102 protein-coding genes, 1 other RNA gene and 1 pseudogene are annotated in these 112545 nt (G+C 68.8%); 49 read left to right on the forward strand and 55 right to left on the reverse strand.

The annotated features are described in order from the left end of the window. Positions 1 to 87: 87 nt before the first annotated feature. The 7 genes from Q8X39_RS14675 (at position 88) to erpA (ending at position 5101) form a co-directional block, all read left to right on the forward strand. Positions 88 to 1008, forward strand: coding sequence for an ABC transporter permease (locus tag Q8X39_RS14675; RefSeq protein ID WP_305750429.1), 921 nt, complete (start codon positions 88 to 90; stop codon positions 1006 to 1008). Between the two features lie 59 nt (positions 1009 to 1067). Next, the gene (locus Q8X39_RS14680; RefSeq protein ID WP_305750430.1) at positions 1068 to 2228 is read left to right on the forward strand and encodes a BMP family ABC transporter substrate-binding protein; all 1161 of its coding nucleotides are present in this window, start codon (positions 1068 to 1070) and stop codon (positions 2226 to 2228) included. A 238-nt stretch (positions 2229 to 2466) separates the two neighbouring features. After that, entirely contained in the window at positions 2467 to 2895 is a 429-nt protein-coding gene (gene rplM / locus Q8X39_RS14685) for a 50S ribosomal protein L13 (protein ID WP_305750431.1), read from the forward strand. A 9-nt stretch (positions 2896 to 2904) separates the two neighbouring features. Beyond that, positions 2905 to 3297 (forward strand): 30S ribosomal protein S9, encoded by a 393-nt coding sequence (gene rpsI / locus Q8X39_RS14690; protein ID WP_305750432.1) that lies wholly within the window; start codon positions 2905 to 2907, stop codon positions 3295 to 3297. Positions 3298 to 3572: 275 nt separating this feature from the next. Continuing rightward, complete coding sequence (locus Q8X39_RS14695; protein ID WP_369538116.1) at positions 3573 to 4184, forward strand: DUF6776 family protein; 612 nt, start codon at positions 3573 to 3575, stop codon at positions 4182 to 4184. A 61-nt stretch (positions 4185 to 4245) separates the two neighbouring features. Beyond that, the gene (locus Q8X39_RS14700; RefSeq protein WP_305750434.1) at positions 4246 to 4671 is read left to right on the forward strand and encodes a bactofilin family protein; all 426 of its coding nucleotides are present in this window, start codon (positions 4246 to 4248) and stop codon (positions 4669 to 4671) included. 64 nt (positions 4672 to 4735) lie between these two features. Further along, positions 4736 to 5101: an iron-sulfur cluster insertion protein ErpA gene (gene erpA / locus Q8X39_RS14705; RefSeq protein ID WP_305750435.1), complete on the forward strand. Its 366-nt coding sequence runs from the start codon at positions 4736 to 4738 to the stop codon at positions 5099 to 5101. Between the two features lie 76 nt (positions 5102 to 5177). On the opposite strand, the gene Q8X39_RS14710 is transcribed toward erpA, so the two are convergent. Further along, on the reverse strand, positions 5178 to 6290 hold the full coding sequence (locus Q8X39_RS14710) for an anhydro-N-acetylmuramic acid kinase (RefSeq protein WP_305750436.1): 1113 nt from the start codon (positions 6288 to 6290) through the stop codon (positions 5178 to 5180). Positions 6291 to 6307: 17 nt separating this feature from the next. After that, the gene (locus tag Q8X39_RS14715) at positions 6308 to 7663 is read right to left on the reverse strand and encodes a M23 family metallopeptidase (RefSeq protein WP_305750437.1); all 1356 of its coding nucleotides are present in this window, start codon (positions 7661 to 7663) and stop codon (positions 6308 to 6310) included. Between the two features lie 205 nt (positions 7664 to 7868). Between Q8X39_RS14715 and tyrS the strand changes: the two genes are divergently transcribed. Then, positions 7869 to 9119: a tyrosine--tRNA ligase gene (gene tyrS / locus Q8X39_RS14720; protein WP_305750438.1), complete on the forward strand. Its 1251-nt coding sequence runs from the start codon at positions 7869 to 7871 to the stop codon at positions 9117 to 9119. An 11-nt stretch (positions 9120 to 9130) separates the two neighbouring features. On the opposite strand, the gene Q8X39_RS14725 is transcribed toward tyrS, so the two are convergent. Beyond that, a complete protein-coding gene (locus Q8X39_RS14725) occupies positions 9131 to 10528 on the reverse strand; it encodes a sensor histidine kinase (RefSeq protein ID WP_305750439.1) in 1398 nt (465 codons plus the stop codon). Beyond that, entirely contained in the window at positions 10521 to 11162 is a 642-nt protein-coding gene (locus tag Q8X39_RS14730) for a response regulator transcription factor (protein ID WP_305750440.1), read from the reverse strand. Before Q8X39_RS14730 ends, Q8X39_RS14725 begins: the two co-directional genes overlap by 8 nt. Before the next feature lie 107 nt (positions 11163 to 11269). Between Q8X39_RS14730 and Q8X39_RS14735 the strand changes: the two genes are divergently transcribed. Continuing rightward, positions 11270 to 12160, forward strand: coding sequence for a cation diffusion facilitator family transporter (locus Q8X39_RS14735; RefSeq protein ID WP_305750441.1), 891 nt, complete (start codon positions 11270 to 11272; stop codon positions 12158 to 12160). A gap of 62 nt (positions 12161 to 12222) precedes the next feature. Here the strand turns inward: Q8X39_RS14735 and Q8X39_RS14740 are convergent, their stop codons facing one another. The 9 genes and pseudogenes from Q8X39_RS14740 to Q8X39_RS14780 form a co-directional block, all read right to left on the reverse strand. Beyond that, on the reverse strand, positions 12223 to 13197 hold the full coding sequence (locus Q8X39_RS14740) for a tripartite tricarboxylate transporter substrate-binding protein (RefSeq protein ID WP_305750442.1): 975 nt from the start codon (positions 13195 to 13197) through the stop codon (positions 12223 to 12225). A 106-nt stretch (positions 13198 to 13303) separates the two neighbouring features. Then, the gene (locus Q8X39_RS14745; RefSeq protein WP_305750443.1) at positions 13304 to 14569 is read right to left on the reverse strand and encodes a phenylacetate--CoA ligase family protein; all 1266 of its coding nucleotides are present in this window, start codon (positions 14567 to 14569) and stop codon (positions 13304 to 13306) included. Beyond that, positions 14562 to 14861 (reverse strand): hypothetical protein, encoded by a 300-nt coding sequence (locus tag Q8X39_RS14750; protein ID WP_305750444.1) that lies wholly within the window; start codon positions 14859 to 14861, stop codon positions 14562 to 14564. The genes Q8X39_RS14745 and Q8X39_RS14750 overlap by 8 nt, the downstream gene beginning before the upstream one ends. A 114-nt stretch (positions 14862 to 14975) precedes the next feature. Continuing rightward, the gene (locus Q8X39_RS14755; RefSeq protein WP_305750445.1) at positions 14976 to 15791 is read right to left on the reverse strand and encodes an ABC transporter ATP-binding protein; all 816 of its coding nucleotides are present in this window, start codon (positions 15789 to 15791) and stop codon (positions 14976 to 14978) included. A 185-nt stretch (positions 15792 to 15976) separates the two neighbouring features. After that, positions 15977 to 17308, reverse strand: coding sequence for an ABC transporter substrate-binding protein (locus tag Q8X39_RS14760; protein ID WP_305750446.1), 1332 nt, complete (start codon positions 17306 to 17308; stop codon positions 15977 to 15979). 92 nt (positions 17309 to 17400) lie between these two features. After that, positions 17401 to 18458: pseudogene (locus Q8X39_RS14765) on the reverse strand (branched-chain amino acid ABC transporter permease). Between the two features lie 141 nt (positions 18459 to 18599). After that, positions 18600 to 19529: a branched-chain amino acid ABC transporter permease gene (locus tag Q8X39_RS14770; protein WP_305750447.1), complete on the reverse strand. Its 930-nt coding sequence runs from the start codon at positions 19527 to 19529 to the stop codon at positions 18600 to 18602. Positions 19530 to 19544: 15 nt separating this feature from the next. Further along, on the reverse strand, positions 19545 to 20330 hold the full coding sequence (locus Q8X39_RS14775) for an ABC transporter ATP-binding protein (protein ID WP_305750598.1): 786 nt from the start codon (positions 20328 to 20330) through the stop codon (positions 19545 to 19547). Positions 20331 to 20347: 17 nt separating this feature from the next. Beyond that, positions 20348 to 22294 carry an AMP-dependent synthetase/ligase gene (locus Q8X39_RS14780; RefSeq protein ID WP_305750448.1) on the reverse strand — a complete coding sequence of 649 codons (1947 nt, stop codon included), beginning with the start codon at positions 22292 to 22294 and terminating at the stop codon, positions 20348 to 20350. A gap of 184 nt (positions 22295 to 22478) precedes the next feature. On the opposite strand from Q8X39_RS14780, the gene Q8X39_RS14785 reads away from it, so the two are divergent. Continuing rightward, entirely contained in the window at positions 22479 to 23237 is a 759-nt protein-coding gene (locus tag Q8X39_RS14785) for a Crp/Fnr family transcriptional regulator (RefSeq protein ID WP_407068014.1), read from the forward strand. On the opposite strand, the gene Q8X39_RS14790 is transcribed toward Q8X39_RS14785, so the two are convergent. Then, a complete protein-coding gene (locus Q8X39_RS14790) occupies positions 23234 to 24238 on the reverse strand; it encodes an AAA family ATPase (protein WP_305750449.1) in 1005 nt (334 codons plus the stop codon). The genes Q8X39_RS14785 and Q8X39_RS14790 overlap by 4 nt on opposite strands. 267 nt (positions 24239 to 24505) lie before the next feature. Here Q8X39_RS14790 and Q8X39_RS14795 point away from each other — a divergent pair, with 267 nt between their 5' ends. Next, complete coding sequence (locus Q8X39_RS14795) at positions 24506 to 25759, forward strand: sialidase family protein (protein WP_305750450.1); 1254 nt, start codon at positions 24506 to 24508, stop codon at positions 25757 to 25759. Positions 25760 to 25897: 138 nt separating this feature from the next. After that, complete coding sequence (locus Q8X39_RS14800) at positions 25898 to 26155, forward strand: MoaD/ThiS family protein (RefSeq protein WP_305750451.1); 258 nt, start codon at positions 25898 to 25900, stop codon at positions 26153 to 26155. A gap of 239 nt (positions 26156 to 26394) precedes the next feature. On the opposite strand, the gene gspF is transcribed toward Q8X39_RS14800, so the two are convergent. From gspF to gspG, 11 genes are all read right to left on the reverse strand, one after another. Continuing rightward, the gene (gene gspF, locus Q8X39_RS14805; RefSeq protein ID WP_305750452.1) at positions 26395 to 27615 is read right to left on the reverse strand and encodes a type II secretion system inner membrane protein GspF; all 1221 of its coding nucleotides are present in this window, start codon (positions 27613 to 27615) and stop codon (positions 26395 to 26397) included. Between the two features lie 110 nt (positions 27616 to 27725). Next, on the reverse strand, positions 27726 to 29204 hold the full coding sequence (gspE, locus tag Q8X39_RS14810; RefSeq protein WP_407068018.1) for a type II secretion system ATPase GspE: 1479 nt from the start codon (positions 29202 to 29204) through the stop codon (positions 27726 to 27728). Then, a complete protein-coding gene (gspD, locus tag Q8X39_RS14815) occupies positions 29155 to 31416 on the reverse strand; it encodes a type II secretion system secretin GspD (protein ID WP_305750454.1) in 2262 nt (753 codons plus the stop codon). The genes gspE and gspD overlap by 50 nt, the downstream gene beginning before the upstream one ends. A 2-nt stretch (positions 31417 to 31418) precedes the next feature. After that, positions 31419 to 32411 (reverse strand): type II secretion system protein N, encoded by a 993-nt coding sequence (gene gspN, locus Q8X39_RS14820; protein WP_305750455.1) that lies wholly within the window; start codon positions 32409 to 32411, stop codon positions 31419 to 31421. A 117-nt stretch (positions 32412 to 32528) separates the two neighbouring features. Continuing rightward, positions 32529 to 33095: a type II secretion system protein GspM gene (gene gspM / locus Q8X39_RS14825; protein WP_305750456.1), complete on the reverse strand. Its 567-nt coding sequence runs from the start codon at positions 33093 to 33095 to the stop codon at positions 32529 to 32531. Then, a complete protein-coding gene (gene gspL, locus Q8X39_RS14830; protein ID WP_305750457.1) occupies positions 33092 to 34378 on the reverse strand; it encodes a type II secretion system protein GspL in 1287 nt (428 codons plus the stop codon). Before gspL ends, gspM begins: the two co-directional genes overlap by 4 nt. A 73-nt stretch (positions 34379 to 34451) precedes the next feature. After that, positions 34452 to 35450, reverse strand: a complete 999-nt coding sequence (gene gspK / locus Q8X39_RS14835; protein WP_305750458.1) for a type II secretion system minor pseudopilin GspK — start codon at positions 35448 to 35450, stop codon at positions 34452 to 34454. Further along, positions 35447 to 36133 (reverse strand): PulJ/GspJ family protein, encoded by a 687-nt coding sequence (locus Q8X39_RS14840; protein ID WP_305750459.1) that lies wholly within the window; start codon positions 36131 to 36133, stop codon positions 35447 to 35449. The genes gspK and Q8X39_RS14840 overlap by 4 nt, the downstream gene beginning before the upstream one ends. Then, complete coding sequence (gspI, locus tag Q8X39_RS14845) at positions 36130 to 36507, reverse strand: type II secretion system minor pseudopilin GspI (RefSeq protein ID WP_305750460.1); 378 nt, start codon at positions 36505 to 36507, stop codon at positions 36130 to 36132. Before gspI ends, Q8X39_RS14840 begins: the two co-directional genes overlap by 4 nt. Continuing rightward, complete coding sequence (locus tag Q8X39_RS14850; protein WP_305750461.1) at positions 36491 to 37015, reverse strand: pilus assembly FimT family protein; 525 nt, start codon at positions 37013 to 37015, stop codon at positions 36491 to 36493. The genes gspI and Q8X39_RS14850 overlap by 17 nt, the downstream gene beginning before the upstream one ends. Positions 37016 to 37025: 10 nt before the next feature. Beyond that, complete coding sequence (gene gspG / locus Q8X39_RS14855; protein ID WP_305750462.1) at positions 37026 to 37457, reverse strand: type II secretion system major pseudopilin GspG; 432 nt, start codon at positions 37455 to 37457, stop codon at positions 37026 to 37028. 167 nt (positions 37458 to 37624) lie between these two features. Between gspG and Q8X39_RS14860 the strand changes: the two genes are divergently transcribed. Then, entirely contained in the window at positions 37625 to 38230 is a 606-nt protein-coding gene (locus Q8X39_RS14860) for a type II secretion system protein N (protein ID WP_305750463.1), read from the forward strand. Between the two features lie 29 nt (positions 38231 to 38259). Here the strand turns inward: Q8X39_RS14860 and Q8X39_RS14865 are convergent, their stop codons facing one another. Next, on the reverse strand, positions 38260 to 39354 hold the full coding sequence (locus Q8X39_RS14865) for a nicotinate-nucleotide--dimethylbenzimidazole phosphoribosyltransferase (protein WP_305750464.1): 1095 nt from the start codon (positions 39352 to 39354) through the stop codon (positions 38260 to 38262). Between the two features lie 46 nt (positions 39355 to 39400). Next, positions 39401 to 40993 (reverse strand): threonine ammonia-lyase, biosynthetic, encoded by a 1593-nt coding sequence (gene ilvA / locus Q8X39_RS14870; RefSeq protein WP_305750465.1) that lies wholly within the window; start codon positions 40991 to 40993, stop codon positions 39401 to 39403. 554 nt (positions 40994 to 41547) lie between these two features. Between ilvA and Q8X39_RS14875 the strand changes: the two genes are divergently transcribed. Beyond that, positions 41548 to 41973 (forward strand): OsmC family protein, encoded by a 426-nt coding sequence (locus Q8X39_RS14875; RefSeq protein ID WP_305750466.1) that lies wholly within the window; start codon positions 41548 to 41550, stop codon positions 41971 to 41973. A gap of 12 nt (positions 41974 to 41985) precedes the next feature. On the opposite strand, the gene coq7 is transcribed toward Q8X39_RS14875, so the two are convergent. Beyond that, on the reverse strand, positions 41986 to 42627 hold the full coding sequence (gene coq7 / locus Q8X39_RS14880) for a 2-polyprenyl-3-methyl-6-methoxy-1,4-benzoquinone monooxygenase (RefSeq protein WP_305750467.1): 642 nt from the start codon (positions 42625 to 42627) through the stop codon (positions 41986 to 41988). 265 nt (positions 42628 to 42892) lie between these two features. Between coq7 and Q8X39_RS14885 the strand changes: the two genes are divergently transcribed. From Q8X39_RS14885 to Q8X39_RS14895, 3 genes are all read left to right on the forward strand, one after another. Further along, complete coding sequence (locus Q8X39_RS14885; protein WP_305750468.1) at positions 42893 to 43972, forward strand: porin; 1080 nt, start codon at positions 42893 to 42895, stop codon at positions 43970 to 43972. A 182-nt stretch (positions 43973 to 44154) separates the two neighbouring features. Beyond that, complete coding sequence (locus tag Q8X39_RS14890; protein WP_305750469.1) at positions 44155 to 45402, forward strand: porin; 1248 nt, start codon at positions 44155 to 44157, stop codon at positions 45400 to 45402. Between the two features lie 174 nt (positions 45403 to 45576). After that, positions 45577 to 46386 carry a DUF3047 domain-containing protein gene (locus tag Q8X39_RS14895; protein ID WP_305750470.1) on the forward strand — a complete coding sequence of 270 codons (810 nt, stop codon included), beginning with the start codon at positions 45577 to 45579 and terminating at the stop codon, positions 46384 to 46386. Positions 46387 to 46402: 16 nt separating this feature from the next. Here Q8X39_RS14895 and lysA read toward each other — a convergent pair whose 3' ends face one another. Then, positions 46403 to 47677: a diaminopimelate decarboxylase gene (gene lysA, locus Q8X39_RS14900; protein ID WP_305750471.1), complete on the reverse strand. Its 1275-nt coding sequence runs from the start codon at positions 47675 to 47677 to the stop codon at positions 46403 to 46405. 294 nt (positions 47678 to 47971) lie between these two features. Here lysA and cyaY point away from each other — a divergent pair, with 294 nt between their 5' ends. Further along, positions 47972 to 48304: an iron donor protein CyaY gene (gene cyaY / locus Q8X39_RS14910; RefSeq protein WP_305750600.1), complete on the forward strand. Its 333-nt coding sequence runs from the start codon at positions 47972 to 47974 to the stop codon at positions 48302 to 48304. A 48-nt stretch (positions 48305 to 48352) separates the two neighbouring features. On the opposite strand, the gene Q8X39_RS14915 is transcribed toward cyaY, so the two are convergent. Next, positions 48353 to 50716 carry a penicillin-binding protein 1A gene (locus Q8X39_RS14915; RefSeq protein WP_407068015.1) on the reverse strand — a complete coding sequence of 788 codons (2364 nt, stop codon included), beginning with the start codon at positions 50714 to 50716 and terminating at the stop codon, positions 48353 to 48355. A 283-nt stretch (positions 50717 to 50999) separates the two neighbouring features. Here Q8X39_RS14915 and Q8X39_RS14920 point away from each other — a divergent pair, with 283 nt between their 5' ends. From Q8X39_RS14920 to Q8X39_RS14960, 9 genes are all read left to right on the forward strand, one after another. Further along, positions 51000 to 52079: a pilus assembly protein PilM gene (locus Q8X39_RS14920; RefSeq protein ID WP_305750473.1), complete on the forward strand. Its 1080-nt coding sequence runs from the start codon at positions 51000 to 51002 to the stop codon at positions 52077 to 52079. Beyond that, positions 52076 to 52705, forward strand: a complete 630-nt coding sequence (locus Q8X39_RS14925; protein ID WP_305750474.1) for a PilN domain-containing protein — start codon at positions 52076 to 52078, stop codon at positions 52703 to 52705. Before Q8X39_RS14920 ends, Q8X39_RS14925 begins: the two co-directional genes overlap by 4 nt. A 13-nt stretch (positions 52706 to 52718) precedes the next feature. After that, positions 52719 to 53444, forward strand: a complete 726-nt coding sequence (locus tag Q8X39_RS14930) for a type IV pilus inner membrane component PilO (protein ID WP_305750475.1) — start codon at positions 52719 to 52721, stop codon at positions 53442 to 53444. Between the two features lie 80 nt (positions 53445 to 53524). Continuing rightward, the gene (locus Q8X39_RS14935) at positions 53525 to 54025 is read left to right on the forward strand and encodes a pilus assembly protein PilP (RefSeq protein WP_305750602.1); all 501 of its coding nucleotides are present in this window, start codon (positions 53525 to 53527) and stop codon (positions 54023 to 54025) included. Beyond that, positions 54022 to 56271, forward strand: a complete 2250-nt coding sequence (locus Q8X39_RS14940) for a type IV pilus secretin PilQ (RefSeq protein WP_305750476.1) — start codon at positions 54022 to 54024, stop codon at positions 56269 to 56271. The genes Q8X39_RS14935 and Q8X39_RS14940 overlap by 4 nt, the downstream gene beginning before the upstream one ends. A gap of 46 nt (positions 56272 to 56317) precedes the next feature. After that, complete coding sequence (locus tag Q8X39_RS14945; RefSeq protein ID WP_305750477.1) at positions 56318 to 58027, forward strand: hypothetical protein; 1710 nt, start codon at positions 56318 to 56320, stop codon at positions 58025 to 58027. Positions 58028 to 58201: 174 nt separating this feature from the next. Beyond that, positions 58202 to 58744: a shikimate kinase gene (locus Q8X39_RS14950; protein ID WP_305750478.1), complete on the forward strand. Its 543-nt coding sequence runs from the start codon at positions 58202 to 58204 to the stop codon at positions 58742 to 58744. Further along, on the forward strand, positions 58741 to 59853 hold the full coding sequence (gene aroB / locus Q8X39_RS14955) for a 3-dehydroquinate synthase (RefSeq protein WP_305750479.1): 1113 nt from the start codon (positions 58741 to 58743) through the stop codon (positions 59851 to 59853). Before Q8X39_RS14950 ends, aroB begins: the two co-directional genes overlap by 4 nt. Then, complete coding sequence (locus tag Q8X39_RS14960; RefSeq protein WP_407068016.1) at positions 59846 to 61045, forward strand: deoxyguanosinetriphosphate triphosphohydrolase; 1200 nt, start codon at positions 59846 to 59848, stop codon at positions 61043 to 61045. The genes aroB and Q8X39_RS14960 overlap by 8 nt, the downstream gene beginning before the upstream one ends. Positions 61046 to 61075: 30 nt before the next feature. Here Q8X39_RS14960 and cysK read toward each other — a convergent pair whose 3' ends face one another. Further along, complete coding sequence (gene cysK, locus Q8X39_RS14965) at positions 61076 to 61999, reverse strand: cysteine synthase A (protein WP_305750480.1); 924 nt, start codon at positions 61997 to 61999, stop codon at positions 61076 to 61078. Between the two features lie 162 nt (positions 62000 to 62161). On the opposite strand from cysK, the gene Q8X39_RS14970 reads away from it, so the two are divergent. From Q8X39_RS14970 to Q8X39_RS15010, 9 genes are all read left to right on the forward strand, one after another. Beyond that, on the forward strand, positions 62162 to 62875 hold the full coding sequence (locus Q8X39_RS14970) for a transposase (RefSeq protein ID WP_305750481.1): 714 nt from the start codon (positions 62162 to 62164) through the stop codon (positions 62873 to 62875). Between the two features lie 160 nt (positions 62876 to 63035). Continuing rightward, complete coding sequence (locus Q8X39_RS14975) at positions 63036 to 67826, forward strand: glutamate synthase-related protein (protein ID WP_305750482.1); 4791 nt, start codon at positions 63036 to 63038, stop codon at positions 67824 to 67826. 53 nt (positions 67827 to 67879) lie between these two features. Then, positions 67880 to 69346: a glutamate synthase subunit beta gene (locus Q8X39_RS14980; RefSeq protein WP_305750483.1), complete on the forward strand. Its 1467-nt coding sequence runs from the start codon at positions 67880 to 67882 to the stop codon at positions 69344 to 69346. A 235-nt stretch (positions 69347 to 69581) separates the two neighbouring features. After that, positions 69582 to 70415 carry an ABC transporter ATP-binding protein gene (locus Q8X39_RS14985; protein ID WP_305750484.1) on the forward strand — a complete coding sequence of 278 codons (834 nt, stop codon included), beginning with the start codon at positions 69582 to 69584 and terminating at the stop codon, positions 70413 to 70415. Beyond that, positions 70412 to 71191 carry a lipid asymmetry maintenance ABC transporter permease subunit MlaE gene (gene mlaE / locus Q8X39_RS14990; RefSeq protein ID WP_305750485.1) on the forward strand — a complete coding sequence of 260 codons (780 nt, stop codon included), beginning with the start codon at positions 70412 to 70414 and terminating at the stop codon, positions 71189 to 71191. Before Q8X39_RS14985 ends, mlaE begins: the two co-directional genes overlap by 4 nt. A 13-nt stretch (positions 71192 to 71204) precedes the next feature. Beyond that, entirely contained in the window at positions 71205 to 71684 is a 480-nt protein-coding gene (gene mlaD / locus Q8X39_RS14995) for an outer membrane lipid asymmetry maintenance protein MlaD (protein ID WP_305750486.1), read from the forward strand. Continuing rightward, a complete protein-coding gene (locus tag Q8X39_RS15000) occupies positions 71681 to 72502 on the forward strand; it encodes an MlaA family lipoprotein (RefSeq protein ID WP_305750487.1) in 822 nt (273 codons plus the stop codon). The genes mlaD and Q8X39_RS15000 overlap by 4 nt, the downstream gene beginning before the upstream one ends. 83 nt (positions 72503 to 72585) lie before the next feature. Next, on the forward strand, positions 72586 to 73200 hold the full coding sequence (locus Q8X39_RS15005; RefSeq protein ID WP_305750488.1) for an MlaC/ttg2D family ABC transporter substrate-binding protein: 615 nt from the start codon (positions 72586 to 72588) through the stop codon (positions 73198 to 73200). 85 nt (positions 73201 to 73285) lie between these two features. Continuing rightward, entirely contained in the window at positions 73286 to 73549 is a 264-nt protein-coding gene (locus Q8X39_RS15010) for an STAS domain-containing protein (RefSeq protein WP_305750489.1), read from the forward strand. 88 nt (positions 73550 to 73637) lie between these two features. Here Q8X39_RS15010 and Q8X39_RS15015 read toward each other — a convergent pair whose 3' ends face one another. Beyond that, positions 73638 to 74492, reverse strand: coding sequence for a MurR/RpiR family transcriptional regulator (locus tag Q8X39_RS15015; protein ID WP_305750490.1), 855 nt, complete (start codon positions 74490 to 74492; stop codon positions 73638 to 73640). Between the two features lie 146 nt (positions 74493 to 74638). Then, the gene (gene zwf, locus Q8X39_RS15020) at positions 74639 to 76096 is read right to left on the reverse strand and encodes a glucose-6-phosphate dehydrogenase (RefSeq protein WP_305750491.1); all 1458 of its coding nucleotides are present in this window, start codon (positions 76094 to 76096) and stop codon (positions 74639 to 74641) included. A gap of 386 nt (positions 76097 to 76482) precedes the next feature. Between zwf and tal the strand changes: the two genes are divergently transcribed. The 3 genes from tal to Q8X39_RS15035 are packed head-to-tail and all read left to right on the forward strand — an operon-like array spanning position 76483 to position 79770. After that, positions 76483 to 77430, forward strand: coding sequence for a transaldolase (tal, locus tag Q8X39_RS15025; RefSeq protein ID WP_305750492.1), 948 nt, complete (start codon positions 76483 to 76485; stop codon positions 77428 to 77430). Between the two features lie 26 nt (positions 77431 to 77456). Then, the gene (gene pgi, locus Q8X39_RS15030; RefSeq protein WP_305750493.1) at positions 77457 to 79097 is read left to right on the forward strand and encodes a glucose-6-phosphate isomerase; all 1641 of its coding nucleotides are present in this window, start codon (positions 77457 to 77459) and stop codon (positions 79095 to 79097) included. A gap of 37 nt (positions 79098 to 79134) precedes the next feature. Further along, on the forward strand, positions 79135 to 79770 hold the full coding sequence (locus Q8X39_RS15035) for an HAD family hydrolase (RefSeq protein ID WP_305750494.1): 636 nt from the start codon (positions 79135 to 79137) through the stop codon (positions 79768 to 79770). A 45-nt stretch (positions 79771 to 79815) separates the two neighbouring features. Here Q8X39_RS15035 and Q8X39_RS15040 read toward each other — a convergent pair whose 3' ends face one another. From Q8X39_RS15040 to Q8X39_RS15055, 4 genes are all read right to left on the reverse strand, one after another. Next, the gene (locus Q8X39_RS15040; RefSeq protein ID WP_305750495.1) at positions 79816 to 80286 is read right to left on the reverse strand and encodes a tetratricopeptide repeat protein; all 471 of its coding nucleotides are present in this window, start codon (positions 80284 to 80286) and stop codon (positions 79816 to 79818) included. Between the two features lie 20 nt (positions 80287 to 80306). Further along, positions 80307 to 81353, reverse strand: coding sequence for a GlxA family transcriptional regulator (locus Q8X39_RS15045; protein WP_305750496.1), 1047 nt, complete (start codon positions 81351 to 81353; stop codon positions 80307 to 80309). Continuing rightward, positions 81350 to 81931 (reverse strand): cysteine hydrolase family protein, encoded by a 582-nt coding sequence (locus tag Q8X39_RS15050; RefSeq protein ID WP_305750497.1) that lies wholly within the window; start codon positions 81929 to 81931, stop codon positions 81350 to 81352. Before Q8X39_RS15050 ends, Q8X39_RS15045 begins: the two co-directional genes overlap by 4 nt. A gap of 160 nt (positions 81932 to 82091) precedes the next feature. Further along, positions 82092 to 83297, reverse strand: a complete 1206-nt coding sequence (locus Q8X39_RS15055) for a M20 aminoacylase family protein (RefSeq protein WP_305750498.1) — start codon at positions 83295 to 83297, stop codon at positions 82092 to 82094. Positions 83298 to 83402: 105 nt separating this feature from the next. Here Q8X39_RS15055 and Q8X39_RS15060 point away from each other — a divergent pair, with 105 nt between their 5' ends. After that, positions 83403 to 85499: a molybdopterin-containing oxidoreductase family protein gene (locus Q8X39_RS15060; RefSeq protein WP_305750499.1), complete on the forward strand. Its 2097-nt coding sequence runs from the start codon at positions 83403 to 83405 to the stop codon at positions 85497 to 85499. Further along, the gene (locus Q8X39_RS15065; RefSeq protein WP_305750500.1) at positions 85496 to 86647 is read left to right on the forward strand and encodes an aminopeptidase; all 1152 of its coding nucleotides are present in this window, start codon (positions 85496 to 85498) and stop codon (positions 86645 to 86647) included. The genes Q8X39_RS15060 and Q8X39_RS15065 overlap by 4 nt, the downstream gene beginning before the upstream one ends. Here Q8X39_RS15065 and dxs read toward each other — a convergent pair. From dxs to Q8X39_RS15080, 3 genes are read right to left on the reverse strand one after another with little or no spacing between them, the layout of a single operon-like run. Further along, complete coding sequence (gene dxs / locus Q8X39_RS15070) at positions 86637 to 88562, reverse strand: 1-deoxy-D-xylulose-5-phosphate synthase (protein WP_305750501.1); 1926 nt, start codon at positions 88560 to 88562, stop codon at positions 86637 to 86639. The genes Q8X39_RS15065 and dxs overlap by 11 nt on opposite strands. A 19-nt stretch (positions 88563 to 88581) precedes the next feature. Next, complete coding sequence (locus Q8X39_RS15075; RefSeq protein WP_305750502.1) at positions 88582 to 89481, reverse strand: polyprenyl synthetase family protein; 900 nt, start codon at positions 89479 to 89481, stop codon at positions 88582 to 88584. Continuing rightward, positions 89478 to 89714, reverse strand: a complete 237-nt coding sequence (locus tag Q8X39_RS15080) for an exodeoxyribonuclease VII small subunit (protein WP_305750503.1) — start codon at positions 89712 to 89714, stop codon at positions 89478 to 89480. The genes Q8X39_RS15075 and Q8X39_RS15080 overlap by 4 nt, the downstream gene beginning before the upstream one ends. A gap of 257 nt (positions 89715 to 89971) precedes the next feature. Here Q8X39_RS15080 and Q8X39_RS15085 point away from each other — a divergent pair, with 257 nt between their 5' ends. The 4 genes from Q8X39_RS15085 (at position 89972) to Q8X39_RS15100 (ending at position 93602) form a co-directional block, all read left to right on the forward strand. Beyond that, on the forward strand, positions 89972 to 91102 hold the full coding sequence (locus Q8X39_RS15085; RefSeq protein ID WP_305750504.1) for an aromatic ring-hydroxylating oxygenase subunit alpha: 1131 nt from the start codon (positions 89972 to 89974) through the stop codon (positions 91100 to 91102). Positions 91103 to 91196: 94 nt separating this feature from the next. Next, positions 91197 to 92114 (forward strand): DMT family transporter, encoded by a 918-nt coding sequence (locus Q8X39_RS15090; RefSeq protein ID WP_305750505.1) that lies wholly within the window; start codon positions 91197 to 91199, stop codon positions 92112 to 92114. Positions 92115 to 92158: 44 nt separating this feature from the next. Next, a complete protein-coding gene (locus Q8X39_RS15095; RefSeq protein ID WP_305750506.1) occupies positions 92159 to 93046 on the forward strand; it encodes a sulfurtransferase in 888 nt (295 codons plus the stop codon). A gap of 121 nt (positions 93047 to 93167) precedes the next feature. Next, positions 93168 to 93602 carry a universal stress protein gene (locus Q8X39_RS15100; RefSeq protein WP_305750507.1) on the forward strand — a complete coding sequence of 145 codons (435 nt, stop codon included), beginning with the start codon at positions 93168 to 93170 and terminating at the stop codon, positions 93600 to 93602. Positions 93603 to 93617: 15 nt separating this feature from the next. Here the strand turns inward: Q8X39_RS15100 and Q8X39_RS15105 are convergent, their stop codons facing one another. Together Q8X39_RS15105 and Q8X39_RS15110 are read right to left on the reverse strand one after the other, a co-directional pair. Next, positions 93618 to 94439 (reverse strand): TIGR00266 family protein, encoded by an 822-nt coding sequence (locus Q8X39_RS15105; RefSeq protein ID WP_305750508.1) that lies wholly within the window; start codon positions 94437 to 94439, stop codon positions 93618 to 93620. 130 nt (positions 94440 to 94569) lie between these two features. Next, the gene (locus Q8X39_RS15110) at positions 94570 to 95865 is read right to left on the reverse strand and encodes a M48 family metalloprotease (RefSeq protein ID WP_305750509.1); all 1296 of its coding nucleotides are present in this window, start codon (positions 95863 to 95865) and stop codon (positions 94570 to 94572) included. A 242-nt stretch (positions 95866 to 96107) separates the two neighbouring features. On the opposite strand from Q8X39_RS15110, the gene Q8X39_RS15115 reads away from it, so the two are divergent. After that, positions 96108 to 97877 (forward strand): hypothetical protein, encoded by a 1770-nt coding sequence (locus tag Q8X39_RS15115; RefSeq protein ID WP_305750510.1) that lies wholly within the window; start codon positions 96108 to 96110, stop codon positions 97875 to 97877. Positions 97878 to 98125: 248 nt separating this feature from the next. Here Q8X39_RS15115 and Q8X39_RS15120 read toward each other — a convergent pair whose 3' ends face one another. The 8 genes from Q8X39_RS15120 to Q8X39_RS15155 all read right to left on the reverse strand — a co-directional run bounded on the left by Q8X39_RS15120 (position 98126) and on the right by Q8X39_RS15155 (position 105875). Further along, positions 98126 to 98575, reverse strand: coding sequence for a hypothetical protein (locus tag Q8X39_RS15120; protein ID WP_305750511.1), 450 nt, complete (start codon positions 98573 to 98575; stop codon positions 98126 to 98128). Between the two features lie 55 nt (positions 98576 to 98630). After that, on the reverse strand, positions 98631 to 98780 hold the full coding sequence (locus Q8X39_RS15125; protein ID WP_305750512.1) for a hypothetical protein: 150 nt from the start codon (positions 98778 to 98780) through the stop codon (positions 98631 to 98633). Positions 98781 to 98789: 9 nt separating this feature from the next. Continuing rightward, positions 98790 to 99986, reverse strand: coding sequence for an RtcB family protein (locus Q8X39_RS15130; RefSeq protein WP_305750513.1), 1197 nt, complete (start codon positions 99984 to 99986; stop codon positions 98790 to 98792). A 244-nt stretch (positions 99987 to 100230) separates the two neighbouring features. Next, on the reverse strand, positions 100231 to 102705 hold the full coding sequence (locus tag Q8X39_RS15135; protein ID WP_305750514.1) for a VIT and vWA domain-containing protein: 2475 nt from the start codon (positions 102703 to 102705) through the stop codon (positions 100231 to 100233). Further along, positions 102702 to 103157 carry a helix-turn-helix domain-containing protein gene (locus Q8X39_RS15140; RefSeq protein WP_305750515.1) on the reverse strand — a complete coding sequence of 152 codons (456 nt, stop codon included), beginning with the start codon at positions 103155 to 103157 and terminating at the stop codon, positions 102702 to 102704. The genes Q8X39_RS15135 and Q8X39_RS15140 overlap by 4 nt, the downstream gene beginning before the upstream one ends. A gap of 27 nt (positions 103158 to 103184) precedes the next feature. Beyond that, on the reverse strand, positions 103185 to 103496 hold the full coding sequence (locus tag Q8X39_RS15145; RefSeq protein ID WP_407068017.1) for a hypothetical protein: 312 nt from the start codon (positions 103494 to 103496) through the stop codon (positions 103185 to 103187). A gap of 713 nt (positions 103497 to 104209) precedes the next feature. Continuing rightward, positions 104210 to 105019 (reverse strand): hypothetical protein, encoded by an 810-nt coding sequence (locus Q8X39_RS15150; RefSeq protein ID WP_305750516.1) that lies wholly within the window; start codon positions 105017 to 105019, stop codon positions 104210 to 104212. Positions 105020 to 105185: 166 nt separating this feature from the next. After that, positions 105186 to 105875, reverse strand: a complete 690-nt coding sequence (locus Q8X39_RS15155) for a recombinase family protein (protein ID WP_305750517.1) — start codon at positions 105873 to 105875, stop codon at positions 105186 to 105188. A gap of 138 nt (positions 105876 to 106013) precedes the next feature. Between Q8X39_RS15155 and Q8X39_RS15160 the strand changes: the two genes are divergently transcribed. The 3 genes from Q8X39_RS15160 to Q8X39_RS15170 are packed head-to-tail and all read left to right on the forward strand — an operon-like array spanning position 106014 to position 107464. After that, on the forward strand, positions 106014 to 106388 hold the full coding sequence (locus Q8X39_RS15160; protein WP_305750518.1) for a hypothetical protein: 375 nt from the start codon (positions 106014 to 106016) through the stop codon (positions 106386 to 106388). Beyond that, the gene (locus Q8X39_RS15165) at positions 106385 to 106600 is read left to right on the forward strand and encodes a hypothetical protein (RefSeq protein ID WP_305750519.1); all 216 of its coding nucleotides are present in this window, start codon (positions 106385 to 106387) and stop codon (positions 106598 to 106600) included. Before Q8X39_RS15160 ends, Q8X39_RS15165 begins: the two co-directional genes overlap by 4 nt. A 6-nt stretch (positions 106601 to 106606) precedes the next feature. Continuing rightward, a complete protein-coding gene (locus Q8X39_RS15170) occupies positions 106607 to 107464 on the forward strand; it encodes a hypothetical protein (protein ID WP_305750520.1) in 858 nt (285 codons plus the stop codon). Positions 107465 to 108096: 632 nt separating this feature from the next. Here the strand turns inward: Q8X39_RS15170 and Q8X39_RS15175 are convergent. The 5 genes from Q8X39_RS15175 to ompA form a co-directional block, all read right to left on the reverse strand. Then, positions 108097 to 109749, reverse strand: a complete 1653-nt coding sequence (locus Q8X39_RS15175; RefSeq protein ID WP_305750521.1) for a site-specific integrase — start codon at positions 109747 to 109749, stop codon at positions 108097 to 108099. Between the two features lie 127 nt (positions 109750 to 109876). Further along, positions 109877 to 110237, reverse strand: a transfer-messenger RNA (tmRNA) gene (ssrA, locus tag Q8X39_RS15180). 13 nt (positions 110238 to 110250) lie between these two features. Further along, positions 110251 to 110922 carry a phosphoglycolate phosphatase gene (gene gph / locus Q8X39_RS15185; protein ID WP_369538115.1) on the reverse strand — a complete coding sequence of 224 codons (672 nt, stop codon included), beginning with the start codon at positions 110920 to 110922 and terminating at the stop codon, positions 110251 to 110253. After that, entirely contained in the window at positions 110919 to 111635 is a 717-nt protein-coding gene (gene ubiG / locus Q8X39_RS15190; protein ID WP_305750522.1) for a bifunctional 2-polyprenyl-6-hydroxyphenol methylase/3-demethylubiquinol 3-O-methyltransferase UbiG, read from the reverse strand. Before ubiG ends, gph begins: the two co-directional genes overlap by 4 nt. A 172-nt stretch (positions 111636 to 111807) precedes the next feature. After that, positions 111808 to 112542 (reverse strand): outer membrane protein OmpA, encoded by a 735-nt coding sequence (gene ompA / locus Q8X39_RS15195; RefSeq protein ID WP_305750523.1) that lies wholly within the window; start codon positions 112540 to 112542, stop codon positions 111808 to 111810. Positions 112543 to 112545 lie beyond the last annotated feature (3 nt).

Raw genomic sequence — 112545 nt, forward strand, 5'->3', positions numbered from 1 at the left:
GCCCAGAGGCCGCTCGGGATGCCCGAGCCGGTCCGAGGCTTAAAGATACAAGGCCGGCGCACCGAATCCCACACCGGAACCCACGCCATGAACGAAATCGCCTTGCTGCTGGCCGCCACGCTGAGTGCCGGCACCGTGCTGGCCATCGCCGCGCTGGGCCTGCTGATCAACGAGCGGGCCGGCATCCTCAACCTCGGGGCCGAAGGGATGATGCTGGTCGCTGCGGTCGCGGGCTTCGCGACCTCGGTGCACACCGGCAACGACTGGCTCGCCTTCGGTGCCGGCGCGCTGGCCGGGGCTGGCATGGCCGCCGTGTTCGGCGTGCTGGTGATCTGGCTCAACACCAACCAGTACGCCTCGGGCCTGGCGCTGAGCCTGTTCGGCGGCGGCTTCTCGGCCTTCCTGGGCATCAGCTACACGCAGGCCAAGCTGGCCGAGCGGCCGCGCTTCGAGATCCCCGTGCTAGCCGACCTTCCCTTCGTCGGGCCGGCCTTCTTCAAGCATCACCCGATGGTCTACCTGACGGTGCTCTTCATGTTCGCGCTGGCCTGGTTCCTCTACCGATCGCGCGCCGGACTGGTGCTGCGCGCGATCGGCGAGTCGCCTGAATCGGCGCATGCGCTGGGCTACCCGGTGCGCCGCATCCGCTTCATCGCGGTGCTGTCCGGCGGCGCGCTGTGCGGCGTCGCCGGGGCCTACCTGTCGGTCATCTACACGCCGCTGTGGGTCGAGGGCATGACCGCCGGCAAGGGCTGGATCGCGCTGGCACTGACCACCTTCGCGACCTGGCGGCCGGCCCGGGTCTTGCTGGGGGCCTACCTGTTCGGCGGCGTCACGATGCTGCAGTTCCACCTGCAGGGCGAAGGCGTGCAGATCCCCAGCCAGTGGCTGACCATGCTGCCCTACCTCGCCACGGTGGTCGTGCTGGTGCTGATCTCGCGCAACCCGACGTGGATCCGCATCAACATGCCGGCGTCGATCGGCAAGCCGTTCTTCCCGGGCTCCTGAGCCAACCGATAATTTCACCCCCGCAGTCGTCAGTCACTCTCACAACATCTGGAGAACGCATGACCAAGCTCTCGAAGCGCACGATCCTCAAGGCCACCAGCTGGGCGGCACTGGCCGCCACCGCCGCCCTCGTCGGCTGTGGCAAGAAGGAAGAGGCGGCACCCGCAGCCGCTCCGGCCGCCGCTCCGGCGTCCGCAGCCGCCGCCAAGCCCGAACCCCTGAAGGTTGCCTTCGCCTATGTCGGCCCGGTCGGCGACGCCGGCTGGACCTTCGCGCACGACAACGCCCGCAAGGCCGTCGAGGCCGAGTTCGGCGACAAGATCGTCACCAGCTTCGTCGAGAACGTGCCCGAGTCCGCCGACGCCGAGCGCGTCATGCGTGATCTGGTCGGCCAGGGCAACAAGCTGATCTTCGGCACCACCTTCGGCTACATGGAGCCGATGCTCAAGGTCGCGGGCGACACGCCGGACGTCAAGTTCGAGCACGCCACCGGCTACAAGACCGCGCCCAACCTGCGCACCTACGACAGCCGCACCTACGAAGGTGCCTACATGGCGGGCGTGATCGCGGGCAGCATGACCAAGTCCAACGTGCTGGGCGTGGTCGGCTCGATCCCCATCCCCGAGGTGATCCGCAACATCAACTCGTTCACGCTGGGCGCGCAGAGCGTCAACCCGAAGGTCAAGACCAAGGTCGTCTGGGTCAACAAGTGGTTCGATCCGCCCAAGGAAGGCGAGGGCGCGCAGAGCCTGATCTCCGGCGGCGCCGACGTGCTGTTCCAGAACACCGACTCCAGCGCGGTGCTGCAGAAGGCCGAGGAGAAGGGCAAGTTCGCCTTCGGCTGGGACTCCGACATGAGCAAGTACGCCGCCAACGCGCACCTGGCGTCGGCCATCATCAACTGGGCGCCGTACTACAAGAAGGCCGTCAAGGATGCGCTGGAAGGCACCTGGCAGACCGGCGGCGTGTGGTGGGGCGTCAAGGAAGGCGCGATCGACATCGTTTCGGTCAGCGACAAGGTGCCGGCCGACGTCAAGGCGAAGGTCGACACGATCAAGGCCGGTCTGTCCGATGGCAGTTTCGTGATCTGGAAGGGTCCGATCCTGGGTCAGGACGGCAAGGAAGTCCTCAAGAAGGACGAGGCGGCCGACGACAAGTTCATGGGCGGCATCAACTTCTACGTCAAGGGAGTCGAAGGCAAGGTCCCGACCGGCAAGTGAGCCGCTGACGGCAGGCGCCCGCGCCTCTGACGCGGGCGCCTGAACGGCACGGGTCACCGACCAGGCCCGCGAGTGAGCGCATGCGCTATACTCGCGGGCTTTTCCGTTTGAGCTACACGGAAACACAGGGGTCGTCCTTCGGGGCGGTTCCGAAGCCTGCCCTGAGAGGCCGCAACGACAAGCGGCACCGATGGAACGGGGTTCAGTAGCACCTCAACCCGCAAATGAAAGATTTGCCATGAAGACCTTCAGCGCCAAGCCGGCCGAGGTCGTGCATGAGTGGTTTGTGGTTGACGCGACCGACAAGGTCCTCGGACGGGTGGCCAGCGAAGTCGCCCTCCGCCTGCGCGGCAAACACAAAGCCATTTACACGCCTCACGTGGATACCGGTGACTTCATCGTCGTCGTCAACGCAGAAAAGCTGCGCGTGACCGGCACCAAGTCGCTCGACAAGAAGTACTACCGTCATTCGGGCTTCCCGGGCGGGATCTACGAGACCAACTTCCGTGACCTGCAGGCCAAGCACCCCGGCCGCGCGCTCCAGAAGGCGGTCAAGGGCATGCTGCCCAAGGGTCCGCTGGGCTACGCGATGATCAAGAAGCTGAAGGTCTATGCCGGTGGTGAACACCCGCACGCCGCTCAGCAGCCCAAGACGCTGGACATCTAAGGAGCCGCGATGATCGGTGAATGGAACTACGGCACGGGCCGTCGCAAGTCGTCGGTGGCGCGCGTCTTCATCAAGAAGGGCACGGGCCAGATCACGGTCAACGGCAAGCCGGTCGAACAATACTTCGGCCGTCAGACCTCGATCATGATCTGCAAGCAGCCGCTGCTGCTGACCAACAATGCCGAAGCGTTCGACATCAAGGTCAACGTGCACGGTGGCGGTGAGTCGGGTCAGGCTGGTGCCGTGCGTCACGGTGTGACGCGCGCGCTGATCGACTACGACGCAGCGCTCAAGCCCGAGCTGAGCAACGCCGGCTTCGTGACGCGTGACGCGCGCGAAGTCGAGCGCAAGAAGGTCGGTCTGCACGGCGCTCGCCGTCGCAAGCAGTTCAGCAAGCGCTGATCGCTCGCGCAGGCGGACACCACCTCTCCAGGTGGTGTCCGCCTGCGGACTGGAACAGGGTGCAACCCTGTTCACAAGACGAAGGGCCACCGTGGGTGGCCCTTCGTGTATGGTGCGGCCCCTGCCGTGCCCATGGGGGCATGTCTCGTACCCCCCTGTCCCACTTCTCATTCATGCGCTGGAAGCTCCTCCGTCGTCGTCTGTCGGTCAGTGCGCCCCGGGTGGCCGTGCGCAGTCGCCTGCCGTGGCCGCTGCGCTGGGCTGCCGTGGCGCTGATGCTGGGTTTCTGTGCCGCCCTGGGTCTGTGGGCCTACGAGTTCGGCAAGGACATCGCCGGCATCGACCGCGATGCGCAGCAGGAACTGGTGCGGCTGCGCGAGGAGATCGGCCGTCTGCGTGGCGAACACGATCGGGCCGTGTCGGTCGCCAACTCGGCCGATACCCTGCTCAAGACCGAGAAGGCGACGCAGGACAGCCTGGCCGCGCGGGTCAAGTCGCTCGAGGCCGAGAACCTGGCCCTGACGCGCGACCTCGCCTTCTTCGAGCGACTGATGCCATCGACCGGCGGTAACCGTGTCTTGAACCTGCGTGGCCTGCAGGTCGAGGTCGAGGCGCCGGGACGTCTGCGCTACCAGAGCCTGCTGATGCAGGCCAGCGGCCGTACCGCCGCCTTCCAGGGGCGCTACGAGCTGTCGCTCAGCGGCTTGCTCGACGGCAAGGCCTGGTCACATGTGGTGCGCGAGGCCAGCCAGAGCGTGAATCTGAAGCAATATCAACGCCTTGAAGGGACGGCCGACTACCCTTCAGCGGCGGTTGTGAAAATAGTGGAAATCAAGGTCTACGATGCGGCCGGCAAGGTCCAGACCTCCGACATGGCCCGTCTCTGACGGGCGTTGTCCGACACGCAAGGCCGCATCGCTCACTCACTGATCTCTCCAGGAAACACACATGTTCGGTTCGAAGAAACAGCCTGCCATCCGCAGCCTCGTCGGCGAAGGCACCGTCGTGCAGGGCCTGCTCCGCTTCAGCGGCGGCCTGCGCATCGACGGCGAGGTCCAGGGTGACGTGGTCGCCAGCGCCGACGACACCAGCATCCTCGTGATCAGCGAGAAAGCCAGGGTCGTGGGCACGGTCAAGGCGGGTCATGTCATCATCAACGGAACCGTGATCGGGCCGGTCGAATCGACCCACCTCCTCGAACTGCAGCCTCGGGCCCGCATCGAAGGTGAAGTCCGCTACGAGTCGCTCGAGATGCACCAGGGCGCATCGATCGACGGCGCCCTTCAACGCATGAGCGGTGGCTCGGTGTCCGGCGCGGTAATCGATGACAAGCCCGCCTTGAAGCTGCTGGCCACCGGCAACGACACGAACTGAAGACCTCACCCCGGGACATCCGAAGGTGCCCCGAATTTCATCGAGCTGATTGCAGGAGTCGCCCATGAGCGCAGTTGCGGAAAACGTCCAGACCGAGATGCCCGCGCCCATCATCTTCACCGACAGTGCCGCCGCCAAGGTGGCCGATCTGGTGGCCGAGGAGGGCAACCCGGACCTGAAGCTGCGCGTGTTCGTGCAAGGAGGCGGTTGCTCGGGCTTCCAGTACGGCTTCACCTTCGACGAGATCGTCAACGACGACGACACGCAGATGGCCAAGAACGGCGTCACGCTGCTGATCGACGCGATGAGCCTGCAGTACCTTGTCGGCGCCGAGATCGACTACAAGGAAGACCTCCAGGGCGCGCAGTTCGTGATCAAGAATCCGAACGCGTCGACCACCTGCGGTTGCGGATCGAGCTTCTCGGTCTGAGGCTTCTCGCCGCCCTGTCAAGAGCCGCCTCCGGGCGGCTTTTTCATGCCAGCTTGCAGACCGCAGGCTGCAAGCGTCAGGCCGGGTAGAACGCGCCCAGGATGCGCGGACCGCGTGCGCCGGTGACGGTCGGCTCGTTGCCAGGCAGACCACGCAGATGCTGGTGAGCCAGCCATGCGAACGCGGCCGCCTCGACCTGGAAGGGCGGTAGCCCGGCGACCGCGGTCGAGGCCACGCTGAGCTGCGGCAACGCGGCCTGCAGCCGTTTCATGAGCCGTCGATTCAGCGCACCGCCACCGCAGACCAGCAGCTCGGACGGTGCAGGCGTACTGCGCAGCACGTCGGCCGCGATGGTCCGTGCGCTCAGCTCGCACAGCGTCGCCTGGACATCCTCTGGCGAGATGGGCGAGCCGTGAGCGGCCAGCGCCGTGTCCAGCCAGGCCGCGTGGAAGAGGTCGCGCCCGGTGCTCTTGGGTGGCGGCAGGTCCAGGAAGGGCTCGGACAGCAGGTGCGCCAACAGACCGGCATCGACGCGGCCCTGTGCAGCCCAATGGCCGTCGGCGTCGTAGGCCAGCCCTTGGTGGCGTGCGATCCAGCCGTCCATCAGCACATTGCCCGGGCCGACGTCCCAGCCGCGCGGCGGGGCGCCGGGCACCAGCACGGTCAGGTTGGCGATGCCGCCGATGTTGACGACCGCTCGCGCGGCGTCTTGACGTCCGAAGACGGCCTGGTGGAAGGGCGGCACCAGCGGCGCGCCCTGGCCGCCGGCGGCCACGTCGCGGCGGCGGAAGTCGCCGATCACGGCGATGCCGGTGCGCTCGGCCAGCAAGGCCGGGTTGTCGAGCTGGCAGGTGTAGCCGATGCCGTCATGCAGGCCGGGCTGGTGGCGCACGGTCTGGCCGTGGGAACCGATGGCCGCGATGTCGGCGGCGCTCAGGCCGGTGTCGGCGAGCAGCTGTTCGACGGCCCGGGAATAGGCTTTGGCCAGGGCGTTGGCCGCCAGCGCGGCGCGGTGCAGTTCATCCGGGCCGCTGCGCTGGAGCGCCATCAGCGCATCGCGCAGCTCGCTCGGAAAGGGCTGCTGGACATGGGCTTCGACGCCGCGCCAGCTGCCATCGGCGTCCCAGCGGGCAACCACGCTGTCGACACCGTCAAGCGAGGTGCCCGACATCAGGCCGATGCAGCGCATCGCGGCAGGCCCGCCGTTCACTCCATCTGCGCAACCGCGCCGGCCGAGGCGATCGCGCCGTCCAGCTGGCCTTGCGCGGTCTGCGAGACGCTGCGGAAGCGGCTCAGCGCAGCGGCGCTCAGGCTGACCGCTTCAGAGCTTCGGGCCACCTTGATCGGATCGACCTGGCGGCCGCCTTGCTTGAACTCGAAGTGCAGGTGCGGGCCGGTGGCCCAGCCGGTGCTGCCGACTGCGCCCAGCGTGTCGCCCTGAACGACCTTCTGGCCAACCCGCACGCCGATGCGGCTGAGGTGGGCGTAGACCGTGCTGTGCTCGCCGCCGTGGCGGACCATCACGACGTTGCCATAGCCGTTCTGCACGCCGGCAAATTCGACCGTGCCATCGCCGACGCTGCGCACGGCGGTGCCGGTCGGCGCGGCGTAGTCGACGCCCAGGTGGGCCCGCCACTGCTGCAGGATCGGGTGGAAGCGCATCGAGAAGCCGGAGCTCACGCGCGAGAACGCGAGCGGCGAGGCGAGGAAGACGCGCGCCTTGCTCTTGCCATCGGCACCGTAGTAGCCGCCGCGCTGCTCGCCGTCCTGATACCAGACGGCATCGAGCGTGTGGCCGTCGTTGACGAAGCGTGCCGACAGCACGCGGCCGACGTTGACGCCCCAGGTCAGCGGCTCGCCGTCGGCCGACAGCGCTTCGTAGACCACCGCGAAGGTATCGCCCTTGCGCAACTCGCGGCGGAAGTCGATGTCGCTGCCGAAGATCTCGGCCATCTGGACCGTCACCGAATCCGGCAGGCCGGCCTGGTCGGCTGCGGCGAACAGGCTGGACCGGATCGTGCCGGCGCCGCTGCGCAACTGAACGCCCAGTGCGACATCCTCTTCCTGGATGCTGAAGCCGTTGGCCACACGCTGCAGCGTGACGCGGGAGAAGTGGGTCAGGGCCTTGGCGCTGTCCAGCGCCGGGCCGCGCACGACCAACTGCTGGAGCTGGCCGCTCGGTCCGGCCACGCTGGTGGCCTGCACGCGCTTGCCGGTGCGGCCAATGAGGATGCGCTGTGCCGCTCGGTCACGGCGCAGGAAGGCGGCGGCTTCGGCGTCCTGGATGCCCAGGCGCGACAACAGCGTGTCGGCGGTGTCGCCGGCGCGGGTCAGGTCGTTGCGGTGCAGGGCCAGCGAGAGCGCGTCGAGCGCCTGTTCCTGCGCACCGAGATCGGGCACGCCCAGGGTCTCGGTGATGATGCGGGTGCTCACCGGCGTGGTGTCGATCGGCGTGAGCGGCGCGACGCCGAATGCCGTCACCGCGCTGCCCAGCAGCACCGTCAGGGCCGCTCCGCTGAGCACCCGGGGATGTTGGCGCAAGGCCAGTTCTGCACGTGCCATGCAGGAGCGCACGTGTTCGCTGCTTATCTTCAACCGGATCACCTGGTGAGGGCCTGCACGCAGGACATGTCGGACCGGGAAGGCCCGTGCCAACCCGTCGGGGGCGTGGTGAGCGCCGCCTAGAATCCGGGGCCGCCGCACGCGTCAAACGAGTATACCGACGCGTACCACCGTGAAATTTGTAATAACCCGTAGCGAAATCTTCATGTCCAGCCAGCCTGAACGCACGTCCGAGAACTCCGCGCGGGAGCCCCTGTCCGAGGCTGTCCAGGCCGCCTTGCAGGTGACCCGCCGGGGCTGCGAGGAGCTGTTGCCGGAGGCCGACTGGATCCGCAAGCTGCAGCGCTCCGAGGCGAGTGGCCAGCCGCTGCGCATCAAGCTGGGCCTGGACCCGACCGCACCCGACATCCACCTGGGCCACACGGTGGTGCTCAACAAGCTGCGCCAGCTGCAGGACATCGGCCACACGGTGATCTTCCTGATCGGTGACTTCACCTCGATGATCGGCGACCCGTCCGGCCGCAACACGACGCGCCCGCCGCTGACGCCCGAGCAGATCAAGGCCAATGCCGAGACCTACTACCGCCAGGCCAGCCTGGTGCTGGATCCGGCCCGCACCGAGATCCGCTACAACTCCGAATGGAGCGACCCGCTGGGCGCGCGCGGCCTGATCTCGCTGGCCTCGCGCTACACCGTCGCGCGGATGATGGAGCGCGACGACTTCACCAAGCGCTACAAGGCCGGCACACCGATCTCGGTCCACGAGTTCCTCTACCCGCTGATGCAGGGCTATGACTCGGTGGCGCTGCGCAGCGACCTTGAGCTTGGCGGCACCGACCAGAAGTTCAACCTGCTGATGGGTCGACACCTGCAGCAGGAATACGGCCAGGAGCCGCAGTGCATCCTGACGATGCCGCTGCTGGTCGGCCTGGACGGCGTCGACAAGATGTCCAAGTCCAAGGGCAACTACATCGGCATCAGCGAGCCCGCGAATGCGATGTACGCCAAGATCCTGTCGGTCAGCGACGAGCTGATGTGGACCTACTTCACGCTGCTGAGCTTCCGCAGCGAGGCCGACATCGCGGCGCTCAAGGCCGAGGTAGCCGCCGGCCGCAATCCGAAGGACGCCAAGGTCCAGCTGGCCCGCGAGATCACCACGCGCTTCCACGGTGCGGCGGCGGCCGACGGGGCCGAGCAGGACTTCGAGAACCGCGCCCGCGGCGGTGTGCCGGACGACATCCCGACGGTGACGCTGTCGGGCGCGCCACTGGGCATCGGCGCGCTGCTACGCCAGGCCAACCTGGCGCCTTCGTCCAGCGAGGCCAACCGGCTGATCGAGCAGGGCGGCGTGCGCGTCGATGGCAACGTCGTGTCCGACAAGGGCCTGAAGCTGGCGGTCGGCAGCTACGTCGTGCAGGTCGGCAAGCGAAAGTTCGCCCGGGTCGAGCTGGCCTGAGCGGCGGGGCCTCAGGCGCCGGAGCTGACGCGCTCGGGCGTCGATGCGGCCGAGCCTGCGTCGCTCGGGGCCGCGATGGCCACCGGGAAGCTCAGGCTGACTTCGAAGCGCCAGTCCGGGCCGCTCAGAGGCGTGAAGCGCAGCACCGCGCCGGACTGCCGCGCCACCGTCTGCACCATCGTCAGCCCGAGCCCGGAGCCTTCGGCCACGGTCGAGCCCCGCTCGAAGGGCAGGGCCAGTCGCGACACCTGGTCGGTCGGAATGCCCGGCCCGTTGTCCTGCACCGCCAGCCGGCCCGGGCCGACGCAGATGCGCACGCGTGCGCCGCTGCCGCCGTGCTTCAGCGCGTTGTCGATCAGGTTGCGCAGGGCGATGCCCAGCGCGTCGATGTCGCCGTCGACCGCTTCGAGCGGCTGGGATTCGACGTGGATGTCGAGTTGCCCGTGCGCACGTGCTTCGCCGAACTCGTCCATCACCAGGCCGGCGAGCTGGCTCAGGTCGATCGGTTCGCGGCGCAGCGCCACGCCCGAATCGATGCGGGCCAGCTGCAGCAGGCGGCTGGCCAGGCGCGTCAGGCGGTCCAGCTGCCGGACCAGCGCCTGGGTCCGTTCGGCCAGGCGCGGCACGCCGTGTTCCTGGGCCTCCTGAGCCAGCCGCTGGGCCTGGGCGCGGGCGGCGGCCAGCGGGGTGCGCAACTCGTGGGCGGTGTGGGCTGCGAAGGCGCGCTCGGCCTCGATCAGCTTGCTGACCCGGGCCATCAGCATGTTGACGGTCTCCAGCATGGGCTGCAGCTCCTGCGGCACATGGTTGGGCTCGACCGGATGCAGCTGGTGCGGCGCGCGCGAGGACAGGTCGGCGCGGACCGGTTCCAGCGTCAGGAAGCTGCGCCGCAGCACGTGGTGCAGCATCCAGGCCGACAGGGGCAACACCAGCAGCAGGGGGCCCAGCAGCCAGGCGTAGACGCTCCACAGCGTGGCCTGTCGTTCCGCGCGGGCCTGGGCGACGATGACCCGGCGTGTGCGGTCCGGGTGCTTCACGACCAGCGCATACCACTGGGTGTTCTCCACCAGCCCTTCGCTGTCGGTGAGGACCAGGGGCTCGACCGGCGCGGCGTGCGAGCGCAGTCGCAGCGTGCCCGTGCCGTCGAAGACCTGGTAGGCGATGTCGGTCTCGTCGCCGCCGATTTCCAGCACGCGGGGCGGTGCCTCGCCCTGGCCGAGTGCGGCCTCTGGCATGGCCAGCAGCTGTTCGGCGGCTTCGAGCAGCGTGTCGTCGAGCAGGATGCGGGCCTTCTCGCGCAGGCCGTAGAAGGCGGCCGCCGAGGCGATCAGCCAGAGCGTGCCGATCAGCAGCAGCACGCGACGTCGCAGCAGCCCCTCAAGGCTGTAGGCCGCCGGGTGCTCAGACATCGAGCCGGTAGCCCAGGCCGCGGTGCGTGCTGATGGCTTCGGTGCCCATCTTCTTGCGCAGCCGGCTGATGATCACTTCCAGCGTGTTGCTGTCGCCGCTGTGCAGGCCCCCTGCGGAGATCTCGGACTCGATCTCCGCACGGCTGTGGATGCGTCCCGGCCGGTTGGCCAGGCAGCGCAGGATGGCCCACTCCAGCGCGGTCAGGTCCAGCACCAGGCCGCCGCGGATGACCGTGCGGTGCTCCAGGTCGATCTCGTTGTCGCGCACCTTCAGGCGCGGCGAGGGCGTGCTGCGCCGGCGCACGGCTTCGACGCGGGCCAGCAGCTCGTCGAGGTCGAAGGGCTTGACCAGGTAGTCGTCGGCGCCGGCCTGCAGGCCGCGGATGCGGTCACTGACCTGATCGCGCGCGGTCAGCGCGAGCACCGGCGTCTGGATGCCCTGCTCGCGCCAGTCACGCAGCAGGGTGGTGGCGTCGCCGTCGGGCAGGTTCAGGTCGAACAGGGCCATGTCGCAGGTGATGCCGCGGGCCTGCGCGATCAGCTTGCACCAGTACACCTCGTGACCGGCGGATTCCAGGTGGTCGCTGACCGCCTGTCCGAGGTCGATGTCGTCTTCGAGCAGCAGGATGTGCATGGGTGAGGTGTGCGAGCGATTCAGGACTTGCAGCCGGACCGGCCTGGGCGCGATTGTCGAGCCACCACCGGGGGTCGGTTCAGGGGATCGACCCCGACAATCACGCCATGCAAGTCAGCAGCTATCTCAAGTTGTCCGTGGTGGTGGCCCTGGTCACGATCGTACTCAAGACCGCTGCGTGGTGGACGACCGGTTCGGTCAGCCTGTTGTCCGACGCCCTCGAATCGTTGGTGAATTTGGCAGGTGCGATGTTTGCGCTGGCGATGGTCACGCTCGCGGCGTTGCCACCGGACGACAAACACCCGTATGGCCACCACAAGGCCGAGTACTTCTCGTCGGGCTTCGAAGGCATCCTGATCTTCGTCGCGGCGCTGGCGATCATCGTCACGGCCGTGCAGCGCTGGCTGAATCCGCAGCCGCTGGAGGCGCTGGGCCTGGGCCTGGCGCTGTCGGTGGTCAGCTCGGCACTCAACGGCGCGCTGGCCTGGACGATGCTGCGCAAGGCCCGCGAGCACCGCTCGATGGCGCTCGAGGGCGACGCGCGGCACCTGTTCACCGACGTCTGGACCTCGGTCGGCGTGGTCCTCGGGCTGATCGCCGTCGGGCTGACCGGCTGGACCTGGCTCGACCCGGTCATCGCCATCGCGGTGGCGCTCAACATCCTGCGCGAGGGCAGTTCGCTGGTCTGGCGTTCGGCCAACGGCCTGATGGACCAGGCCGTCGAGCCCGAGGTGCAGGCCCGCATCGCCCAGGTGCTGAAGGACTTCGAGCACCCGACCCTGCGCTTCGACCACGTCAGCACCCGGCGGGCCGGCGCGCGCAACTTCGTCGACCTGCACATGCACATGCCGGCCGCCTGGTCACTTGGACGGGCCGCCGCGTTGCGCGCCTCGGTCGAGCAGGCGCTGATGAGCGCGGTGCCCGGTCTGCGCGCCTCGATTCAGCTGCTGCCCTGGGATGTCGAGTCGCATGGCCAGGACGTCGACGACCTCATCTGAGCGGCCATGAAAAAGGCCGCAGTCCCGGCAGGGACTGCGACCTTCGCGCGGCGCGGACCGGATCAGTCGGCGTACTGGCCGGCGGCCTTGATGACCGGGCCCCACTTGTTGATCTCGGCCTCGACGAACTTCTTGTGATCGGCCGGGTTGTTGCGGGCGTCATGCACGATCACGGCGCCGAGCGCTTCCTGGCGCTTGCCGAAGTCGGCGTCGTTGAGCGCCGTCTTGAGCGCCGCATTGAGCTTGTCCAGCACCGCCTTGGGCGTGCCCTTGGGAGCGTACAGGCCGTGCCAGATGGTGACGTTGAAGCCCTTCATCCCGGCCTCGTCCAGCGTCGGCAGCTTGGCGTAGGCGGGCGTCGTCAGGCGCTTGGTGGTCGTGACCGCATAGGCCTTGACCTTGCCCGCCTCGACCTGCGAGGTGGTGTTGGTGGTCTGGTCGCACATGATGTCGACCTGGCCGCCGAGCAGGTCGTTCATGGCCGGCGCGGTGCCCTTGTACGGGACCGTGGTCATGTCGATCTTCAGGCTTTGCTGGAACAGCAGGCCGCACAGGTGCGAGGCCGATCCCAGGCCCGCGTTGGCGAGGTTGATCTTGCCCTTGTTCGCTTCCAGCCACTTGCCGAGATCGGCGAAGTTGTTCGCCGGCAGCGTGCTGCGGCCGATCACCGTCATCGGCACCTCGTTGATCAGGCCGACGTACTCGAAGTCCTCAAGCGTCTTGTAGGGCATGTTGCGGTACAGCGCCGGCGAGGTCGCCATGCCGATGTGGTGCAGCAGCAGCGTGTAGCCGTCCGGTGCGGCCTTGGCGGCCTTGGCCGCACCCAGCGTGCCGCCGGCACCGCCGACGTTGTCGATCACGACGGACTGGTTGTTGAGGTTCTTGCGCAGCGCCTCGGCGAAATCGCGTGCGACCTTGTCGGTCGGGCCACCGGCGGTGAAGGGCACCACGATGGTCACGGGCTTCTCGGGGTAGCCCTGGGCCAGCGCGGCGCCGGCGGTCAGCGCCGCGAGGGCGCCCAGCATCAGTCGTTTCATCAGGGTCTCCTGGAAAGTGCGGAACAGTGCAGGCATCGTAGGTGCGGCTCCGCGCGCCGCCATGACGGGAAACACGTAAGCCCCGCCGCCAGACTGACGTGACGGTTCAGCGGTAGCTGCGCGCGTCCTCGATGACCTTGCCGTCGTTGGGGAGGCTGCCGGGCGCGACCAGCTGGACCTCGGCACGCAGCTTGGTGACGTCGCGCACGCTGTCGGCCACGCGGGCGACCAGGCCCTCGGGCGCCGGCGCGGTGACCTCGACCTGCAGCGTCATGCGGTCATCGGCCATCTCGCCGGAGACGATCAGGCGGGCGCGCTGCAGCTCGGCGTGGCGACGTCGCACCTGCTCGACCTGGCCGGGGTGCACGAACATGCCGCGCACCTTGGTGGTCTGGTCGGCCCGGCCCATCCAGCCCTTGATGCGGGCGTTGGTGCGGCCGGTCGGGCAGCGGCCGGGCAGCACCGCCGACAGGTCGCCGGTGCCGAAGCGCACCAGCGGGTAGTCGGGGTTGAGCGTCGTGATGACCAGCTCGCCGACCTCGCCTTCGGGCACGGGCTCGCCGGTGCCCGGGCGCACGATCTCGACGATCACGCCCTCGTCGATCACCAGGCCTTCGCGGGCCGAGGTCTCGTAGGCGATCAGGCCGAGGTCCGCCGTCGCGTAGCACTGGTAGCCGGCGATGCCGCGTTCGAGCAGCCAGTCGCGCAGGCTGGGCGGGAAGGCCTCGCCGCTGACCAGTGCCTTGCGCACGCTGGCGATCGGCACGCCGGTCTCGGCGGCCTTCTCGACCAGGATCTTCAGGAAGCTCGGCGTCCCGATGTAGCCGGCCGGCCTCAGCTCGGCCATGGCCTGCAGCTGCAGCTCGGTGTTGCCCACACCGCCGGGGAAGACGGTGCAGCCGAGCGCGTGGGCGCCGGTCTCCATCATCGAGCCGGCGGGGGTCAGGTGGTAGCTGAAGCTGTTGTGGATCAGCTCGCCGGCGCGGAAGCCCGCCGCATGGATGGCCCGCGACATGCGCCAGTAGTCGCGCGCCTCGCCCTCGGGTTCGTAGATCGGGCCGGGCGACTGGAAGACGCGGCGGGTGCGGTGCAGGCCCGGCTGGCCGATCCAGCCGATGGCCGAGTGCCCGCCGAAGACGTCCTGGGCGCGCTGCGCCTTCTGCCGCTCCAGCAGCTCGCCCTTGCGCGTCACCGGCAGGGCGGCCAGGGCGGCGCGTGTCGTCACGTGGCTGGCATCGATGCCCGCGAGCATCTCCGCGAACGCCGGCGCATGCCGCTGCGCATGCGCCACCTGACCCGGCAGGGCCGCCATCAGCGCCGCTTCGCGGTCGACCGGATCGCGTGTCTCCAGCGTATCGAGGTGCTCACTCATCGTCATCGCTCCAGGCGCCCAGTTGTTTCTTCACGAGGTTGACGAAGTCGCGCACCTCCGCGCCCGACTTCAGCTGACGTGTCCGCCAGCGCGGACTGCCGTGCGACGGCCGCTCCACGATCGCCGCCTCGACGACCCCGTCGCCCGCCGCAACCCTGGCGATCGCCGCCCCGCGCCGCTCGAACACGCCATCGCGCTCGACCAGCCCCGACTCGCGCAGGTCCCGTCGCAAGCGCCCCAAGGCCTCCTCGACCCTGAACGCCGGCGCCGCGAACCCCCACTCCTCGCCCATGAACCCCTCACGCAGTCAAAGAAGCATTCATCCAGCACATCCCGTGGATCCGGCTCCGCCGGTCCACCAGGATGGCCCCCTTGAGGGGGCGGCCGAAAGGCCGTAGGGGGTGGGCTACGCCAACCATCGCTTGCGCCGCTTGTAGGACTTGACGTCCTTGAAGCTCTTGCGATCGCCGCCGCCCATGCCGAGGTAGAACTCCTTGACGTCCTCGTTCTCGCGCAGGTCCTTGGCGGCGCCGTCCATCACGATGCGGCCGTTCTCCAGGATGTAGCCGTAGTCGGCGTAGCGCAGCGCGATGTTGGTGTTCTGTTCGGCCAGTAGGAAGGTCACGCCTTCCTTGGTGTTGAGGTCCTTCACGATCTCGAAGACCTCCTCGACGATCTGCGGCGCCAGGCCCATCGAGGGCTCGTCGAGCAGCACCATCTTCGGGTTGGCCATCAGCGCACGGCCGATCGCGCACATCTGCTGTTCGCCGCCCGAGGTGTAGGCCGACTGGCTGGTGCGGCGCGTCTTCAGGCGGGGGAAGTAGTTGTAGACCTTCTCCAGCGTCTGCGCCACGGCGGCCTTGCCGTCGCGGCGGGTGTAGGCGCCGGTCATCAGGTTTTCCTCGATGGTGAGATGGGCGAAGCAGTGCCGACCTTCCATCACCTGCACGACGCCGCGCTCGACCATGTCGGACGTGCTGAGCTTCTCGATGCGCTCGCCGCGCAGCTCGATGCTGCCCTTGGTGACATCGCCACGTTCGCCGGCCAGCAGGTTGCTGACGGCCCGCAGCGTGGTCGTCTTGCCCGCCCCGTTGCCACCGAGCAGCGCCACGACCTTGCCCTCTGGCACCTGCAGGCTCACGCCCTTGAGCACCAGGATGACGTGGTTGTAGATGACCTCGATGCCGTTGACGTTCAGAAGGATGTTGGGCTGCTCGTTCATGGTGTGCCTCGTGTCTCGTTCAAGCACAGCGCGCTGCGCTTGAACCAGGGGCCGGATGGGGGCCGGGCGGTGGGGAATGAAGAGGGGGAGGTGGCGTACTGCCATCGCTCCCCACGCCCCGGCTTGCAAGCCGGGGCGCTGAGCCTGGCACCTGAAGCCACGCAGGTGGCTTCAGGTGTCCGGACTCAGCCCTGGCAGTCTGCCGGGGTGCGGCGGTCGAGCTTCTTCTCGGCGGCGTACTTGTCGGCGGCGGTCTTGACCATCGGCTTGATGATCTGTTCGTCGGCCTGCAGCCAGTCGGAGGTGAAGTTCCACTTCGCGCCGTCCCAGGTGTGCACGCGCACCCAGCTCGAGCCGACGTGGTCGACGCAGCTGGTCGACACCGGGCGCATCACGCCGGAGAAGCCCAGGCCGTCGAGCTTCTTCTGGTCCAGGGCCAGGTTCTCGAGGCCCCAGCGGACCTGCTCGCCGGTCATGACCTTGCCCTTGCCGTACTTCTCCTGGGCGCGCTTGACGCCTTCGACGGCCAGCATCGCGGAGATCATGCCGCGCATGTAGAGCACCGAGCCGACCTCTTCCTTCGGGCCCGTGCCCTGGTTCTTGCCATGGACCTTGGCGATGATGTCCTGCACCACCTTGGCATCGGGCTGGGCACCGTGCTGCATGGCCGCCGCGTTGTAGCCCTTGGCCGCATCACCGACGTCCTTGACGTCCGGCTCGGCACCGGCCCACCACACGCCGTACATCTTGTCGCGCGGGTAGCCGGTGGCCACGGCCTCCTTGAGCGCCGTCGAGTTCATCACGCCCCAGCCCCACAGGAAGACGTAGTCCGGACGGCTCTGGCGGATCTGCAGCCAGGTCGACTTCTGCTCCACGCCCGGTGCGGTCACCGGCAGCAGTTGCAGGTCGAAGCCATGCATCTTGGCGCGTTCCTGCAGCAGCGGGATCGGCTCCTTGCCGAACGGCGAGTCGTGGTAGACCAGCGCGACCTTCTTGCCCTTGAGCTTGTCGAGGCCGCCTTCCTTCTTGGCCACATGCTGGACCAGCACGTCGGCGTTGATCCAGTAGGTGCCCAGCAGCGGGAAGTTCCACTTGAACACGCCGCCGTCCTGCGATTCGCTGCGACCGTAGCCCGCCGTGATCAGCGGGATCTTGTCGCCAGGTGCCTTCTCGGTCAGGGCGAAGGTGATGCCGGTCGACAGCGGCTGGAACACCGAGGCGCCCTTGCCCTTGAGGCGCTCGTAGCACTCCACGCCCTTGTCGGTGGCGTAGCCGGTCTCGCACTCCTCGTAGCTGATCTTCACGCCGTTCATGCCGCCGTTGGCATTGACCAGCTTGATGTAGTCGACGTAGCCATTGGCCCAGGGGATGCCGTTGGGTGCATAGGCACCGGTGCGATAGACCAGCACCGGGAAGTACTGTTCCTTGGCCTGTGCCTGCGCGGCCGTGCTGGTCAGCAGGCTGGCCATGGTGCTGGCGGTCAATGCCGCGACGAGGGCGAGGGACTTCAGTTTCATGGACGTCTCCTGGGTGTTGCGCCGTGCACGGCGCGTCGATGAATGAGGGGGCGAGTGGACTCTGATCGCGCCGCAGGGCGATCGTTCCGGTGTCAATGGGGGAAGGGCCAGAGGCGCAGTTTTTCCTTGCCGATGGCCCACAGGCGCGCAAGGCCATGCGGTTCGACGATCAGGAAGAAGACGATCAGCGCGCCGAAGATCATCGAGGTCAGGTGCGCGGCCGTCGCGGTCGACAGGCCCAGCAGCACGGTCACGTTGTCGAGCACGATGGGCACGATCACGATGAAGGCCGCACCGAAGAAGCTGCCCATGATCGAACCGAGGCCGCCGATGATGACCATGAAGAGCAGGTCGAAGGAGCGGTTGATGTTGAAGGCCGCCGGCTCCCAGGAGCCGAGGTGCACGAAACCCCACAGCGCGCCGGCCACGCCGACGATGAAGCTCGACACCGCGAAGGCGGTCAGCTTGGCGTAGACCGGCCGGATGCCGATGACCGCGGCCGCCACGTCCTGTCGCGCATGGCCATCCACTCGCGGCCGATGTTGCTGCGCACCAGGTTCTTGGCCAGCACGCCGAAGACGCACAGGAAGGCCAGGCAGAACAGGTACTTCTGAACGGGGGTCTCCACCGGCAGGCCCAGCACCTTCAGGCCGGCCACGCTGACCGAACCCGAGGCCGAGTCGTTGGTGAACCACTTGATGCGCAGGAAGGACCAGTCGACGAAGAACTGGGCCGCGAGCGTCGCCACCGCCAGGTAGAGACCCTTGATGCGCAGCGACGGCACGCCGAACAGGACGCCCACCACCGTGGCGCACACCCCGCCCATCAGCAGCGAGCCGATCAGCGGCATGCCCTCGATGCGCACCGCGAAGTTGTAGGCCGCGTAGGCGCCCACCGCCATGAAGGCGCCGGTGCCCAGCGAGATCTGGCCGCAGTAGCCGACCAGGATGTTCAGCCCCAGCGCGGCGAGCGACAGGATCAGGAAGGGGATCAGCACGGCCCGGAACAGGTACTCCGGCGCGATCATCGGCACGACGATCGCCGCGAAGGCGATCAGCAGGCCGATGGCGACGCGGTCCTGCCGGATCGGGAAGATCTGCTGATCCGCCGGGTAGCTGGTCTTGAACTGCCCATTTTCACGATAGATCATGGCATTCCTCTGCAGCGGCACATGCCGCGATGCCCGACAGGGGCACGAAATCTTCATCAAGTGACAGGCGTGGATCCGGCTCTGCCGGTCAGCCGCCTGAGCCCCCTCGGGGGGCAGCGAGCGAAAGCGAGCGTGGGGGCTTCATACCCGGTCGATGATCTTTTCGCCGAACAGGCCTTGAGGCCTGACGAGCAGGAAGATCAAGGCGAGCACGTAGGCGAACCAGATCTCGATGCCGCCGCCGACCAGCGAGCCGATGTAGACCTCGCTGAGCTTCTCGCCCACGCCGATGATCAGCCCGCCGATGATGGCGCCGGGCACGCTGGTGAGACCGCCCAGGATCACCACCGGCAGGGCCTTGAGGGCGACCAGCGAGAGCGAGAACTGCACACCCAGCTTGCTGCCCCAGATGATCCCGGCGACCAGCGCGACAAAGCCTGCGACCGACCACACGATGACCCAGATGCGGTTCAGCGGGATGCCGATCGACTGGGCCGCCTGGTGGTCGTCGGCGACCGCGCGCAGCGCCCGCCCGGTCGCCGTCTTCTGGAAGAACAGGCTGAGCGCCGCGACCAGCGCCGCCGCGATCAGCGCGGCATAGAGGTCTTCCTGGCTGATCAGCACGCCGCCCTGGAAGGTGCTCTCGAACAGGAAGATCGGGTCCTTGGGCAGGCCCACGTCGATCTTGTAGATGTCGCTGCCGAAGATCGTCTGGCCGAAGCCGTCGAGGAAGTAGGTGATGCCCAGCGTGGCCATCAGCAGCGTGATGCCTTCCTGGTTGACCAGCTTGCCCAGCACCAGGCGCTCGATGATCCAGGCCACCGCGATCATCACCATCATGGCCAGCGCGAAGCCGAGGATGTTGGCCAGGATCTTGTTGTCGAAGCCCAGCAACTTGGGCCCCCACTCCGCGAAGCGTGCCATCGCCAGCGCCGCGAACAGCACCATCGCGCCCTGCGCGAAGTTGAAGACGCCGCTGGCTTTGAAGATCAGCACGAAGCCCAGCGCGATGAGCGAATACAGCATGCCCGCCATCAGGCCGCCGAAGAGCGTCTCAAGGAAGAAACCCATCTCGTTGCTCCTGGCTCAGTGGCTGGTGCCGAGGTACGCCGAGATGACGTCCTCGTTGTTGCGGACCTCGTCGGGCGTGCCGTCGCCGATCTTCTTGCCGTAGTCGAGCACGACGACGCGGTCGGAGATGTCCATCACCACGCCCATGTCGTGCTCGATCAGCACGATGGTGGTGCCGAACTCGTCGTTGACGTCGAGGATGAAGCGACACATGTCCTGCTTCTCCTCGACGTTCATGCCGGCCATCGGTTCGTCGAGCAGCAGCACCTGCGGCTCCATCGCCAGCGCGCGGCCGAGGTCGACCCGCTTCTGCAGGCCATAGGGCAGTCGGCCGACCGGCGTCTTGCGGAAGGCCTGGATCTCCAGGAAATCGATGATCCGCTCGACGTGCGCGCGGTGTTCGGCTTCCTCGCGCCGCGCCGGCCCGAGGTGGAAGGCCTGCTGGAACAGGTTGGTCCGCATCTTCAGGTTGCGGCCCGTCATGATGTTGTCGATCACGCTCATGCCCTTGAACAGGGCCAGGTTCTGGAAGGTGCGCGCGACGCCCATCTCCGCGACCTGGCGCGAGTTCATGTGGCTGAAGGTCTGGCCGCGGAAGGTGATGCGGCCTTCCTGCGGCGTGTAGACACCGTTGATGCAGTTGAGCATCGAGCTCTTGCCCGCGCCGTTCGGGCCGATGATGGCGCGCACCTCGTGCTCGCGGACGTTGAAGCTGATGTCGGTCAGCGCCTTCACGCCGCCGAAGCGCAGGCTGATGTTGCTCACGTCGAGGATGACCTCGCCGATGACCTTGCCGGTCATGCTGTTGTCGTCGGCCATCAGGCGGCCCTCCTCACGGCCGGGAAGGTCTGGGTATCGATGATCTGCAGCGTCGCCGAGACGCTGCCGGTGCGGCCGTCCTCGAACTTCACGACGGTCTCGATGAACTGCTCGGACTTGCCGGCGTAGAGCGCCTCGACCAGCACCTGGTACTTGTCGTTGATGAAGCCGCGCTTGACCTTGCGGGTGCGCGTCATCTCGCCGTCGTCGGCATCGAGTTCCTTGTGCAGCACGAGGAAGCGGCTGATCTGGCTGCCGGCGAGCTTGTCGTCCTGCGCCAGGTCGGCGTTGACCTGTTCGACGCACTGGCGGATCAGTTCCTGCACCTCGGGCTTCTGCGACAGGTCGGCGTAGCCGGCGTAGGGCAGGTTGCGCTTCTCGGCCCAATTGCCGACCGCCTCGACGTCGATGTTGACGAAGGCGCAGACCTTCTCGCGGCCATCGCCGAAGGCGACCGCCTCCTTGATGTGCGGGAAGAACTTCAGCTTGTTCTCGACGTACTTGGGCGCAAACATCGCGCCGTCGTTGGCACCCCCCTTGAGGCGGCCGACGTCCTTGACCCGGTCGATGATCTTCAGGTGGCCGTGGCCGTCGATGAAGCCGGCGTCGCTGGTGCGGTACCAGCCGTCGGCGGTCAGCACCTTGGCGGTCGCGGCGGGGTTCTTGTAGTACTCCTTGAGCAGGCCACCGCTCTTGACGAGGATCTCGCCGTTGTCGGCCAGCTTGATCTGCACGCCCTCGATGGGCACGCCCACCGTGTCGGCGCGGGCCTCGTGGTCAGGCTGCAGGCAGACGAACACGGCGGTCTCGGTCGAGCCGTAGAGCTGCTTGAGGTTGATGCCGATCGAGCGGTAGAAGGTGAACAGGTCCGGCCCGATCGCCTCGCCGGCCGTGTAGGCCACGCGCACCCGGCTGAAGCCCAGCGTGTTGCGCAGCGGACCGTAGATCGCCAGGTCGCCGAGCGTGTACTTCAGGCGGTCCAGCAGGCCGACCGGCTGGCCGTCCATCAGCGTCGGACCGATGCGTCGTGCCAGCGCCATGCAGCGGTGGAACAGCGCCTTCTTGAGCGCGCTGGCATCCTCCATGCGGATCATCACGCTGGTGAGCAGGCCCTCGAACACGCGCGGCGGGGCGAAGTAGTAGGTCGGGCCGATCTCCTTCAGGTCGATCGTGACCGTCGCGCCCGACTCGGGGCAGTTCACCACGTAGCCGCAGACCAGCCACTGCGCGTAGCTGAAGCAGTTCTGGCCGATCCAGGCCGGCGGCAGGTAGGCCAGCACTTCCTCGGCGCTGCCGAGCTTGTCGAAGCGGGCGCCGGCGCCGGCGCGGTCGATCAGCGAGGCGTGCGTGTGCACGACGCCCTTCGGATTGCCGGTCGTGCCGGAGGTGAAGAACATCGCCGCGACGTCGGTCGTGCGGGTCTTCTCGATCGCCGCTTCGAGGAAGCCAGGGTGGCTCGCCGCGTGAGCCTGTCCGGCGGCGGCGAGGTTGTCGAGCGAGTCCAGGCCCGGCTCGTCGTACTTGCGCAGGCCGCGCGGATCGTCGAACCAGATGCGGGCGAGGGCGGGGCACTGCTCGCGCACCTCCAGCAACTTGTCGACCTGCTCCTGGTCCTCGACCACCGCGAAGGCGACCTCGGCATTGGTGACCGGGAAGACGAACTCGGCGGCGACCGCGTCCTGGTAGAGCGGCACCGGCACGGCGCCCAGCGACTGCGCGGCCAGCATCGTGGCGTACAGGCGCGGCCGGTTGTCGCCGACGACGATGAGGTGCTGGCCTGGCTGCAGGCCGGCCTGGGCCAGGCCGCTGGCCAGTGCGCGGACCTGTTCGCGCAGGTGCTGCCAGGTCCAGGTCTGCCAGATGCCGTATTCCTTCTCGCGCAGCGCGGGCGCATTGGGGCGCTGCTTCGCATGCGCCAGCATCAGGCGCGGGAACGTGTCGGTCACCACGGATCTCCTCGAGGTCGGCGGGCCCGGACGGGGCCACGCAGCGATGTCGTCTGAAGTCGATCCTAAGGCTGTGTTTGACGTCAGGTTGTCAGCCCGACGACAATTTGCGGGACTTCCCTCGGCAGGACTTTCCCGGGGCAGTCGTGTCAGCGTCCCGACAGCGTGCCTCAGGAGCGGATCGATGAGCGACCCCGACACCTTGCTCGACAGCCCCGTCCATCCCCCCTTGCGCGCGCCGCTGCGCCAGCGCGCCCGGCCCGCCCTGGCGGCTGAACTCGACATGGTTCCCTGGCTGCCGCTGCTCGCGCCGGACGAACGTTCGCGCGTGGTGGCCGACCTTCAGGTGGCCGATGCGGCGGTCGGCGACTACGTCTGCAAGATCGGCCGCCCGGCAGGCTTCTGGTTCGGCGTGGTCGACGGCCTGTTGAAGATGAGCAACGACAGCACGCAGGGCGCCTCCATCACCTTCACCGGCGTGCCGCCGGGGGCCTGGTTCGGCGAGGGCACGCTGCTCAAGCACGAGGTCTACCGCTACAACATCGAGGCCTTGCGCAAGAGCACGGTGGCCGGCCTGCCGGTGACGACCTTCGAATGGCTGCTCGGTCGCAGCATCGCCTTCAACCGCTACGTGATGAACCAGCTCAACGAGCGGCTCGGCCAGTTCATCGCGGCACGCGAGATCGACCGCATGAACGACCCCGACACCAAGGTCGCCCGCAGCCTGGCCGCGCTGTTCCACCCGGTGCTCTACCCCGGCGTCGGCGAGGTGCTGCGCATCACCCAGCAGGAACTCGCCTACCTGGTCGGACTGTCCCGCCAGCGCGTCAACGAGGCCCTGCAATCGCTGCAGGGCCAGGGCCTGATCCGCATCGAGTACGGCGGCGTGCGCGTGCTCGACCTGGCGGGGCTGCGGCGGGTGGTGGGGCGCGGGAGCGCCTAGTTCATGAACCCGATCGACGCCCGCTTGCCCGCGCCCGCGTCGGGCAGGTCGGCCGGGACGATGCGTTCGCGGTGGGCGAGCTTGGCGTTGCCGAAGGCGGTCATCCAGGCGCGGCGCATCTCGCGCGGGGCCAGCTCGGCCATGGCGTCGAGCACGTCGTCGCCGGGCTGCTCGTCGAAGCGGCGGCCCCAGTCGTGGCCGGCGCGGATGCCCTGGTACAGGCGCACGGCGATGCGGCGCGCGGCGTCGCGGTCGGGCATCTGCACCTCGTAGACGTTCATCCGGTTGAGGATGGGCTCGGGGATCGCGCGCTCGTCGTTCGCGGTGGCCACCCAGATGACCTGGCTGGCATCGATCGGGACCTCGGCGAACTCGTCGATGAAGGTGTGCGCGGTGTCGTGCTCCAGCAGGCCGTAGAGCGCACCCAGCGGGTCGTAGGCATGTTCGCCGCCGGCCTTGTCGATCTCGTCGACCACCATCACCGGGTTGGCGTAGGAGCCGTCGACCAGGGTCTCGAAGACCTTGCCCGGCCGTGCGCCCTTCCACTGCGAGCTGGCGCCCGACAGCACCCAGCCGGCGGTCAGCGAGCTCATCGAGATGAAGCCCATGCCGGTGCCCAGCAGCTGCGAGATCTCGCGCGCGAAGTGGGTCTTGCCGACACCGGGCGGGCCGAGCAGCAGCATCGGCGTGATCTCCAGCGCGTCGCGGCTGTCCTCGCACAGCGCCAGCTGGCGGCGCACGTCGTCGAGCACCTCGTGGAAGTTGGGCAGCGTGTCGTAGAGGTGGTCCATCGCCGGCAGCGACGAGGGCTTGACCTGGAAGCGCTCGGGACCCTTCTCGAGCATGCGCTCGTAGGTGGCGCGCAGGTTCTCGTGTTCCTTCTGCGGCAGCTTGGTCAGCCGCTTCTCGACCTCGTCGAGGCGGTAGACATGCCGCATCTGCGCGATCGGGATCGCCTTGGCGCAGGTGGGAACCAGTTCGGTCGATGGCGACGGGTTCATGCAGACCTCCAGGTACGGAAAAGCTGTCACGTCATTGCAGCAAAGCATGCCGCAGCCATGGCCCGGATATCACCCCGGAAGGCCCCTCAATCCGGAGGATGGCCACCATGCCGGCACGCCCTGGCGTGACGCAGTGCGGGCAGAACTAGCAATGCGCATGCCGATGCGACCGGTCATGGCAGGACTCGACAAGGTCTGGACGAGCCCGCATCAGCGCGTGACACTGCGTGCCGCACCGGCCCGGAAGGCTGGCGACGAGGAGACACGATGGCGACAAAGAAACCGGCGGCCCGCACGGCCGCCAGCGCGAAGGGCCGGGTCGGGAAGACGGACGCGAAGCCCGCAGTCCAGGCATCCGGCAAGTCAGCCGGCAAGTCAGCCGGCAAGACTGCCCCGCGCGAGCTGGTCCTGCTGGTGGCGACCCGCAAGGGTGCATGGATCCTGCGCGGCGACGCCAAGCGCAAGACCTGGGCACTGGAAGGGCCGCACTTCCACGGCCACGTGGTCCAGCACCTCGTGCTCGACCCGCGCGACGGTCGCACGCTGCTGGCCTCTGCCAAGACCGGTCACCTCGGGCCGACCATCTTCCGCTCGACCGACTTCGGCCGGAAGTGGACCGAGGCCGAGCGTCCCCCAGCCTTCGACAAGGCGCCCGAAGGCCAGGTCGGCCGCAGCGTCGACCACACCTTCCACCTCGCGCCCGGCCCGGCCGACGAGCCCGGCAGCTGGTATGCCGGCACCTCGCCCCAGGGCCTGTTCCGCAGCGACGACGGTGGCAAGACCTGGCGCGGCCTGCCCGGCGTCAACGACAACATGACGATGCGGCCGTGGATGGGCACGGTGCAGGACGGCACGCCCGACGGGCCCAAGCTGCACTCCATCCTGATCGATCCGCGCGACCGCCGGCACCTCTACTTCGGCATGTCCGGCGGCGGCTTCCACGAGTCGCTCGACGGCGGCGAGACCTGGCAGCCGCTGCTCGACGGCATGGAAGTCGTCGGCGGCTTCGAGGCCAGCGAGCCGACCTTCCACGACCCGCATTGCGTGCGCCTCGCGCCGAGCAACCCGGACCGGCTCTGGCAGCAGAACCACTGCGGCATCTACCGCCTCGACCGGCCCGGCACGACCTGGACGCGGGTCGGCCGCAAGATGCCCAAGAAGGTCGGCGACATCGGCTTTCCCATCGTGGTGCACCCGCGCGAGGCCGACACCGCCTGGGTCTTCCCGATGGACGGCACCGACGTGTGGCCGCGCACCGCGCCGCAGGGCAAGCCGGCCGCCTACGTGACCCGCAACGGCGGGCGCACGTGGACCCGCCAGGACCAGGGTTTCCCGCCCGAACAGGCCTGGTGGACCATCAAGCGCCAGGCCATGACGGGCGACGACTGCAAGCGCGTGGGACTCTATGTCGGCACGACCCAGGGCGAGCTGTGGGCCAGTGCCGACGAGGGCGAGAGCTGGCGCTGCATCGCGCGGCATCTGCCCGAGATCTATTCGGTGGAAGCGGCCTGGAGAACGTGAGCCAGGATGTGAGCCCCCAAGCTCGCTTTCGCTCGCTACCCCCCGAGGGGGCTGCCCGACGATGGACCAGCGGAGCCGGATCCATGGCGGGGGGCTGGATGAATGGCCGGCGCGGTCGAGTACGTTGGAGAAGAACAGGTGAAGGTGCTGATTCCGTCGTCCTTGTTGTCGTACACCCGGCGCATGTGGGTCGAGGCCGACGGCGCGACGCTGGACGCGTTGCTGCGGGACCTTGACCGGCAGTACCCCGGCCTGCGCTTCCGCATGGTCGACGAGCAGGACCGGCTGCGGCCGCACATGCGCGTGTTCATCGATGCCCGGCCGGTCCACGACCTCGGCCGCCCGCTCGATCCGGCCGTACCCGTGCACATCGTGCAGGCCCTGAGCGGCGGCTAGCGCAGAAACGGCGCCGGGTTGCCGCCAACCTGCCCAGTCGCGCCTGTTGGCCCAGCGCGGCGAATGACAACGCGCCGGTGACCCGAGCGCCGTGCCGCCGCAAGAACAGGTCCCCGCCATCGTGGACCGGCGCAAGGACCCTCACCTGCCGCGCCCGCAGGCCAGCGCCGGGCCGCCCCAAGCGGCCTGCGCCAGCCCCCCCGGGGGGCGGATCACGCGTACCCGCGTGACCGGGGGCCTTATTTCACCCAGGTGTTGAGCTGGATGATGGGCAGCAGCACGGCCAGCACGATCAGCATCACGGCCAGGCCCATCACGACGATCAGCAGCGGCTCCAGGATGGTGGCCGTCTGCATGGCGCGGCGCTGGACCTCGGTGCCGAGCTGGTTGGCGGCGCGCTGCAGCATCTGCGGCAGCTCGCCGGTCTGCTCGCCCAGGCGGGCGAACATGGCCAGCAGGCCGGGAAAGCGCTTCTTGGCGGCCAGCGCCGATCCCAGTGGCGCGCCTTCACGGACCTGCGCCAGCGCGTCCATCGCGTCGGCCCGCATGGCCTCGTTGGACAGCGTCTCGGCCGCCGCCTGCAGCGCCTTGAGGATGGGCACGCCCGCGCCAGCCAGCATCGCCAGCGTGCCGGCGAAACGGGCCGCGTTGTAGCCGCGGGCGAGCTTGCCCAGCAGCGGCAGCGTCAGGAAGCCGGCGTCCAGCCGCTCGCGCGTGGCGGCGTTGCGGCGCATCAGCTTGAGCGTGCCGACCGCGCCGGCGACCGCCAGCAGCAGCAGCCAGCCCCAGCCGCGCAGGAAGGCGCTGATGCCCAGCATGGCGCTGGTCAGCCAGGGCAGCGCGCGCTTGCCGCCAACGAAGACCTGGGCGACCTGCGGCACCACGTAGGTGACCAGGAAGACGACGATGACGATCGCCACCAGCGAGACGATGGCCGGGTAGAGCGCCGCGCCGATCAGCTTGGCCTTCAGCGCCTGGCGTTCTTCCAGGTCGTCGGCCAGCTTCTCGAGCACGCGGCCGAGCTGGCCGGTCTGCTCGCCGGCCGAGACCACCGCGCGGTAAATGTCGTCGAACTCGCGTGGCGCGGTGCCGAGCGCGCGGGCGAAGGTGGAGCCGGCGTTGACCTCGGCGCGCAGGTGCGCCAGCAGCTCGGCCTGGCGCGGCTCCTCGGCCTCGTCGGCCAGGGCGGTCAGGGCGCGTTCGAGCGGCAGTCCGGCGGCGACCAGGCCGGCGAGCTGGCGGGTCCAGATCGCCAGCGTGGTCGAGGTGAAGACCCGCTTGCGCATCATCGACGCCCCGACCTGCGCGCCGCTCTCGTTGCTGGCCACCGGCTGCACCTCCATCGGCACCAGCGCACGGGCGCGCAGCATCGAGCGCACCGCCTTGGCGTTGTCGCCGTCCAGCAGCCCGGTCTGGGTCTTGCCGTCGGCGTCGAGGGCTTCAAAACGGTAGGCGGGCATGGCTCAGATTCCTTCAGGGCCGGCGCACGCTCGGCCGGCGGGCCGCCCCAAGGCCGGGCGCGCCCCTCCGGGGGGCAGCGCGGGGCCGAAGACATCAGCGTGGGGGCCCGTCATTCCCGGGTGACGCGGAGCAGTTCTTCGCTGGACGTGATGCCGGCGGCGACCAGCCGCATGCCGTCCTCGCGCATCGTCTTCATGCCGCCCTGCTCGGCCGCCACGAAGAGCTGCGATTCGGCCGCGCGGTTGTGGACCAGCGCGCGGATCTTGTCGTCGGCCACCAGCAGCTCGTAGATGCCGGTGCGGCCGCGGTAGCCGGTGCGGCCGCAGGCCTCGCAGCCGACCGCATGCCAGCGGCCGCGCTCGTCCTGGCGCTTGCAGTCGCCGCAGAGCTTGCGCACCAGGCGCTGGGCCAGCACGCCGATCAGGCTGGAGCTGAGCAGGAAGGGCTCGATGCCCATGTCGGTCAGGCGGGTGACGGCGCTGGGCGCGTCGTTGGTGTGCAGCGTGGCCAGCACCAGGTGACCGGTCAGCGAGGCCTGCACCGCGATCTGCGCGGTCTCGTGGTCGCGGATCTCGCCGATCATGATGACGTCCGGGTCCTGCCGCAGGATGGCGCGCAGGGCCTTGGCGAAGGTCAGGTCGATGCGGGCGTTGACCTGCGTCTGGCCGATGCCGGGCAGCTCGTACTCGACCGGGTCCTCGACCGTCAGCACGTTGGTCGTGCTGGTGTCGACCTCGGCCAGGCCGGCGTAGAGCGTGGTGGTCTTGCCCGAGCCGGTCGGGCCGGTCACGAGCACGATGCCGTGTGGCTGGGCGATCAGGCGCTGGAAGCGCGCCAGCGTGTCGCCTTCCATGCCCAGGCCGGCCAGCGAGAACTTGGCCTCGCCCTTGTCCAGCAGGCGCAGCACCGCGCGTTCGCCATGCACGCCGGGCAGGGTCGAGACACGCACGTCGATGGCCCGCCCGCCGATGCGCAGCGAGATGCGGCCGTCCTGCGGCAGGCGCTTCTCGGCGATGTCCAGCTCGGCCATGATCTTCAGGCGCGAGATCAGCGCCGCATGCAGCGCCTTGTTGGGCTGCACCACCTCGCGCAGCGTGCCGTCGACGCGGAAGCGCACCGCGCTGCTGCGCTCGTAGGGCTCGATGTGGATGTCGCTCGCGCCGTCCTTGGCCGCCTGCGTCAGCAGCGCGTTGAGCATGCGGATGATGGGCGCGTCGTTGCTGGCTTCCAGCAGGTCCTCGACCGCTGGCAGGTCCTGCATCATGCGGCTCAGGTCGACGGCGCTCTCGACCTCGCCGACGACCGCGGCGGCGCTCGACTCGCCGCCGGCATAGGCCGCGGCGATGCGGCGGGCCAGCGACTCGGGCGGCTCCAGTTCCAGCGCGTCGACCGCGTAGAGGCGCTGGACCTCGGCCAGCGCGCTGCGGTCGACGGCGGCGTCGGTCCACAGCACCAGGCGCTGGCCGTCGTCCTCCAGCAGGATGCGCTGGGCCTTGGCCCAGGCGTAGGGCAGCGGATGGCGCATGCGGCGTCCCTGCTCAGCGGCCGGTGGCCGGCTTGCCCCAGTCGGCCGGAGCCGCTGCGGCAGGCGCAGCCGGTGCCGACCCGGCAGTCCCCGGCCGGCGGATCTCGGGGATCACGGCCGACTCGTTGATGTTGCCGATCACCGAAGGCTTGGGCTGGCCGTTGAGCTGCTGGGCCCGGATCGCGTCGTAGCGGTCCAGCGTCAGCGCGTTGGCATCGTCCTGCGTGCGCATCACGACCGGGCGCAGGAAGACCAGCAGGTTGCTCTTGGTGCGCTGGCGCTTCTCGGAGCGGAACAGGTTGCCCAGCAGCGGGATGCTGGCCAGGCCGGGGACCTTTTCCTCGTTGTCGCCGAAGTCGTCCTTGAGCAGCCCGCCGAGCACCATGATCTGGCCGTCGTCGACCACGACGGTGGTCTCGATCGAGCTCTTGTCGGTGGTCGGGCCGGCGGTCGACGAGACCGAGGTGACGGTCGAGTTCTCCTGGAAGATCACCATGCGCACGGTGCCGTTCTCGCCGATCTGCGGCTTGACCCGCAGCGTCAGGCCGACGTCCTTGCGCTCGATGGTCTGGAACGGGTTGGTCGCGCCGGTGCCGGTGCCGGTGTTGGTGAAGGTGCCGGTCACGAAGGGCACGTTCTGGCCGATCACGATCTTGGCCTCCTCGTTGTCGAGCGAGACGAGGTTGGGCGTCGACAGGATGTTGGCGCCGGTGTTCGATTCGAGGAAGCGGGCCAGCGCGCCCAGCGTGTAGACGCCGTTGATGGCCTTGAACAGGCCGACGTTCAGGCCGGTGCCCAGCGACGGCGCGGTGTTGGTCGACGCGGCCAGCGACAGGTTGACGATGTTGGAGCCGGCCCCGGCCGTGGCCGAGTAGTTGGTGCCGACCGCCACGCCGTACTTGTCGCCCTTGCTGCCCAGCAGCGTCTGCCACTGGAAGCCGAACTCGGCCGCCTGGGTCGCGTCCATCTTGACGATCATCGACTCGACATAGACCTGCGCGCGGCGCGCGTCGAGCTGGTCGATCACGCCGCGCAGCTGGCGGTAGACCGGTTCGGGTGCGCTGATGATGAGCGAGTTGGTGGCCGGGTCGGCCTGGATGAAGCCGCCGGTCGACGGGCTGGCGGCTGCGGCGACCGGGGCCGTGCTCTGCGGCGACGCGGCGTTGTTGCCGCCGGCCGCCGCCAGTGTCTGGCCCTGGCCCGGCGTGCCGGCCGACAGGCCGGTCGCGCCGCTGCCACCGGCGCCGCCGCCGGAGCCGCCACCCGCGCCGTAGGCCGCACGCAGCACCTGGGCGAGCTTCACCGCATCGGCGTTCTTCAGGTAGACGACGTAGATGTTGCCGGCCGGCCCGCCGGCGGGCGTCGGTCGGTCGAGCTTGTCGATCACCGCGATCACGGCGGCCAGCCGGGCCGGGTTGGGTGCGCGGATCAGCAGCGCGTTGGTGCGCGGGTCGGCCACCACCGACACGACCGCAGTACCCGGCGCCGCACCCGCCGCGGCCGCGCCACCGTCGGCGAAGCGCTGGACGATGGGCGCAAGGTCCGAGGCCAGCGCGTGCTGCAGCGGGAAGACCTCCAGCCCGCTGTGCGAAGGCACGTCCAGCGCCGCGATGATCTTGGCCAGGCGCTGCAGGTTGTCGGCGTAGTCGGTGATCACCAGGCTGTTGTTGCCCGGGTTGGCGTTGATCGTGTTGTTCGGCGTGATCAGCGGGCGCAGCACGGTCACCAGGTTGTTGGCGTTCTCGTGCTGGATGCGGAAGATCTGGGTCAGGATCTGGTCGCCGCGTCCGACCACCGATCCGACCGAGACCGAACCGGTCTGCAGCTTGGCCTCGGCCTCGGGCACGACCTTGAGCAGCCCGGCGACCTCGACCACCGCGAAGCCCAGGCCGCGCAGCGCGGCGAGGTAGTTCAGGAAGGCCTCGCGCTGGGTCAGCTTCTGCTCGCTGTAGAGCGTCATCGTGCCCTTGACGCGCGGGTCGACCACGATCTGGCGGTCCAGGATCGCGGCCATCGCACGCGACACCGCGTCGATCTCGGCGTTGACGAAGTTGATCTGCACCAGCTCGCGCTGGGCCGCGCGGCTGCGGGTGGACGAGGCGGCGCTGGCCGGCGGCTTGGCGGCGGCGGGCGGCGTCGCGGCGCCGGGGTTCTGCGCCCAGGCCAGCGGCGTCAGCGACGGGGCCAGCACCGCGCAGGACAGCAGCGTGGCGGCCAGCCCTTGCAGGCGCAGCCGGGCAGGGCGGGATGCGGCCGGAGCGGGACGCAGCTTCATGGTCATCCGATCGTGAGCACGGAGCGCGCGCCGTCGCGCCGTCCGATGATGTTGAGCAGGTTGCTGAGCGCGGCCTGGTCGGCCTCGGCCGCGCTGGCCTCGCCGCGCAGGCGCAGGCCGCTGGCACTCCAGCTGCCCTGGCCCGACAGCAGCAGGGCGCCGTCGAGGGTGCTCAGGCCGACCTGGGCGGTGCCGGCCTGGGCCGGGTCGGCGCTGATGGCGATGCGGTAGCTGCCCAGGCGCGGCAGCGTGGCCAGGCGCGAGGAAAAGTCGCGCAGTTCCAGGACGGCCTGGCCTTCCATCGAGAACCGCCCGGCGGCCCATTCGAGCTTCAGGCCTTGCGTGCCCAGGCGCAGCGCACCGCCGGGCTGCAGCGTGTTCCAGGGCGTGCCCAGGCCGACCAGCCAGGCGGCCGGCCACTGGGCGATCCAGCGGCTGCCGTCGGGTTCAGGGGCGGCGGCGCCGGGGCTGCGGCTGCCGGGATCGTCCAGACCCTGCACCCGCACGGCGACGCGGCCCCAGCCGGGCTGCACGCGGACTTCGGCGGTGCCTTGGATGCAGCAGTCCTGGCGCAGGTTCAGGGCCAGGCCGAGGCCGTCGAGCAGCGTCGGGCGCAGCGTCCAGCCCAGCCGGCCGGGCAGGGCACGGGCATCGCGGCTGCCGGCGCCGGCACCCAGCACGAGCACCGCGTCGCCGGACCAGACGGTGCCGCGCGCGTCGGCCAGCTGGACCTGGTCGCGGCTGGCGCTGGCGACCGCATCGGCCAGCCAGCGCGCCGGCGCGAAGGCGACCAGCGTCAGCAGGCCGCCCAGCAGCGCACCCCAGAAGGCCCAGCGGCGCGGCTGGCGCTCGGCATGGGCGGCCTCGCGTTCACGCTGCAGCGTGGCCAGGCGCCGGCCCGGCGCGCCGCTGCCGAAGGCCGACGGCAGACCGGCGAGCGAGGGCTCGCGGCGGCGCAGCGACCAGGCAGGGAGGGCGGGCAGGCGGCGGGACATGGGCTGAGGGCGTCGCGTGATGGGGGTGTGGTCGTTGCAGGGAGTGCGAGATGGGTGGGCGTTGTGTGGGCGTTGTATGGGCGATGTGTGGGCGATCTGTGGTCGATCCGCTTGCGATCAGCCCGGACGCCCCAGCGCCAGCACGACGCTGCCGCCGTACAGCGCCCCAATGCGGTTGACCTGCAGCTCGACGACGCGGGCGCGGGCCGCGCCGCGCACCTCGGCCAGCCAGCCGGTCAAGGTGGCCGCATCAAGGCCGGTCAGCGTGATGGTCGCGCGGTCGCCGGCCATCTGCAGCTTGGCGTTGGCGCCCAGCCGGGTGACGGCCGCGCGCAGCGCCGCCTCGGCCTGCTCGGGCGAGATCGGCGGCAAGGCCCGCAGCTCGCGCGCTTCCTGCGCCAGCAGTTGCATCTCGGCCAGCTGCAGGTCCAGCGCGGCGCGTTGTGCCGGCACGGTCCGCAGCGTGTTCAGGGCCGGCTGCACCGCGATCTGCCAGACCAGCAGCAGGCCGACCGCCGCGGCGGCCCAGCCCACCATGCGGCGCTCGCGCGGGGCCAGCGCGGACCAGCGTTCGCGCAGCGGCGCGGTGTGCGGTGCCAGTGCCGCCGCCAGCGGCTGCAGCCGCGCGCCAAGGGCGCTGGCCGGCGCCGGTCGGTGGCGCGTGGGCGTCAGGGACCGGCTCATCGCGCGGCTCCGGCGGTTGCGCGGGTCAGCGCCAGCTGCTGGGCGCCGCCCTCGATGCGCCAGCCGGCTGGCTGCAGCCGGCTGCGCAGCTGCGCGACCTCGTCGTCGCCGAGCTGCGGCGCGGCCAGCGTCAGGCGGCCGTTGTCGTAGCGCAGCGTCTGCACCGGCAGCTTGTCGGGCCAGGCGCTGGCGAGGGCCTGCAGCATCGGCTCCAGGTCGGTGTCGCCGGCCTTGCCGGCGGCGGCGCGCAGCGACTCGTTCTCGCGCCGCATCTGCACCGGCGCGTCCAGGATGGCGCGCACCTGCGGGTGGGCGCTGCGCAGCAGCTGGGTCATGCGCTCCTTGCGGTCGGCCAGTTCGCTGCGCTGCTGCCAGGCCCAGGCGTTCAGGCCGATCAGCTGCACGCCGATCAGCCCGGCCAGGCCCCAGCGCACCGGACGCCAGGCGGGGCTGCGCAGGCGGGTCAGGGCATCGCGCAGCACGGTCGCGCCGCGGTGGCGCGGCGTCAGTCCGAACTGGCGCAGGTTCCAGCGGCCTTCCGAGGCGCCCAGCAGGCGCTGGGCCGGCGTGCGCACGGCCACCGGTCGACCCAGCCAGGCCTCGGCGGCCTGCACCAGCGCCGGGCTGGCGCTGCACTGCAGGTCGTCGGGCAGCGGGTCGGGCAGCAGGGCCTGGGTCAGCGCGCCGGGGCGTCCGGCAGCGGTGTTCCAGGGCCACGCGAGCAGCCCGTCGGATTGGCTCAACGTGACCCAGGCGCGGCCGTCGTCGGCACCGGCGTCGTCCGCTTCGGCCAGCACGCTGGCGATGTCCAGCATGGCCGGCAGAGCGCCCGGCACCTGGGCCGGCACGACCCGGTCGACCGGCCTGCCGGCGGCTTCCAGGCGCTCGATGGCGGCCTTCAGCGCGGTGGCGTCCATCACCGCGACCCAGGCGTCCGAGCCGGGCTGCGCACCCGGTTCGAGGGCCAGGTGCAGCCCGTCGATGTCGTCGAGCACGAGCTCTTCGAGCAGGCCGCGCAGCGCGCCGTCCATGCGCGAGGCCGGCGCACGCGGCACGGTGATGCGGTGGAAGCTGACGTCGCCGGGTGCGCAGACCAGCACCGTGCTGGTGGCCGCGGGCAGCAGCGCGAGCGGGGCCCGGCCTTCGCTGCCGACCGAGCGACCGTCCGCGCTGAGGACGTGCTGCCAGCCTTCCGGGCCTCGCCCCGCGCCGTCCGGATTGCCCGCAGCGGCACCTGCCAGCAGGCGTGCGCGGGGGGGCAATTGAAGGATCAGCACGCTCATGGGGATGTGGAAAAGCCGTCGGCGATTGTAGGTGGCAGGGTACGGAAATCCCGCCGAATCATGGGGTTGCAATTCATTGCTGGAGTGACGTGCGAACTGTTGCCGGATCGATCCGGCGCGACATCAGCACCCGCACGTCGCGGCTCTGCGGGTTGCGTTCGAGCAGCGAGCGCTGGCTGACGACCAGCGTGTCCAGGCGCATGGTGCCGTCGACCTCGAAATAGCGTGAGTTGACGCCCAGGCGCTGGCTGTCCAGCGCCGCGCCCGGCCCCAGCACCTCGCGGGCGTCCTCGACCTGCTGAAGGTGCTTGCGCAGCCGCGCCTGCACCAGCCGTTCCGCGCCGGCCAGGTCGACCCCCGCCACGACCGCGACGATGACCTCGCGCGGCGCGGTGTTCAGGTTGACCGGGGTGTTGGCCGGCAGCCAGGCGACAAAGGGCGCCAGGCGCTGCACCGTCGCCGGTGTGAGGCCCAGCCAGCCCAGGTCGTCGACGCTGGCCGGCAGCAGCGGGGTGCGGCGGCGGCTGTCGTCGATGCCGTTGAGTTCGACCGTCGTGCCCGGCATGGCCTGGCGCAGGCTGTCGGCGATCAGCGGCGCGACCGACGGCGGCAGGCCGATCAGCTCGCACAGCCGCATCAGCGTCTTCAGCTCCTCGGGCTGGACCTTGCCTTCCCGCACCAGGTTGCGCAGGTTGTAGCGGGCCTGCACATCGCGGATCACGCCCGACAGGTAGGCCTCGGGTGCGCCGGCCTCGTCGGCGTTGTTGTTGCGGTCTGCGGCCAGGAAGGTCGACAGCTTGGCCTCGGCCAGCGGCACCGCCCAGGGCTCGCCGAGGTGGTCGACGTCGCTGGTGCGCTGGTCCTCGCGCAGGATCAGCCGGGCCCAGTCGAGCGCGCCGTTGAGGATCCAGCGCGCCTGCGCCTGGCTGCGCTCGGCCGCCTCGACCTGCACGGCGACCCATTGCTGCCAGACCATGCCGGCGGCCAACGTCGTGATCAGCGTGACGATGATCATGGCCGTCAGCAGCGCCGCGCCGCGCTGCGCACCCATCGGAGCGGGTCGGCGTGTCATGGGTGGACCAGCCGGATGTCGCGCTGCAGCGTGCCGGCGTGGGTCGCGCCCTCGCCGAACTTCAGCAGCAGCCGGACGCCGTCGGGCAGCGCCTCGCGCAGGCCGGTGGCTGGCTTGGCCTTGTTGCCGTCGCCGCTGGAGCCGCCGTTCGTGGCGCCGCCGTTCGTCGCGACGTCGCCGCTGGATTGCGCGTTGCTCCAGGCGTTGCTGCTCGACAGGAAGACGTACACCTGCATCGTCGCGACCCGTTCGAGCAGCGTCAGCGTGCCGGGCTCGTTGCCCAGCAGCTGGTAGCTGCGCAGCCAGCCGTCCTGCAGCGTTTCGGCATCGCGCAGCGTCGAGCTGGTCCAGCGCTGCAGGCGGCCGCCGCGCAGGGTCCAGGCGACCACCTGCACGCCGTCCTCGAAGCGCCGCGTCAGGCGCAGCGTCGCGCCGTCGAAGTTCAGGCCCGGCACCTGCTGCGTGTCCAGCACGTTGCCCAGGTCGGCTTCCCATTGGCCGGTCACCGACTGCAGGCGCAGCAGGCCGTCCATGCGCGCCTGCACGGTCTCGCGGCTGCGCACCACCATGTCGACGCCTTGCCAGGCCATGCCCGCCATCAGCGCGAGGATGAAGAGCGAGACCAGCACCTCGATCAGCGTGAAGCCCCGATCGGCGCGGGCGGGATGGGCGATCGGCTTCACTGGCGCGGCAGGATGGTCGTGAGCTGCAGGATGGGCTGGCCCTGCAGGTCGGTGATGCGGGCGTCGACGCGGCGGAAGTTCGGGTTCGGCGTGGGTCGCACCACCAGCACGCCGCGGTAGCCGGCGCCGAGCTGCTCGCAGTTGATGTCGGTGTCGCCGACGGCCGGGAACTGGCGCGTCAGGCGCAGCTCGGTCAGCAGGTTGTCGGCACACCACTGCGCCGCCAGCGTGTCGGCAAGGCGCTGGGTGTTGGACGTCAACGCCGCCGACGCCTTCAGGCCGGCTGCCAGCGTGATCGCCACGATGGCCAGCGCGACCAGCACCTCGATCAGCGTCAGGCCGCGGCGCGGCCTGGCCTCAGGGCTGCGCCGCATCGTCGTTCACCACGCGGAAGGGGCCGATGCCGTCGCTGGCCAGTGCGATGCGGCGTTCGCCCAGCCGCAGCACGACGCGCTGTGCGCCGATCACCGGCTCGGGGCCGAGCGGGATGGACGTCCGGCCCGGCGGCAGCTCGACCTGCAGCGCTTCGGCGCTGGGCACCAGCCAGCGCAGCGGCAGGTCGTGGCCTTCGGGCAGGCCGTCGAAGTGGAAGGCATCGGGCGGCGCGTCGAGGGGGCGGGTCACCGAGCCGGCATCCGGCCGCGTCGACGGACCCGGACCCCAGCGCACGGGCAGGCCCAGCGCGCGCGACTGGGCTCGGCCGGCCTCTAGCAGCGTCGCCAGCCGCGCGGCTTCCTGTTCGAGCCGCGTATGCGCCGGATCGGGCAGGGCCAGGCTGGCAACCGCGCTGGCCACAGCGATCAGCGCCACCACGATCATCAGCTCCAGCAGCGTGAAGCCGCGCTGGGCACCCGGATGCCGGGCCGGCTGGCCGCGGCTCACGGCTGCAGGCTCACTGCCAGGAGCCGAGGTCGGCGTCCTTGCCTTCGCCGCCGGGCTGGCCGTCCGCGCCGAGCGAGAACACGTCGATCTCGCCCTTCACGCCGGGGTTGGCGAACTGGTAGGGGCGGCCCCACGGGTCGTTGGGCAGCTTCTCGAGGTAGGGCTTCCAGTTGGGCGGGTTCGGTCCGGACGACGGCCGCGCGACCAGCGCCTGCAGGCCCTGTTCGCCGGTCGGGTAGCGCTGGTTGTCGAGCTTGTAGAGCTTGAGCGCCTGCATCAGGTTGCCGATGTCGGTGCGTGCGGCGGTGACGCGGGCATCGTCGGCGCGGTCGAGCACGTTGGGCACGACCAGGGCGGCCAGCACGCCGATGATGACCAGCACCACCATCAGCTCGATCAGGGTGAAGCCGCGCCGGATCAGGTGGCGGGCACGTGGGGACATCGGGGACAGGGCAGTCATCGGGGCGGTCTTGTGGTCCATCGTCGGGCAGGCCGGCAGGAAGTCGGCAGGAGGTCGGCGGCCGTGGTCGGACGGGTCGGCCGGTGCTCACGGTTGCTCACCGTGGCGCCCCTCCCAGGCAGGGAGCCGTCCATCATAATGGTCGGATCATGGCAGCACGTTCGACAGCTTGGCTGGTCTGGGCGGCCCTCGCGGGCAGTCTGGTGTTCTGGGGTTTGCGCCTGGGCGTGCAGCCGCAGGGCGTGCCTGCGCAGGTCCAGACCGTGGGCGCGGACCAGTCGGCGCGTGGCGACATCTTGCGATTGTTTGCAAATCCGTCCGGTCCCGGCGCCGCTCCGGCACCGCAGCAGGTCGCCGCCGCCAGCCGACTCCGCCTGCTGGGTGTCGTGGCCGGTGCCGGTGACACGGCGCGTGGCTGGGCCCTGCTGGCGGTCGATGGTCAGCCAGCCCGCATGATCCCGGTCGGTGCGGCCGTGACGGACGAATGGGTGGTTCAGACGGTGAGCCAGCGCCAGGTCGAGATCGGACCGACGGGTCAGCCACCGGTGGCCGTGCTGGACCTGCCGTTGCCCGCCGCTGCCGCGACCGGCACGCTCGGCCCGGCCGGCACCTTGTCGACGCCGCAGCCCTCGCCGGCCCTGGTCGCGCCCGGTGTCCCGGTCCCGCCGCCGGTCGTGCTGGCGCCGGATGGTTCGGTGGTCCAGCCGGGCCTCGAAGGCCAGCCGCCCCCTCCGCCGCCGGTCGTCGTCCGCTGATCGCGGGCGGGAGGACGGGCCGGCGCGCCTCAGCGTTCGGGCAGGTGGATGAACTCGCGCACGGCCGCGTTCAGCACCGCGTCGGCCGGCTCGTCGTTCAGCGTGATCGGCTCGGGGCCGTCGGCCACGTCCGACAGCATCGACGCCGCGCTGGCCACCAGTGGCCAGCTCACCGCGATGCCGGTGCCGTCCAGGCTGTCCATGCCGAGCGTCAGCAGGGCCGTGCTCTTGAAGCCGCCCAGGACCGCGTCGAGCCCGGCGTGGTCGGTGCTGCGGCAGAACACGCAGTAGTCGGCCACCGGGCCGGCGATGTGCGAGGCCACGATCAGCGCCGCGCAGGCGACGATGCCGTCGATCAGGATCAGGTGGCGCTTCTCGGCCGCCTTGAGCAGCGCGCCGACCATCATCGCGGTCTCGAAACCGCCGAAGGCTGCCAGCACCTCGACCGGGTCCTCGACCGCACCGTGGCGGTTCTGGGCCGCCTGCAGCACCACCATCAGGTGCTCCAGCGTCATCGACGGCATGCGGTCGCCGGCGTTGAGGATGGTGCGCAGCTGCATCCCGGTGATGCGCGAGATGACCAGCCCCGCCGCCTCGACCGCGCCGACGCCGATGCCGGCACAGCCCAGCACGTTGCCGGGCAGCGCGTCGGTGATCTCCATGCCAGCGCGTATGGCCGAATTCAGCTGGTCCAGCGTCATCGCCTGGGCGACGCGGCAGTTGCGCGTGCCGTGCGCGATCTTGCGGGCCATCACGCCGGGCTGGACCCGCAGCGGCGTGGTCAGGCCGCAGTCGACCACGTTGAGCGTCAGGCCCTGGCGATGGGCCAGCACCGGCAGCGGGACGCGGCTGTTGACGATGTCCTCGACCGTCTGGACCGTGCTGCGGTGCTGCGGCGAGGACACGTCCACCGCCAGCCCGTGATCCCCCGCGAAGACCAGCAGCTGCGGCTGGCGCAGGCGCGGCCGCAGCGCGTTCTGGATCAGCCCGAGCCGGACCGCCAGGGGTTCGAGTTCGCCCATGTGACCGCCCAGTGCGGCGCGGCGCTGCAGCTTGAGCTGCAGCGCCTGTTCCAGCGACGGGCGCAGGGTGGGCGCCACCAGCGGCGGGGTCTCGGTGAACATGGGTCGTCTCGGGTCGGCGGCCGGGGAGCGTCGGCCTGGGCGCGGGTCAGCGCAGGAAAAGACGGTACACCGGGTTGTCGGTTTCCTCGACACAGGGGTAGGCCAGCGTGTCCAGGAATTGGCGGAACTTTGTCCGGTCCGACTTCGGAACCTGGATGCCCACCAGGATGCGGCCGTAGTCGGCACCCTGGTTGCGGTAGTGGAACAGGCTGATGTTCCAGCCCGGGTGCATGCTCGACAGGAAGCGCATCAGCGCGCCCGGACGCTCCGGGAAGACGAAGCGGAACAGCCGCTCGTCGGCCGCCAGCGGCGAGTGCCCGCCCACCAGGTGGCGGATGTGGTCGGCGGCCAGCTCGTCGTGGCTCAGGTCGATGGCGCGGAAGCCGTTGCGCGCGAAGAGATCGGCGATCTCGGCCGACTCGCCGGGCTTGCTCAGGCTCAGGCCGACGAAGATGTGGGCCTGGCTGGCGTCCGAGATGCGGTAGTTGAACTCGGTCACGCTGCGCGGGCCGATCAGCTCGCAGAAGCGCTTGAAGGAGCCGCGCTCCTCGGGGATCGTGACGGCGAACAGGGCCTCGCGGGCCTCGCCGAACTCGGCCCGCTCGGCCACGAAGCGCAGGCGGTCGAAGTTCATGTTCGCGCCGCAGGTGATGGCCACCAGCGTCTCGTCGCGGATGCCGGTGCGCTCGACGTACTGCTTGATTGCCGCCACGCCCAGCGCGCCGGACGGCTCCAGCACCGAGCGGGTGTCCTGGAAGACATCCTTCATGGCCGCGCAGACCGCGTCGGTGTCGACGCGGATGAACTCGTCGACCAGCACGCGGGCGATGCGGAAGGTCTCCTCGCCGACCTGCTTGACGGCGGTGCCGTCCGAGAACAGTCCGACGTCGTGCAGCCGCACGCGCTTGCCGGCCTCGACCGAACGCGCCATCGCGTCCGAGTCGTGGGTCTGCACGCCGATCACCCGGATCTCCGGGCGGACCGCCTTGAGGTAGGCCGCCACGCCCGAGATCAGGCCGCCGCCGCCGATCGCCACGAAGACCGCGTGGATGGGGCCCTGGTGCTGTCGAAGGATCTCCATGCCGATGGTGCCCTGGCCGGCGATCACGTCCGGATCGTCGAAGGGGTGGACGAAGGTCAGGCCCTGGTCGCGGGCGACGCCGAGTGCGTGCTCGTAGGCGTCGGAATAGCTCTCGCCGTGCAGCAGCACCTCGCCACCCCGGGCGCGCACCGCGTCGACCTTGACCGCCGGCGTGGTCGTCGGCATCACGATGACGGCCCGGCAGCCCAGCCGCTGGCCGCCCAGTGCGACGCCCTGGGCGTGGTTGCCGGCCGAGGCGCAGATCACGCCGCGGGCGAGCTGCCCGGGCGTCAGGTGGGCCATCTTGTTGTAGGCGCCGCGCAGCTTGAAGCTGAAGACCGGCTGGTTGTCCTCGCGCTTGAGCAGCACCCGGTTGCCCAGCCGCGCCGACAGGTTCTGCGCCGGCATCAGCTCGGTTTCGTGAGCGACGTCGTAGACCTTGGCGTTCAGGATGCGCTGCAGGTAGCTGCTGGCCAGCGCGAGCTTGGCGGCCTGTGCCTTGGCGGGGCTGACCTTGGCGGGCGCCTTGCCCTTGGTCTTCGCGGCGGTCCGTGCCATCGACTCGCCCTTCGCCTTCCCGATGGACTTGCCGGCAGCAGCCGGAAGGGAGGGCGAGGCGGGGGTCTTGCGCGCGGAAGGCATGGTCGGGAAGGCGGGTCGGAAGGGGCGTCGATCATAAGTGAGCCCCCCCGGGCATCCCCCGCGCACGCGGCCCCGCGCGGGGCCGCTGGCCTTCCCTGCTCGGGCAGAAAAAAAGCCCAAGACCGGAGGCCTTGGGCTTAATCCACCTTTTGAGGAGGGTGGAGGAGACAACTTGTGGAAATCACCCGACATGCGGGCAGCACTTGATTGACTTTTGGTGGCTGACCGCTCGGTTTCCTTGAGGATGATTCTATGCGTGCGCCATGTTGCAATGCAACGTACACGCATGAATTCCCCTGCCAGTTCGACGCACAAGGCATGACGTCCCGCACGGTCTGCCTGCTTGGGTTAGTGCTGCGTGGGGCGCCAGGGTCACAATCCGCGACTCGGCGAGGGGCACGGGCCCGCGACACCGGTTCCGGATACCTCGCCTCAACCGCAGCGCGGCGCGTCGGCGCCGATCGACCACCATGGAATGCACGATCAACTGGATGCCGTCCAACGGCATGGCCTTCTCCGCAGAAACCGGCAGCGGACACCTGCTGACGATGGACGGCGCGCCCGAGGGCGGTGGCCGCAACCTCGCGCCTCGGCCGATGGAGACGCTGCTGGCCGGCGCCGGTGCCTGCGCCGCCTATGACGTGGTGCTGATCCTCAAGCGCGGACGCCACGCCATCAGCGGCTGCAAGGTCCAGGTCCAGGCCGACCGCGCCGAGGTCGACCCCAAGGTTTTCACCCGCATCGTGATGACCTTCATCGTCACCGGCAAGGGCCTGCCAGAGGTCGCCGTGCAGCGCGCGGTGCAGATGTCGCACGACAAGTACTGCTCGGCCACCGCGATGCTGGCCAAGACCGCCGAGATCGAGGTCAAGGTCGAGGTCGTGAACGAGGCCTGACGGCCCGGCCGCTCAGATGCGGTGGGCGGCGGTCGTCATGACCTTGGCGGCCGCACGCATCAGCCAGCGCACTGGCGGCGGCGGCGGCAGGCCGCCAGCGTCCTGCGCCTCGATGGCGTGACGGGCTTCGTCGTCGCGCATCTGCGTGACGATGGCCCGCGAGCTGCGGTCCTGCGCCGGCAGCCGGTCCAGGTGGCTCTGCAGGTGCTGTTCGACCTGGCGTTCGGTCTCGATGACGAAACCCAGGCTGGCGCGACGACCCATGCGTCCGGCGGCCAGCCCGATCGCGAAGGCACCGGCGTACCAGAGCGGGTTCAGCACCGAGGGCCGCGTGCCCAGCTCGCGCAGGCGTTGCTCGGTCCAGGCCAGGTGGTCGACCTCGTCGGCTGCGGCGGCATCGAAGTGGGCACGCAAGCCCGGATCCGGCGTCGCCAGGGCCTGGGCGTTGTAGAGCGCCTGCGCGCAGACTTCGCCGACGTGGTTCACGCGCATCAGCGCACCGGCCAGCGCTCGCTCGGTCTCGGTCATCGGCGCGTCATCCACACCGTCCACCTGCGGCCGGGGTCGTTGAGCGTGGTGATGACCCCACACTGTGCGCAGTCCGATGTCGACCGTGCCCAGCACGCGATCCAGGGTGTCTCTTGTTTGCATCATGAATAACTTTATGCGGCGGGTTACATCAGAGCGTCATCTTGCGTGTGCCGCCATCTGGCGGCGCCCGCAGCGTGATGAAATCGAATGTTGCGGTCGGACAACGCAACGCCCTTCTTGTGGGTAGTACGTCTTGGCAAGGACTTCGGGCGTCTGTTGGAATCATGACAACTTCCAACACGGAGGTTGGCCGAAGCGGCGGACGGTAAAGCAGTTCCAGACCTCCTCGCTCGCGGTTCCTCAATCCTGTCCCCCTAGGAGATTCTTGATGAAAAAGTCCCTGATCGCTCTCGCCGTCCTGAGCGCATTCGCTGGTGTGGCTTCGGCTCAGTCGTCGGTGACCCTGTCGGGCGGCCTGGACGCTGGTCTGCGTCGTACGGCGAATGCCACCAGCGTGGGTGGCGCAGCTTCTTCGCGTAACAACATCACGTTCTCGGGCACGGAAGACCTGGGCAATGGCAACAACGTGTTCTTCACGTTGAACCACCGCTACAACATCCAGAACGGCACCCAGAACGGCGCGAACAACACGTCGCAAGACGGCAACTCGGGTGACCCGGCTGCCCAGTTCTGGCGTAACACGTTCGTTGGTTTCAAGAACACCAACGTTGGTGACGTTCGCGTCGGCCGCATGCTGATGCCCCTGCAAGAACTGAACGGTGGTTTCGAGGCTTGGTACGGTGGAGACACTGTTGCCGCCGTGCACACGGACGGTCGTTCGGCCAACGCTGCCACCTCAGGCCTGCGTACCAACCAGGGCACCTATCTGCGCAGCGCCAACTTCGGCGGCGTGGTCCTGCACGCTGGCTACGGCCGCAAGGAAGTGTCGCCGACGGCTTCGCCCAACACCACCCAAGACGATACCGTGGCTCCGAAGGGCTTCGGCGCAACCTTCACCTTCGGTCCCGCGACTCTGGGTGCTGCCACCGACACCAACGGCAACAACAAGAAGTCGGTCGGTCTGTACGGCAAGTACAACGCTGGCGTGGCCATCGTCTACGCTCAGTTCGAGCGCAGTGACACCAATGCAACGGCCACGGGCACGAACACCGACAAGGACAAGCGCTTCTCGGTGAGCGCGGACGTCCCGGTCGGCGCGATTACTTTCAAGGTCGGCTATCGCCAGATGGATCGTGCCGACATCGCTGGCACCAACAAGAAGGTTGGCGCTGGTCTTGAGTACGCCCTGTCGCCGCGTACCAAGCTGTATACCAACCTGAGCAAGGTGAGTGGTTCGGACGGTGAAGTTGCGAACACTTCCGCTACGACGCTGTCGACTGCCCAGACGACCACGGCTGTCAACGGCAAGAAGCTGTCCGCTGACGTGGGCATCTGGCACAAGTTCTGATCAACCCGTCGATCACGACCTCAGCCTGAGCTGAACTGGAAGCCGCCCCTCGGGGCGGCTTTTTCATGTCCGGTCGTGTCGCTAGGGAAAGCCTGCGTGTCCGACCGGCAACGCGGGGCCCCCAATCGCGCTGGCCTTGGACAAAATAGAACGGTCGTTCTATTCAACCCTCGGAGACTCGGATGCAGAAGAAGATCCTCGCCCTGACCGCGCTGGCCAGCGCCTGTGGTGCCGCGATGGCCCAGACGTCGACGTCGACGCTGGAGCTGTATGGCCTGGTCGATGCGGGCCTGAACTACGTCAGCGGGACCCAGGGCGCGAGCACGCGCCTGGTCAGCGGCATCATGGATGGCTCGCGCCTGGGCGTGCGCGGCAACGAGGACATGGGTGGCGGCTGGCGCGCACTGTTCGTGCTTGAGAACCGGCTCGAGGTGAACAACGGCACCGTGGGCAACCGGCCGCAATCGGGCTCGCAGCTGCCGGACCGCCTCAGCGCTGCAGCGTCGCTGGGCCTGCCGGGCGCGTTGCAGACCGCCGTCAGCGGCGTGGCCAGCACCATCGGCAGCCAGGTCGGCGTCAACCTCCGCAACGGGTTCTGGGACCGTCAGGCCTATGTCGGCCTGGTGACGCCGGTCGGCGGCATCCTGGCCGGCCGCCAGTACACCCCGGCCTACGAGGTCTTCGCGACTTTCGACGCGACCAAGACCCAGTCCAGCCTGTCGGCCGGCCAGGTCAGTGCCTTCCCGCCGACGATCGACATCCGCGTCGACAACGCCTTGGCCTACCGCATCCAGCTCGACGGCCTGTCGGCTGCGGCGATGATGACCTTCGACGGCGCCTCGCCGTCGAACGCCAACCGACTCAAGGCGATCAACGCGATCTACAAGGCGGGGGGCTGGTCGGTCGGAGCCGGCTACAACACCCGCAACAACGAGCTGGGCGAATCCAGCCTGAAGTCGGCCGTGTTCGGCGCGACGCTGGCGGCCGGACCGGGCACGCTGTCGGGCATGGTCGGATCGGTCAAGGACGACCACCCGACCGGCCTGTCGGCGATCCCGACGGCGCTCATCGCGGGTGGCGCAACGGCGGGTCAGGCCGCGGTGGTGCAGGGCGCGTTCGCGACCGCGCTGAAGCAGGACTCGCGCGTCTACAACCTCGGCTACACCCTGACCGTCGGCCAACTGACCTCGACGGTCGCGGTCTCCAAGTACGACGACCGGACGACCTTCGACGCCGACACGACCTCCTTCGGCGTCGCCTGGACGTATGCGCTGTCCAAGCGGACCGACGTGAACCTGGTGCTGACCCGCTTCAACAACAACCCGCTGGCGCAAGCCGCTCCGGGTGGCGCGGGCTTTCTCGGCGGATTCACGAAGACGGCCGGCACGGACTCGAACAACGTCGCGGTCGGCCTGCGCCACCGCTTCTGATCCCGCGTTCCGGCGGTCGCTGACCGCTGCCTGAACCAGGGCCGCCGCGTGCGGCCCTTTTTTGTGGCCGGCTGTCGACGATTGCGGGTTCTGCCCCGTTGGCGAGTGCACGCTGCCGGCCCGATGCTCGCGCCCGCTGTCTCCCGAACCGATCTGCACCGAACGCTCCCGTCCATGCGCCCGAACCGCTCTGACCTGTCCGTCCCTGGCCTCTCGCGACGCAGCTGGCTCGCTGTCTTCGCGGCCACGCTGCTGGCGGGTTGTGCGGTCACGCCGGGCTCGCCGGGTGCGCTGGGCGTGCCGGTCACGTCCGGCGTGTCGACGCCGACCGACGGTGCCGCGTGGGCCGCCGGCTTCGGTCCGGACTGGCAGGGCGTGCCGCTGCCCGGCAAGCGTCACACGAACTACAGCCCCGCCAGCGACGCCGGCCGGGCCTGCGTTCATGCGGCGGCCGACCGGTCGGCCAGCATGTGGCGGCGCAAGGTCCACATCGCACCGGCCGAACTGGGCCAACTGCGCTTCAGCTGGAAGGTGCCGGGCCTGATCCCGGAGGCCGACCTGAGCGACCGCGATGCCGAGGACGCGCCGGTGCGCATCGTGCTGGCCTTCGACGGCGACCATGCCCGTCTGGGCATGCGCGACCGCATGCTGTTCGAGCTGGCCGAGACCCTGACCGGCGAGCGCCCACCCTATGCGACGCTGATGTACGTGTGGGACAACCGTGCGCCGGTCGACAGCGTGATCCACGCCGCCCGCACCGACCGCGTGCGCAAGCTGGTGCTGGAGTCCGGCCCGTCGCGCCTGAGCCGCTGGCTGGACTACCAGCGCGACGTCGCCGCCGACTTCCGCCGCCTCTATGGCGAGGAGCCGGGTGCCCTGATCGGCGTGGCCATCATGACCGACGCCGACAACACGCAGAGCCGCAGCGAGGCCTTCTATGGCCCGATCCGGCTGACCGGCGCGGACGGCCGGCCGCTGTTCTGACGAGCCTGGCGGGCCGTCAGTCCCGCAGCAGGCGCTCGCCGGCGAACTGCTGCACGGCGGTCTCGCGTTCGCGGACCAGATCGGCACGCGCGCCACGCACCAGCACCTCGGCGGCGCGGCCGCGGGTGTTGTAGTTGCTCGCCATCGACATGCCGTAGGCGCCGGCCGAGACGATCGCCAGCGTGTCGCCCGGCTGAACCGCCAGCGCGCGGTCGCGGCCCAGCCAGTCGCCCGATTCGCACACCGGCCCGACGACGTCCCAGGTCGTCGCCTCGGTGTCGGCCCGCTCGACGCAGGGCACGATGCCCATCCAGGCCTCGTACATGGCCGGACGCATCAGGTCATTCATGGCGGCGTCGACGATGCAGAAGTTCTTGGTCTCGCCGGGCTTGAGGTACAGCACCTCGGTCAGCAGCACGCCGGCATTGCCGACCAGCGAACGGCCCGGTTCGAACACCAGCTCGCGATGGCCGTGGCCGCGTGCGTCGATGCGCGCCAGCAGCGCGGCCAGCAGCGCATCGGCAGCCGGTGGCGTCTCGTCGGTGTAGGTGATGCCCAGGCCACCACCGAGGTCCAGGTGGTGGATGGGGATGCCGGCGGCCTCGATCGCCTCGACCAGGTCCAGCACGCGGTCGAGCGCATCCAGGAAAGGCGCGACCTCCGTCAGCTGCGAGCCGATGTGGCAGTCGATGCCGCGCACCGCCAGGCCCGGTAGCGAGGCGGCGTGGCGGTAGACCTCGACCGCGCTCTGGTGCGCGATGCCGAACTTGTTGCCCTTCAGGCCGGTGGAGATGTAGGGATGGGTGCCGGCGTCGACGTCCGGGTTGACGCGCAAGCTGACCGGTGCGACGCGGCCCAGCGAGACGGCCACCTCCGACAGCGCGTCCAGCTCGGGCTCGCTCTCGACGTTGAAGCAGCGCACGCCGGCTTCGAGCGCCAGCTTCATCTCGGCGCGGGTCTTGCCGACGCCCGAGAACACGACCTTGCCGACGTCGCCACCGGCCGCGATCACGCGCTGCAGCTCGCCGCCGGAGACGATGTCGAAGCCGCATCCGGCGCGTGCGAAGGTTTGCAGCACGGCCAGGTTGGCGTTGGCCTTCATCGCGTAGCAGACCAGGTGCGGGCGACCCGCCAGGCCGCGCTGGTAGCTGGCCAGCGCGCCCAGCATCGCGGCCTGCGAATAGACGTACAGCGGCGTGCCGAACTCGCGGGCGAGGGCGTCGAGCGCGACGTCCTCGAGCTGCAGTCGGCCGTCGCGACGGGACAGGTAGGGGGCGCCGGGGAGGGTCATGGTGCGGAGCGGGGAGCGGAGGAGCGGGTGGGGGCGGCGGCGGGCGCCGAGGCGGCGGCTGCCGATGCGGCCGATGCCGCCGTGACGTCGGCTGGCCGCTGCAGGGGGCCTTTCTGGCCGCAGCCCGCGAGCAGCGACAGGCACGTCACGGGCAACGACAGCACGACGGCGAGGGTCAGCCTCGAGGGCTGAGTCCAGCCCCGGAACCCCGGCGCTAAACTCGTTTGACGTCTTGAAAACATCACCGGAATTCTACCGACCATGACCCTGCTGACCGTCCCCGCCGCCACGCCACTGAGCGATGCCGACTACCGCAGCCGATCGGGCGCGGTGCTCGCGGCGATCGAGGGCTGCGTCGATCGCTGGCTGGACGAGGACGTGGTCGACATCGATGCGCACCGCACCGGTGGCCTGCTCGAACTCAGCATGCCGGGCGGCAGCAAGCTGATCATCAACACGCAGCCGCCGCTGCAGGAAATCTGGCTGGCGGCACGTGCCGGCGGCTACCACTTCCGCCACGTCGACGGCCGCTGGCTCGACACCCGCAGCGGCGCCGAATTCTTCGAGCTGCTGTCGATCCAGGCCAGCGCGCAGGCCGGCAAGGCGCTGCGCTTCGAGCCGGCCTGAGCCGTACGGGGCGGAGCCGGGCCGCCCCAGGCCGACGGCCCCCGGAGCTCAATTCCTGAACAGGTCCAGGATGCTGCGGCGCTCTTCGGAGGCGGCCGGGGCGGCGCTGTTCGGGTTGTCCTCGATCCGGCTGACCGTGGCGCCGTTCTCTTCGTAGGCCCAGTCGCCATTGAACTGGACCAGGCCGGGCACCGGCGCGATCTCGTTGACCGGCACGTTGCGCAGCGCGTAGGACATGTAGTCGATCCAGGCCGGTAGCGCCAGGCCGCCACCGGTCTCGCGGTCACCGAGCTTGCGCGGCTGGTCGTAGCCGATCCAGACCACCGCCACCAGGCCCGGCTGGTAGCCCGCGAACCAGGCATCGTTGGAATCGTTGGTCGTGCCGGTCTTGCCGTACAGGTCGGCTCGCTTGAGCGTGGCCTGGGCCCGCGCCGCCGTGCCGCTGCGCGTGACCTCCTGCAGCAGGCTGCTCATCATGAAGGCATTGCGGGCGTCGATGGCGCGCATCGATTCGTCCAGCGGCACCGGCTGGGTCTGGCTCAGGACCTTGCCGCGCGCGTCGGTGATGCGGTTGATCAGCATGGGCGCGACCCGGTAGCCGCCGTTGGCGAAGACCGAGTAACCCGTGGCCATCTGCAGCGGCGTGACGGTGCCCGAGCCCAGCGCCATCGTCAGGTAGGCCGGGTGCTTGTCGGCCTCGAAGCCGAAGCGGCCGATCCACTGTTGCGCATAGTCCGGACCGATGTGCTGCAGCACCCGGATCGAGACCATGTTCTTGGACTTGGCCAGGGCCTTGCGCAGCGGCAGCGGACCTTCGAAGGTGCCGTCGTAGTTCTTCGGCTCCCAGGGCTGGCTGCCGGTGGCGTCGGCGCCGAAGAACAGCGGCGCGTCGTCCACGATGGTCGACGGGCCGATGCCCTTCTCCAGCGCCGCCGAGTAGATGAAGGGCTTGAAGCTGGAGCCGGGCTGTCGCCAGGCCTGCGTGACGTGGTTGAACTTGTTCTTGAGGTAGTCGAAGCCGCCGACCATCGCGCGGATCTCGCCCGTGTTCGGGTCGACCGAGACGAAGGCGCCTTCGACCTGCGGCAACTGGCCGATCGACCAGGCCTTCCTGGCGTCCTGCATGACCCGGATCACCGCACCGGGCCGGATCTGCACCTGCGGCTGCGCGTTGCTGCCGAGCGCGCTGGAGACGTTGCGCAGGCCTTCGCCGGTGATCTCGATGGCGTCGCCGGTCTGCAGCATCGCGACGACCTTCTTCGGGCTCGCCTCGGTCACCACGGCGGCGCGCAGGTCGTCGTTGTCGGGATGGTCTTCCAGGGCCTCGGCCACGCGGGTGTCGAGCACGCGCTTGTCGGCCGGCAGGTCGATCGTGCCCTCCGGGCCGCGGTAGGCCTTGCGGCGCTCGAAGTCGAGGATGGTCCGGCGCAGCGCCTTGTAGGCCGCGTTCTGGTCACCGGCCCGGATCGACAGGTAGACGTTCAGTCCGCGGGTGTAGGCGTCGTCACCGTACTGGGCGTGGACCAGCTGGCGGGCCGCCTCGGTGACGTACTCGGCATGCGTGGCGTCGTCGCGCGGGGCGCGGTAGCGCAGCGCCTGGGCCAGGGCCTGTTCACGCTGCGCGTCGCTGATGTAGCCGTTCTCGCGCATGCGCTCGATGATGTAGCGCTGACGCTGCTCGGCGCGCTGGCGGTTGCTCAGCGGGTTGTAGGCCGAGGGCGCCTTGGGCAGGCCGGCCAGCATCGCCGCCTCGGCGATCGTCACGTCCTTGAGCGGCTTGCCGAAGTAGATCTCGCTGGCCGCCGCGAAGCCGTAGGCGCGGTGTCCCAGGTAGATCTGGTTCATGTAGACCTCGAGGATCTGGCGCTTGCTGAGCGCCGCCTCGATCTTGAAGGACAGCAGGATCTCGTAGATCTTGCGCGTCAGCGTCTTCTCGGTCGACAGGTAGAAGTTGCGCGCGACCTGCATCGTGATGGTCGAGGCGCCCTGGCTGCGGACCTCGCGCAGGTTGCCGATCGCCGCCCGCAGCGCGCCGCGCCAGTCGATGCCGCCGTGCTCGTAGAAGCGCGAGTCCTCGATGGCCAGCACCGCGTCCTGCATCACCTTGGGGATCTCGTCGATCGTCAGGTAGCTGCGGCGCTCCTCGCCGAACTCGCCCAGCAGCGTGCCTTCGACCGAGTAGATCCGCATCGGCAGCTTGGGCCGGTAGTCGACCAGGCTGCGGATCTCGGGCAGGTTGGGGTAGGCCGTGGCCAGCGCGATGCCCAGCAGCATGGCCACGGCGAGCGCACCACCGCCGATCAGGCCGATCGTCCAGGCCAGCACACGCAGCAGCAGTCCGCGGGGCGGGTGACGACGCGGGCTCGCCGGCGGTTCGGAGGCGGGCGACGAGGCGGGCGAGGAATCGCTCATGGAGGCGCCCCGGAAGGGGGCTCGACTGGCAGGGGAGCGCGATTATAGGAAGCGGGAAACACCTGAAATGACCGAGTCCGGATACGCTCGTCCGGCGCGGTTGCCAGGTCCGGACGTGACAATCCGCACGCTGCTTGGGGTGCCTCCGCTTCGTCGGTACGGCGCAACTCAGGTGAGACCCGGAATCCGGAAAAATCTTTGTGCGTCAACTACTTTGTTGCTAGCATTGAAGTAAGTTATTAACAGTCCGCCACAGGTGGATGTGCCGTCATTGGGGAAGCGCGTGAGTGTTCTCGACATCCTTTTGGGTCGCAAGCATGCGTCGCTGATCGGACTGGACATCAGCTCTTCAGGCGTCAAGCTCGTTGAGCTGGGGCAGACCGCCTCCGGCGAATATGTGGTCGAACGTTTTGCCAGCGAATCGTTCGAGAAGGGCTGGATCACCGACGGCCAGATCGAGAAGTTCGACGAGGTCGCCGAGGCGGTCCGTCGCGTCGTTCTCAAGAGCGGCACCAAGACCAAGAACGTGGCGCTGGCGATGCCGCAGTCCTCGGTGATCACCAAGAAGATCATCCTTCCCGGCGGCTTGCGCGAGGAGGAGATGGAAATCCAGGTCGAGGCCGAGGCGAACCAGTACATCCCGTTCTCGCTCGACGAGGTCAGCCTCGACTTCTGCGTGATCGGCCCGAGCCCCGACCAGGTCGGTGACGTCGAGGTGCTCATCGCCGCCTCCCGCAAGGACCGCGTGCAGGACCGCCAGGGCCTGGCCGAGGCCGCCGGCCTCAAGCCGGTCGTGCTCGACATCGAGTCCAACGCCTCGCGCATGGCCATCGGCCGGGTCGTCGCGGCGCTGCCCAACGAAGGCCGCGACGCGCTGGTCGCGCTGTTCGAGATCGGCGCGGACACCACCAGCCTGAAGGTGCTGCGCGACGACGAGATCCTCTACGACCGCGACCAGGCCTTCGGCGGCGCCCAGCTCACGCAGCTGATCTCGCGCCAGTACGGCCTGTCGTTCGAGGAAGCCGAGACCAAGAAGCTCGCCGGCGACCTGCCCGAGGACTACGAGAGCTCGCTGCTCGCGCCCTTCGTCGACAGCCTCTCGCAGGAGATCGGCCGGGCGCTGCAGTACTTCTTCACCAGCACGCCGCACCACCGCGTCCACTACGTGATGCTGTCGGGCGGCACCGCCACGCTGCCCGGTCTGAAGGACCGCGTCACCGAGCTGACCGGCTTCGCGTCGATGGTGGTCAATCCCTTCGAGGGCATGAAGCTCGGCGGCTCGGTGCGTGAATCCAAGTTGCGGCGCGAGTCGCCGGCCTACCTGACCGCATGCGGGCTGGCGATGCGGAGGTTCCTGCAATGATCCTCATCAACCTCCTGCCGCACCGCGAGGAGCGGCGCCGTCGTCGCAAGCAGGCCTTCTATGCGGGCATGGTCGTGGCGGCGGTGTTCGGCCTGCTGCTGGCCGGCGTCTGGTACTTGGCGCTGGTCGAGATGATGCGGGTCCAGCAGTCACGCAACGAGTTCCTGCAGACCGAGATCAAGCGGCTCGAGGTCCAGATCAAGGACATCGCATCGCTGAAGACCGAGATCGAGGCGCTGAAGGCGCGCCAGAAGGTCGTCGAGGACTTCCAGATCGACCGCAACATGCCCGTGCACCTGCTCAACGAGCTGGCCGCGCGCACGCCCGAAGGCGTCTACCTGACCACGGTCCGGCAGGAAGGCCAGTCGGTCGCCGTCACCGGCATCGCGCAGACCAACGAGCGGGTGTCCGAATTCCTGCGCAACACCGCCTACAACTCGACCTGGCTGGAGCGTCCGGAGCTGGTCGAGATCAAGGCCGCCGCGCAGGCCGGCACGGTGCGCGACCCGAAGCGCCTGTTCGATTTCTCGGTGCGGCTGACCCTCAAGCGGCCGCAGGACCTGGAGACGGTGCCCCGTCCCGGCGAGTCCAGCCCGGCGCCGGCCCGTGCGGCCTCGGCGTCCTGAGGGAGACACAGACATGGCCACCTCGCGCCAGAACCTCAACTTCGACCTCGAGAGCACGCTCGCGCAGGTCCGCTCGCAGTTCCGCGGCCTCAACTTCAACGAACCGGGCCAGTGGCCGGCGCTGCCCAAGATCGTCGCGGGCGTCGTCGTGTCGCTGTTCGTGCTCGTGCTGGTCTGGTTCGCGATGCTTTCGGGCGTGATGGACGAGCTGTCCTCCGAGAGTGCCCGCGAGCAGCAGCTCAAGGACGAGTTCAAGGGCAAGCTGGCCCAGGCCATCAACCTCGACGAACTGCGCAAGCAGAAGCTGCAGGTCCAGGAATACGTCACCCAGCTGGAACGCCAGCTGCCGGGCAAGGCCGAGATGGACGCGCTGCTGTCGGACATCAACCAGGCGGGCCTCGGTCGCGGCCTGCAGTTCGAGCTGTTCCGGCCGGGCCAGGTCGTGGTCAAGGACTACTACGCCGAGCTGCCGATCGCGCTGCGCGTGACCGGCCGCTACCACGACATCGGCGCCTTCGCGGCCGACATCGCGAACCTGTCGCGCATCGTCACGCTGCACAACCTGAACATCATGACGCCGACGCAGCCGGGCACCACGACCGCCTCCTCGCCCGGCGCCGGCAACAGCCAGCTGGCGATGGAGGCGACGGCGCGGACCTACCGCTACCTCGATCCGGCCGAGGTCGAGTCGCGCCGCAAGGCCGCCGCCGACGCCAAGAAGGCCGGGGGAGGCAAGTGATGGCCGCACGCCTTCATGGCACCGCAGCGACCGGTCGCCGCACGGGTCTCGCCCTGCTGGTCGCGCTGGGCTGTTCATTGATGCTGAGTGCTTGCGGCGACGCGCACCAGGAACTGCAGGAATGGATGGACCAGCAGCGTCGCGAGGCCAAGCCGCGCGTGCCGCCACTGCTGCCGCCGCGCAAGTTCGATCCGCAGCCCTACATGGCCGTGCGCGACGTCGAGCCCTTCAGCAACCAGAAGCTGCAGGTCGCGCTCAAGCAGGAGACGCGTCAGCCGAACTCGCTGCTGGCGGCCGAGATGAACCGCCGGCGCGAGCCGCTGGAGGCCTATCCGCTGGACAACCTGTCGATGGTCGGCAGCGTGGTGCGCGGTGGCCGTCCCTATGCCTTGCTGCGGGCCGACAACCTGCTCTACCAGATCAAGGTGGGTGACTACATCGGCCAGAACTACGGCCGCATCACCCGCATCACCGAAACCGAGATCACCTTGCGTGAGATCGTGCAGGACGCGCTCGGCGAGTGGACCGAGCGCATGAGCACCCTCACGCTGCAGGAACGCGCCCAGGAGAGAAGTCGATGAGTACCGTCGCAACCCATACGCGGTCCAACGCGTGGCGTGCCCGCGGCCGGGCCCTGCTGACGGGGCTCGTCGCCAGCTTCGCGGCAGTGACCGCGCTCGGCCTGTCGGCCACGCCGGCACAGGCCCAGACCGTGATCCAGTCGATCACCAGCAGCCAGCAAGGTGGCAGCGAGACGCTGCGCATCGAGCTGGACGAACCGCTGATCAATCCGCCCCGCGGCTTCGTGCTGCAGTCGCCGGCCCGCATTGCGCTGGACCTGCTGGGCGTCATCAACGGCAGCACGGTGCGTGCCACGCAGGAGGTCAACCTCGGCAACCTGCGCTCGTATGCGCTGGCGCTGGCCGGCGACCGCACGCGGCTGGTGCTGAACCTGCGCCAGCCGACCCGCTACCGCACCGAACAGGTCGGCAAGACGCTGGTCGTGACGCTCGATCCGGTGCCGCTGGCGGCCAACCTGGCGTCGACCACCGCGGCCGCTCCGCTGGTGGCCACGTCGGCGCCCAAGGCCAACGAGCCGGTCCATTTCGCCGACAGCCAGAACAGCACGCCCGAGCGCATCCGCGACATCGACTTCCGCCGTGGCCGCGATGGGGCCGGCCGCGTCGTGGTCGACCTGCCGAGCAACCAGGTCGGCGTCGACATCCGCCAGCAAGGCCAGAACCTGGTCGTCGAGTTCCTGCGTTCGACCGTGCCGGACAGCCTGATCAAGCGCCTGGACGTGACCGACTTCGGCACCCCGGTGCAGGCCTACTCGGCCAGCCAGACCGGCGACCGCGTGCGCCTGGTGGTCGAGCCGCGCGGCAGCTGGGAGCACAGCGCCTACCAGACCGACAACCAGTTCGTGCTGGAGGTCCGGCCGCAGAAGCCCGATCCGCAGAAGCTCACCGCCGGTCCCGGCTTCAACGGCGACAAGCTCTCGCTGAACTTCCAGAGCATCGAGGTCCGATCGCTGCTGCAGGTCATCGCCGACTTCACCAACTTCAACGTCGTGACCAGCGACACCGTGACCGGCAACGTCACGCTGCGCCTGAAGGACGTGCCCTGGGACCAGGCGCTGGACATCATCCTGCAGGCTAAGGGCCTGGGCGTGAAGAAGACCGGCAACGTGCTGTGGATCGCGCCCAAGGACGAGCTGGCGGCCAAGGAAAAGCAGGAGCTGGAGTCGCGCAAGCAGATCGCTGACCTGGAGCCCTTGCGCACGCAGAGCTTCCAGCTCAACTACACCAAGTCCGAGGAAGTCTCCAAGGGCCTGACCGGGCAGCAGTCCGGTAGCTCGAGCGCGCAACAGGGCGGCGTCACGCGCATCCTGTCGCCGCGCGGCAGCGTGGTCTACGAGACCCGCACCAACCAGCTGTTCGTCACCGACATCCCGTCCAAGCTCGAGGAGGTCGGCCAGCTGATCGCCAAGATCGACGTGCCGGTGCGCCAGGTCATGATCGAGGCGCGCATCGTCGAGGCCGAGGACACCTTCGGCCGCACGCTGGGCGTCAAGCTCGGCGCGACCGACCTGCGCGGGGTCAACGGCGGCACGCCGGGCTGGGGCGGCAACACGCGGGTGGCGGTTGGCGGCAACTATTCGTCCATCGGTGACACGACGCTGCAATCCGCGACGGGCACGCTCTACGCCAATTCGCAGTTCGTGAACCTGCCGGCCAACACGAGTTCGCTGGGCGGTGCCTCGGCGGCGACCTTCGCGCTGTCGCTGTTCGGCGCGGCGTCCAACCGCTTCCTGAACCTGGAGCTGTCGGCCCTGGAAGCCGAAGGCAAGGGCAAGCTGGTGTCCAGCCCGCGCGTCGTCACGGCCGACCAGGTCAAGGCGCTGATCGAGCAGGGCACCGAGCTGCCCTACCAGACCGGCGGCAACCAGAACACCGCGCCGTCGATCGCCTTCCGCAAGGCGACGCTGAAGCTGGGGGTCACGCCGCAGATCACGCCCGAGGGCAACATCATCATGGACGTGGACGTCAACAAGGACAGCGTGGGCCAGCAGACCTCGGCCGGCTTCGCGATCAACACCAAGCACGTCAAGACGCAGGTGCTGGTCGAGAACGGCGGCACCGTGGTGATCGGCGGCATCTTCGAGACCACCGAGACCGAGTCGGTCAACAAGGTCCCGCTGCTGGGCGACCTGCCCTACCTCGGCGCGCTGTTCCGCAACAAGACGCGGGTGGCCAACAAGACCGAGCTGCTGGTGTTCCTGACGCCCAAGGTGATCACGGACCGGAATGCGGCGCTGACGCGCTGAGTGGTCCGATCAAGGACAAGACAAGAATCTCAGGGGAGTCAATTCAATGCGTTCGATGAAGCTGGTCCGGACGATGGCAGTCTGCTTGCTCGCCACCGTCCTTTCATCCTGCGGCGGCGGTGGTGGCAGTGATGCCGGTACGTCGCCGTTCGGAGGCAACACGACACCCGTTGCCGGCGACACGACCGGCGGCACGGTCGCACCGCTCACGGCGTCTGACTTGCTCGTCACGCTCAGTTCGACCAGCCTGAGCAACTCGGGCGCATCAACCGTCGGCGTCACGGTCACCGCCGTCAATGCCAACCGTGTCGCGCTGGCCAACGTGCCGATCACCGTCCGTGTCGACAACAACGCGGTGATCGCCCTGTCGGGAACGGCGACCGCGTCCAACGGCACGCTGACGGGTACGGTGGGAATCGGAACCGATCGGTCCAATCGCATCGTGACGGTCACGGCCATCAGCGGCGGCGTCAGCCGTTCCGCCTCGTTCAACGTGGTGGGCGCCCAGCTCAATGCCACCGTCCTCCAGGCCGTGCTGGCGCCGAGCGGTGCGGGTCAGATCGACTACCGGTTGCTGGATGTGAACAGCAACGCGATGGTCGGCCTGCCGATTTCCGTGTCTGCCGCAGGCTTGGCGACCGGCTCGGGCGTCACCGACAGCAATGGCGTCTACACCTACCGCTTCACGGCTCCTTCGACCGCCTCCACGCTGAACATCTCAGCCGTCGCCGGTGGGGTGTCGCGGACCGACACGGTCATCGTCCAGGCGGGCAGCGGAAGCATTCCCGCGGTCACGGCGACCATCGCGTCGGCGACGGTCACGTCCAATCCGAGCGTCGTGTCAGTGAACAGCAGCACGTCGAACAATCGGTCCGAGGTGCGTGCCTTGTTCCTCGGCTCGGCAAACTCCCGCATTCCCAACGTTCGCGTTCGCTTCGACCTCAACAATGATCCCAATTCGATCGGTGGCACCTTGTCGACCGGCAACAACGTCGTCTATTCGGATGCCAATGGCGTCGCTTCGACGGCCTACATCCCGGGTCCCGTGAGCAGCCCGACCAACGGCGTGACCGTGCGTGCTTGCTACTACGAGACGGACGCCGATGCGACTGCGGGTGCTTGTCTGAAGTCGGCCCTGACGACGCTGACGGTGATCTCCGAGCCGCTCTCCGTGTCGATCGGCACCGACAACACGATCTCGGAAGGCGCGGGTGGCCTGACCTTCGTGAAGCGTTTCGTCGTGCTGGTGGTCGACTCGGCAGGCCAGGCCAAGGCCAACGTGCGCATCACGCCGTCCGTGGATCTGCTGTCCTACGTGAAGGGCATCTACGGTCGAGGGACCAAGTGGACGACCGACCAGGCCTCGGGGGGCTATCGGTCGGCGAACTGCATCAACGAGGACGGCAACCGGAACTCGGTGCTCGAGACCGGCGAGGACATCAACGGCAACGGCCAGCTGGACCCGCGCAAGTCCGATGTCGCGATCAGCATGATCGGCACCGGCGAAACCGACGCCAGCGGCGTGGCGACGCTGCAGATCCAGTACCCGAAGAACGTCGCGACCTGGGTCAACTACCGCATCCTCGTGTCGGCCGCAGGCATTGCCGGCACCGAAGGACGGGCAGAGTGGGTCGACACGCTGGGTGCGGCGGCATCCGAGTTCGACAACGCGACGTCTCCGTCGTTCGCGGTCAGCCCTTACGGCGTCGGTGACCCGAGCCGGATCGGAGCGACGGAGTGCACGTTCCCCGACTGAGTGACGGGTGACGGACGGACGGTGGTGGATGCGGTCCATTGCCGGGCTTGGTGAACGTCAGGCGACAATCGCCGGGATCACCAAACGGCAAGAAGCAGATTGACTCCACTCACGTCAGATACCGCTGCGACGGGTGAACCAGCGGCTCTCCAGCGCTCCCTCAGCCTCGTCGCCATGCCCGGTGCCGGCAAGTCGACGGCTGGTCGGCATCTGGCGCATGCGCTGGGGGTGGCCTTCGTCGATGCCGATCATGTGATCGAGCAGCGGCTGGGCTGCTCGATCCGTTCGTTCTTCGAGCGCGAGGGCGAGGCCGCGTTCCGGGACATCGAGCAGCAGGTCATTGCCGACATCGTCGCGCAGCCGCCGCAGGTCATCGCCACCGGCGGCGGGGCGGTGCTGCGGGAGGCCAACCGCCAGTCGCTGCGCGAAGGCAGCACCGTGGTCTACCTGCGGGCCTCGCCCGAGGAACTGTTCCGCCGGCTGCGCCACGACACCCAGCGGCCGCTCCTGCAGGTGGCCGATCCGCTGCGCAAGCTGCGCGAGCTGTTCCGGGATCGCGATCCGCTCTACCGCGAGACGGCGCACTTCATCATCGAGACCGGCCGCCCGTCGGTCGCCACGCTGATCAACATGGTGCTGATGCAGCTGGAGCTGGCCGGACTGGTCGATCCGCAGCGCGTGCCGTCCAGCGTCCTGCCCCGAGCTCCCCGAACATGACGTCCGCCTCCACACCTGTTGCCATCCCCGTCGCCACCGTGCGCGTCGCGCTCGACGAGCGCAGCTATGACATCCTGATCGGCGCCGGCCTGCTCGGCGCGCCGGCCACCTGGCAGGGCCTGCCGGCGGCCAGCACCGCGGTCATCGTCACCAACACCACCGTCGCGCCGCTGTACGCGGAAACGGTCCGGCGCGGCCTGTCGGCCCACTACCGGCGCGTGCTGACGGTCGAGCTGCCGGACGGCGAGGCGCACAAGGACTGGCAGACGCTCAACCTGATCTTCGACGCGCTGCTCGGCGCTCCGTGCGACCGCAAGACCGTGCTGGTCGCGCTCGGCGGCGGCGTGGTCGGCGACATGACCGGCTTCGCGGCGGCCTGCTACATGCGCGGCGTGCCCTTCGTGCAGGTGCCGACGACGCTGCTGGCGCAGGTCGATTCATCGGTCGGTGGCAAGACCGCCGTCAACCACCCGCTGGGCAAGAACATGATCGGCGCGTTCTACCAGCCGGTGCGGGTGGTCTGCGACCTCGACACGCTGGACACGCTGCCGCCGCGCGAGCTGTCGGCCGGCCTGGCCGAGGTCATCAAGTACGGCCCGATCGCCGACGCCGCCTTCCTCGACTGGATCGAGGCCGAGCTGCCCGCGCTGATGGCGCGCGACAAGGCCGCGCTGGCCCGCGCCGTGGCGCGTTCCTGCGAGATCAAGGCCGAGGTGGTCGGCGGCGACGAGCGCGAAAGCGGCAACCGCGCCATCCTCAACTTCGGCCACACCTTCGGTCACGCGATCGAGGCCGGCATGGGCTACGGCGCGTGGCTGCACGGCGAGGCGGTCGGCTGCGGCATGGTCATGGCCGCCGACCTGTCGGTCCGGCTGGGCCTGATGCCGGCGGACTTCGTCGTGCGCATGCGCCGCATCTGCGAACGGGCCGGCCTGCCGGTGCGCGCGCCCGACCTGGGCGCCGAGCGCTACCTGGCGCTGATGCAGATCGACAAGAAGGCCGAGGCCGGCGAGATCCGCTTCGTCGTCATCGACCGCATGGGCCACGCGCGCATGCAGGGCGCGCCCGAGCCGATGGTGCGCGAGGTCCTCGCGGCGGCCTGTGCCTGAGTCGCCGCGCCGGTCCGACCGGACGGGTTCGACCGGCCCCGGCCGGCGCCTGTCGCCGTGGGCCAGCGACCCGCGCCACAGCCGCGGCCGACGCCATGCCGAGCCACCTGCGCCGACCCGCAACGCCTTCCAGCGCGACCGCGACCGCATCGTCCACAGCACCGCGTTCCGGCGCCTGGTCTACAAGACCCAGGTCTTCCTGAACCACGAGGGCGACCTGTTCCGGACCCGGCTGACGCACACGCTGGAGGTGGCTCAGCTGGGCCGCTCGATCGCCCGTTCGCTGGGCCTGCACGAGGACCTGGTCGAGGCCGTCGCGCTGGCGCATGACCTCGGCCACACGCCCTTCGGCCATGCCGGCCAGGACGCGCTGCATGCCTGCATGGGTCCGCACGGCGGCTTCGAGCACAACCTGCAGAGCCTGCGCGTGGTCGACGTGCTCGAGCAGCGCTACCCCGACTTCAACGGCCTGAACCTCAGCTTCGAGACCCGCGAAGGCATCCTCAAGCACTGCCCCTTGCGTGTCGCGCGCTGGATCGAGCGCCACGAACCCGGCGGCATCGGCCGGCGCTTCATCGAGCGCAGCCAGCCCGGCCTGGAAGCGCAGCTGGCCAACCTCGCCGACGAGATCGCCTACAACGCGCACGACGTCGATGACGGCGTGCGCTCCGGCCTGATCACGCTCGACCAGGTCTGCGCGCTGCCGCTGCTGGGCGAGCACCGCGAGGCGGCCTTGCGCGAGCACCCGTCGCTGCGGCAGGCCCGGCCGCGCCGGCTGTTGTTCGAGATCCTGCGGCGCATGCTGTCGGCCCAGGTCTACGACGTCATCGACGCGACCCGCGCCGCGCTGGCCGAACAGCGTCCGGCCGATGCCGATGCGGCCCGGGCCATGGCGCCGCTGGTGCGCTTCAGCCCTGCCATGCGCGCGGCCAGCACCGAGCTGAAGCGGCTGCTGTTCAAGGCGCTCTACCGCCACCCGGCGGTGATGGAGACGACGCAGACCGCGCAGCGCATCGTCGCCGAGCTGTTCGAGGTCTACGTCGACCGGCCGCAGGAGATGCCGGCCGACTTTGCCGGCTCGCCCCTGCGCGAGCGCGCGGTGGCCGACTACATCGCCGGCATGACCGACCGGTTCGCGATCCGCGAGCACGAACGGCTGACCGGCCAGCGGCTGTTCCGCGCGCCCGGTTGACGCGCACGCGCGGGCTCGCGGTCCTGCGGCTCAGGCCTCGACCGGCAGGAAGTCGGCGGTCGACAGGTAGCGCTCGCCGGTGTCGTAGTTGAAGCCCAGCACACGCGCGCCGGACGCCAGCTCGGGCAGCTTCCTGGCGATCGCCGCCAGCGTCGCGCCGCTGGAGATGCCCACCAGCAGGCCTTCCTCGCGCGCGCTGCGGCGGGCGTAGTCCTTGGCGGCGTCGGCCTCGACCGTGATGACGCCGTCGAGCAGCTCGGTCTGCAGGTTGCGCGGGATGAAGCCTGCGCCGATGCCCTGGATCGGGTGCGGCGACGGCTTGCCGCCGCTGATGACCGGCGAGGCGGCCGGCTCGACCGCGTAGACCTTCAGCGACGGCCAGGCCGCCTTGAGCACCTGCGCGCAGCCGCTCAGGTGGCCACCGGTGCCCACGCCGGTGATCAGCGCGTCCAGGCCCTCGGGAAAGTCGGCCAGGATCTCCTGCGCGGTCGTGCGCACGTGAACCGCGATGTTGGCGGGGTTCTCGAACTGCTGCGGGATCCAGGCGCCCGGCGTCGCGGCCGCGATCTCGTGGGCCTTCTCGATCGCACCCTTCATGCCCTTCTCGCGCGGCGTGAGCACGAACTGCGCGCCGTAGGCCAGCATCAGCCGGCGACGTTCGATGCTCATGCTGTCGGGCATCACCAGCACCAGCGTGTAGCCCTTGACGGCCGCGACCATGGCCAGGCCGATGCCGGTGTTGCCCGAGGTCGGCTCGACGATGGTGCCGCCGGGCCGGAGCGCGCCGCTGGCCTCGGCGTCCTCGACCATGGACAGCGCGATGCGGTCCTTGATCGAGCCGCCGGGGTTGCTGCGCTCGGACTTGATCCAGACCTGGGCACCGCTGCCGAACAGGCGGTTGATGCGGATGTGCGGGGTGCGGCCGATGGTGGCCAGGACGTTGTCTGCGCGCATGGGTGGAACTCTCCGTGGTCGGGTGTCAGGCACGATGCATGACCCGCTCCGATTCTGTCGCAGCGATCCCGATGATCAAGCCGGCAGCGACCGGACAATGTGCACTTGGCCGGCTTCAGCCGGCGTGCTGGCCCTCGCCCTTGCTCCCGCCCCCTTGCCACCATGGCCCGACTGCCCCGACTGGCGCTCGCCGGACTGCCCCACCTCGTGCTGCAGCGCGGACTGGCGCACCCGCCGGTCTTCGCCGATGCCGAGGACCGGCGCGCCTACCTGGCCGCCCTGCACGAGGCGGCGGCCAACCTCAAGATCGTCGTGCACGCCTATGCGCTGCTGGACGACCAGGTCCGCCTGCTGCTGACGCCGCCAGACGCGCAGGCGCTGAGCAAGCTGATGCAGGCCGTCGGCCGCCGCTACGTGAGCGCCCACAACCGTCGTCACGGCCGTGCCGGCACGCTCTGGGACGGCCGCTTCCGCGCCACCGTGATCGAGGCCGAGCCCTGGCTGCTGCTCGCGGCGCGTCACATCGAGCAATCGCCGCTGCGGGCCGGGCTGGTCGTGCAGGCGTCGGACTGGCCCTGGTCCAGCGCCGCGCATCACCTCGGCCGGCTGCGTGACACGGTGGTGAGCGCCCACCCGCTGTTCTGGGGGCTGGGCAACACGCCCTTCGAGCGCGAGCTGGCCTGGCAGCGCCTGCTCGACGAGCCGCTGCCGGTGGTGCAGCAGCAACAGATCGAGGCGGCCATGCTCAAGGGCTGGCCGCTCGGATCGGGCGCGTTTCTTGCCCATCTCGGCGGCTCGACCGACCGGCCGCTGGTGCCCAGGCCCCGTGGTCGCCCGCCTCGCGCACCAGGACAGGGCGCCGGGCCGCGCGGCTGACCGGCGCCGGTGCGTGCCACCGGCGTTGATCTGTCCCCATTTATGCCAGCAGGGAATTGACCCCTTTCTTTAATGAGTCTGACCCCATTTATTTGGTGTTGAGGCTCACGCTGCAGTGCAGTAAATTGCGGCGGTTTTTCTCTCATCGCAGGAGTGCGCCATGAACCAGGCCGCCGCGGGTACCTCGTCCACGAACGAGACCCAGACCGCAACGCTGTCCGACATCCAGGCCCTCGCCCAGGGTGGTCTGTACGACCCCGCGAACGAACACGACGCCTGCGGCGTCGGCTTCGTCGCCCACATCAAGGGACAGAAGGCGCACGCCATCGTCGAGCAGGGTCTGAAGATCCTCGAGAACCTGGACCACCGCGGCGCGGTCGGCGCCGATGCGCTGATGGGCGACGGTGCCGGCATCCTGATCCAGATCCCCGACGAGTTCTTCCGCGCCGAGATGAGCCGGCAGGGCGTCACGCTGCCGCCGCTGGGCGAGTACGGCGTGGGCATGATCTTCCTGCCCAAGGAACACGCCTCGCGTCTGGCCTGCGAGCAGGAACTCGAGCGCGCCGTCCGGGCCGAGGGCCAGGTGCTGCTGGGCTGGCGCGACGTGCCGGTCGATGCCGACATGCCGATGTCGCCGACCGTGCGCACCACCGAGCCGGTGATCCGCCAGATCTTCATCGGCCGGGGTGACGACGTCATCGTGCCGGACGCGCTGGAGCGCAAGCTTTACGTGATCCGCAAGACCGCCTCGGCGGCGATCCAGAAGCTCAAGCTGACCCACAGCCGCGAGTACTACGTGCCCAGCATGAGCTGCCGCACGATCATCTACAAGGGCCTGCTGCTGGCCGACCAGGTCGGCAAGTACTACCTCGACCTGCAGAACCCGGCCTGCACCTCGGCGCTGGCGCTGGTGCACCAGCGCTTCTCGACCAACACCTTCCCCGAGTGGCCGCTGGCCCACCCCTACCGGATGGTGGCGCACAACGGCGAGATCAACACCGTCAAGGGCAACTTCAACTGGATGCGTGCCCGCGAGGGCGTCATGAAGTCGCCGGTGCTGGGCGAGGACCTGACGAAGCTCTACCCGATCAGCTTCGAGGGCCAGTCCGACACGGCCACCTTCGACAACGCGCTCGAACTGCTGACGATGAGCGGCTACCCGCTCGCGCACGCCGCGATGATGATGATCCCGGAGGCCTGGGAACAGCACACGCTGATGGACGAGCGCCGTCGCGCCTTCTACGAGTACCACGCCGCGATGATCGAGCCGTGGGACGGCCCCGCCTCGATGGTCTTCACCGACGGCAAGCAGATCGGCGCCACGCTGGACCGCAACGGCCTGCGCCCGGCCCGCTACATCGTCACCGACGATGACCTGGTCGTGATGGCCTCGGAAGCCGGCACGCTGCCGATTCCCGAGAACAAGATCGTCAAGAAGTGGCGCCTGCAGCCGGGCAAGATGTTCCTGATCGACTTCGAGCAGGGCCGCATCATCGACGACGAGGAACTGAAGAACCAGTTCGCCTCGGCCAAGCCCTATCGCCAGTGGATCGAGAACGTCCGCATCAAGCTCGACGCGATCCCTGCCGAAGGCGCGCCCGCCGCGCCGGCCGCGACCGAGTCGCTGCTCGACCGCCAGCAGGCCTTCGGCTACACGCAGGAAGACCTGAAGTTCCTGCTCGCGCCGATGGCCGCGAACGGCGAGGAAGGCATCGGCTCGATGGGCAACGACTCGCCGCTGGCGGTCCTGTCCGACAAGAACAAGCCGCTGTACAGCTACTTCAAGCAGCTGTTCGCCCAGGTCACGAACCCGCCGATCGACCCGATCCGCGAGGCCATCGTGATGTCGCTGAACAGCTTCATCGGCCCGAAGCCGAACCTGCTGGACATCAACGCGGTCAACCCGCCGATGCGCCTCGAGGTGGCCCAGCCCATCCTCGATGCCGACGACATGGCGCGCCTGCGCGGCATCGCCGCGCACACCGGTGGCAAGTTCAAGACCTGCGAACTGAACATCGTCTACCCGCTGGCCTGGGGCCACGAGGGCGTCGAGGCCAAGCTCGCGTCGCTGTGCGCCGAGGCGGTGGACGCGATCAAGAGCGGCCACAACATCCTGATCATCACGGACCGCGCGATGAACCGCGACCAGGTGGCGATCCCGGCCCTGCTGGCGCTCTCGGCGATCCACCATCACCTGGTCCGCGAGGGCCTGCGCACGACCGCCGGCCTGGTGGTCGAGACCGCGTCCGCCCGCGAGGTGCACCACTTCGCCGTGCTGGCCGGCTACGGCGCCGAGGCCGTGCATCCCTACCTGGCGATGGAGACGATCGCGTCGATGCACCAGGACCTGGGCGGCGCGCTGTCGGCCGAGAAGGCGATCTACAACTACGTCAAGGCGATCGGCAAGGGTCTCTCGAAGATCATGTCGAAGATGGGCATCAGCACGTACATGTCGTACTGCGGCGCCCAGATCTTCGAGGCCATCGGCCTGAACCGCGACGTGGTCGAGAAGTACTTCCGCGGCACCCCGACGCAGGTCGAGGGCATCGGCGTGTTCGAGGTGGCCGAGGAAGCGATCCGCAACCACCGCGCCGCCTTCGGTGACGACCCGGTGCTGGCCACCATGCTGGACGCCGGCGGCGAGTACGCCTGGCGCGCCCGCGGCGAGGAGCACATGTGGACGCCGGACGCGATCGCCAAGCTGCAGCACAGCACGCGCTCGGGCAAGTTCGACACGTACAAGGAATACGCCCAGATCATCAACGACCAGAACCGCCGTCACCTGACGCTGCGCGGCCTGTTCGAGTTCAAGAATGATCCGAGCAAGGCGATCCCGGTCGAGGAGGTCGAGCCGGCCGCCGAGATCGTCAAGCGCTTTGCCACCGGCGCGATGTCGCTGGGTTCGATCAGCACCGAGGCCCACTCGACGCTGGCACTGGCCATGAACCGCATCGGCGGCAAGAGCAACACCGGCGAGGGCGGCGAGGACCCGGCGCGCTACCGCAACGAGCTCAAGGGCATCAAGATCACCGCCGGCACCAAGGTCTCGGACGTCATCGGCAGCAAGGTCATCGCCGCCGACTACGAGATGAAGGACGGCGACAGCCTGCGCTCGAAGATCAAGCAGGTCGCCTCGGGCCGCTTCGGCGTCACGACCGAGTACCTCGTCTCGGCCGACCAGATCCAGATCAAGATGGCCCAGGGCGCCAAGCCCGGCGAGGGTGGCCAGCTGCCGGGCGGTAAGGTGTCCGAGTACATCGGCATGCTGCGCTACTCGGTGCCGGGCGTGGGCCTCATCAGCCCGCCGCCGCACCACGACATCTACTCGATCGAGGACCTGGCGCAGCTGATCCACGACCTGAAGAACGCCAACCCGCGCGCCTCGGTGAGCGTCAAGCTGGTGTCGGAAGTGGGCGTGGGCACCATCGCCGCGGGCGTCGCCAAGTGCAAGGCCGATCACGTCGTGATCGCCGGCCATGACGGCGGCACCGGCGCGTCGCCGTGGTCGTCGATCAAGCATGCCGGCACGCCGTGGGAACTCGGCCTGGCCGAGACCCAGCAGACGCTGGTGCTCAACCGCCTGCGCAGCCGCATCCGCGTGCAGGCCGACGGCCAGATGAAGACCGGCCGGGACGTCGTGATCGGCGCGCTGCTGGGCGCCGACGAGTTCGGCTTCGCGACCGCGCCGCTGGTCGTCGAGGGCTGCATCATGATGCGCAAGTGCCACCTGAACACCTGCCCGGTGGGCGTGGCCACGCAGGACCCGGTGCTGCGCGCGAAGTTCACGGGCAAGCCCGAGCATGTCGTCAACTACTTCTTCTTCGTTGCCGAGGAAGCGCGCCAGATCATGGCGCAGCTGGGCATCCGCACCTTCGACGAGCTGATCGGCCGCGCCGACCTGCTCGACACGAAGAAGGCCATCAGCCACTGGAAGGCCAAGGGCCTGGACTTCGGCCGCGTCTTCCACCAGCCGGCGGTGCCGGCCTCGGTGTCGCGTCGCCATGTCGAGGAGCAGGACCACGGCCTGGCCAAGGCCCTGGACGTCAAGCTGATCGAGAAGTGCCGTCCCGCCATCGAACGTGGCGAGAAGGTGCAGTTCATGGAGGACGCGCGCAACGTCAACCGCTCGGTCGGCGCGATGCTGTCGGGCGAGCTGATCAAGCACCGTCCGGAAGGCCTGCCCGACCAGACCATCTTCATCCAGATGGAAGGCACCGGCGGCCAGAGCTTCGCGGCCTTCCTGGCCCAGGGCATCACGCTCTACATGATCGGCGAGGCCAACGACTACACCGGCAAGGGCCTGTCCGGCGGCCGCGTGGTGGTGCGTCCGTCGATCGAGTTCCGCGGTGACGCGACCAAGAACATCATCGTGGGCAACACGGTGCTGTACGGCGCGACCAGCGGCGAGGCCTTCTTCCGTGGCGTTGCCGGCGAGCGCTTCGCGGTCCGCCTGTCGGGCGCGACGGCGGTCGTCGAGGGCACCGGCGACCACGGCTGCGAGTACATGACCGGCGGCACGGTGGTCGTGCTGGGCAGGACCGGCCGCAACTTCGCGGCCGGCATGTCCGGCGGCATCGCCTACGTCTACGACGAGGACGGCAGCTTCGCCGGCCGCTGCAACACCGCCCAGGTCGCCCTGGAGAAGGTGCTGAGCGCCACCGAGCAGGAACAGTCCATCGAGCTGGCGATCTGGCACAAGGGCCAGACCGACGAGTCGCTGCTCAAGAAGCTGGTCGAGGACCACCACCGCTGGACCGGTTCGCTGCGGGCCCGCGACATCCTCGACAACTGGAGCGAGGCCCGCGGTCGCTTCGTCAAGGTGTTCCCGCACGAGTACCGCCGCGCCCTGGGCGAGATGGGTGCGCAGCAGGCCACCGACGCCACCATCGCCAAGGCCAAGGGCAGCGACAAGGGCGACAAGAAGGGCAGCAAGACGGTCCCCGCCAAGTGAGCGGACCGTCCGACGCCAAGGCACCCCACAGCACAGAACACTGAAGGCACATCATGGGCAAGGTCACCGGCTTTCTCGAATTCGAACGCCTCGAAGAGGGTTACGAACCGGTCGAGAAGCGACTGAAGAACTACAAGGAATTCGTCATCGGCCTGAAGTCCGACGAGGCGAAGGTACAGGGCGCGCGCTGCATGGACTGCGGCACGCCGTTCTGCAACAACGGCTGTCCGGTCAACAACATCATCCCGGACTTCAACGACCTGGTGTACCGGCAGGACTGGCGCAACGCCATCACGGTCCTGCACAGCACCAACAACTTCCCGGAGTTCACCGGCCGCATCTGCCCCGCGCCCTGCGAGGCCGCCTGCACGCTCAACGTGAACAACGACCCGGTGGGCATCAAGTCGATCGAGCACGCGATCATCGACAAGGCCTGGCAAGAGGGCTGGGTCGTGCCGCAGGTGCCGGCCGTCAAGACCGGCAAGAAGGTCGCGGTGGTCGGTTCGGGCCCGTCCGGCCTGGCGGCGGCCCAGCAGCTCGCGCGCGCCGGTCACGACGTCACGGTGTTCGAGAAGAACAGCCGCATCGGCGGCCTGCTGCGCTACGGCATCCCCGACTTCAAGATGGAGAAGACGCACATCGACCGCCGCGTCGCGCAGATGCAGGCCGAGGGCGTGACTTTCCGCACCGGCGTGCTGATCGGTGCGATGCCCGAGGGCAGCAAGGTCACCAACGACGCCAAGGAAGTCATCTCGGCCGAACAGCTCAAGGCCGACTTCGACGCGGTCGTGCTGTGTGGCGGCTCCGAGCAGAGCCGTGACCTGCCGGTGCCGGGCCGCGAGCTCGAAGGCGTGCACTTCGCGATGGAGTTCCTGCCGCAGCAGAACAAGGTCAACGCCGGCGACAAGCTGAAGAACCAGCTGCGCGCCGAAGGCAAGCACGTCATCGTCATCGGTGGCGGCGACACCGGCAGCGACTGCGTGGGCACCAGCAACCGCCACGGTGCGGCCAGCGTGACGCAGTTCGAGGTCATGCCGCAGCCGCCCGAGCAGGAGAACAAGCCGCTGGTCTGGCCGTACTGGCCGCTCAAGCTGCGCACCTCCTCCAGCCATGAGGAAGGCTGCGTGCGCGAGTTCGCCATCTCGACCAAGGCCATCCTGGGCGAGAAGGGCAAGGTCACCGCGCTGCAGACCGTGAACGTCGAGTTCAAGGACGGCAAGCTGGTGGAGGTCGCCGGCACCGAGAAGACCTACAAGGCCGACCTGGTGCTGCTGGCCATGGGCTTCGTCAACCCGGTCAACACGGTGCTGGAAGCCTTTGGCGTCGAGAAGGATCCGCGTGGCAATGCCAAGGCTGGCGTCGACATCGACGCGGGCTACAAGACCAACGTCGCCAAGGTGTTTGCCGCCGGTGACATGCGTCGCGGCCAGTCGCTGGTGGTGTGGGCGATCCGCGAAGGCCGCCAGGCCGCTCGCGCCGTCGACGAGTTCCTGATGGGATCGACCACGCTGCCGCGCTGAGCGGTCGGCCGGGGCGATCCGTCCCCGTTGAGGGCGGACGGCCTGCCGCACGATCCTCATCAAGCCGCATCAAGCCGCATCACGCCGTTGCCGACGGCGCGTTGCGGCTTGCTGCTTTTCGGGCAGGATCCGGCGTTCCGGGACATGAACTGGGGCTTTCCCCTATCATTTCCTGCTATTGCCTTCTTCCACGCGGGGCGCCTGCCGTCTCGCACCGACCGGAATCCAACACCCGTTGACTGCCGCCCTGTCCGATTCCACCCTGCTGTCCCCGCTGGTCGAACTGCGTTCGGTGACCTGCGGCTACGGTGACCGCGTCATCCTGCGCGACGTCAACCTGACGGTGCCACGCGGGGCGGTGGTCGCGCTGATGGGGACCTCCGGCGGCGGCAAGACCACCGTGCTGCGGTTGATCGGCCGCCAGCTGACGCCGCTGTCGGGCCAGGTGATGTTCGACGGGCAGGACCTCGCGACGCTGGACCGCCGTGGCCTGCACGAGGCGCGTCGGCGCATGGGCATGCTGTTCCAGTTCGGCGCGCTGTTCACCGACCTGTCGGTCTTCGACAACGTCGCCTTCCCGCTGCGCGAGCACACGACGCTCGGCGAGGAGCTGATCCGCGACCTGGTGCTGATGAAGCTCGATGCGGTCGGCCTGCGCGGCGCGCGTGACCTGATGCCCAGCCAGGTCTCCGGTGGCATGGCCCGGCGCGTGGCGCTGGCCCGGGCGATCGCGCTGGACCCCGACCTGATCCTCTACGACGAGCCCTTCGCTGGCCTTGACCCGATCTCGATGGGCGTGGCCGCGCGGCTGATCCGGGCCCTCAACGATGCGCTGGGCGTGACCAGCATCGTCGTCTCGCACGACGTCGAGGAGACCTTCCTGATCGCCGACCACGTGGTCTTCATCGCCAACGGCGGCATCGCGGCCCAGGGCACGCCCGAGCAGATGCGCGCCTCCGACGATCCGCTGGTGCGCCAGTTCGTCGATGCCGCGCCGGACGGCCCGGTGCGCTTTCACTATCCCGCCGCCACGGCCGCACAGGACTACGGCCTGGAGGCCACGCGATGAAGCGCGCCCTGATCGCCCTCGGCGCCGGCACGCGCCAGACCCTGGCCGACATCGGCCTGGCCGCGCGGATGCTGGCCCGCCTGCTGGTGCTGGTGCCCGCGGCGCTGCGGCGTTTCCGCCTGGTCGTCGACCAGGTCCATTTCCTGGGCAACCACTCGCTGGTCATCATCGGCGTGTCCGGCCTGTTCGTCGGTTTCGTGCTGGGCCTGCAGGGCTACTACACGCTGCAGCGCTACGGCTCGGCCGAGGCGCTGGGCCTGCTGGTGGCGCTGTCGCTGGTGCGCGAGCTGGGGCCGGTGGTGACCGCGCTGCTGTTCGCGGGCCGGGCCGGCACCTCGCTGACCGCCGAGATCGGCCTGATGAAGTCCGGCGAGCAGCTTGCCGCGATGGAGATGATGGCCGTCGACCCGATCCAGCGCGTGCTGGCGCCGCGTTTCCTGGGCGGCCTGATCGCGATGCCACTGCTCGCGGCGGTCTTCAGCGCGGTCGGCATCATCGGTGGCTGGCTGGTCGGCGTGGTGCTGATCGGTGTCGACGCCGGCTCCTTCTGGTCGCAGATGCAGGCCGGCGTGGACGTGTTCAAGGACGTCGGCAACGGCGTCATCAAGAGCGTGGTCTTCGCGCTGACCGTCACCTTTGTCGCGCTGCTGCAGGGCTACGAATGCCAGCCCACGCCAGAAGGCGTGGCCCGCGCGACGACCCGCACCGTGGTGGTGTCGTCGCTGGCCGTGCTGGCGCTCGACTTCGTGCTGACCGCGCTGATGTTCTCGATCTGATCGGACTGAATCCATGCAGAAATCCCGTCACGACCTGTGGGTCGGCCTGTTCGTCTCGATCGGTGCCGCTGCCTTGCTGTTCCTGGCCCTGAAGGCCGGCAACCTGCTGGCGATCTCGTTCGAGCCGACCTACACGGTCGTCGCCCGCTTCGACAACATCGGCGGACTCAAGCCGCGCGCGGCGGTCAAGAGCGCCGGCGTGGTGGTGGGCCGGGTCTCCAGCATCGGCTTCGACGACAAGTCCTACCAGGCCAGCGTCGTGCTGGAGCTGGAGCAGCGCTTCGTCTTCCCCAAGGACAGCTCGGCCAAGATCCTGACGGCGGGCCTGCTGGGTGAGCAGTACATCGGTCTCGAACCCGGTGGCGACACCCAGAACCTTGCCGCTGGCAGCCAGATCACCCAGACCCAGTCGGCCGTGGTGCTGGAGACGCTGATCAGCCAGTTCCTCTACAACAAGGCCGCCGATGCCAGCAGCGGGGGCGACAAGAAATGACCCGAAGAATCGCCGTGCTGGCCGCGACGGGGCTCTGCGCCCTGTTGACGGCGTGCGCGACGGCGCAGCGTCCGGACCCGCTCGAGCCCTGGAACCGCGGTGTCTACGCGTTCAACGACGCCGTCGACGTGGCGGTGATCAAGCCGGTGGCGACGGTCTGGCGTGACGTGCTGCCGCAGCCCCTGCGGCACGGCGTCAGCAACTTCTTCGGCAACTTCGGCGACCTGTGGTCGGCCACCAACCTGGCGCTGCAGGGCCGCTTCGGCGAGAGCCTGTCGGACCTCGGCCGCTTCGGCACCAACACGGTCTTCGGCGTGCTGGGCTTCTTCGACGTCGCCAGCGAGCTGGGCCTGGAGAAGCATGGCGAGGACTTCGGCCAGACCCTGGGCGTCTGGGGCGTGCCGCAGGGCGCCTACGTCGTCTGGCCGCTGCTCGGGCCGTCGACGCTGCGCGACAGCTTCGACATCCCCGGCTCGATGGCCTTCAGCCCGGCCAGCCTGGTGACGCCGACCTCGGCCTCGCTGGGCGTGACCTCGGCACGTTTCTTCAACCTGCGGGCCGAGCTGCTCCAGGCGACCAACCTGCTCGACACCATCGCGCTGGACAAGTACTCGTTCACGCGCGATGCGTACCTGCAGCGCCGACGCAGCCTCGTCTACAACGGCAGTCCGCCGGAAGAGGCGGGCGATGACGCGTCGTCCGACAACGGCGCCAATCCCTACCTCGACGAGATGGACGAGGCCGCGGGTGCGCCGGCGCCGTCTGTCCCACCCGCGTCGTCGGCTCGGCCGCCGGTGCCTGCCGCCAGCCGGCCCTGATCGGGACGAGGCTCCTGTGCACCATCGCATCGGCGCAGCCGTTGCATGCAGGCAGCGATCCGGCTGCCACTGAAAGGAAATCGATGTTCAAGCGTCTGTGGTCCACCCTGTTCGTCACCGCCGCCCTGCTGGGCGCATCGTCCGTCCGGGCCGAGACCGTCGCGCCCGACGTGCTGGTCAAGCAGGTGTCGACCGAGGTGATCGAGACCGTGAAGTCGGACAAGGACATCCAGGCCGGCGATCTCAAGAAGATCATGGCCCTGGTCGATACCAAGGTGCTGCCGCAGGTGAACTTCCAGCGCATGACCTCGCTGGCGATGGGCCGTCACTGGCGCACCGCGACGCCCGAGCAGCAGACGCGGTTGCAGGCCGAGTTCAAGACCCTGCTGGTGCGCACCTATGCGGGCGCGCTGACCCAGGTGAAGGACCAGTCCGTGGTCGTCAAGCCCTTGCGCGCCAGGCCCGAGGACACCGAGGTGCTGGTGCGCACGGAGATCAAGGGCAAGGGTGAACCGATCCAGCTCGACTACCGCCTCGAGAAGGCCGGCGACAGCTGGAAGATCTACGACGTCAACGTGCTCGGCGTGTGGTTGGTGGAAACCTACCGCTCGAGCTTCAACCAGGAAATCTCCGCGTCAGGAATCGATGGCTTGATCACGAAGCTGGCCGAGCGCAACAAGCCCTCCGCCGCGAAGTGAACCCGGCCTGCCGGCCGGGACGCCCCACGACGGGCGGCGGCCGGCACCTGACACACGAGTCCAACGCGAGCCGACCGACCGTCCCATGCTGAACCTGCCTGAACGACTGACCCACGTCGAGACGCCCCCGGCGCTCAAGCACCTGCACGCGCAGATGGATGCGCTGCCCTCGGGTACGCCGGTCGTGATCGACGGCCAGCAGCTCAACCGCTTCGACTCCAGCGCGCTGGGCGTCCTGCTGTCCTGCAAGCGCCACGCCCTGGCCCAGGGCCGCACGTTCACCACCCAGGCCCTGCCCGCGCGGCTGGTCCGCCTGGCTGGCCTCTACGGCCTCGCGAACTGCCTCTGAACGGCTGACCGAAGGCCACCCCGGCGCCGCGGCGCATGACCGGCGTCCCCTCGGCCGGCTGGCGGACTCGCCGGCCCAGGGACCAGCGTCATTCAGGCGATGCGTAGCGTTTCGCGCGCAGGTTGCGCTTGATCTCCTGCAGCATCGGCCGCAGGTCCGGACCGAGGCGCAGGGCCACGGCGGTGGTCAGGATGTCGATCACCGTCAGGTGCAGCAGGCGGCTGACCATCGGGCTGTAGCGGTCGTAGTCCTCGGGGTGATCGACCGCCAGCAGGATCTGCGCCTGATGGGCCAGCGGCGAGCCGCTGCAGCTGATCACGATGGTCTGCGCGCCCTTGCGGCGGGCGATCTCGGCGGCGTCGAGCAGGTCGCGGGTGCGGCCCGAGTTCGAGATCATCACCGCGCAATCCCCCGGCTGCAGCATCGTTGCGGCCATCACCTGGACGTGCCCGTCGCTGAAGGCGACCGCGTGCACGCCGAGGCGGAAGAACTTGTGCTGCGCGTCCTGCGCCACGATGCCCGAGTTGCCGACCCCGTAGAACTGGATCCGCCGGCCGTCGCGTGCCGATGCGGTCAGCGCCTCGATCGCCTTCTCCATCGCGTGCGCGGCCACGTCGCCGCGGTACTTCAGCAGCGCGCTGACGGCGTTGTCGATGACCTTGACGATCAGGTCGTTGGGCTTGTCGTCCTCGTCGACCGCGCGGTGCACGAAGGGCACGCCCTCGTTGACCGTGCCGGCGAGCTTGAGCTTGAAGTCGGCCAGGCCGTCATAGCCCACGCTGCGGCAGAAGCGCACCACCGTGGGCTTGCTGACGTGCGATCGGTCCGCCAGTTCGGCCACCGGCAGGCTGGAGAAGCTGCGCGGATCGGCCAGCACCAGCTTGCCGACCCGCTGTTCGGCAGGTGACAGGGCGGGCAGGGAGGCGCGGATGCGGTCGAGCATGGTGGGGGCCGATCGGGAGACGTTCGCCGTTCGACCGTCGTCCGTCAAGGACGTCGCGCCCGAAGAGCCGGTGGAAGAACCCGTCCCGGCGCTGCCGCCAGGCAGCGCCGACGAGGGGGACGCCGAGAAGGGCGGCAGCGGCCAGATCACTGTTCTTCGCTCCACGCGTTGCCGTCGCGGGCGACCAGCGCGCTGGCGGCCGCCGGGCCCCAGCTGCCGGCGGCATAGCCGCGCGGGCCTTCGCCACCGCCGCTGTGCTCGCGCGCCCAGGTGTCAAGCACCGGCTCGACCCAGCGCCAGGCCTCTTCCTGCTCGTCGCTGCGCACGAACAGGTTCAGGCGCCCGGCGATGGCATCCAGCAGCAGGCGCTCGTAGGCGCCGACGCGGTCGCTCTGGAAGGCCTTGTCGAAGTCCAGGTCCAGCGAGACCGGCGCGAGCATGTCGCCCACGCCCGTGCCCTTGGCGGCCAGCAGGTGCAGCTCCAGGCCGTCCTCCGGCTGCAGCTTGATCACCAGCTTGTTGGCGCGGTGGGCGCCGGCAAAGATCGGGTGCGGCACCGGGCGGAAGTTGACGACGATCTGGGCGTCTCGCGCGGCCAGGCGCTTGCCGGTGCGCAGGTAGAAGGGCACGCCGGCCCAGCGCCAGTTCTGCACCTCGGTGCGGATCGCCACGAAGGTCTCGCAGTGGCTGCCGGTCGGCACCTTGATCTCGTCGAGGTAGCCGGGGACCTTCTTGCCGTCGACGTTGCCGGCGCGGTACTGGCCCCGCACGACGTCGCGGCTGACGCTCTCGGCGGTGAAGGGCTTGAGCGACTTCAGCACCTTGAGCTTCTCGTCTCGGATCGCGTCGGCGTCGCTGGTCGACGGCGGCTCCATCGCGATCATCGTGAGCAGCTGCAGGGCATGGTTCTGGATCATGTCGCGCAGCGCGCCGGTGCGGTCGTAGAAGTCGCCGCGCGTGCCCACGCCGAGCGATTCGGCCAGCGTGATCTGGATGTTGGCGATGCTCTCGCGGCGCCACAGCGGCTCGAACAGCGCGTTGCCGAAGCGCAGCGCCATCAGGTTCTGGACCGACGGCTTGCCCAGGTAGTGGTCGATGCGGAAGGCCTGCTTCTCGGTGAAGACCGAGCGCACGACGGTGTTGATCTCCTGCGCGCTGCTCAGGTCATGGCCGAGCGGCTTCTCCAGCACGACGCGGATGTGCGGTGCGTTCAGGCCGGCCGCGCCGAGCTGCTCGGTGATGGCGGTGAACAGGTGCGGGCTGGTGGCCAGGTAGAGCACGACGGTGTCGGCGCCGCGCTCGTCGAGCCACTGCTTCAGGCCGGCGTAGTCGGCCGGCTGCGACAGGTCCATGCGGCGGTAGTGCAGCAGCTCGGCGAAGCGGGCGAACTCGTCCTCGTTCGGGCGCTTGGAGCTTTCGACCTCGACGAAGCGGTCCTTGATGAACTTCCGGTAGTCCGCATCGCTGCGCTCGTCGCGGGCCACCGCCAGGATGCGTCCGCCGGCCGGCAGCTTGCCGTGGCGGAAGGCCTGGAACAGCGCCGGCATGAGCTTGCGCCAGGTGAGATCGCCGGTGCCGCCGAAGAGGACGAGGTCGAAGGACATGAGGTGACCTTTTCGAAGAATGAAGTCGGTTGCCGAGTCACACCGTGTCGGTCGGACGATCCGCCGAAGTCGGAAGGGCGGTGTAACTTTGTTTCAGAAACGATGATGCATGAGTTTCTTTTCGAGGTCAATCCGCAGCCCCTCCGAGGCCCTCGGAGAGCCCGTTTCTCCTGGGGCGAACGATCGTTCGACGGTTCTGGCGGCGGCCTGTTCCGGACGTAACTCGCTTGAACTCAAGCGCCCGCTGCATGCGGTCTAATTCTGGGCTTCGGGTCCGTGGCGCGACTTGGCGCTCACCCTGATGGACCCGTCCCCGATTCCTCCGCGCCGCGCGCCGCGACGCGCCCTGGCCGTCCCGGCGGCCTTCTTCCCAGCAGTCCCACGCCATGAACCAGCTCGATCAGCTCAAGCGCCACACCACCGTCGTCGCCGACACCGGCAACTTCCTGCAGCTCGCCCAGTTCACGCCGCGCGACGCGACGACCAACCCGTCGCTGATCCTGAAGGCGGTGCAGCAGGTCGAGTACGCGCCGCTGCTGGCCGACACGGTCAAGGCGCACCGCGGCCTGCCGCTGGACCAGGTCGTCGACCGGGTGCTGGTGCGCTTCGGGCTGGAGATCCTGCAGGTCGTGCCGGGCCGTGTCTCGACCGAGGTCGATGCCCGCCTGAGCTTCGACCGCGCCGCGACCGTCGCCCGCGCGCACCGCCTGATCGGCCTGTACGAGGCCGCCGGCATCGGCCGCGAGCGCGTGCTGATCAAGATCGCCTCGACCTGGGAAGGCATCCAGGCCGCCGCCGAACTGGAGCGCGAGGGCATCCACTGCAACCTGACGCTGCTGTTCGCCTTCTGCCAGGCGGTGGCCTGCGGCGATGCCGGCGTGCAGCTGATCTCGCCCTTCGTCGGCCGCATCTACGACTGGTACAAGAAGTCGGCTGGCGCAGCCTGGGACGAGGCCGCCATGGCCGGCGCCAACGACCCCGGTGTGCGTTCGGTCAGCCAGATCTACAGCTACTACAAGAAGTTCGGCATCGCCACCGAGGTGATGGGCGCGAGCTTCCGCAACGTCGGCCAGATCACCGCGCTGGCTGGCTGCGACCTGCTGACCATCAGCCCCGACCTGCTCGCCCAGCTGCAGGCCAGCGAGGCCCCGATCGAGCGCGCGCTCGACGCGGCCGCCGCCCGCGATGCCGTGATCGAGCGCGTCACGCTCGACGAGGCCGCCTTCCGCTACGCGCTCAACGCCGATGCGATGGCCACCGAGAAGCTCGCCGAAGGCATCCGCGCCTTCGCGGTCGATGCCGGCAAGCTCGACCAGATGATCCAGGCGATCTGAACCACCCCCTTCCGAGGAGAGCCCCGATGTCCGTGATCCGTTGCGACCAGACGCCCGCCTGGGCCGCGCTGCAGGCCCACCATGCCGGCCCGGGCCGCACCTTCGACCTGCGCACCGCCTTCGCGGCCGATGCCGGGCGGGTCGGCGCCTTCGGCCTGGATGCGCCGGAGATCCATGCCGACCTGTCGAAGAACCACTGGGACGCGACGGTGCGGGGCCTGCTCGGCCAGCTGGCGCGCGAATGCCAGCTGGAATCGCGCCGCGACGCCATGCTGGCCGGCGAGCCGATCAACCACACCGAAGGCCGCGCGGTGCTCCACACGGCGCTGCGGGCGCCGCGCGGTGCCGCGCCGTTCTCGGACGACGTGCACGGCGTGCTCGACCGCATGCTCGACTGGGTCGAGCAGGTCCGCGACACGGCGCGCAGCGGCATCCGCCACGTCGTCAACATCGGCATCGGCGGCTCGGACCTGGGCCCGCAGATGGTGGTGCCGGCGCTGGACGCCTACGCCAGCCGCTCGCTGACGCTGCACTTCGTCTCCAACGTTGACGGCCACGACATCGCGCCGGTGCTGCGCCGGCTGGACCCGCGCGAGACGCTGGTGATCGTCGCCTCCAAGACCTTCACCACGCAGGAAACCATGGCCAACGCGCAGGTGGCGCGGGCCTGGTTCCTGGCCGGCTACGGCGACGGCGGCGAGGCGGCCATCGCCCGCCACTTCGCGGCCACGACGACCAACGTCGAGGCGGCCGCCCGGTTCGGCATCACCACCACCTTCGGCTTCTGGGACTGGGTGGGCGGGCGCTACTCGCTGTGGAGCGCCATCGGCCTGCCGATCGCGCTGGCCATCGGCGCGGCGAACTTCCGCGACCTGCTGGCCGGCGCGCACGCGATGGACCGCCACTTCGCGACCGCTGCGCTGGCGTCCAACCTGCCGATCCAGCTCGGCCTGCTGGACGTCTGGTACCGCAACTTCCTGGGCTACACGAGCCGCAGCATCGCGCCCTACCACCAGGGCCTGCGCCGCCTGCCGGCCTACCTGCAGCAGCTGGAGATGGAGAGCAACGGCAAGTGCGTCGACCTTGACGGCGCGCCGCTGCCCTACGCGACCTGCCCGGTGGTCTGGGGCGAGGCCGGCACCAACGGCCAGCATGCCTACTTCCAGATGCTGCACCAGGGCACCGACGTGATCCCGGTCGAGTTCATCGCGGTCAAGACGCCGAACCACGGCCCCGACGTGCCCGAGGTGCTCCAGGCCGGCCTGGCCGATCAGCACGTCAAGCTGCTGGCCAACTGCCTGGCGCAGAGCCAGGCGCTGATGCTGGGCAAGACCACCGCCGAAGCGCTGACCGAGAAGGCGCCGACGGCCAGCGCGTCGCTGGGCGCGCAGACCGTCGCGCAGCACCGCACCTTCCCCGGCAACCGGCCGAGTTCGACCTTCGTGCTGGAGGCGTTGACCCCCGCTTCCTTGGGCGCGCTGATCGCGCTGTACGAGCACCGCGTCTGGACCAGCGGCGCGCTGTGGGGCATCAACAGCTTCGACCAGTGGGGCGTGGAGCTGGGCAAGGCGCTGTGCAACCAGCTGCTGCCGCGCTTCGCCACCGGCGACACCGCCGGGCTGGACGGCTCGACCGCCGCGCTGCTGAGCCGCCTGCTGGGCCGCTGATGCCGCCTGGCGGGCGATCAACGAGACGATGACGACGATGAAGAAACACCTGATCTTCGACTTCGGCGCGGTGGTCTTCCGCTGGCAGCCGGTCGAACTCGTGCGGGCGGTGATGCCCGAGCACGCGCCCGATGACGCGGTCGCGCGCGGCCTGGTCGACCGCATCTTCAAGGGTTACACAGGCCCCTGGGGCCGCTACGACCTCGGCACGATCGAGGTGCCCGAACTGGTCGACGCGCTGGCCGCGCAGACCGGCCTGCCGGCCGCCGCGATGCAGCGCCTGGTGGATGCGGTGCCGGACGCGCTGGCGCCGCTGCCCGAGACCGTTGCCTGGCTGGACCGCCTGCGCGCGGCCGGTCACCGGCTGTTCTACCTGTCGAACATGCCGGCGGACATCGCCACGCAGCTGGAGGCGCGCCATGCCTTCCTGCGCCACTTCGAGCACGGCGTGTTCTCCAGCCGGGTCCACCTGTCCAAGCCGGACCCGGCGATCTTCCGGCTGGCGCTCGAACGCTTCGGCATCGCGGCCCAGGACACCATCTTTCTGGACGACCACCGGGCCAACGTCGACGCCGCGCGGGCGCTCGGCCTCCACGCGGTCCAGTTCGAGCAGGTCGCCCAGGCCGAAGCCGCGCTGCGGGCCGCCGGCCTGCTCGACGTTTCCCCGCGCTAGCCGGCCGCTCTAGTCGGCCGCTCTAGCCGGCCGTTCGGCAGGGCTTCACCGGCCGTGCCGGCCGATCGCGGCGGCCAGGTCCCGGTAGGCCTCGCAGTCGACGCCACACAGGCCCCGCAGCGTGTCGAGGTGCTGGCGCGCCAGGTCGGGCCGTCCCGCGAGCAGGTAGGCCTCGCCGATGTACTCGTGCGCCCCCAGGTGCCCGGGATCGATCCGCAGCGCGGTCCGGTAGGCCGCGAAGGCGCGGTCCAGCGATCCGGACTTGCGCAGCGCGAAGCCGAGCAGGTTGTGCACCTCCGCATCGCCCGGATGGCGGCGCGACTGCGCCTCAAGCTCGCTCACCGCTGCCGGCCAGCGTGCCTGGCCGAGCAGCTCGCGCGCGACCGCCAGATCGACCTGCGCCGGTGTCGCGGCGGTCAGGTCCTCCATGCCGCGGGCCTGTGCGCAGGCGCTGGCCAGGCCCAGGAAGCCTGCCAGGCAGCAGGCGCGGGCACGGTGTCGGAAGGTGAGCTGCATGTGGATGCCTCGAAGGTCGGTCAGGACAGGGGATCGACGCAGGTCCGCTCGGCCGGAGCCGGTCCGGCGAAGGTGCCGGACCCCTCGTCGGCGCGGGCGCGGGCGCGCGCCCGGCGCCATTGACGCTCGGAACTGAAGCCCGCCAGCGCGCGGGCCTGCTTGAGCGGCTGGCCGGCGGCCAGGGCCTCCAGGCACCAGGCCAGCCGGACCTGCTCGACGTAGTCGCGCGGCGTCACGCCGGCATGGGCGAGGAACAGCCGCGCCAGGTGGCGCGGCGTGACATGGGCTGCCGCCGCCAGGTCGGCCAGCGTCCAGGGCCGGGCCGGTTCCTCGGCCACCGCGTTCTGGACCCGGTGCACGGCGGGATGCAGGTGGCTGCGGCAGGCCAGCAGCGGCGAACGCTCCGGGTCGTCCGGCGCGCGGCGGTGGAACACCACCATGACCTGCGCGACCGCAGCGGCCAGCGCCTCGCCGCCATGCTGCGCGATGCCGTGCAGCGCCAGGTCGATGCCGGCGGTGATGCCCGCGCTGGTCAGCAGCGGGCCGTCCTCGACGAAGACGCGGTTGGCGCGCACCTGCGCGGCCGGTGCCATGCGCGCCAGGTCATCGAGCAGTTCGTGGTGGGTCGTCACCGCGCGGGTGCCGATCAGGCCGGCATCGGCGGCCAGCAGGGCGCCGGAGCAGACCGTCAGCAGCCGGTGCGGCGTGCCGGCGGCGGCCAGCGCCGGCGCGACGACGCGGGCCAGCCACTGGCGCGTGTCCAGCCAGGGGCGCTGGCGTCGCACCACCTCGGCGGCCTCGCCGGGGCGGCCCATCAGCACGACCCAGGTCGTGCCGTCGAGGCGCTCGGGCAGCGGCTCGATGCCGCTGAGCATCAGGCCGACCGACGAGGCGGTCTGCGCCAGCGGCCCGACATGGCGCAGCCGCCACAGCGGTGCGCGGTCCTGTCGCGCCAGGTTCTGGTTGGCCAGGCGGAAAGCCTCGGCCGGTCCGGCCAGGTCGAGCAGCAGCGTGTCGGGCAGGACCACGAAGAGCACGTCGACGAGGCCGGCCGGCGCGCGCGTCATGCGTGGGCTTCGGCCGGTTCGCGGCGGGCGCGGTCCAGCGCCTGCGCGACCGAACAGATCGTCGCGAAGCGCCCGGCCAGCACGGTGGCGGTGCGCTCCCGGATGTCGGCGGCCGACAGCAGCGCGCCGTCGGGCGTGCGCATGTCGAAGGTCAGGGTGGCGTCGGTGACGTAGTCGACCGCCCAGCCCTCGTCGCTGGCATGGCGGGCGGTCGTCTCGCAGCATTGTTCGGTGCGGATGCCCGCGACGATCAACCGGCGGATGCCCTGCTGGTGCAGCCAGATCGACAGGCCCGTGCCGACCAGCGCGCTGTGGCGGTGCTTGTGCAGCGTCAGCGCCGGCGGGTAGTCGCGCAATCCGGCCAGCGGGCGGAGCAGGCCGCTGCACGGCGCGAAGGGGTTGTCGGGCTGGTCCGGGCCGTCGCTGTGGAAGACCTGCACGATCGGCACGCCGCGCGCGACGCAGCCGTCGATCAGCGTGTTGCAGGCGGACAGGAAGGCGGGCAGCTCGCGCTCGTCCCAGTAGGGGCGGGCCGGGAAGGAGGCCTGGACATCGATCAGGAGCAGGGCGGTGGTCATGGTGCGTTGGCGTCGGCGTGGGCGTCGGGGTTGCAAGGCCTTCATCGTCGTTGCCGCGCCGTCTGCCGGCGAGGCCGGCAGCGGACCGGATGCGGTCAGAAACGGACCTGCCGCGCCCGTTCCGCGCTCAGGCCGCGCTCACGCCGCGCTCAGGCCACGCTCAGGCCGCAGCCAGCCAGCGTTCGACCAGCCGGACCCAGAAGCTCGCGCCCAGCGGGATCAGCCGGTCGTTGAAGTCGTAGGTCGGGTTGTGCAGGTTGCAGGGGCCCAGGCCGTGGCCGTGGTCGCGGTGGCCGCCGTCGCCGTTGCCGATCATGAAATACGCGCCGGGTTTCTCAAGCAGGAAGTAGCTGAAGTCCTCCGCCCCCATGGTCGGCTCGAAGGCGATGACCTGGTCGGCGCCGACCAGTTCGCCCATCACGCCGCGCACGAACTCGGCCTCGGCCGGGTGGTTGACGGTCGGCGGGTAGTTGCGGTGGAACTCGAAGGTGCAGCCCGCGCCGTAGGCCGCGCAGGTGTGCTCGGCGACCTCGCGCATGCGGCGCTCGATCAGGTCCAGCACGTCCAGCGAGAAGGTCCGCACGGTGCCCTGGATCTCGCAGGCATCCGGCACGACGTTGGTGGCCTCGCCGGTGTGGATCATGGTCACCGAGATCACCGCCGAGTCGATCGGCCGCTTGTTGCGCGTCACGATGGTCTGGAAGGCCTGCACCATCTGGCAGGCCACCGGCACCGGGTCGATGCCGTTGTGTGGCAGCGCGGCGTGGCAGCCCTTGCCGGTGATGACGATGCGGAACTCGTTGCTCGACGCCATGATCGGCCCAGGGCAGACGCCGAAGGTGCCCGCGCCCATGCCGGGCCAGTTGTGCATGCCGAAGATGGCCTGCATCGGGAAACGCTCGAACAGGCCGTCGCGGATCATCTCGCGCGCGCCACCGCCGCCTTCCTCGGCCGGCTGGAACACCAGGTAGACGGTGCCGTCGAAGTGCCGGTGCTGCGACAGGTGCTTGGCGGCGGCCAGCAGCATCGCGGTGTGGCCGTCGTGGCCGCACGCATGCATCTTGCCGGGGTGCCGGCTGGCATGGGCGAAGCGGTTGTGCTCGGTCATCGGCAACGCGTCCATGTCGGCGCGCAGGCCGATGGCGCGGTCGGACGTGCCGTTGCGGATGATGCCGACCACGCCGGTGCGACCCAGGCCGCGGTGGTGCTCGATGCCCCATTCACCCAGGCAGCGCGAGACCAGGTCGCTGGTGCGCTCTTCCTCGAAGCACAGCTCCGGATGGGCATGGATGTCGCGCCGGATCTCGGCCAGCGCGGGGGCATCGTCCACGATCGATTCGATCAGTCGGGGTTCTCTCGGGGACATGGTTTCAAGCTCCTGTTGAGGCTCCGGCAGGCCTGCGCAATGATCTTAGCCGGGCCTCCTGTGGCGCCCCCGGGCGGTCGAATTCGGCCATGCCATGATCTGGAGATGAGCACGACCACACCCCTTCCGGACACCGATGGACCCACCCGCATCGTGCACGGCGCCTGCCCGCACGACTGCCCCGACACCTGCGCGCTGAAGGTCACGGTGCAGGGCGCGCCCGGTGCCGAGCGGGTCGTGCATGTGCAGGGCTGGGCCGAGCACGAGACCACCCACGGCGCGCTGTGCACCAAGGTCTCGCGCTACGCCGAGCGCACCCACCATCCCGAGCGCGTGCTGCACCCGCTCAAGCGGGTCGGCCCCAAGGGCAGCGGCCAGTTCGAGCGCATCACGTGGGACCAGGCGCTGCGCGAGATCGCCACGCGGCTGTCGGCCATCGCCGCGCGCGATCCGCAGGCCGTGCTGCCCTACAGCTACGCCGGCACGATGGGGATGATCCAGGGCGAGAGCATGGCCGCGCGCTTCTTCCACCGCCTCGGCGCGTCGCGGCTGGACCGCACGATCTGCGCCTCGGCCGGCGGCGCGGCGCTGGCGCTGACCTACGGCGGCAAGCTCGGCATGCGGGTGCAGCAGTTCGCGCACGCCAGGCTGATCCTGATCTGGGGCAGCAACTCGATCGCCTCCAACCTGCACTTCTGGACCTATGCGCAGCAGGCCAAGCGCGCCGGCGCGAAGCTGGTCTGCATCGACCCGCGCCGCACCGAGACGGCCGACAAATGCCACCAGCACATCGCCCTGCGACCCGGAAGCGACGGCGCGCTGGCGCTTGCGCTGATGCACGAGCTGATCGTTCACGACCGGCTCGACCACGACTACATCGCCCGCCACGTGCAGGCCGGCCCGGACGGCTGGGACGGTCTGCGCGAGCGTGCGCTGCAATGGCCGCCGGAACGCGCCGCGGCGGTCTGCGGCATCGATGCCGACGTGATCCGCGCGCTGGCGCAGGACTACGCCAGCACCCGCCCCGCCGCGATCCGCCTGAACTACGGCATGCAGCGCGTGCGCGGCGGCGGCAACGCGGTGCGGCTGATCGCGCTGCTGCCGTGCCTGACGGGTGCCTGGCGCGAGGCGGCCGGCGGCCTGCTGCTGTCCAGCTCGGGCAGCTACGCGGCGGTGCGCGACGACGCCGCGCTGCAGCGCCCGGACCTGCTGGCCGGCCGGCAGCCGCGCACGGTCAACATGAGCACCATCGGCGCGGACCTGCTGCGGCCGGCCTCGCCGGACTTCGGGCCGCGCATCGAGGCCGTGATCGTCTACAACAGCAACCCGGTCGCGGTCGCCCCGCAGTCGCCCGAGGTGGTCGCCGGATTCCGGCGCGAGGACCTCTGCACCGTCGTGCTGGAGCACTTCCTGACCGACACCGCCGACCATGCCGACTACGTGCTGCCGGCGACCACCCAGCTCGAACACCTCGACGTGCACACCAGCTACGGCCACACCGACGTGCTGATCAACGAGCCGGCGATCGCGCCCTTGGGCGAGGCCCTGCCCAACACCGAGATCTTCCGCCGCCTGGCCGCCGCGATGGGCTACGACGAGCCGTGCTTTCGCGACAGCGACGAGCAGCTCGCGCGCGCCGCCTTCAAGGCCCCGATCGACCTCGACACGCTGCGCCGAGACGGCTGGCAGCGCCTGCCCCTTCCGGATGCGCCCTTCGCCGACGGCGGCTTCCCGACGCCCGACGGCCGTGCGCGCATCAGCGCGCCGGCGCTGGGCTGGGGCCTGCCCGACCATGTCGCGCCGTGGGAGAGCGCGGCGTCCGACCCGGCGCTGGCCGCGCGCTACCCGCTGGCGATGATCTCGCCGCCGGCGCGGCATTTCCTCAACTCCAGCTTCGTCAACGTCAAGAGCCTGCGCGACATCGAGGCCGAGCCGGTCGTCGAGATCCACCCCGACGATGCCGCCGCGCGTGGCCTCGTCGACGGCACGGTGGTGCGGGTCCACAACGACCGCGGCAGCTACCACGCGACCGCGCGCCTGAGCACGCGCGCCCGCCCCGGCGTCGTCAACGGCCTGGGCATCTGGTGGCGCAAGCTGGGCCTGCGCGGCACCAACGTCAACGAGGTCACGCACCAGCGCCTGACCGACATGGGCCAGGCACCGTGCTTCTACGACGTGCTGGTCGAGGTGGAGCCGGCATGACGCCGGTGATGCGCCGATGGGCGGCAAGCCTGGCCGGCGCCGCGCTCGCGGTCACCGCGCTGGCGGGCATCAGCGGTTGCGGCACGCTGGGCTACTACTGGCAGTCGACGGCCGGTCATGTGCGGCTGCTCAACGCGTCCGAGCCGGTCAGCGAGGTGCTGGCCCGGCCCGAGCTGTCGGCCGACCTGCGCGCCCGTCTGCTCTTCAGCCAGTCGATCCGCGACTACGCGATCCGCCGCCTGCACCTGCCCGACAACGCCAGCTACCGCCGCTATGCCGACCTGGGCCGGCCGGCCGCGGTCTGGAACGTCGTGGCCGCACCCGAGCTGAGCCTGGACCTGCACACCTGGTGCTTCCTGGTGGTCGGCTGCGTCGGCTACCGCGGCTACTACGACCCGCTGCAGGCCCGCGCGGAGGCCGATCTGCTGAAGGCGCAGGGGCTGGAGACCTTCGTCTATGGCGTGCCCGCCTACTCGACGCTGGGCAAGGTGCCGCAGCGCGGCTGGCTGGCCGATCCGCTGCTCAACACCTTCGTAACGCGCTACTCCGAGCTGGAGCTGGCGCGGCTGATCATCCATGAGCTGTCGCATCAGCTGGCCTTTGCCGAGGGCGACACCGTCTTCAACGAGTCCTACGCGACGGCGGTCGAGCGCATCGGCAGCCGGCTTTGGCTGGCCGAGGAAGCCAGCCCCGAGCTGCGCGAGAGGATCGAGCGGGCCGAGGCCGCCGCCGAGGCCCGTCGCGCCGACTTCCGGCGCCTGGCGATGGCCACCCGCGAACGCCTGCTGGCGCTCTACCGCAGCCCCGCCAGCGAGGCCGACAAGCGCGCCGGCAAGGCCGAGGCGCTGGCCGAGCTGCGGACCGGCTACGCCGCGCTCAAGGCCGAGCCGGACGGCCCGTGGCACGGCTTTGCCGGCTACGACGAGTGGTTTGCCAGCGTCAACAACGCGCAGCTGGGCGTGCTGGCGGCCTACAACGCGCAGGTGAGCGACTTCGAGCGCCTGTACGAGCGGGTCGGCCGCGACTGGCCGGCCTTCTATGCCGAGGTGCGCCGGCTGGCCGCGCTGCCCAAGGCGCAGCGCGATGCCGAACTGGCGCGGGGCACGGCCGGAGCGCCCGGCACGCCGGAGGCGTCGCTCAGCCGTTGACCGTGCGCAGCTGCGGCGTGCTGCCGCTGCTGGCCAGGAAGCGGGCGCGGATCGAGGCCTCGATGCCGGCCGCATCCAGGCCGCAACCGGCCAGCAGCAGGGCCGGATCGCCGTGCTCGATGAAGCGGTCGGGCAGGCCCAGTGACCACACCGGCACCTGCACGCCGGCGGCCTGCAGGGCCTCCAGCACGGCGCTGCCGGCGCCGCCCGGCAGGCAGCCTTCCTCGACCGTCACCAGCGCGTCGTGGCTGCGCGCCAGGCGCTCGACCAGGGCGGCATCCAGCGGCTTGACGAAGCGCATGTTGGCCACCGTCGCGTCGAGCCTGGCGCCGGCGTCCAGCGCCGGGTAGAGCAGCGGCCCGAAGGCCAGGATGGCGACGCGCGGCTGGCCGGTCGACGGGCCAGCCTCGCGCCGGATCTCGCCCTTGCCCCAGGGCAGCGTGTCCAGGTCGGGCGTCGTCGCCACGCCGGCGCCGCTGCCGCGCGGGTAGCGCACGGCGACCGGGCCGTCGTGCGCGTGGGCGGTGCTGAGCGCGCGGCGCGTCTCGGCCTCGTCGGCCGGGGTCAGCATGGACATGTTCGGGATGCAGCGCACGAAGGCGATGTCGTAGGCGCCGGCATGCGTCGCGCCGTCGGCACCGACCAGGCCGGCGCGATCCAGCGCGAACACCATCGGCAGGTTCTGCAGCGCGACGTCGTGGATCAGCTGGTCGTAGGCCCGCTGCAGGAAGGTTGAGTAGATCGCCACGACCGGCTTCAGGCCCTCGCAGGCCAGGCCGGCGGCGAAGGTGACCGCATGCTGCTCGGCGATGCCGACGTCGTGGTAGCGGCCGGGGTAGCGCTTGTGGAACTCGACCATGCCCGAGCCCTCGCGCATCGCCGGCGTGATCGCGACCAGGCGCGGATCGGCCGCGGCCATGTCGCACAGCCACTGGCCGAAGACCTGGGTGAAGGTCGGCTTGGGCGCGGCGGCCGGCTTGACCAGGCCGACCTGCGGGTCGAACTTGCCGGGACCGTGGTAGGCGATCGGGTCGGCCTCGGCCAGCTTGTAGCCGTAGCCCTTCTTGGTCACGACGTGCAGGAACTGCGCGCCGGGCTTGTCGCGCAGGTTCTCCAGCGTCGGGATCAGCGCGTCCAGGTCGTGGCCGTCGATCGGGCCGACGTAGTTGAAGCCGAACTCCTCGAAGATCGTGCCCGGCACGACCATGCCCTTGGCATGTTCCTCGAAGCGCCGGGCCAGCTCGAACAGCGGCGGCGCGTTCTTGAGCACCTGCTTGGCGCCTTCACGCGCGGCGGCGTAGAACTTGCCGCTCATCAGCCGGGCCAGGTACTTGTTGAGCGCGCCCACCGGCGGGCTGATCGACATGTCGTTGTCGTTGAGCACGACCAGCAGGTTGGGCACGTTGCCGGCATGCGGCATGCCGCCGTTGTTGAGCGCCTCGAAGGCCATGCCGGCGGTCATCGCGCCGTCGCCGATGATGGCCACGGCATGGCGCTTCTCGCCCTTCTGCTGCGCGCCCAGGGCCATGCCCAGCGCGGCCGAGATGGAGGTCGACGAGTGGGCGGTGCCGAAGGTGTCGTACTCGCTCTCGTCGCGGCGCGGGAAGCCGCTCAGGCCGCCGAGCTGGCGCAGCGTGTGCATGCGCTCGCGTCGGCCGGTCAGGACCTTGTGCGGATAGGTCTGGTGGCCGACGTCCCAGACCAGCCGGTCCTCGGGCGTGTCGAACACGTAGTGCAGCGCGATGGTCAGCTCGACCGTGCCGAGGTTGGACGACAGGTGCCCACCGGTGCGCGAGACGCTCTGCAGGATGAAGTCGCGTAGTTCCTGGGCGAGCTGGGGGAGTTCGGCACGGTTGAGGCCGCGCAGGTCGCGCGGGCTCTGGATGCGGGACAGCAGCGGGTAGTTGGCGTTCATCGGGTTGCGGCTTCCGGTCTCAGGACTCGCGCTCGACCAGGCGGTCGGCGAGGCAGCGCAGGCGGGTCGGATCGACCAGCCCGGCGCGTTGCAGGGCCTCGTGCGCCTGGCCGTGCAGGTGGCGGGCACGCGCCCTGGCACCGTCCAGCCCGAGCAGCGAGACATAGGTCGGCTTGTTGCGGTCGGCGTCCTTGCCGGCCGTCTTGCCCAGCGTCTCGGAGGCCTGGGTCACGTCGAGGATGTCGTCGACCACCTGGAAGGCCAGGCCGATCGCCGCGCCGTAGTCCGACAGCGCCTGCCACTGCGTCGGCGTGGTCTCGCCGCAGGCCGCGCCCATCAGCACGCTGGCCTGCAGCAGGGCGCCGGTCTTGCGCGCATGCATGTCCTGCAGGTCGGTCTCGCCCATCGGCTTGCCGACGTGGGCCAGGTCGATCGCCTGCCCGCCGGCCATGCCGAACACGCCCGAGGCGCGCGCCAGCAGGCCGCACAGGCGCGCCTGCAGCGGCGGTGCGATGTCACCGTCGCCGTCGCTGCCTTCGGCGGGGGTCAGGACCTCGAAGGCGAGCGCCTGCATCGCGTCGCCGGCCAGCATGGCCTGGGCCTCGCCGAACTGCACGTGCACGGTGGGCTTGCCCCGGCGCAGCACGTCGTTGTCCATGCAGGGCATGTCGTCGTGGATCAGCGAATAGGCATGGATCAGCTCGACCGAGCAGGCCGCCCGCATCGCCGCGACCGGGTTGCCACCGACGCTTCGGGCGGCTGCCAGCACCAACAGCGGTCGCAGGCGCTTGCCACCATCGAGCACGCCGTAGCGCATCGCCTCGCCCAGGCCGGCCGGTGCGGTGGCGATGACGTGGCGGCCGAGCTCGGCCTCGACATCGGCCAGGCAGGCCTGCATCCAGTCGTCGAAGTCGTTCATGCGGCGTCGCTCCAGGGCTTAAGCTGGCCGGCTTCCAGGACCTGCACCTGCTGCTCGACGGCTTCCAGGCGCGACTTGCAGAAGTTCAGCAGGACCGCGCCGCGCTGGTAGCTCTCGAGCAGCTGGTCCAGCGGCATCTGCGCGCTTTCCATGCGGGCGACGAGCTGTTCCAGCTCTTGCAGCGCCGCCTCGTAGTGGGCAGGTTCGGACGACGGAGGCGCGCTCTGGGGCATGGTGCTTCGGGGGCTCAAGGTCGGTCAGGAAAGCCGCAGATTGTAGGCGGCGCCCCCGCTGTCGACCCCCCGGCTACAATTTCAGACTGGCCTTGGGCGTCCGCCCACCCCGGCCCCCCGCGCTTCCCGATCCGCCGTGCCCGAGGCACCTCGTTGGTGCCTCATGGCCCGGCTGTTCGCGTCCAGCGCGGAGACACCGTCCAAGCCTGGGCCGTCTGGGGTGGTGGTTCGACATGCACTTGGAGATCCTGGGGATCATGTCCGACCTGAGCATCACACTGGAAGCTCTACAAAGAAGTCGCACGCAACTGCCGGTCACGGCCTACTTTGACCAGGCACTTTTTGACAAGGAGATGCGACAGATCTTTCCCTCCGCCCCGCGCTACCTGGGGCATGAGCTGATGGTGCCCCAGGTCGGCGACTACCACGCGCTGGCCCACGAGGGCGAAGGGCGTGCGCTGGTCCGCACCGGACAGGGCGTGGAGCTGATCTCCAACGTCTGCCGGCACCGTCAGGCCGTGATGCTCAAGGGCCGCGGACAGACCGGCTCGAACATCGTCTGCCCGCTGCACCGCTGGACCTACGGCCTGGACGGCCAGCTGATCGGCGCCCCGCATTTCCGCGAGGACCCTTGCCTGAACCTGCGCAACTACCCGGTGCGCACGTGGAACGGCATGGTCTTCGAGGACAACGGCCGCGACATCGAGGCCGACCTCGGCCGCATGGGGCCGCGCGCGGAGCTGGGCTTCGAGGGCTACGTGTTCGACCACGTCGAGCAGCACCGCTGCCACTACAACTGGAAGACCTTCATCGAGGTCTATCTGGAGGACTACCACGTCGGTCCCTTCCATCCTGGACTGGGCAACTTCGTCACCTGCGAGGACCTGCGCTGGGAGATGGGCCGCGAGTACTCGGTGCAGACGGTGGGCGTGGCGCAGGGCGCGGGCAAGGCGCTGGGCAAGCCGGGCTCGAAGGTCTACGAGCGCTGGCACGACCAGGTCATGCGCTTCCAGAACGGCGTGGCCCCGAAGCACGGCGCGATCTGGCTGACCTACTACCCGCACATCATGGTCGAGTGGTATCCGAACGTGCTGACGGTCTCGACGCTGCACCCGATCGGCCCGGAAGAGACGCTCAACACGGTGGAGTTCTACTACCCCGAGGAGATCGCCGCCTTCGAGCGCGACTATGTCGAGGCGCAGCGCGCCGCGTACATGGAGACCTGCATCGAGGACGACGAGATCGCCGAGCGCATGGATGCCGGCCGCAAGGCCCTGATGAAGCGCGGCGACAACGAGGTCGGTCCCTACCAGAGCCCGATGGAAGACGGCATGCAGCACTTCCACGAGTGGTACCGGCGCCAGATGGGTGACGCCTTCGCCGACTGATCCGCCTCGACCGACCTGTCGTCGACCCGCAAGGCCGCCGCGTCCCGACACGGCGGCCTTGTTCCTTTCCGGCCCTTGCGCCGACACTCGCCCGATGCCTCGACTCCGACAGTCGCCCACGCTGATGATGATCGGCGCGGCCTTCCTCTTCGCCAGCATGGGCGTGGCCGTCAAGATCGCCTCGGCCTGGTATGCCAGCAGCGAGATCGTCATGTACCGCGGCCTGACCGGCATGCTGGCGATGGGCCTGCTGATGGCCCGCCAGGACACGTCCTGGCGCACCCCGCTGCCGGCGATGCACTTCTGGCGCGGCCTGAGCGGCGTCAGCGCGCTGCTGATGTGGTTCTACGCCATCGCCGGCCTGCCGCTGGCCACGGCGATGACGCTGAACTACATGTCCTCGATCTGGATGGCGGTCTTCCTGATCGGCGGCTCGGTCATGCTGGGCGGCAGCCGCATCGACGGCCGCCTCGTGCTGACCGCGCTGACCGGCTTCTGCGGCGTCGCGCTGATCCTGCGGCCCACCATCGAGGCCGCGCAGCTCTGGCACGGCCTGATCGGCCTGCTGTCGGGCATGCTGTCGGCGCTGGCCTACCTTCAGGTCAGCGCGCTGGGCCGGGCCGGCGAGCCCGAGACCCGCGTGGTCTTCTACTTCTCGATCGGCGGCATGCTGGCCGGCGCGCTGCTGACCGGCGTCACCGACACCTTCCACGCCCACACGGTCCTCGGCGCGCTGACGCTGCTGGCGGTCGGCCTGTCGGCCACCGCCGCCCAGCTGCTGATGACGCGGGCCTACGCGATCGGCAAGCCGCTGGTGAACGCCAGCCTGCAGTACCTGGGCATCGCCTTCGCCTTCGTCTACAGCGTGCTGCTGTTCGGTGACCCGGTCCACCTGATGTCGGTCGCCGGCATGCTGCTGATCGTCGCGGCCGGCATCGCCGCCGCACGGCTGCGCCACGACCGCCAGAAGTCCGACCGAGGGCCCGACACGCTGGCGCCCGAGATCGAGTGAACCGTCCCCTTCAACCGCGCCCTTCCTCCGGACCGCCACAGCCCATGACCTCGTTGCCGACCTCCCCGCTGATCACCGCCGACGCGCTGCTGGCGCTGCAGGCGTCGCCAGACGCCGCGCGGCTGCGCATGTTCGACTGCCGCTTCGACCTGATGCGGCCCGACGCCGGCCAGGCGGCCTTCCTCGAAGGCCACATGCCTGGCGCCGGCTACCTGCACCTGGACCACGACCTGAGCGCCAAGGGCGATGCCGACGCGCTCTGCGGCGGCCGGCACCCGCTGCCGTCGATGTCCCGCGTCGCCGCCACCTTCGGTCGCCACGGCGTTGCACCCGACCACATCGTGGTGCTGCACGACGCCCACGGCGGCATGTACGCGGCGCGCGCCTGGTGGCTGCTGAAGTGGCTGGGCCACGGCCCGGCCTTCGTGCTCGACGGTGGACTGGCGGCCTGGCAGGCCGCCGGCGGTGCGCTCGAAGCCGGTCCGGCCGCTGCCGTCGCCGACCTCGGCGCCTACCCGCTGCCGGCCGAGCCGGGCATGGCCTGGGTCGACGCCGACACGGTCCAGGCCCGCATCGGCCGGGGCGTGCTGATCGATGCCCGCGCGCCCGAGCGCTACCGCGGCGAGGTCGAGCCGCTGGACCCGGCCGCCGGCCACATCCCCGGCGCCGTGAACCGGCCCTTCCAACAGAACCTCGACGCCAGCGGCCACTTCCTGCCGGCCGAGGCGCTGCGCGCGGCCTTCGAGACGCTGCTGGCTGGCCAGCCGCCGCAGGATGTCGTCCACCAGTGCGGCTCCGGCGTCACCGCCTGCCACAACCTGCTGGCGATGACGGTGGCTGGCTTGCCGGGTGCGCGGCTCTACGCCGGTTCCTGGAGCGAGTGGTGCAGCCAGCCGCAGCGTCCGCAGGTGCGGGGTGCCCAGCCTGGCTGAACGGGCACGGGGAATGATCACGGGTGTCGACGCGCGACTTGACGGTGGTCAAGCCGCTTGGGATCGATCGGCGCATCATGTCCTGGTCGCGGCACCCTTCAACCGCCGCTCCGGAGGTCACATGTACAAGCGCATCCTCGTTCCCACCGATGGTTCGGACATCACCGCCAAGGCCGTCGCCACCGCCGTCCAGCTCGCCCGGCTGACGGGCGCTGAGATCAGCTCGCTGGCCGTCAAGGAACCCTTCCCGTACAGCGCCATCACCGAGATGCAGCCGGTGCCGCCGCAGGAGTTCTACGACTCGCAGGAGCGCATCGCCGTCAAGCACCTGCAGACGGTCAAGGATGCCTGTGCGGCCGCCGGCGTGGCCTGCACGGCCGCGTCGATCGAGGCGCTGCATCCGTGGGAAGCCATCCTCGACTTCGGCAAGAGCCAGGGCTGCGACCTGATCGTCATGGCATCGCACGGCCGGCGCGGTGTCGCGGCGCTGCTGCTGGGCAGCGAGACCCAGAAGGTCCTGACCCACAGTGCCGTCCCCGTGCTGGTGGTCCGCTGATGCGCTGATGCAGCTTCAGTCGTCGTCGCCGCCACCCAGCAGGCCGCCGAGCAGCCCGCCGCCGGCCAGGCCGGTCAGCATAGAGCCTTCCTCGCGACCGCCGCCGCCGGTCTGCGGCGCGGCCGCGAAGATGCGGCTGGCCAGGCGCGAGAACGGCAGGCTCTGCAGCCAGATCGTGCCCGGGCCGGTCAGCTTGGCGAAGAACAGGCCCTCGCCGCCGAACAGGGCCGTCTTGATCTTGCCGACGTACTGGATCTCGAAGCTCACGTTCGGCGTGTAGGCCACCACGCAGCCGGTGTCGACCAGCAGGACCTGGCCGGGCTGCAGCTCGCGCCGTACCACGGTGCCGCCGGCATGCACGAAGGCGAGGCCGTCGCCTTCGAGCTTCTGCATGATGAAGCCCTCGCCGCCGAAGAAGCCGGTCGAGATCTTCTGCTGCAGCGCGATGCCCAGCGACACCCCGCGCGCCGCGCACAGGAAGGCGTCCTTCTGGCAGATCAGCGTACCGCCGAGCTGGCGCAGGTCCATCGGCAGGATCTTGCCGGGGTAGGGCGCCGCGAAGGCGATGCGCTGCTTGCCGCCGGCGTGGTTGGTGTAGACCGTGGTGAACAGCGACTCGCCGGTGACCAGGCGCTTGCCGGCACCCAGCAGCTTGCCGAAGAAGCCGCCGCCCTGCTGCTGGCTGCCGTCGCCGAAGACGGTGTCCATGCCGATGCCGGCATCCATGAACATCATGCTGCCGGCCTCGCCGATCGCCGCTTCGCCGGGGTCGAGCTCGACCTCGACGAACTGCATCTCGGTGCCCTTGATTTCGTAGTCGATCACATCCATCGCCATGGGGAATGCTCCGTGTCTGCGGGGTTTGTGGCCGGCCGGGCGGGTCGCCAGGCCGGCAGCGCGGCGCATCTTAGCCAGCCGAGGTGACGGCTGGACCGCGACCCGGCGCGGTCCGGCCCAGGGCCATGACTCAGCGCCCGAGCAGCTTCAGGTGGGCGCTGGCGTACTGCGCCGCCTGGCCCTGCGTGGTGTAGCCGAGGTAGGCGCGGTAGTGCTCGGCCGCCTGGGCGGCACGGCCCAGCGCCTCCAGCGCCACGCCCTTGAGGAAGACCACCGCCGGATCGCCCGGCAGCAGGCGGTCGTGGGTCTCGAGTTCCAGCCAGGCATGCGCCGGATCGCGTTGCGCCAGCGCCAGCGTCGCACCGAGCTTGCAGGCCAGCGCGGCATCCGGGTCGGCCTCTCGGGCGGCGGCGACATGGCCGCGCGCGTCGCGCAGCCGGCCCATCGCCTGCAGGCACTGGGCCGTGCGCATCAGCACCGCGTGGTCACGCGGCTGCTGGGCCAGCGCGGTCTGCAGCCGTTCGAGCGCGAAGGGCCATTCCTTGCGCAGCATGGCCTGCTCGGCGGTCTGGGCGTCGCTGACCAGCAGCTGCGCCGGCTGCAGGCCGACCGTGCCGGCCAGCCAGCGCTCGCGCCGGGCCGGCAGGCTGCGCGTGGCGGCGTGGCGCTGCTCGGCCATCTGGCGGGCGCCGGCGACACGCGAGTCGATGCCGGGCTCGCCCAGGTCAAAGGCCTCGAACAGCACCGGCTGGCTGCGCCGCAGCTCGGCCAGGCGTTGCAGCAGCGCGGCCAGCGCCAGCGCTGGATAGCCGCTGTCGGCCAGGATCTGCAGCGCGCGAGCGTCGGCTTCGCGGGCCTGGGCGGGGCTGCGCAGCGGCAGCAGCGCGCTCGCGCCGAGCTTGCCGTCCAGCCCCAGTGCGGGCGACCAGGCCGAAGCCTGGCTGGCGGCGACCGCCTGCGTCACGACCGCCTGCATGGCGTCGCGCGCGCCGGCCGGCAGGCTGAACTGGCGCAATTCGGCATGCGCGGCCTGCAGCGCGATCAAGGCGGCCAGCTCGGACTCGTCCTGCAGCGCCAGCAACAGCCCGCGCGACAGCCCGATGCTGCCGGCCGGAAAGACGCAGGCCTGCAGGTGATGGGCGCGCAGCACCTGTGTCGACAGCGTCAGGTCGCTGCGGCTCAGGCTGCGCTGGATGGCGGCGGTGACGCTGGCAACGTAGGCCGTCAGCGTCGCGTCGGCCACGCGGCCCAGGTCGAGCGCGAACTGCATCGGCGCCAGCTGGGCGTCGATCAGGCGGGCGCTGGTGCTGTCCAGGGCTGGCGCCGGTTCGGCCCGGCCGACCCGGGGCAGGCAGGCGGCGCCCAGCAGCAGCGCGAACCGGCGCCGTTGCGGCAGGGTCGGCAAGTGGCTTTCGGGGGACGACATCGGCTTCCTCGGGCGTGCTGGGCTTCTCCCCGGAGTATGTCGACGGCGCCTCGAAGCGGCTGTGAGCCGCTGTTACAGGCGCCACACCCCTTGAATCGGGGGAACGCGGCTGGCGCCGAGGACGCAGGATGGCAACCCTGAGGTCTTTTTGCCTCAACCGGGACCGCGAGACGTGGGTGGCACACCACCCAGCCTGTAAACAATGGAAACTGTCGGAATACCGAAGCGGAGGCGAAAGACCCATGCAAGCATCGGCCCGAGTGACGCATCGCCGCCGGCAGCCTGAAGGCTGGTGGGCGCTGCTGGCCGGCGCCTTGCTGGCAGGCACGGCCCAGGCGCAGTCGATCGACATCGCCAGCGCCCGGGCGCGGGTCGGTGCGCCGATCGAGCTGGTGCTGCGCGTGCGGGCCACCGACCTCGAACCCGGCACCTCGTTGCAGCGTTGCGTGCAGGCCACGGTCTTCCACGGCAACGAATCCGGCAGCGTCACCACCTTGCGCACCGGCACCGTCAACTGGGCCAGCGACGGCGAGATCCGCGTCACCCTGAGCGACGACGAGCCGGTGCGCGAGCCGGTGGTGCGCATCCGCGCGGCGCTGGTGTGCGGTGCCCGCTACACGCGCGAGTTCACGCTGCTGGTCGATCCGCCGCTGGAGACCGCCGCGGTCCAGCCGCTGTCCGGACGCGACGGCGATGCCGGCATCGCGGCCATCCAGATCGAGCCCGGCGTGTCGGCCGAGGTCGGCACAGGTGCGACGGCCCAGCCGGGCAACGGCACGGCCACCTTGCGGGCCCTGCCGCCGCGCACCCGGGCCGACCGGTCGAACCGGGCGGCAGCCGCTTCGGCCAGCGCATCGGCGCCGGTGCGAGCCGTGCGGGCGGCCGAGGCGCCGGCACCGGCCGCCGCGGCGGTCGCGCCCTCGGTCACCTCGACCCAGGCCGCAGCCGAGATGACCGCAGCCGTCGAGCGTCTCTACCAGCAGATCGAATCGATGCGCGACGAGCAGCGCCAGTCGCAGGAGGCGCTGACCGCCCTGCGCGCCCGGCTCGACCAGACCGAGCACGAGCGCGACCAGGCCGGCGACAGCGCCGGCACGCTGCGGACCGCCCTCTATGTCGCGCTGGGCGTCCTCGGGGTGCTGCTGCTGCCGCGCCTGCTCGGCTTCGGATGGATCTTGACGCGCTACCTGATCAACCAGCGTCGCCGCCGCGGCACCGCGACGCCGGTGGGGCGCGACACCACCTTCGAGCTGATGGAGGACGATGCCCAGGCCGACGCGGTGGTGGCGCCTTCGCGCTGGGCCGTCTCGGTCGCGCCGTCGGCCTGGGGCCGTGACGCCTATTCGAGCCGCGACGTGCTGCATGCCGATCCGGGCCCCGAACGTGGGTGGAACCGCGACGTCCCGGCGCCACCGCCCAAGGTGTCGACGCGGACCTACGTGCCGGTGCCGCAGGTGCTGCCCGATGAATCGACCGAGTTCGATCCCGAAGGCCTGGACGACTCCCGCCACGCCCTGCTGCTGGAGAAGATCGATGCCATCGCCGCCGAGGGCGCCCCGGGCGCCAGCGCGACGCTGCTCGAAGGTGCGCTCAAGGGCCGCATCGGCCGCAGCCCCGGCATCTACCTGCGCTTGCTCGACCATTACCGCCAGCTCGGCCAGCCGGCCAACGTCGAACGCGTGCTCGGCGAGCTGTGCGGGCACTACAACGTGCGGGCCGACCTGAGCGCCGCCGACGGCCACGAGGGTGCGCCGCTGGAAGAGCATCCGGACATCTGGCCGGCCATCCGCGACGCCTGGCATGCCCACGGCGTGGCGGCGCTGCTGGCGGCGGTGATCCGCCGGCCGAGCTTCCACACGCCGCTGTCGCTGGCCGCCTTCCGCGAGGCGGTCTGGCTCTATGCCGTGGCCCGGCTGCGCGACGAGCCGGTCGGACGCGGCGGCAGCGGCGGTGGCGTCGCCCAGCACGAGCCGCTGCAGCGCGTCGAGCAGTCGGTCGACGTCGTCAGCTGAGCCGGGTCCGGTTCGGCAGGCCGCGCGGCCGCTTGTTCGATGGTGCGGGACGCACGGGCGGGGAATCGAAGGGACGCAAGCCGTTGGCCAAGCACTGGCCCCTGCTGAAGCAAGCTCGCCAGCGTCACGCGTTCTTCAGGCTTGAATCCGCCCGCACTTTTGCGCACACGGAAGCCACCCCCCATCGTCGGCAAGAAGGCGCGCACCGAACACAACTGAGCAGTTCACTGAGCGGTTCACTGAGCAGTTCACTGAGCCTGCCTCGACAACGGTCGTTGCACCCATGTGCCGTCGGCCAGGACTTCCCTGCGCTCTTCAAGTCCGCAGTCGGGATCTTCGTAAGGCTTCTCATAAACAACGCGGTACGCGTTGCCCACTTCCTCCTTGAGCCAACGGGACAATTGCAGACCTCGCTCATGAAAGGCGGCCCAATCCCATCCGCTGGCGTCGAAGTCGTCGGAAAAGAACGACGTCCGATCAAACTCGATCGCCCAGTCTGCGAACTTTCGCCAGAGCCCTTCCGACATCGGGCAGGCCTCACCCCAACATGCGCCATCACAGATGTTTCCGCCGACGCCCGCCTGTCCTGGTGCATCGATGCGCCACAAGAATGGCGCGAAGCCATCGTCCACCATCACGGTGAGGATCGGGACAAACGGCTGGGGGGCCGTCGCCGTGTCATCCGCTTCTGTCGTCATTTGATCTCCCAGGGTTGCGTGCCCTTCAGCCAGGCTGATTCGATATCGGCCGGATTCATGGCTCCATCCCGCAGCAGGTGTTCATCGAACCCAACACGCACCCGATCAGACGCTCGTGGTCCTGCAGGCATTGCGTCCAGCCGCCCGGATCCTTTTGCCGGATGAGGGCGATCGGCAGGACAAAGTCGATGTATTCAAGTGCCATGGCCATGCTTCAGCCCTTCACGCAGACGACCTGCTTCAGCGTGTGAAGGATCTCGGTCAGGTCACGCTGGTTTGCCATGACCTGATCAATGTCCTTGTAGGCTCCCGGAATCTCATCGAGTACGCCCTTGTCCTTTCGGCAGATGACCCCTGCGGTCTGCGCCTCCAAGTCAGCCTCAGTGAAGTGCTTTTCCGCCGCCGTTCGGCTCATGCGGCGACCTGCACCGTGGGCGCTGGAGCAGAAACTCTCAGCATTTCCCTTGCCACGAACGATGTAGCTTCGCGCACCCATGCTTCCCGGCACAATGCCCAGATCCCCTTCGCGTGCGCGGATGGCGCCTTTGCGCGTCACCCAGACATCGGCGTCATAGTGGTGTTCTTTGGCAACGTAGTTGTGGTGGCAGTTCACAGCCTCGGTGGTCACAGTAAAAGGCGGCAAATGCCGCGCCAACGCGGCGAGCACCAGGTCCAGCATGGCCTGACGGTTGGCCATGGCGTATTCCTGGGCCCAGTGCACCGCTTCCACGTAGTCATCGAAGTGTTCGGTGCCCTCCGGGAAATAAGCAAGGTCCCGGTCGGGCAACTGGATCATCCAGCGCGCCATGTCTTTGCGGGCCAGCTGGATGAAGTAGTCGGCAATCGCATTGCCGATACCGCGGCTGCCCGAGTGCAACATCACCCACACGCGGTCGGACTCATCCAGACACACCTCGATGAAGTGGTTGCCACCTCCGAGCGTGCCCATCTGATGGGTCCATCTGGAAAACTTGCCGAATGCTTTGAGCAACTGGGGGTGACGGTCGGTGAGCGCTTTCAAGCCCGGCTCGAAAGGCCGCGCAGCATCCACCAGTACACGGTCATCGGCATGTTGACCACGCCCCACCGGCACATCCCGGGTGATTTGGTCGAAAACCTTCTTCAAGGCCTTTTCGTCCAGATCGTTGGCCGTGATCGACAACCGGGCGGCCACCATGCCGCAGCCGATGTCCACTCCGACAGCCGCCGGAATAATCGCCTTGTGCGTGGCGATCACGGAACCGATGGTGGCGCCGATCCCGAGATGCACGTCAGGCATTGCCGCAACGTGGTGATGAACAAAGGGCAGCCCGGCAATGTGGGCCAGTTGCTCCTTCGATCGGTCGTCGACATCGTCGGTCCAGATCTTGACCGGTACGCGCTGGTCGGTGAGAACTTGTTGAACTGGCATTTCTAATCTCCAGCCTCAATGTCGTCAAAGGGCTTGTCTGGATCAATCTTGATGACGTCCGACATGGACAAGCCATGCACCGGCCACTCAAACCTGCTCGGCTCCACACGGACCCTTGTGCGAATCGCTTCGAGGTCGTCCTTGATGGCCTTCACCATCTGGGTCCGCTCGAAAGCCAACACGACCGGGACGGCCGTCTTCTCCCAACCACTCAGCGCGGGGTCCAGAAGATGGCTTGTTGAGATCAAGCGATCGTTGCGGGTTCTCTGGCATCGCATACCTCGTCAACCGCACCACCCATGGAAAACACCCGATCGGGCCACGCACTGGCTGTCATTCCATCCAAGACTGCCGCCATCGCTTCGACCAAGACCCCATTGATGCCGACTGACCTGTCATCCGGCTCACCAGCGAAGATGCCGCGAAGTCGCAGTACCGTGGACTCAAGGGCGCCGAGTAGGCCTTCGGACTTCACCAGTGCTTCATGGGTATCTCGCCTGGACAGCAGGTACAAGAAGGCCTCGACCACTTTGGGCTCGGGATACGGCGTGTCCTGGCGGCTGGCCATCACAAGCTCAAGCCATTCAACCAGCCATTCGCCTACGCCCATCTGCCGCAACCCCATGTAGGTTGTTGGCCATTCAGACGCGGGTGTGATGCGCAGCCACTCGCTGACCCCGAGGGGCGTCAGACCTGAGTCGTGCTCTGACTCAGTCCAATATCGCCGGTCCTGTTGGTCGATGATCTGGTCGCGTTTGCGCAGGAAGGCCGGTATGGTTATTTCATCGATCAAACAGAATTTGGCAGATGGCTCACGCACCGTCCTGAACACGGCAGGGACAGGCAGCGCGTTTCCATCGTTCCAGTCGAGCGACCCGGACGTTTGATCGTCGACAACCCGTGTTTCATGGAAAACGGCACTGCGAGAGAACATCGCCGTCCCCGTGCCAGCCCATCCAGCCGGCACCATTTGATTGATTTTTTGAAGCTCTGGCATATCGATCGCTTTTTCGCCGTCCGGTCGTTCGTGAACCAGCAGGAAGTTGGTCTTGTCGGTCACCAATTGATAGTCAACGGCCAGCCGGGTCGCATCAACCGGCTGACCGATCGAGATGTTGTTGCCGGCCGAGTGGAAATGCACCGACGCCGCCATTCGCGACAGCGTGTCTGCCACGTCCAACCGACTCGGGAGGGTCGCCGTGCCGATCTCCCGCGGCATGTCGTCGTCCGAACGTCTGCCCAACAGCCGTACTTCACCTGTCGGCAACTGCCCAAACAACGCAAAAGCGTTCACGGTGTCGCCATCAAACACCGAGGGCAGCAGCGGCGACACCCACTCGGGAACCACGCCCGCAGGCCATTCAAGGCTCAAATCCGCCAGTCGAGGCGACCTCAAGCGCGCAAACATTCGCAGGACGGCGGGTTCCACCGCCTCGCCAGGCACCACAAAGTCACAGGCACCGCCGGTGGCCTCGGCCAGGCGACGCAGGTGGGTCTCGGCTGGGCTGCTGCCAATACCCACGACGAACAAGCGATGTCCGGAGTGTTTGGCCGACTCGATGGTGCGCTCGATCGCGCTGATTTCCCCATCGGTCACCAGCAGAATGTCACTGCTGACCGGTTGGGCCAAGGAAAAGGTCGATGACAGAGCCGCCTCCATCTCGGTGCCACCCAAATCGGCTTTCAACGCGCCAACCCATCGCTGGGCGGCGAGTTTTGTCGTGTCAGTCGCCTTCCACAGGCCGCGCGAGCGGTGCTCCACGGTGCTGCCGAACCGAGACAAAGAAAAGCAGTCATCGGCACCGAATTGCCGAACGATGGCTTGCAAGGCCCGCTTTGCGGCGTCGATGCTGTCACCCGCCATCGATCCGGAGCAATCGACCAAGATCTTGACGACCGTTGAGGGGATGCCTTGCGCGCGAATACGAGGGCAAAAGCTGGCCAGGATCGCCACGCGACTGGGAACTACGCAATCTTGAGCAGCAATCGCCACCGAGTCGTGCGCTGGCTGATCGACGACCAGCGCAAAGTCTCGGTCCAGAGATTCGCGGCGCGCCAATGACACGGTCAGCATACTGCCTTGATCGGAGTTTCCGTGTGCAACACCCACCGGGTGGCTGGGTGAGGCCACACGTGACTGCGCGAGCTCGCCATGAAGCCGAAGCTCAAGTTCAAACAGATGATCTGCCGTCAGGCTGTGGCTGGGTTCCTGGTGCGGCATCAGGCCGCCGTCGTGCTGCGCATTGCCGTAGCGGGGCGCAATCACCGTCGGGATGAGCAGCCGCAGGCCGCGTTGTTCGAACTGCAGCGTCTGGTCATAGCGCAGCGTGATGGCGCCATGCTCACGGGCGGCGAGATTGCCCAGGTTCAGGCTGTAGCTGTGATCACGGTTCTTCTCAAGCATGATCACGGCATCTCCCTCCGAGATGGCTTCCTCGTAGTGCGCTTCGGCCTTCTTCTTCTCGACGACCGCGCCCGTCAGGCGCTTGTTTCCCAAGACAACGTCAACGCCCAGCAAGACGGCACCCCAAGGCAAGGGGAAGCTGTAGACAAGCTCCACGTTCTTGTCGACGGGGTTGCAAAAGCGCTGTTCGATGCGCGCCTCAAACATCAGACCGCGCAGGTCTCCTGAAAGCCTGACCCCGATCAAGTTCACCGCTTGTCCGTCCCGCGTCTCCAAACGCGCGCACTCACGCTGGTCCATGTTCTTGCCTTTCATGTCTTGCTCTTTGCATCAGCCAACGGCACCGGATCTGCGCCACTGACCTGAGCGAATACCGCCATCACACCCTTGATGAACTGGCGCACCTGCTCGGGTGACAGGCCCGCACGCCCTGGTTCGATCACCACGTCCACACCGTCGGCCACCATCAGATGGCTTCGCACCTCGACCGAACCAACGGCTCGCGCCCGAGGTGGTACCGGGTTTTGCTCGCCACGCAGCAGCTCCCGAATCCGATCCAAAGACAGCCCGGCCGCCGTCCACTTCTTGATCAGCAACAGTTGCTCCAGCTGCTTGGCGCCATAGCGCGCGGCTCGGGTCTCTCCCACGGGACGATCAACCAATCCAATCTGCACGTAATAGCGAACCGTCCGGGGCGGCAAGTCGGCGAGCACACACAGGTCGGCCAGTGGGTAGCTTGGTGTCGACGACGCTGAATCCGTGTTCATGGGCAGATTGAAACACCTGAACTGCATTTATGCAACTGTCTTAATTGTCAAGATCAGCAGCCGCACTGCCCCTGGGGGAACCCATCGGGTCATCATGTCGCGCCGCGGGTCGAGGTACTGCGTGCGGTTGCAGGCCCGCCCCAGGGCATCCGGCACCGCGTGCGCCAACTGCGCGGCGATGACCTCGGGCGCGATGCCCAGGCGTTCGGCCGCCAGGGTCCGGGCCATGGCACGGAAGCCGGTGGCGGTCATGTCGTCGCCATCGCTGAGCCGCATGCGGGGGGCGCCCGGCTTGATGCTCCGGATCGTGACGTCGCCGGGGATGAGGTCGCGGACCATGCCGGAACTTTTCTGGTGCAGGGATCCGGATCGTGGAGTTCCTGCGGAAGTTCCTGCATCGCGGGCCGAAAGTCGGCGCGCTTCCTTGGGCTGCCATGGACGAAAAAAAGGCCTAAGTGATTGATTCACTTAGGCCTTCTGCACTTCGTTGGTCCTTGCTGGACCCTGTATTGGTGGAGCCGGGGGGAGGCGAACACACCATTTTCAGCGCCTTCGTGCCCTCTCTGGCCCTCTGCCACGACCTCGTGACCGGAGTCCCAATTGGGACACCTGAGTGTGGCACGGCTGTAGGGGTGCCGTCCGTAGCGGTTCAATTCCTAGACTCGGACGCAGGTTCAGTTCCCAAATCGATGCGTGCAGTCTGTTCAATCGGCGCAGCTGGGAATGCGCGCACGCGGCCATCGTCGGGCGACGACATCTGCACGATCCACACGCCCGCGCCTCCGGCAAGTTTGACTATGTGGACCGCCAACAGCTTCTTTAATCCACTTACCCACTCGGCAAGTGGGCGCTCGATGTCGATAACAGTGGGCTTCCGCCGTTTTTCAGCGCACCACCCACAGATTGGCCAGCACTCACAGCGTGAATTGCGAAGGCTTGCTCGGCGGCTCCTTCGATGCACTTGATTTGTCGGCGGGCACGCGCCGGAGAAATCAATCATGGCCTACTCGCAGTGCGAGCGAGGCCACGATAATCGCGACTACGAAGGCTGATCAGTTTGGCCAAGGATGGTCTACGAACACTTGACCTGTGACCTTGTCAAATAGCACGATTCGAATGACCTGGCCGACCAATACATTTCCTGAGGTCGTTGACTCGTAAGGGAAGTCAATCTTTGGGCTCACTCCTGAAAGATGATATGCGGTGTATGGGGGTGAGAGTTGAATCTCTAATGCCATACCAGCGTTCTGGAGTATATTTCGCGCTTGAGTAGCAGAAGCTTTGAGCTGGATGGCATCGCCGTCCGGCCAGTAACTCCTTGAATTGGTGAGCGCAACGCCACAAATTTCGTTCTCGGTCTTGGTAATGGTCTTTGTGGCTCCAAACGCATTGGAGCCCGTATATTCTGACATCTTGGTTGTTCTGTCTACAATCAAGGTGCGCAGTTTGGCGTAGCTCGTCCCGATCGAGTAAAGTGCGCTTTCCGTTTCCATCGAGACACGAAGTGTCTCGCTGTCTGCATCGTACTTAATGGCATATTTGGTCAGCGCCCCATTCAAGAATATCATCGGCGCATTAAGTTGCTGTCCTGCAATGTTTGCTGCGTTGAGTGAGGCTTTGATTCGTGCATCGTAGTCCGATGTCTTCTCGAATTGATCGCGAGGAGGTGCGATTCTACGCATCTCCGCAAGCGTGTTTTTGCACGACTGCCCCGTGAAACCCGGTGACAATACTATGGGAGGGAGTGCTGCTTTCTGTGCGGCGACCTTGGCTGGCTTGGTGGTCGTCGGGGTGGATGCGCATCCGCCAATGGCGAAGACAATGAACAATGAGACAGCGCACTTCAAGCGGGTAATGATCATCTGATCCTCCATGAAACTTAGGTAAGAACGATTTTATGTCGAGCTTGCAGTTTCGATAAACTGCCGCTCGCATAGTAGCTCGTGCCCCATCCAAACCAAGGTGCGGAGGTCATCAACCTGCAGGGGTGCTAGCAGGTCGTAGCGAACCTTGTACCCGATGCGCCGATCAAGTCCTCTGAGGCACGTCCGGGTCGGCGCGGCCGAGCCGCTTCCGCAGGCGCTGTACCTGGGTCGGGCTGAACTCCGAACCGCTCTCGGTCTTGTGCCCCTTCGCGGCCAAGGATGCTGCCGCCGCCCGCAGGCTCAGGCCATCGCACGCCGCCAAGTCGCCGCGCATGGCTTCCGCGCGCACCTGACCTTCGGCCTTCCGAGCGTCGTTCACGGCCTTGATGTTCTTGCCACCCTTGGTGCCCAGCTCGACGCCCCGGGACTTTGCTGCCATCAGGGCGTCCTGCGTGCGCTTGCTGATCGCCTCGCGCTCGTGTTCGGCGAACGCCGCCATGACGTGCAGCGTCAGCTTGTTGGCTTCGGGCATGTCCAGCGCCACGAACTGAACGCCCGCCTCCATCAGGCCGCTGATGAAGTGGACGTTGCGCGCCAGGCGGTCGAGCTTCGCGATCACCAGAGTGGCCTTCGCCTTCTTCGCCAGGACCAGCGCCGCCGCGAGCTGGGGACGCTGTTTGTCGGTCTTACGGCCCGACTCGACCTCGACGAACTCGCCGGCCAGCTCGCCGCCGCAGCGGTTCACGTGCTGCGCGATCGCCGCCTGCTGGGCTTCCATGCCGAGACCGGACGCACCCTGCTGCTGGGTGCTGACGCGGACGTAGGCGACGAAACGGGGGGTGGGGGTGTTCATGCTGCTGAGCCTATTCGTGCCAAACCAAACGGACGGTTAGTCTGGTACGGAGTGTACACCGACTTTGCATAAACTTGGCAAGTTGCATAGCTCATGCGAGAATCGGGGCTTCTTCACTCCACCGACAAGGTGCATCCGATGGCAAACGCCAACCCCCAACGTCCGAACAAGTTCGTCACCTTCAACCAGGCCGACTTCGACCTGCTGACGCTCACCGCCCAGAACACCGGCCTGACCTTCTCGGTCATCGTCGGCCAGCTGGTGGGAGCGCACCGGCAGGAGCTGTCCGAGCTGAACCGGTGGCTCACCGGCAAGGAAGGTGACCAGCGCACCCAGGCCATCCACGCCGTCGAGCAGTACGGCCCGAACGACCTGATCACCGAGCTGCAGCGCATCGACCCGACTTACCAGCCGCCCGCAGCGCTCCAGATGACCGCAGGCGCACACATCCTCCGCGCCGATGAAGTCGCCGGCCTGCGCCGGCTGCTGGCGAACCAGGACGCCGCCCAATGACCGCCCCGCTCGACCTGGTGCGCTTCACCGACACCGCGACCGCGCAGGCCACCGCCGACGAACTCGTTCTGGCAAAAGGCACGCCGGTCCAGCTCGCCGAGGGCGTCACGCTGCACGCCGGCTACCGCCAGGGCGTACCCACGTTCGTGGTGAAGGTGGCTGGCGCTGACGACCTGTCGGCCGTGATCACCACCGAGCCGCTCGACGCATGACCGCCCGTGGTTGAAGTCGAAACCTTCACCGCGAACGCGCATGCGCCTCAGCGTCCACTCCCGCCGACGCCAGCCGAGGACATCGAGCTGGACAAGATCAAGCCGTTCTCGGAACTGATCAAGGCGCGGGAGGCGCTTCCCCACCAGGGCATCGAGCGCAGGGTGTACGAAAGCGCTGTCGGACGTATCCCGACCGACAGCACCCAGCAACTTCTGATCCGTCTGAAGACTGCCGAAGATGCGGTTGTGGCGTGGGGCATCCATCGTGAGCTGACAGCTCGTGGCCTCCCTCCCGTGATGAGGGATCGTGGCCCCCGGTGTTCGCGACAGCACGAGTTCCTGAACGTTGCTGCTGACGTTTACTGGGTCGTCACCAAGTATCCCGGGCATCTGACGCTGTTCGAACGAGCCCGCCCGGTGTTCAGGTACGCGCCTGGCGTCGAGCAATGGCACAAGGCCGTCGTGTTCGTCTACAGGATGAGCGCCGGGCAGCCGCATCGCGTCGCCAACGCTCTTGGGCTGACCGACGACATGCGCCGCATGCTGTTGGTGATGGGCAACCGCCAACAGAACTACGCGCGCCGCGTCCTGCGCGAGCGGTGCGACCGAATCCGCGAGGAACTGATGTCCTTCGCCGTGGCTCACCCCGACAAGAGCGGTGTGACGACGGCCGAGGACATCGTGCAGCGGCAGATCGATGTCCTCTGGTTCTACCTGCACAGCGGACGAAGTGCATCAGTCACGGCTGAATGCATGGCCGCGATGACGAACTCGCCGATGCAGCGCCGGATGGTCACACAGCACATCGCGCGGATCGAGCAGCGCAGCGCGACCGCTGAACGTGTTCTGGCTCTGCCTCTCTAGGTGTGCTTTGGGGGTGGGTACACCCCCGGAAGGTTTCGGGGGTTTTACCTCGATGAACACGAGCAAGAAGGGGGCGCAGCGACTTCGGACGAAGGGGGCGCAACCGCTCCGCGACGCGCGCCCCCTTCGTCCCCTAACAAGCGATGTACACACTTTCAGTGTGCGCATGAGCTACGGACGCGCACGCCGCACAGCGCACCGCTGTCGGTCTCGCTTCGCGGGACCGACATTGCGGACCTGCCGCGCCGCGACGCGCCCAGCTTCAACCCTCAAGACCAACAGCAGCAGCGCGATCACCACGGGGCGTTCTATGCAACGACCTGGTCGTGCAGCTCCCGGCTCGCGCTCGATCACCCGCATCCCTGCGGGTGATCACCAGCTCGCCGGCCTGGTCCTGCGAGGGGGTGGGGGTCTTAGAACGGGGCCGTGATCGCGAAGGGCACCTTTGCTAATTTTTTGCAGCTCCCGGCGAGGAACGTTGTACTTCGACCAGGCTGGCGCTGTAGACCTCGTTCATGCCCACCAGGCGCAGAACGTCGCCGGCCAGGAAGAAGGATTGCACTTCTACGCTCGTAAGCGAGAGGCTCCGGAGGTCTCCCGGTGCTGCAGAACAAGCCGTCCATTGAAACGCGTCAGATCGCGCCAGGATCGACGTTCGTCGAATCTGTGGGGGTCTCTACCGGTTCGGCCTTCCTCTTCGATCTGCGGGCTACGGGCTTGGCTGGCGCTGCCTTCTTGGCCGTTGTTGACTTCGGCCCGAAGCTCACATCCTCGATGTTCGGGATGAGGGCCCGGACGGTTTCGGGCAGGGCGAACTTGTTCACCGCTTCCAGGACTGAGACAGGGTCGCGGTCGGTCCAGTACACGTCGCCCGCGACGGTGCCGGTCTCGTGCCCCACGATGTTGGCGACCATGTGTTGTGCAACACCTGCGTTCAGCAACTGCGAGATGAAGCCAGCCCGGAAGGAGTGAAAGACCTTCGCCTGGGTCCCGGTGATCCCACAGCGGTCGCGGTACCTCTGGAACCACTTGCTCACTGCCTGTCCATGCCCATCCCTGCCAGGCTTCAACTCGCCGAACAGCTGCTTCGCGCCACTCTGGCGCTGCCGCTCGACCCACCGCAGTAGGCCGAGCCGCACTAGCTCCCCGTGGATCGGGACAGGTCGGGTCGCAGCTGCGGTCTTGCGTCGAACGTTCTCGTCGTCGCCGACATCGGCGATGTTGATCACATCGACCCCGGTCAGCTTCACGAAGTCGATGATGCGCAGTTGGGCCAGCTCGTTCAGGCGCGCCCCGGTGTAGATGCCCAGCAGCATGATCCAGTAGTAGTGGGGGTGCAGGAAGCGCCTTGCCGCCCACTCGCGACCGTTGAACAGCCTGGTCAACTCGGACTCGTCGAATGGGAGTCGCGAGGTCGGTTCTACGTTGGCGATCTGCAGGCCCTGTGCCGGATTGACGCCGATCCCGTACTGCACGCTGACCCACTTGAAGAACGACGAGACCCGGGTCATGAAGTCGTTCGCCGTGCCAGCCGCGATAGGGGTGACGTCGGTCATCGACGGATCGGTCAGGGCAATAAAGTCCAGGTCGCGCAGTGCCTCGTACTTCGAGGCGTTCTTGGGCAACCGCTGCAATCGCTCGAAGAAGTCCACGCAGTCCGATCGCCTGATCGACGACACAGGGCGGTCTTGGCCGAGGTACTCCGCCAGCGCCCTGAAGGTCACATCCCACCGGGCAGCGGTCTTCGTGGTCCAGCTGCTTCTGACACGGTGTTCGCGAGAGAACTCGCTGATCGCGACCGCGAGCGTGGGCCCGACCTCGACAGGGACAGCGGGGGAGGGCGACGCAGTCGCGCCTGCCTGCAGGCCGATGATCTTCTGCTGCAGAAGCAGGATCACCTTGTCGCGCTTGGCAATGCCGTCTTGGAAGGCAGCTTCCTTCGCCCGCCTGCGCAGTTCGTCCTGCGCACGCTCGAATGCCGCCTCCCGCTCTGCCTCTTCGTCGGCCTCGATCGCCTCTGCCTTGCGCCGCGCTACCAGCTGCAAGATCGTCTTCGTCTGCTTGTCCAAGTCGCTCAAGGTGCTTCCCGACCTCAGATGTCGCAGCATGACCGATGCGGCCTGTCGCAGCGGCAGTGAGCGTTCGACAGCCTCACGTCGACTGGCCGTCTGCAGCGAGCGCAACAGCTCGACCGCGCCGACAGCGCCCCGCACATCTGCAGGCACCACCCAGCGCCAGCACCACACACCGCAGCGGTTGCGCCGCAGTCCATCACCGTAGCCCATGAAGAAAGCGCCTCTCGTGCACCAGCTGGATTGGGAGATCCAACTGGGACACCGGGCGCTTCCAGGGAACCCGCTGTCGCGAAATTCCCTTAAAAATCAACCACTTGCGGAAGTGGTTGCCTAAAAGTGGTGGAGCCGGGGGGAATTGAACCCCCGTCCGCAAGCCATCCTCAGGCAGTTCTACATGCGTAGCTCTCTGATTTGAGTCTCGCGGCTTCGACGGGCAGGAGCACCCTTCGATAGCCGCCAGTCACGTAGTCTCGTTCTGCGTCGTGTGACCCGGCTCAGAACCAGCCGATGTGAATGACCTTGCAGCTGTTGCCAGCCCAGACCATCGGCGATCTGTTGCAAGGCTCACCGGTGTTTAAGCGGCGAGGGCGTACGAAGAATCGTTCGCAGTTACTTTGTTTCCAGTGGATTTACGAGCGAACTGGTGCTCGGCATGCCCTGCTCCGATTCCGCACCCACGTCGAAACCAGGTCGGCCCCAGAGAGCGAGAGTTTAGGGCATCGAGAGGAAGTTCAAGAGCGCGCTGGGGTGATCGATCACTGCATCGGCGCCCCAATCGTCGATCTTCTCGCCGATGCCGAGGTAGCCCCATGACGCCGCGAGCGTGGCCATGCCGGCGGCCCTGCCGGCGATGACGTCGCGGTGGTCGTCGCCGACGTAGACGCAAGCCTGCGCCGCGACACCGATGCGGCGTGCCGCCTCCAGCAGCGGCTCGGGATGCGGCTTGGCGTGTGCAGTGGTGTCGCCGCAGACCAGCACACGGCTGCGCAGGGCGATGCCGCTGGCCTGTACGACCGGCTCGGCGTAGCGGGTGTGCTTGTTGGTGACGATGCCCCAGGGCAGGCCGGCGGCGTCGAGCGCATCGAGCACCGGCAACATCGTCTCGAACACGCGGGTCAGCCGCGTCATGCGGGCTTCGTAGAGCGACAGGTATTCGTCGCGCATCGCGGGGAAGCGCGGGTCGTCCATGCCGATGCCGAGCGCCACGCCCACCATGCCGCGAGCGCCCGTGCCGGTCATCGGGCGGAAGTCGGCCAGCGGCAGCGGCGCGAGGCCGTGGCGCAGACGCAGTTCGTTGGCGGCCTCGCCCAGATCGGGTGCGCTGTCGACCAGGGTGCCGTCGAGGTCGAACAGCACGGCGGCCCAGCGGCGGCGCATCGTCATGAGGCGTCCACGTCCTTGCGGCAGGCGACGAGGTAGTTGACGCTGGTGTCGTCGTTCAGCCAGTAGCGCTGCGTCAGCGGGTTGTACTGCATGCCCCGGGTCTGCTGCGGCGTCAGGCCGGCCTCGCGGCAGGCGCGCATCAGCTCGCTCGGGCGGATGAACTTGGCGTATTCGTGGGTGCCGGCCGGCAGCAGCTTGAGCACGTATTCGGCGCCGACGATCGCGAACAGGAAGGATTTCAGGTTCCGGTTGAGCGTCGACAGGAAGACCCAGCCGCCCGGTTTCACCAGACGCGCGCAGGCCTCCACGATGGCCGCAGGGTCCGGCACGTGCTCGACCATCTCCATGCAGGTGACGACGTCGAACTGGCCCGGCTGCTCGGCGGCCAGGGCTTCGGCGGCGATCAGCCGGTAGGCGACGCCAGCCTGGCCGGATTCCATCGCGTGCAGCTGCGCGACCTTCAGCGAACGCTCGGCGAGGTCGATGCCGAGCACGTTGGCGCCGCGCTGGGCCATCGCCTCGCTGAGGATGCCGCCGCCGCAGCCGACGTCGACGATGTGACGGCCCTCCAGCGGCCCGGCGACCTGCTCGATCCAGCCCAGGCGCAGCGGGTTGATGCGGTGCAGCGGGCGGAACTCGCTGTCCGGGTCCCACCACTTGTGGGCGAGTTCACTGAACTTGGCGAGTTCCTTCGGGTCGGCATTGGCTTGCATGGCGTCGTCGGTTGGCGGGAGTGGACGCAACTGTAGGGCGCGAGGGCCGGGCCGCGTGCCGATCGGGTCAAGACGGCCCGATCGGTCGCGGCCAAAAGAAAACCCCGCCGTGGCGGGGTTCGGGGTGCATCAAGCACACCGGGCGACGACGCCCGGCGCGCGATCGGGATGCTTACTTCGCGAGGGTGCGGGTGCCGACCACCTCGATCTCGACGCGGCGGTTCTTCTGCTTGCCCTCGGGCGTGCCGTTGTCGGCCACGGGCTGCTTCTCGCCCTTGCCTTCGGTGTACACGCGGTTCTGCTCGATGCCCTTGCTCACCAGGTACTTCTTGACGGCTTCGGCGCGGTTGACCGACAGCTTGTCGTTGTAGGCGTCCGAGCCATCGGAGTCGGTGTGGCCGACAGCGATGATGACCTCGAGGTTGATGCCCTTGACCTTGCTGACCAGGTCATCGAGCTTGCCGGCGGCTTCGGGCTTGAGCACGAACTTGGCGGTGTCGAAGAACGCGTCGGCGGCGAAGGTGACCTTCTCGCTGACCGGTGCGGCCGGGACGGGCGCCGGGGCCGGGGCGGGCACGGGGACCGGGACGGGCACGACGGCCGGGGCGGGCGCCGGAGCCGGAGCAGGTGCCGGAGCGGGGGCCGGTGCCGGAGCAGGCGCCGGGGCAGGTGCCGGAGCGGGCGGAGGAGCCGGAGCCGGCGGCGGAGGCACGCCATCGCAACCCTGGATGCCCGTCGTCGGGGTGAAGAAACCGTTGCGCCAGCAGTATTCGTTGGTGCCGTTCTTCCACGCGGGGGCGCCGGCAGCGTTCTGCGTGTTGCCGTTTTCGGGCTTGCCGCCGACGGTGCCGCAAGCGGCCAGCGCGACGGTTGCGAACAGCAGGGACACCTTGCTCAGGTTGTTCATGGA

The organism is Leptothrix discophora (assembly GCF_030705305.1).
Lineage (GTDB): Bacteria > Pseudomonadota > Gammaproteobacteria > Burkholderiales > Burkholderiaceae_C > Sphaerotilus > Sphaerotilus discophorus.

Coding starts and splice junctions, on each gene's coding strand:
- Q8X39_RS14675 (WP_305750429.1), top strand. CDS start 88: ATGAACGAAATCGCCTTGCTGCTGGCCGCCACGCTGAGTGCCGGCACC.
- Q8X39_RS14680 (WP_305750430.1), top strand. CDS start 1,068: ATGACCAAGCTCTCGAAGCGCACGATCCTCAAGGCCACCAGCTGGGCG.
- rplM (WP_305750431.1), top strand. CDS start 2,467: ATGAAGACCTTCAGCGCCAAGCCGGCCGAGGTCGTGCATGAGTGGTTT.
- rpsI (WP_305750432.1), top strand. CDS start 2,905: ATGATCGGTGAATGGAACTACGGCACGGGCCGTCGCAAGTCGTCGGTG.
- Q8X39_RS14695 (WP_369538116.1), top strand. CDS start 3,573: ATGCTGGGTTTCTGTGCCGCCCTGGGTCTGTGGGCCTACGAGTTCGGC.
- Q8X39_RS14700 (WP_305750434.1), top strand. CDS start 4,246: ATGTTCGGTTCGAAGAAACAGCCTGCCATCCGCAGCCTCGTCGGCGAA.
- erpA (WP_305750435.1), top strand. CDS start 4,736: ATGAGCGCAGTTGCGGAAAACGTCCAGACCGAGATGCCCGCGCCCATC.
- Q8X39_RS14710 (WP_305750436.1), bottom strand. CDS start 6,290: ATGCGCTGCATCGGCCTGATGTCGGGCACCTCGCTTGACGGTGTCGAC.
- Q8X39_RS14715 (WP_305750437.1), bottom strand. CDS start 7,663: ATGGCACGTGCAGAACTGGCCTTGCGCCAACATCCCCGGGTGCTCAGC.
- tyrS (WP_305750438.1), top strand. CDS start 7,869: ATGTCCAGCCAGCCTGAACGCACGTCCGAGAACTCCGCGCGGGAGCCC.
- Q8X39_RS14725 (WP_305750439.1), bottom strand. CDS start 10,528: ATGTCTGAGCACCCGGCGGCCTACAGCCTTGAGGGGCTGCTGCGACGT.
- Q8X39_RS14730 (WP_305750440.1), bottom strand. CDS start 11,162: ATGCACATCCTGCTGCTCGAAGACGACATCGACCTCGGACAGGCGGTC.
- Q8X39_RS14735 (WP_305750441.1), top strand. CDS start 11,270: ATGCAAGTCAGCAGCTATCTCAAGTTGTCCGTGGTGGTGGCCCTGGTC.
- Q8X39_RS14740 (WP_305750442.1), bottom strand. CDS start 13,197: ATGAAACGACTGATGCTGGGCGCCCTCGCGGCGCTGACCGCCGGCGCC.
- Q8X39_RS14745 (WP_305750443.1), bottom strand. CDS start 14,569: ATGAGTGAGCACCTCGATACGCTGGAGACACGCGATCCGGTCGACCGC.
- Q8X39_RS14750 (WP_305750444.1), bottom strand. CDS start 14,861: ATGGGCGAGGAGTGGGGGTTCGCGGCGCCGGCGTTCAGGGTCGAGGAG.
- Q8X39_RS14755 (WP_305750445.1), bottom strand. CDS start 15,791: ATGAACGAGCAGCCCAACATCCTTCTGAACGTCAACGGCATCGAGGTC.
- Q8X39_RS14760 (WP_305750446.1), bottom strand. CDS start 17,308: ATGAAACTGAAGTCCCTCGCCCTCGTCGCGGCATTGACCGCCAGCACC.
- Q8X39_RS14770 (WP_305750447.1), bottom strand. CDS start 19,529: ATGGGTTTCTTCCTTGAGACGCTCTTCGGCGGCCTGATGGCGGGCATG.
- Q8X39_RS14775 (WP_305750598.1), bottom strand. CDS start 20,330: ATGACCGGCAAGGTCATCGGCGAGGTCATCCTCGACGTGAGCAACATC.
- Q8X39_RS14785 (WP_407068014.1), top strand. CDS start 22,479: ATGAGCGACCCCGACACCTTGCTCGACAGCCCCGTCCATCCCCCCTTG.
- Q8X39_RS14790 (WP_305750449.1), bottom strand. CDS start 24,238: ATGAACCCGTCGCCATCGACCGAACTGGTTCCCACCTGCGCCAAGGCG.
- Q8X39_RS14795 (WP_305750450.1), top strand. CDS start 24,506: ATGGCGACAAAGAAACCGGCGGCCCGCACGGCCGCCAGCGCGAAGGGC.
- gspF (WP_305750452.1), bottom strand. CDS start 27,615: ATGCCCGCCTACCGTTTTGAAGCCCTCGACGCCGACGGCAAGACCCAG.
- gspD (WP_305750454.1), bottom strand. CDS start 31,416: ATGAAGCTGCGTCCCGCTCCGGCCGCATCCCGCCCTGCCCGGCTGCGC.
- gspN (WP_305750455.1), bottom strand. CDS start 32,411: ATGTCCCGCCGCCTGCCCGCCCTCCCTGCCTGGTCGCTGCGCCGCCGC.
- gspM (WP_305750456.1), bottom strand. CDS start 33,095: ATGAGCCGGTCCCTGACGCCCACGCGCCACCGACCGGCGCCGGCCAGC.
- gspL (WP_305750457.1), bottom strand. CDS start 34,378: ATGAGCGTGCTGATCCTTCAATTGCCCCCCCGCGCACGCCTGCTGGCA.
- gspK (WP_305750458.1), bottom strand. CDS start 35,450: ATGACACGCCGACCCGCTCCGATGGGTGCGCAGCGCGGCGCGGCGCTG.
- gspI (WP_305750460.1), bottom strand. CDS start 36,507: ATGCGGCGCAGCCCTGAGGCCAGGCCGCGCCGCGGCCTGACGCTGATC.
- gspG (WP_305750462.1), bottom strand. CDS start 37,457: ATGTCCCCACGTGCCCGCCACCTGATCCGGCGCGGCTTCACCCTGATC.
- Q8X39_RS14860 (WP_305750463.1), top strand. CDS start 37,625: ATGGCAGCACGTTCGACAGCTTGGCTGGTCTGGGCGGCCCTCGCGGGC.
- Q8X39_RS14865 (WP_305750464.1), bottom strand. CDS start 39,354: ATGTTCACCGAGACCCCGCCGCTGGTGGCGCCCACCCTGCGCCCGTCG.
- ilvA (WP_305750465.1), bottom strand. CDS start 40,993: ATGGCACGGACCGCCGCGAAGACCAAGGGCAAGGCGCCCGCCAAGGTC.
- Q8X39_RS14875 (WP_305750466.1), top strand. CDS start 41,548: ATGGAATGCACGATCAACTGGATGCCGTCCAACGGCATGGCCTTCTCC.
- coq7 (WP_305750467.1), bottom strand. CDS start 42,627: ATGATGCAAACAAGAGACACCCTGGATCGCGTGCTGGGCACGGTCGAC.
- Q8X39_RS14885 (WP_305750468.1), top strand. CDS start 42,893: ATGAAAAAGTCCCTGATCGCTCTCGCCGTCCTGAGCGCATTCGCTGGT.
- Q8X39_RS14890 (WP_305750469.1), top strand. CDS start 44,155: ATGCAGAAGAAGATCCTCGCCCTGACCGCGCTGGCCAGCGCCTGTGGT.
- Q8X39_RS14895 (WP_305750470.1), top strand. CDS start 45,577: ATGCGCCCGAACCGCTCTGACCTGTCCGTCCCTGGCCTCTCGCGACGC.
- lysA (WP_305750471.1), bottom strand. CDS start 47,677: ATGACCCTCCCCGGCGCCCCCTACCTGTCCCGTCGCGACGGCCGACTG.
- Q8X39_RS14915 (WP_407068015.1), bottom strand. CDS start 50,716: ATGAGCGATTCCTCGCCCGCCTCGTCGCCCGCCTCCGAACCGCCGGCG.
- Q8X39_RS14925 (WP_305750474.1), top strand. CDS start 52,076: ATGATCCTCATCAACCTCCTGCCGCACCGCGAGGAGCGGCGCCGTCGT.
- Q8X39_RS14930 (WP_305750475.1), top strand. CDS start 52,719: ATGGCCACCTCGCGCCAGAACCTCAACTTCGACCTCGAGAGCACGCTC.
- Q8X39_RS14935 (WP_305750602.1), top strand. CDS start 53,525: ATGCTGAGTGCTTGCGGCGACGCGCACCAGGAACTGCAGGAATGGATG.
- Q8X39_RS14940 (WP_305750476.1), top strand. CDS start 54,022: ATGAGTACCGTCGCAACCCATACGCGGTCCAACGCGTGGCGTGCCCGC.
- Q8X39_RS14945 (WP_305750477.1), top strand. CDS start 56,318: ATGCGTTCGATGAAGCTGGTCCGGACGATGGCAGTCTGCTTGCTCGCC.
- Q8X39_RS14950 (WP_305750478.1), top strand. CDS start 58,202: ATGCCCGGTGCCGGCAAGTCGACGGCTGGTCGGCATCTGGCGCATGCG.
- aroB (WP_305750479.1), top strand. CDS start 58,741: ATGACGTCCGCCTCCACACCTGTTGCCATCCCCGTCGCCACCGTGCGC.
- cysK (WP_305750480.1), bottom strand. CDS start 61,999: ATGCGCGCAGACAACGTCCTGGCCACCATCGGCCGCACCCCGCACATC.
- Q8X39_RS14970 (WP_305750481.1), top strand. CDS start 62,162: ATGGCCCGACTGCCCCGACTGGCGCTCGCCGGACTGCCCCACCTCGTG.
- Q8X39_RS14975 (WP_305750482.1), top strand. CDS start 63,036: ATGAACCAGGCCGCCGCGGGTACCTCGTCCACGAACGAGACCCAGACC.
- Q8X39_RS14980 (WP_305750483.1), top strand. CDS start 67,880: ATGGGCAAGGTCACCGGCTTTCTCGAATTCGAACGCCTCGAAGAGGGT.
- mlaE (WP_305750485.1), top strand. CDS start 70,412: ATGAAGCGCGCCCTGATCGCCCTCGGCGCCGGCACGCGCCAGACCCTG.
- mlaD (WP_305750486.1), top strand. CDS start 71,205: ATGCAGAAATCCCGTCACGACCTGTGGGTCGGCCTGTTCGTCTCGATC.
- Q8X39_RS15000 (WP_305750487.1), top strand. CDS start 71,681: ATGACCCGAAGAATCGCCGTGCTGGCCGCGACGGGGCTCTGCGCCCTG.
- Q8X39_RS15005 (WP_305750488.1), top strand. CDS start 72,586: ATGTTCAAGCGTCTGTGGTCCACCCTGTTCGTCACCGCCGCCCTGCTG.
- Q8X39_RS15010 (WP_305750489.1), top strand. CDS start 73,286: ATGCTGAACCTGCCTGAACGACTGACCCACGTCGAGACGCCCCCGGCG.
- Q8X39_RS15015 (WP_305750490.1), bottom strand. CDS start 74,492: ATGCTCGACCGCATCCGCGCCTCCCTGCCCGCCCTGTCACCTGCCGAA.
- zwf (WP_305750491.1), bottom strand. CDS start 76,096: ATGTCCTTCGACCTCGTCCTCTTCGGCGGCACCGGCGATCTCACCTGG.
- tal (WP_305750492.1), top strand. CDS start 76,483: ATGAACCAGCTCGATCAGCTCAAGCGCCACACCACCGTCGTCGCCGAC.
- pgi (WP_305750493.1), top strand. CDS start 77,457: ATGTCCGTGATCCGTTGCGACCAGACGCCCGCCTGGGCCGCGCTGCAG.
- Q8X39_RS15035 (WP_305750494.1), top strand. CDS start 79,135: ATGAAGAAACACCTGATCTTCGACTTCGGCGCGGTGGTCTTCCGCTGG.
- Q8X39_RS15040 (WP_305750495.1), bottom strand. CDS start 80,286: ATGCAGCTCACCTTCCGACACCGTGCCCGCGCCTGCTGCCTGGCAGGC.
- Q8X39_RS15045 (WP_305750496.1), bottom strand. CDS start 81,353: ATGACGCGCGCGCCGGCCGGCCTCGTCGACGTGCTCTTCGTGGTCCTG.
- Q8X39_RS15050 (WP_305750497.1), bottom strand. CDS start 81,931: ATGACCACCGCCCTGCTCCTGATCGATGTCCAGGCCTCCTTCCCGGCC.
- Q8X39_RS15055 (WP_305750498.1), bottom strand. CDS start 83,297: ATGTCCCCGAGAGAACCCCGACTGATCGAATCGATCGTGGACGATGCC.
- Q8X39_RS15060 (WP_305750499.1), top strand. CDS start 83,403: ATGAGCACGACCACACCCCTTCCGGACACCGATGGACCCACCCGCATC.
- Q8X39_RS15065 (WP_305750500.1), top strand. CDS start 85,496: ATGACGCCGGTGATGCGCCGATGGGCGGCAAGCCTGGCCGGCGCCGCG.
- dxs (WP_305750501.1), bottom strand. CDS start 88,562: ATGAACGCCAACTACCCGCTGCTGTCCCGCATCCAGAGCCCGCGCGAC.
- Q8X39_RS15075 (WP_305750502.1), bottom strand. CDS start 89,481: ATGAACGACTTCGACGACTGGATGCAGGCCTGCCTGGCCGATGTCGAG.
- Q8X39_RS15080 (WP_305750503.1), bottom strand. CDS start 89,714: ATGCCCCAGAGCGCGCCTCCGTCGTCCGAACCTGCCCACTACGAGGCG.
- Q8X39_RS15085 (WP_305750504.1), top strand. CDS start 89,972: ATGTCCGACCTGAGCATCACACTGGAAGCTCTACAAAGAAGTCGCACG.
- Q8X39_RS15090 (WP_305750505.1), top strand. CDS start 91,197: ATGCCTCGACTCCGACAGTCGCCCACGCTGATGATGATCGGCGCGGCC.
- Q8X39_RS15095 (WP_305750506.1), top strand. CDS start 92,159: ATGACCTCGTTGCCGACCTCCCCGCTGATCACCGCCGACGCGCTGCTG.
- Q8X39_RS15100 (WP_305750507.1), top strand. CDS start 93,168: ATGTACAAGCGCATCCTCGTTCCCACCGATGGTTCGGACATCACCGCC.
- Q8X39_RS15105 (WP_305750508.1), bottom strand. CDS start 94,439: ATGGCGATGGATGTGATCGACTACGAAATCAAGGGCACCGAGATGCAG.
- Q8X39_RS15110 (WP_305750509.1), bottom strand. CDS start 95,865: ATGTCGTCCCCCGAAAGCCACTTGCCGACCCTGCCGCAACGGCGCCGG.
- Q8X39_RS15115 (WP_305750510.1), top strand. CDS start 96,108: ATGCAAGCATCGGCCCGAGTGACGCATCGCCGCCGGCAGCCTGAAGGC.
- Q8X39_RS15120 (WP_305750511.1), bottom strand. CDS start 98,575: ATGACGACAGAAGCGGATGACACGGCGACGGCCCCCCAGCCGTTTGTC.
- Q8X39_RS15125 (WP_305750512.1), bottom strand. CDS start 98,780: ATGGCACTTGAATACATCGACTTTGTCCTGCCGATCGCCCTCATCCGG.
- Q8X39_RS15130 (WP_305750513.1), bottom strand. CDS start 99,986: ATGCCAGTTCAACAAGTTCTCACCGACCAGCGCGTACCGGTCAAGATC.
- Q8X39_RS15135 (WP_305750514.1), bottom strand. CDS start 102,705: ATGAAAGGCAAGAACATGGACCAGCGTGAGTGCGCGCGTTTGGAGACG.
- Q8X39_RS15140 (WP_305750515.1), bottom strand. CDS start 103,157: ATGAACACGGATTCAGCGTCGTCGACACCAAGCTACCCACTGGCCGAC.
- Q8X39_RS15145 (WP_407068017.1), bottom strand. CDS start 103,496: ATGGTCCGCGACCTCATCCCCGGCGACGTCACGATCCGGAGCATCAAG.
- Q8X39_RS15150 (WP_305750516.1), bottom strand. CDS start 105,019: ATGATCATTACCCGCTTGAAGTGCGCTGTCTCATTGTTCATTGTCTTC.
- Q8X39_RS15155 (WP_305750517.1), bottom strand. CDS start 105,875: ATGAACACCCCCACCCCCCGTTTCGTCGCCTACGTCCGCGTCAGCACC.
- Q8X39_RS15160 (WP_305750518.1), top strand. CDS start 106,014: ATGGCAAACGCCAACCCCCAACGTCCGAACAAGTTCGTCACCTTCAAC.
- Q8X39_RS15165 (WP_305750519.1), top strand. CDS start 106,385: ATGACCGCCCCGCTCGACCTGGTGCGCTTCACCGACACCGCGACCGCG.
- Q8X39_RS15175 (WP_305750521.1), bottom strand. CDS start 109,749: ATGGGCTACGGTGATGGACTGCGGCGCAACCGCTGCGGTGTGTGGTGC.
- gph (WP_369538115.1), bottom strand. CDS start 110,922: ATGACGATGCGCCGCCGCTGGGCCGCCGTGCTGTTCGACCTCGACGGC.
- ubiG (WP_305750522.1), bottom strand. CDS start 111,635: ATGCAAGCCAATGCCGACCCGAAGGAACTCGCCAAGTTCAGTGAACTC.
- ompA (WP_305750523.1), bottom strand. CDS start 112,542: ATGAACAACCTGAGCAAGGTGTCCCTGCTGTTCGCAACCGTCGCGCTG.